Source organism: Pedobacter sp. R20-19 (assembly GCF_000708265.2).
In the GTDB taxonomy this organism is placed as follows: domain Bacteria; phylum Bacteroidota; class Bacteroidia; order Sphingobacteriales; family Sphingobacteriaceae; genus Pedobacter.
This window is the reverse complement of the sequence record NZ_JCKI01000003.1, coordinates 115,344-230,686: the sequence shown is the minus strand read 5'-3', so window position 1 is coordinate 230,686 and position 115,343 is coordinate 115,344. Positions and strand designations below refer to the sequence as shown.

General features: G+C 36.1%; 116 protein-coding genes and 1 tRNA gene (2 of these 117 cut by a window edge). 50 read left to right on the top strand and 67 right to left on the bottom strand.

What is annotated here, in order from left to right; genetic code table 11:
• The 4 genes from AN34_RS08635 to AN34_RS08620 form a co-directional block, all read right to left on the bottom strand.
• On the bottom strand, positions 1–254 hold the beginning of the coding sequence (locus AN34_RS08635) for a long-chain fatty acid--CoA ligase (protein ID WP_029284331.1). 1,663 nt of this gene lie to the left of the window's left edge; 254 of the gene's 1,917 nt are visible here — the first part of the coding sequence; it begins with the start codon at positions 252–254; the stop codon falls past the left edge of the window.
• Positions 255–436: 182 nt separating this feature from the next.
• A complete protein-coding gene (locus AN34_RS08630; RefSeq protein ID WP_029284329.1) occupies positions 437–763 on the bottom strand; it encodes an iron-sulfur cluster assembly accessory protein in 327 nt (108 codons plus the stop codon).
• Positions 764–849: 86 nt separating this feature from the next.
• The gene (gene iscU / locus AN34_RS08625; protein ID WP_010602054.1) at positions 850–1,263 is read right to left on the bottom strand and encodes a Fe-S cluster assembly scaffold IscU; all 414 of its coding nucleotides are present in this window, start codon (positions 1,261–1,263) and stop codon (positions 850–852) included.
• A gap of 121 nt (positions 1,264–1,384) precedes the next feature.
• On the bottom strand, positions 1,385–2,596 hold the full coding sequence (locus AN34_RS08620; RefSeq protein WP_029284327.1) for an IscS subfamily cysteine desulfurase: 1,212 nt from the start codon (positions 2,594–2,596) through the stop codon (positions 1,385–1,387).
• Between the two features lie 118 nt (positions 2,597–2,714).
• Between AN34_RS08620 and mce the strand changes: the two genes are divergently transcribed.
• Both mce and AN34_RS08610 read left to right on the top strand, forming a co-directional pair.
• Positions 2,715–3,122, top strand: a complete 408-nt coding sequence (mce, locus tag AN34_RS08615; RefSeq protein WP_029284325.1) for a methylmalonyl-CoA epimerase — start codon at positions 2,715–2,717, stop codon at positions 3,120–3,122.
• A 56-nt stretch (positions 3,123–3,178) separates the two neighbouring features.
• The gene (locus tag AN34_RS08610) at positions 3,179–3,463 is read left to right on the top strand and encodes a hypothetical protein (RefSeq protein ID WP_029284324.1); all 285 of its coding nucleotides are present in this window, start codon (positions 3,179–3,181) and stop codon (positions 3,461–3,463) included.
• Positions 3,464–3,470: 7 nt separating this feature from the next.
• Here the strand turns inward: AN34_RS08610 and AN34_RS08605 are convergent, their stop codons facing one another.
• A complete protein-coding gene (locus tag AN34_RS08605) occupies positions 3,471–4,157 on the bottom strand; it encodes a hypothetical protein (protein WP_029284322.1) in 687 nt (228 codons plus the stop codon).
• A gap of 7 nt (positions 4,158–4,164) precedes the next feature.
• Positions 4,165–4,332, bottom strand: a complete 168-nt coding sequence (locus AN34_RS21580) for a hypothetical protein (RefSeq protein WP_157263259.1) — start codon at positions 4,330–4,332, stop codon at positions 4,165–4,167.
• Between the two features lie 316 nt (positions 4,333–4,648).
• Here AN34_RS21580 and AN34_RS08600 point away from each other — a divergent pair, with 316 nt between their 5' ends.
• The 6 genes from AN34_RS08600 to AN34_RS08575 all read left to right on the top strand — a co-directional run bounded on the left by AN34_RS08600 (position 4,649) and on the right by AN34_RS08575 (position 9,653).
• Entirely contained in the window at positions 4,649–4,897 is a 249-nt protein-coding gene (locus tag AN34_RS08600; RefSeq protein ID WP_029284320.1) for a type B 50S ribosomal protein L31, read from the top strand.
• A 72-nt stretch (positions 4,898–4,969) separates the two neighbouring features.
• Positions 4,970–6,142, top strand: a complete 1,173-nt coding sequence (locus AN34_RS08595; protein WP_029284318.1) for a GlmU family protein — start codon at positions 4,970–4,972, stop codon at positions 6,140–6,142.
• 51 nt (positions 6,143–6,193) lie between these two features.
• On the top strand, positions 6,194–6,955 hold the full coding sequence (tpiA, locus tag AN34_RS08590) for a triose-phosphate isomerase (protein ID WP_029284316.1): 762 nt from the start codon (positions 6,194–6,196) through the stop codon (positions 6,953–6,955).
• Positions 6,956–7,795, top strand: a complete 840-nt coding sequence (gene prmA, locus AN34_RS08585) for a 50S ribosomal protein L11 methyltransferase (RefSeq protein WP_029284314.1) — start codon at positions 6,956–6,958, stop codon at positions 7,793–7,795.
• 117 nt (positions 7,796–7,912) lie between these two features.
• Positions 7,913–9,265 carry a UDP-N-acetylmuramate--L-alanine ligase gene (gene murC, locus AN34_RS08580; RefSeq protein WP_029284312.1) on the top strand — a complete coding sequence of 451 codons (1,353 nt, stop codon included), beginning with the start codon at positions 7,913–7,915 and terminating at the stop codon, positions 9,263–9,265.
• A gap of 70 nt (positions 9,266–9,335) precedes the next feature.
• Positions 9,336–9,653 (top strand): helix-turn-helix domain-containing protein, encoded by a 318-nt coding sequence (locus tag AN34_RS08575; RefSeq protein WP_029284310.1) that lies wholly within the window; start codon positions 9,336–9,338, stop codon positions 9,651–9,653.
• A gap of 61 nt (positions 9,654–9,714) precedes the next feature.
• Here the strand turns inward: AN34_RS08575 and AN34_RS08570 are convergent, their stop codons facing one another.
• The 5 genes from AN34_RS08570 to AN34_RS08550 all read right to left on the bottom strand — a co-directional run bounded on the left by AN34_RS08570 (position 9,715) and on the right by AN34_RS08550 (position 15,787).
• Positions 9,715–10,833, bottom strand: coding sequence for a hypothetical protein (locus AN34_RS08570; RefSeq protein WP_029284308.1), 1,119 nt, complete (start codon positions 10,831–10,833; stop codon positions 9,715–9,717).
• A 74-nt stretch (positions 10,834–10,907) separates the two neighbouring features.
• Positions 10,908–11,099: a hypothetical protein gene (locus AN34_RS08565; protein WP_029284306.1), complete on the bottom strand. Its 192-nt coding sequence runs from the start codon at positions 11,097–11,099 to the stop codon at positions 10,908–10,910.
• An 88-nt stretch (positions 11,100–11,187) separates the two neighbouring features.
• Entirely contained in the window at positions 11,188–11,754 is a 567-nt protein-coding gene (gene scpB / locus AN34_RS08560; RefSeq protein ID WP_029284304.1) for an SMC-Scp complex subunit ScpB, read from the bottom strand.
• Between the two features lie 252 nt (positions 11,755–12,006).
• Positions 12,007–14,970: a sensor histidine kinase gene (locus tag AN34_RS08555; protein WP_029284302.1), complete on the bottom strand. Its 2,964-nt coding sequence runs from the start codon at positions 14,968–14,970 to the stop codon at positions 12,007–12,009.
• A 31-nt stretch (positions 14,971–15,001) separates the two neighbouring features.
• Positions 15,002–15,787: a LytTR family DNA-binding domain-containing protein gene (locus tag AN34_RS08550; protein WP_029284300.1), complete on the bottom strand. Its 786-nt coding sequence runs from the start codon at positions 15,785–15,787 to the stop codon at positions 15,002–15,004.
• Between the two features lie 124 nt (positions 15,788–15,911).
• Here AN34_RS08550 and AN34_RS08545 point away from each other — a divergent pair, with 124 nt between their 5' ends.
• Positions 15,912–16,634, top strand: coding sequence for a ferritin-like domain-containing protein (locus AN34_RS08545; protein WP_029284298.1), 723 nt, complete (start codon positions 15,912–15,914; stop codon positions 16,632–16,634).
• Between the two features lie 19 nt (positions 16,635–16,653).
• Complete coding sequence (locus AN34_RS08540; protein ID WP_029284295.1) at positions 16,654–17,514, top strand: ferritin-like domain-containing protein; 861 nt, start codon at positions 16,654–16,656, stop codon at positions 17,512–17,514.
• Between the two features lie 533 nt (positions 17,515–18,047).
• Here the strand turns inward: AN34_RS08540 and AN34_RS08535 are convergent.
• Positions 18,048–18,455 carry a helix-turn-helix domain-containing protein gene (locus tag AN34_RS08535; RefSeq protein WP_029284294.1) on the bottom strand — a complete coding sequence of 136 codons (408 nt, stop codon included), beginning with the start codon at positions 18,453–18,455 and terminating at the stop codon, positions 18,048–18,050.
• Positions 18,456–18,951: 496 nt separating this feature from the next.
• Here AN34_RS08535 and AN34_RS08530 point away from each other — a divergent pair, with 496 nt between their 5' ends.
• The gene (locus AN34_RS08530) at positions 18,952–19,806 is read left to right on the top strand and encodes a hypothetical protein (protein WP_029284292.1); all 855 of its coding nucleotides are present in this window, start codon (positions 18,952–18,954) and stop codon (positions 19,804–19,806) included.
• A 68-nt stretch (positions 19,807–19,874) separates the two neighbouring features.
• On the opposite strand, the gene mqnC is transcribed toward AN34_RS08530, so the two are convergent.
• The 3 genes from mqnC to AN34_RS08515 form a co-directional block, all read right to left on the bottom strand.
• Positions 19,875–20,999, bottom strand: coding sequence for a cyclic dehypoxanthinyl futalosine synthase (gene mqnC, locus AN34_RS08525; protein WP_029284290.1), 1,125 nt, complete (start codon positions 20,997–20,999; stop codon positions 19,875–19,877).
• 74 nt (positions 21,000–21,073) lie between these two features.
• Complete coding sequence (locus AN34_RS08520) at positions 21,074–21,742, bottom strand: hypothetical protein (protein WP_029284288.1); 669 nt, start codon at positions 21,740–21,742, stop codon at positions 21,074–21,076.
• A gap of 1 nt (position 21,743) precedes the next feature.
• Positions 21,744–22,373, bottom strand: coding sequence for a hypothetical protein (locus AN34_RS08515; protein WP_029284286.1), 630 nt, complete (start codon positions 22,371–22,373; stop codon positions 21,744–21,746).
• Positions 22,374–22,541: 168 nt separating this feature from the next.
• Between AN34_RS08515 and AN34_RS08510 the strand changes: the two genes are divergently transcribed.
• The gene (locus AN34_RS08510; RefSeq protein WP_029284284.1) at positions 22,542–23,786 is read left to right on the top strand and encodes a pitrilysin family protein; all 1,245 of its coding nucleotides are present in this window, start codon (positions 22,542–22,544) and stop codon (positions 23,784–23,786) included.
• Positions 23,779–25,050, top strand: a complete 1,272-nt coding sequence (locus AN34_RS08505) for a pitrilysin family protein (protein WP_029284282.1) — start codon at positions 23,779–23,781, stop codon at positions 25,048–25,050. Before AN34_RS08510 ends, AN34_RS08505 begins: the two co-directional genes overlap by 8 nt.
• Before the next feature lie 74 nt (positions 25,051–25,124).
• On the opposite strand, the gene AN34_RS08500 is transcribed toward AN34_RS08505, so the two are convergent.
• The 3 genes from AN34_RS08500 to AN34_RS08490 form a co-directional block, all read right to left on the bottom strand.
• A complete protein-coding gene (locus AN34_RS08500; protein ID WP_029284280.1) occupies positions 25,125–25,406 on the bottom strand; it encodes a pyrimidine/purine nucleoside phosphorylase in 282 nt (93 codons plus the stop codon).
• Positions 25,407–25,522: 116 nt separating this feature from the next.
• The gene (locus AN34_RS08495; protein WP_082468351.1) at positions 25,523–26,593 is read right to left on the bottom strand and encodes an HmuY family protein; all 1,071 of its coding nucleotides are present in this window, start codon (positions 26,591–26,593) and stop codon (positions 25,523–25,525) included.
• A 12-nt stretch (positions 26,594–26,605) separates the two neighbouring features.
• Complete coding sequence (locus tag AN34_RS08490) at positions 26,606–28,684, bottom strand: TonB-dependent siderophore receptor (RefSeq protein ID WP_029284276.1); 2,079 nt, start codon at positions 28,682–28,684, stop codon at positions 26,606–26,608.
• A gap of 165 nt (positions 28,685–28,849) precedes the next feature.
• On the opposite strand from AN34_RS08490, the gene AN34_RS08485 reads away from it, so the two are divergent.
• From AN34_RS08485 to AN34_RS08445, 9 genes are all read left to right on the top strand, one after another.
• On the top strand, positions 28,850–29,779 hold the full coding sequence (locus AN34_RS08485; protein ID WP_051666343.1) for a helix-turn-helix transcriptional regulator: 930 nt from the start codon (positions 28,850–28,852) through the stop codon (positions 29,777–29,779).
• Positions 29,780–29,902: 123 nt separating this feature from the next.
• On the top strand, positions 29,903–30,997 hold the full coding sequence (locus tag AN34_RS08480) for an MBL fold metallo-hydrolase (RefSeq protein ID WP_029284273.1): 1,095 nt from the start codon (positions 29,903–29,905) through the stop codon (positions 30,995–30,997).
• A 49-nt stretch (positions 30,998–31,046) separates the two neighbouring features.
• Entirely contained in the window at positions 31,047–31,409 is a 363-nt protein-coding gene (locus AN34_RS08475) for a hypothetical protein (RefSeq protein ID WP_029284271.1), read from the top strand.
• A gap of 190 nt (positions 31,410–31,599) precedes the next feature.
• Complete coding sequence (locus tag AN34_RS08470) at positions 31,600–32,265, top strand: hypothetical protein (RefSeq protein ID WP_157263258.1); 666 nt, start codon at positions 31,600–31,602, stop codon at positions 32,263–32,265.
• A 1-nt stretch (position 32,266) separates the two neighbouring features.
• Positions 32,267–33,184 (top strand): tRNA (adenosine(37)-N6)-dimethylallyltransferase MiaA, encoded by a 918-nt coding sequence (miaA, locus tag AN34_RS08465; protein WP_029284267.1) that lies wholly within the window; start codon positions 32,267–32,269, stop codon positions 33,182–33,184.
• A gap of 125 nt (positions 33,185–33,309) precedes the next feature.
• Positions 33,310–33,831, top strand: coding sequence for an outer membrane beta-barrel protein (locus AN34_RS08460; protein WP_029284265.1), 522 nt, complete (start codon positions 33,310–33,312; stop codon positions 33,829–33,831).
• Between the two features lie 149 nt (positions 33,832–33,980).
• Positions 33,981–34,532 (top strand): hypothetical protein, encoded by a 552-nt coding sequence (locus tag AN34_RS08455; RefSeq protein ID WP_029284263.1) that lies wholly within the window; start codon positions 33,981–33,983, stop codon positions 34,530–34,532.
• Positions 34,533–34,628: 96 nt separating this feature from the next.
• Entirely contained in the window at positions 34,629–35,159 is a 531-nt protein-coding gene (locus tag AN34_RS08450; protein ID WP_029284261.1) for a DUF3347 domain-containing protein, read from the top strand.
• 134 nt (positions 35,160–35,293) lie between these two features.
• Positions 35,294–36,583: a citrate synthase gene (locus tag AN34_RS08445; protein ID WP_029284258.1), complete on the top strand. Its 1,290-nt coding sequence runs from the start codon at positions 35,294–35,296 to the stop codon at positions 36,581–36,583.
• A gap of 157 nt (positions 36,584–36,740) precedes the next feature.
• Here the strand turns inward: AN34_RS08445 and AN34_RS08440 are convergent, their stop codons facing one another.
• From AN34_RS08440 to AN34_RS08420, 5 genes are all read right to left on the bottom strand, one after another.
• Positions 36,741–37,862: a DUF3667 domain-containing protein gene (locus AN34_RS08440; protein ID WP_029284256.1), complete on the bottom strand. Its 1,122-nt coding sequence runs from the start codon at positions 37,860–37,862 to the stop codon at positions 36,741–36,743.
• 22 nt (positions 37,863–37,884) lie between these two features.
• Entirely contained in the window at positions 37,885–39,270 is a 1,386-nt protein-coding gene (locus AN34_RS08435; RefSeq protein WP_029284254.1) for a nucleoside permease, read from the bottom strand.
• Positions 39,271–39,439: 169 nt separating this feature from the next.
• Positions 39,440–40,054: a bifunctional nuclease family protein gene (locus AN34_RS08430; RefSeq protein WP_029284252.1), complete on the bottom strand. Its 615-nt coding sequence runs from the start codon at positions 40,052–40,054 to the stop codon at positions 39,440–39,442.
• A 50-nt stretch (positions 40,055–40,104) separates the two neighbouring features.
• Positions 40,105–41,073 carry an electron transfer flavoprotein subunit alpha/FixB family protein gene (locus AN34_RS08425; protein ID WP_029284250.1) on the bottom strand — a complete coding sequence of 323 codons (969 nt, stop codon included), beginning with the start codon at positions 41,071–41,073 and terminating at the stop codon, positions 40,105–40,107.
• A 77-nt stretch (positions 41,074–41,150) separates the two neighbouring features.
• Complete coding sequence (locus AN34_RS08420; protein ID WP_029284248.1) at positions 41,151–41,888, bottom strand: electron transfer flavoprotein subunit beta/FixA family protein; 738 nt, start codon at positions 41,886–41,888, stop codon at positions 41,151–41,153.
• Between the two features lie 62 nt (positions 41,889–41,950).
• Between AN34_RS08420 and AN34_RS08415 the strand changes: the two genes are divergently transcribed.
• Positions 41,951–42,286, top strand: coding sequence for a lipopolysaccharide assembly protein LapB (locus AN34_RS08415; protein ID WP_029284246.1), 336 nt, complete (start codon positions 41,951–41,953; stop codon positions 42,284–42,286).
• Between the two features lie 54 nt (positions 42,287–42,340).
• The gene (gene chrA, locus AN34_RS08410) at positions 42,341–43,558 is read left to right on the top strand and encodes a chromate efflux transporter (RefSeq protein ID WP_029284243.1); all 1,218 of its coding nucleotides are present in this window, start codon (positions 42,341–42,343) and stop codon (positions 43,556–43,558) included.
• Between the two features lie 383 nt (positions 43,559–43,941).
• Here chrA and dnaB read toward each other — a convergent pair whose 3' ends face one another.
• Positions 43,942–45,504, bottom strand: coding sequence for a replicative DNA helicase (dnaB, locus tag AN34_RS08405; RefSeq protein WP_029284241.1), 1,563 nt, complete (start codon positions 45,502–45,504; stop codon positions 43,942–43,944).
• A gap of 247 nt (positions 45,505–45,751) precedes the next feature.
• On the opposite strand from dnaB, the gene rlmB reads away from it, so the two are divergent.
• Complete coding sequence (gene rlmB, locus AN34_RS08400; protein WP_029284239.1) at positions 45,752–46,522, top strand: 23S rRNA (guanosine(2251)-2'-O)-methyltransferase RlmB; 771 nt, start codon at positions 45,752–45,754, stop codon at positions 46,520–46,522.
• Between the two features lie 104 nt (positions 46,523–46,626).
• Here rlmB and AN34_RS08395 read toward each other — a convergent pair whose 3' ends face one another.
• On the bottom strand, positions 46,627–47,718 hold the full coding sequence (locus AN34_RS08395; protein WP_029284238.1) for a mannose-1-phosphate guanylyltransferase: 1,092 nt from the start codon (positions 47,716–47,718) through the stop codon (positions 46,627–46,629).
• Between the two features lie 14 nt (positions 47,719–47,732).
• Positions 47,733–48,701 carry an SIS domain-containing protein gene (locus tag AN34_RS08390; protein ID WP_029284235.1) on the bottom strand — a complete coding sequence of 323 codons (969 nt, stop codon included), beginning with the start codon at positions 48,699–48,701 and terminating at the stop codon, positions 47,733–47,735.
• A gap of 91 nt (positions 48,702–48,792) precedes the next feature.
• Between AN34_RS08390 and recQ the strand changes: the two genes are divergently transcribed.
• From recQ to AN34_RS08375, 3 genes are all read left to right on the top strand, one after another.
• On the top strand, positions 48,793–50,982 hold the full coding sequence (gene recQ, locus AN34_RS08385; protein ID WP_029284233.1) for a DNA helicase RecQ: 2,190 nt from the start codon (positions 48,793–48,795) through the stop codon (positions 50,980–50,982).
• Positions 50,983–51,071: 89 nt separating this feature from the next.
• Positions 51,072–51,884, top strand: coding sequence for a 3-deoxy-8-phosphooctulonate synthase (gene kdsA, locus AN34_RS08380; RefSeq protein ID WP_029284231.1), 813 nt, complete (start codon positions 51,072–51,074; stop codon positions 51,882–51,884).
• A gap of 2 nt (positions 51,885–51,886) precedes the next feature.
• Positions 51,887–52,603, top strand: coding sequence for a YqjF family protein (locus tag AN34_RS08375; protein ID WP_029284230.1), 717 nt, complete (start codon positions 51,887–51,889; stop codon positions 52,601–52,603).
• Positions 52,604–52,688: 85 nt separating this feature from the next.
• On the opposite strand, the gene AN34_RS08370 is transcribed toward AN34_RS08375, so the two are convergent.
• The 3 genes from AN34_RS08370 to AN34_RS08360 are packed head-to-tail and all read right to left on the bottom strand — an operon-like array spanning position 52,689 to position 55,655.
• Positions 52,689–53,105 (bottom strand): DUF6526 family protein, encoded by a 417-nt coding sequence (locus AN34_RS08370; protein ID WP_029284228.1) that lies wholly within the window; start codon positions 53,103–53,105, stop codon positions 52,689–52,691.
• 2 nt (positions 53,106–53,107) lie between these two features.
• The gene (locus AN34_RS08365) at positions 53,108–54,994 is read right to left on the bottom strand and encodes an OmpA family protein (protein WP_029284226.1); all 1,887 of its coding nucleotides are present in this window, start codon (positions 54,992–54,994) and stop codon (positions 53,108–53,110) included.
• A 37-nt stretch (positions 54,995–55,031) separates the two neighbouring features.
• Complete coding sequence (locus AN34_RS08360; RefSeq protein ID WP_029284224.1) at positions 55,032–55,655, bottom strand: 7-carboxy-7-deazaguanine synthase QueE; 624 nt, start codon at positions 55,653–55,655, stop codon at positions 55,032–55,034.
• Positions 55,656–55,762: 107 nt separating this feature from the next.
• Here AN34_RS08360 and AN34_RS08355 point away from each other — a divergent pair, with 107 nt between their 5' ends.
• Positions 55,763–56,098: a Rieske 2Fe-2S domain-containing protein gene (locus tag AN34_RS08355; protein WP_029284222.1), complete on the top strand. Its 336-nt coding sequence runs from the start codon at positions 55,763–55,765 to the stop codon at positions 56,096–56,098.
• 31 nt (positions 56,099–56,129) lie between these two features.
• On the opposite strand, the gene AN34_RS08350 is transcribed toward AN34_RS08355, so the two are convergent.
• The 4 genes from AN34_RS08350 to AN34_RS08335 all read right to left on the bottom strand — a co-directional run bounded on the left by AN34_RS08350 (position 56,130) and on the right by AN34_RS08335 (position 57,575).
• Positions 56,130–56,546 (bottom strand): PIN domain-containing protein, encoded by a 417-nt coding sequence (locus tag AN34_RS08350; RefSeq protein ID WP_029284220.1) that lies wholly within the window; start codon positions 56,544–56,546, stop codon positions 56,130–56,132.
• 3 nt (positions 56,547–56,549) lie between these two features.
• Positions 56,550–56,810 (bottom strand): DUF6364 family protein, encoded by a 261-nt coding sequence (locus AN34_RS08345; protein ID WP_029284218.1) that lies wholly within the window; start codon positions 56,808–56,810, stop codon positions 56,550–56,552.
• A gap of 329 nt (positions 56,811–57,139) precedes the next feature.
• On the bottom strand, positions 57,140–57,343 hold the full coding sequence (locus AN34_RS08340; RefSeq protein WP_029284216.1) for a hypothetical protein: 204 nt from the start codon (positions 57,341–57,343) through the stop codon (positions 57,140–57,142).
• A gap of 10 nt (positions 57,344–57,353) precedes the next feature.
• Entirely contained in the window at positions 57,354–57,575 is a 222-nt protein-coding gene (locus tag AN34_RS08335; RefSeq protein ID WP_029284214.1) for a DUF3606 domain-containing protein, read from the bottom strand.
• 552 nt (positions 57,576–58,127) lie between these two features.
• Between AN34_RS08335 and ligD the strand changes: the two genes are divergently transcribed.
• The 7 genes from ligD (at position 58,128) to AN34_RS21570 (ending at position 65,554) form a co-directional block, all read left to right on the top strand.
• Positions 58,128–60,827, top strand: coding sequence for a DNA ligase D (ligD, locus tag AN34_RS08330; RefSeq protein ID WP_029284212.1), 2,700 nt, complete (start codon positions 58,128–58,130; stop codon positions 60,825–60,827).
• Between the two features lie 47 nt (positions 60,828–60,874).
• The gene (locus tag AN34_RS08325) at positions 60,875–61,171 is read left to right on the top strand and encodes a Dabb family protein (protein ID WP_029284210.1); all 297 of its coding nucleotides are present in this window, start codon (positions 60,875–60,877) and stop codon (positions 61,169–61,171) included.
• A 131-nt stretch (positions 61,172–61,302) separates the two neighbouring features.
• The gene (locus AN34_RS08320) at positions 61,303–61,623 is read left to right on the top strand and encodes a hypothetical protein (protein WP_157263257.1); all 321 of its coding nucleotides are present in this window, start codon (positions 61,303–61,305) and stop codon (positions 61,621–61,623) included.
• 102 nt (positions 61,624–61,725) lie between these two features.
• Positions 61,726–61,923, top strand: a complete 198-nt coding sequence (locus AN34_RS08315; RefSeq protein ID WP_029284206.1) for a hypothetical protein — start codon at positions 61,726–61,728, stop codon at positions 61,921–61,923.
• 77 nt (positions 61,924–62,000) lie between these two features.
• Complete coding sequence (locus AN34_RS08310) at positions 62,001–63,161, top strand: DUF3095 domain-containing protein (RefSeq protein WP_029284204.1); 1,161 nt, start codon at positions 62,001–62,003, stop codon at positions 63,159–63,161.
• 80 nt (positions 63,162–63,241) lie between these two features.
• A complete protein-coding gene (locus AN34_RS21575) occupies positions 63,242–64,615 on the top strand; it encodes an NAD-dependent succinate-semialdehyde dehydrogenase (RefSeq protein WP_029284202.1) in 1,374 nt (457 codons plus the stop codon).
• Between the two features lie 6 nt (positions 64,616–64,621).
• The gene (locus AN34_RS21570; RefSeq protein WP_197285506.1) at positions 64,622–65,554 is read left to right on the top strand and encodes an NADP-dependent oxidoreductase; all 933 of its coding nucleotides are present in this window, start codon (positions 64,622–64,624) and stop codon (positions 65,552–65,554) included.
• Positions 65,555–65,606: 52 nt separating this feature from the next.
• Here the strand turns inward: AN34_RS21570 and AN34_RS08295 are convergent, their stop codons facing one another.
• From AN34_RS08295 to AN34_RS08275, 5 genes are all read right to left on the bottom strand, one after another.
• Entirely contained in the window at positions 65,607–66,530 is a 924-nt protein-coding gene (locus AN34_RS08295) for a cation diffusion facilitator family transporter (protein ID WP_029284198.1), read from the bottom strand.
• Between the two features lie 118 nt (positions 66,531–66,648).
• A complete protein-coding gene (mgrA, locus tag AN34_RS08290; RefSeq protein WP_029284196.1) occupies positions 66,649–67,638 on the bottom strand; it encodes an L-glyceraldehyde 3-phosphate reductase in 990 nt (329 codons plus the stop codon).
• Between the two features lie 52 nt (positions 67,639–67,690).
• On the bottom strand, positions 67,691–68,353 hold the full coding sequence (locus AN34_RS08285; RefSeq protein ID WP_029284194.1) for an HAD family phosphatase: 663 nt from the start codon (positions 68,351–68,353) through the stop codon (positions 67,691–67,693).
• A gap of 137 nt (positions 68,354–68,490) precedes the next feature.
• Positions 68,491–69,132: a phosphatase PAP2 family protein gene (locus AN34_RS08280; RefSeq protein WP_029284192.1), complete on the bottom strand. Its 642-nt coding sequence runs from the start codon at positions 69,130–69,132 to the stop codon at positions 68,491–68,493.
• Between the two features lie 124 nt (positions 69,133–69,256).
• Positions 69,257–69,607, bottom strand: coding sequence for a hypothetical protein (locus tag AN34_RS08275; protein WP_029284190.1), 351 nt, complete (start codon positions 69,605–69,607; stop codon positions 69,257–69,259).
• A gap of 226 nt (positions 69,608–69,833) precedes the next feature.
• On the opposite strand from AN34_RS08275, the gene AN34_RS08270 reads away from it, so the two are divergent.
• Positions 69,834–70,571, top strand: a complete 738-nt coding sequence (locus AN34_RS08270) for a dienelactone hydrolase family protein (RefSeq protein ID WP_029284188.1) — start codon at positions 69,834–69,836, stop codon at positions 70,569–70,571.
• 388 nt (positions 70,572–70,959) lie between these two features.
• Here AN34_RS08270 and AN34_RS08265 read toward each other — a convergent pair whose 3' ends face one another.
• Positions 70,960–71,820, bottom strand: a complete 861-nt coding sequence (locus AN34_RS08265) for an AraC family transcriptional regulator (RefSeq protein WP_029284186.1) — start codon at positions 71,818–71,820, stop codon at positions 70,960–70,962.
• Positions 71,821–72,028: 208 nt separating this feature from the next.
• Here AN34_RS08265 and hxlB point away from each other — a divergent pair, with 208 nt between their 5' ends.
• Positions 72,029–72,628 (top strand): 6-phospho-3-hexuloisomerase, encoded by a 600-nt coding sequence (gene hxlB / locus AN34_RS08260; protein ID WP_029284184.1) that lies wholly within the window; start codon positions 72,029–72,031, stop codon positions 72,626–72,628.
• A gap of 35 nt (positions 72,629–72,663) precedes the next feature.
• On the top strand, positions 72,664–73,299 hold the full coding sequence (gene hxlA / locus AN34_RS08255) for a 3-hexulose-6-phosphate synthase (protein ID WP_029284182.1): 636 nt from the start codon (positions 72,664–72,666) through the stop codon (positions 73,297–73,299).
• Positions 73,300–73,375: 76 nt separating this feature from the next.
• Here the strand turns inward: hxlA and AN34_RS08250 are convergent, their stop codons facing one another.
• The 6 genes from AN34_RS08250 to bioB form a co-directional block, all read right to left on the bottom strand.
• Positions 73,376–74,461: an acyl-CoA desaturase gene (locus AN34_RS08250; protein ID WP_029284180.1), complete on the bottom strand. Its 1,086-nt coding sequence runs from the start codon at positions 74,459–74,461 to the stop codon at positions 73,376–73,378.
• Positions 74,462–74,778: 317 nt separating this feature from the next.
• Positions 74,779–75,753, bottom strand: coding sequence for a Gfo/Idh/MocA family protein (locus tag AN34_RS08245; protein WP_029284178.1), 975 nt, complete (start codon positions 75,751–75,753; stop codon positions 74,779–74,781).
• Between the two features lie 104 nt (positions 75,754–75,857).
• The gene (locus tag AN34_RS08240; RefSeq protein ID WP_029284176.1) at positions 75,858–76,754 is read right to left on the bottom strand and encodes an AraC family transcriptional regulator; all 897 of its coding nucleotides are present in this window, start codon (positions 76,752–76,754) and stop codon (positions 75,858–75,860) included.
• Positions 76,755–76,826: 72 nt separating this feature from the next.
• On the bottom strand, positions 76,827–77,831 hold the full coding sequence (locus AN34_RS08235) for an aldo/keto reductase (RefSeq protein ID WP_029284174.1): 1,005 nt from the start codon (positions 77,829–77,831) through the stop codon (positions 76,827–76,829).
• A 162-nt stretch (positions 77,832–77,993) separates the two neighbouring features.
• Positions 77,994–78,698 carry a DUF429 domain-containing protein gene (locus tag AN34_RS08230; protein ID WP_051666337.1) on the bottom strand — a complete coding sequence of 235 codons (705 nt, stop codon included), beginning with the start codon at positions 78,696–78,698 and terminating at the stop codon, positions 77,994–77,996.
• 188 nt (positions 78,699–78,886) lie between these two features.
• Entirely contained in the window at positions 78,887–79,861 is a 975-nt protein-coding gene (gene bioB, locus AN34_RS08225) for a biotin synthase BioB (RefSeq protein ID WP_029284170.1), read from the bottom strand.
• Between the two features lie 306 nt (positions 79,862–80,167).
• Between bioB and AN34_RS08220 the strand changes: the two genes are divergently transcribed.
• Positions 80,168–81,325, top strand: a complete 1,158-nt coding sequence (locus AN34_RS08220; protein ID WP_029284168.1) for a hypothetical protein — start codon at positions 80,168–80,170, stop codon at positions 81,323–81,325.
• Positions 81,326–81,395: 70 nt separating this feature from the next.
• Here AN34_RS08220 and AN34_RS08215 read toward each other — a convergent pair whose 3' ends face one another.
• The 6 genes from AN34_RS08215 to AN34_RS08185 form a co-directional block, all read right to left on the bottom strand.
• On the bottom strand, positions 81,396–81,854 hold the full coding sequence (locus tag AN34_RS08215; protein WP_029284166.1) for a MarR family winged helix-turn-helix transcriptional regulator: 459 nt from the start codon (positions 81,852–81,854) through the stop codon (positions 81,396–81,398).
• On the bottom strand, positions 81,847–82,287 hold the full coding sequence (locus tag AN34_RS08210) for an EVE domain-containing protein (RefSeq protein ID WP_029284164.1): 441 nt from the start codon (positions 82,285–82,287) through the stop codon (positions 81,847–81,849). Before AN34_RS08210 ends, AN34_RS08215 begins: the two co-directional genes overlap by 8 nt.
• Before the next feature lie 33 nt (positions 82,288–82,320).
• Entirely contained in the window at positions 82,321–82,701 is a 381-nt protein-coding gene (locus tag AN34_RS08205) for a VOC family protein (protein ID WP_029284162.1), read from the bottom strand.
• A 328-nt stretch (positions 82,702–83,029) separates the two neighbouring features.
• Entirely contained in the window at positions 83,030–83,272 is a 243-nt protein-coding gene (locus tag AN34_RS08200) for a hypothetical protein (protein ID WP_029284160.1), read from the bottom strand.
• Positions 83,273–83,334: 62 nt separating this feature from the next.
• A protein-coding gene (locus AN34_RS08195; RefSeq protein ID WP_157263256.1) for an IS3 family transposase occupies positions 83,335–84,578 on the bottom strand; the annotation gives its coding sequence in 2 pieces (ribosomal slippage) (positions 83,335–84,221 and positions 84,221–84,578; 1,245 coding nt in all).
• Positions 84,579–84,661: 83 nt separating this feature from the next.
• Positions 84,662–84,735 (bottom strand) — tRNA-Met (locus AN34_RS08185).
• A gap of 136 nt (positions 84,736–84,871) precedes the next feature.
• Here AN34_RS08185 and AN34_RS08180 point away from each other — a divergent pair.
• The 3 genes from AN34_RS08180 (at position 84,872) to AN34_RS08170 (ending at position 88,063) form a co-directional block, all read left to right on the top strand.
• Entirely contained in the window at positions 84,872–85,252 is a 381-nt protein-coding gene (locus AN34_RS08180) for an START-like domain-containing protein (RefSeq protein ID WP_029284154.1), read from the top strand.
• 28 nt (positions 85,253–85,280) lie between these two features.
• A complete protein-coding gene (locus tag AN34_RS08175; protein ID WP_029284152.1) occupies positions 85,281–86,705 on the top strand; it encodes an LptF/LptG family permease in 1,425 nt (474 codons plus the stop codon).
• A gap of 146 nt (positions 86,706–86,851) precedes the next feature.
• Positions 86,852–88,063: a bifunctional 3,4-dihydroxy-2-butanone-4-phosphate synthase/GTP cyclohydrolase II gene (locus AN34_RS08170; RefSeq protein WP_029284151.1), complete on the top strand. Its 1,212-nt coding sequence runs from the start codon at positions 86,852–86,854 to the stop codon at positions 88,061–88,063.
• Between the two features lie 423 nt (positions 88,064–88,486).
• On the opposite strand, the gene AN34_RS08165 is transcribed toward AN34_RS08170, so the two are convergent.
• Complete coding sequence (locus AN34_RS08165; RefSeq protein WP_036676812.1) at positions 88,487–92,917, bottom strand: translocation/assembly module TamB domain-containing protein; 4,431 nt, start codon at positions 92,915–92,917, stop codon at positions 88,487–88,489.
• A gap of 76 nt (positions 92,918–92,993) precedes the next feature.
• On the opposite strand from AN34_RS08165, the gene tsaD reads away from it, so the two are divergent.
• Both tsaD and AN34_RS08155 read left to right on the top strand, forming a co-directional pair.
• Entirely contained in the window at positions 92,994–93,995 is a 1,002-nt protein-coding gene (gene tsaD / locus AN34_RS08160) for a tRNA (adenosine(37)-N6)-threonylcarbamoyltransferase complex transferase subunit TsaD (protein WP_029284147.1), read from the top strand.
• Between the two features lie 117 nt (positions 93,996–94,112).
• On the top strand, positions 94,113–94,310 hold the full coding sequence (locus AN34_RS08155) for a hypothetical protein (protein ID WP_029284145.1): 198 nt from the start codon (positions 94,113–94,115) through the stop codon (positions 94,308–94,310).
• 173 nt (positions 94,311–94,483) lie between these two features.
• On the opposite strand, the gene recA is transcribed toward AN34_RS08155, so the two are convergent.
• The 5 genes from recA to AN34_RS08130 form a co-directional block, all read right to left on the bottom strand.
• Positions 94,484–95,497: a recombinase RecA gene (gene recA / locus AN34_RS08150; protein ID WP_029284143.1), complete on the bottom strand. Its 1,014-nt coding sequence runs from the start codon at positions 95,495–95,497 to the stop codon at positions 94,484–94,486.
• A gap of 124 nt (positions 95,498–95,621) precedes the next feature.
• The gene (gene nth, locus AN34_RS08145; protein ID WP_029284141.1) at positions 95,622–96,296 is read right to left on the bottom strand and encodes an endonuclease III; all 675 of its coding nucleotides are present in this window, start codon (positions 96,294–96,296) and stop codon (positions 95,622–95,624) included.
• A gap of 64 nt (positions 96,297–96,360) precedes the next feature.
• Positions 96,361–97,548, bottom strand: coding sequence for an MFS transporter (locus AN34_RS08140; protein WP_029284139.1), 1,188 nt, complete (start codon positions 97,546–97,548; stop codon positions 96,361–96,363).
• Positions 97,549–97,740: 192 nt separating this feature from the next.
• Positions 97,741–97,935, bottom strand: coding sequence for a hypothetical protein (locus AN34_RS08135; protein ID WP_029284137.1), 195 nt, complete (start codon positions 97,933–97,935; stop codon positions 97,741–97,743).
• A gap of 86 nt (positions 97,936–98,021) precedes the next feature.
• Positions 98,022–98,606: an RNA polymerase sigma factor gene (locus tag AN34_RS08130; protein ID WP_029284135.1), complete on the bottom strand. Its 585-nt coding sequence runs from the start codon at positions 98,604–98,606 to the stop codon at positions 98,022–98,024.
• Between the two features lie 257 nt (positions 98,607–98,863).
• On the opposite strand from AN34_RS08130, the gene uvrA reads away from it, so the two are divergent.
• Entirely contained in the window at positions 98,864–101,677 is a 2,814-nt protein-coding gene (uvrA, locus tag AN34_RS08125; protein WP_029284133.1) for an excinuclease ABC subunit UvrA, read from the top strand.
• A gap of 8 nt (positions 101,678–101,685) precedes the next feature.
• On the top strand, positions 101,686–102,339 hold the full coding sequence (locus AN34_RS08120) for a LysE family transporter (RefSeq protein WP_029284131.1): 654 nt from the start codon (positions 101,686–101,688) through the stop codon (positions 102,337–102,339).
• Positions 102,340–102,370: 31 nt separating this feature from the next.
• Here AN34_RS08120 and AN34_RS08115 read toward each other — a convergent pair whose 3' ends face one another.
• From AN34_RS08115 to AN34_RS08105, 4 genes are all read right to left on the bottom strand, one after another.
• Positions 102,371–103,030 (bottom strand): YhcG family protein, encoded by a 660-nt coding sequence (locus tag AN34_RS08115; RefSeq protein ID WP_231625512.1) that lies wholly within the window; start codon positions 103,028–103,030, stop codon positions 102,371–102,373.
• Positions 103,027–103,359, bottom strand: coding sequence for a DUF1016 N-terminal domain-containing protein (locus AN34_RS21890; protein WP_231625511.1), 333 nt, complete (start codon positions 103,357–103,359; stop codon positions 103,027–103,029). Before AN34_RS21890 ends, AN34_RS08115 begins: the two co-directional genes overlap by 4 nt.
• A gap of 44 nt (positions 103,360–103,403) precedes the next feature.
• Positions 103,404–104,438 carry a DUF2157 domain-containing protein gene (locus AN34_RS08110; protein WP_029284129.1) on the bottom strand — a complete coding sequence of 345 codons (1,035 nt, stop codon included), beginning with the start codon at positions 104,436–104,438 and terminating at the stop codon, positions 103,404–103,406.
• A 73-nt stretch (positions 104,439–104,511) separates the two neighbouring features.
• Positions 104,512–106,725, bottom strand: a complete 2,214-nt coding sequence (locus tag AN34_RS08105) for a cation:proton antiporter (protein WP_029284127.1) — start codon at positions 106,723–106,725, stop codon at positions 104,512–104,514.
• 25 nt (positions 106,726–106,750) lie between these two features.
• Between AN34_RS08105 and AN34_RS22000 the strand changes: the two genes are divergently transcribed.
• Positions 106,751–106,876 carry a hypothetical protein gene (locus AN34_RS22000; protein WP_255353647.1) on the top strand — a complete coding sequence of 42 codons (126 nt, stop codon included), beginning with the start codon at positions 106,751–106,753 and terminating at the stop codon, positions 106,874–106,876.
• A 338-nt stretch (positions 106,877–107,214) separates the two neighbouring features.
• Here AN34_RS22000 and AN34_RS08100 read toward each other — a convergent pair whose 3' ends face one another.
• From AN34_RS08100 to AN34_RS08075, 6 genes are all read right to left on the bottom strand, one after another.
• The gene (locus AN34_RS08100; RefSeq protein WP_029284125.1) at positions 107,215–108,204 is read right to left on the bottom strand and encodes a bifunctional riboflavin kinase/FAD synthetase; all 990 of its coding nucleotides are present in this window, start codon (positions 108,202–108,204) and stop codon (positions 107,215–107,217) included.
• An 83-nt stretch (positions 108,205–108,287) separates the two neighbouring features.
• Complete coding sequence (locus tag AN34_RS08095) at positions 108,288–109,148, bottom strand: YitT family protein (protein ID WP_029284123.1); 861 nt, start codon at positions 109,146–109,148, stop codon at positions 108,288–108,290.
• Between the two features lie 2 nt (positions 109,149–109,150).
• On the bottom strand, positions 109,151–109,876 hold the full coding sequence (gene truB / locus AN34_RS08090; RefSeq protein ID WP_029284121.1) for a tRNA pseudouridine(55) synthase TruB: 726 nt from the start codon (positions 109,874–109,876) through the stop codon (positions 109,151–109,153).
• A 26-nt stretch (positions 109,877–109,902) separates the two neighbouring features.
• Positions 109,903–110,697: an undecaprenyl-diphosphate phosphatase gene (locus AN34_RS08085; RefSeq protein ID WP_029284119.1), complete on the bottom strand. Its 795-nt coding sequence runs from the start codon at positions 110,695–110,697 to the stop codon at positions 109,903–109,905.
• A gap of 78 nt (positions 110,698–110,775) precedes the next feature.
• Positions 110,776–111,006: a DUF3098 domain-containing protein gene (locus AN34_RS08080; RefSeq protein ID WP_029284117.1), complete on the bottom strand. Its 231-nt coding sequence runs from the start codon at positions 111,004–111,006 to the stop codon at positions 110,776–110,778.
• Complete coding sequence (locus AN34_RS08075) at positions 111,006–111,884, bottom strand: ABC transporter permease (RefSeq protein ID WP_029284114.1); 879 nt, start codon at positions 111,882–111,884, stop codon at positions 111,006–111,008. The genes AN34_RS08080 and AN34_RS08075 overlap by 1 nt, the downstream gene beginning before the upstream one ends.
• Before the next feature lie 210 nt (positions 111,885–112,094).
• Between AN34_RS08075 and AN34_RS08070 the strand changes: the two genes are divergently transcribed.
• Together AN34_RS08070 and leuS are read left to right on the top strand one after the other, a co-directional pair.
• Entirely contained in the window at positions 112,095–112,499 is a 405-nt protein-coding gene (locus AN34_RS08070; protein ID WP_029284112.1) for a lipocalin family protein, read from the top strand.
• Positions 112,500–112,675: 176 nt separating this feature from the next.
• Positions 112,676–115,343: the 5' portion of a leucine--tRNA ligase gene (gene leuS, locus AN34_RS08065; RefSeq protein ID WP_029284110.1), read on the top strand. Its footprint extends 158 nt past the window's final position; the window shows 2,668 of its 2,826 coding nt (coding positions 1–2,668); it begins with the start codon at positions 112,676–112,678; the stop codon falls past the right edge of the window.

The window sequence follows — 115,343 nt, the reverse complement described above, 5'->3', positions numbered from 1 at the left end:
TGAATCCCTTGATCGTAATAAACATACTCAGGCGAATTTTCAATCATCAAACCTAAGCAATCGCCTTTTTTTATACCTTTTCCTAAAAAGTATGCAGATACGGCATCAGCTCTTTTGAGCGTATCCTCATAGGATATTTCAACCCATTCGCTTCCCCGTTTATGAATTAAAAAAGTATCTGCAGGTTTATGAATGTTTTTTACAACATTTCTCAACAGGGTAGGGACTGTTGAAAATTCATTAATTAATGGCATTGCTCGTTATTTGGTGTTTGTTATAATTAACAATAATAATGCTTTTTGGTTTAAAAACGCAAATCAGCTCAATAATTTAGGGATTTTGGCAAGGCTAATGCTGTCAGAACAATTTTTTGGAAGGATATAAACGCAAAAAAGATCCCATGGATGGAATCTTTTTTGTAGATATAGTTTATTAATTAAACTGAAAAACTTTCGCCACAACCACAAGTGCGGCTGGCGTTAGGATTAACAAAGTTAAAACCTTTTCCATTTAAACCATCTGTGAAATCTAATTCAGTTCCGGCCAGATAAAGAAATGACTTCATATCCAATGCAATTTTAATTCCTTTATCTTCGAAATACTGATCGCCTTTTTGTTCTTCGTTATCGAAATCCAGATTATACGATAAGCCAGAACAGCCACCACCTTTTACAGATACACGTAAAAAGTAATCAGATCCCATTTCAGAATCCTGCATAAGGTGATCAATTTTGTCTTTTGCTTTATCGGTTATAGTGATCATGGTGTTGAGTATTTAGTATCAAGATTTGAGTATAAAGTATCAAGATTAAAAGTTATAATCTTGATACTTTATACATGCTACTAGTATTAGTGGTGCGATTTTTCCAATACAATAGCCTCTAAACCATTTTTAACACGATAATCGTTAATGGCAGATTTAATTGCATCTTCCGCCAATACTGAGCAGTGGATTTTTACCGGAGGTAAAGCCAATTCTTCAACAATATCCATATTATCGATAGATAAAGCCTCATCAATTGTTTTGCCTTTTAACCATTCAGTAGCTAAAGAAGAAGATGCGATTGCTGAACCACAGCCAAATGTTTTAAATTTAGCATCTGTAATTACGTTATCTTCACTTACCTCAATTTGTAAACGCATTACGTCGCCACACTCAGGTGCACCAACTAAACCTGTTCCAACAAATTTACTATCTTTATTTAATGTACCTACGTTACGTGGGTTATTGTAATGGTCAATTACTTTTTCTGAATATGCCATGATATTTTAGATTTTAGATTTACGATTTTAGATTTCCTTCCGTCGTAAATTATTAAATTTTATTTTTTCTTTTATTAAGATTTAAGAATCGCAATTCGTCAATCTACAATCGTAATTCTACTTAATGTTCTGCCCACTCAATTTTACTCAAGTCAATTCCTTCTTTAAACATTTCCCAAAGTGGAGAAAGTTCTCTTAAGTGGTTTACTGCTTTTTCAGTAACTGCAATGGCCTGATCTATTTCTTCTTCAGTGGTAAAGCGTCCTAATCCGTAACGGATAGAAGAGTGTGCCAAATCATCTGATAAACCTAAACTCTTTAATACATACGATGGTTCTAAAGATGCAGATGTACAAGCTGAACCTGAAGATACAGCTAAATCACTCATCGCCATCATTAAGCCTTCACCTTCTACATATTTGAAAGAAATATTCGCTACATGTGGTAGACGGTGTTGTGTATTACCATTCACGTAACTTTCTTCCATTTTATTTAAAGTAGACTCTAAACGATCACGTAAGCCAGACAAACGAATGGCTTCGCTTTCCATTTCTAATCGGCAAAGTTCACAAGCTTTACCTAAACCTACAATACCTGGAACGTTTAAAGTACCAGAACGCATGCCACGCTCATGGCCACCACCATCCATTTGTGATGTAACTTTAACTCTAGGGTTTTTCCTGCGTACGTAAAGTGCACCAACGCCTTTAGGGCCGTACATTTTATGAGCAGAGAAAGCCATTAAATCAATTCCATCTGCATTTACATCAACCGGAATTTTACCAACTGCCTGTGTAGCATCTGTCATAAACAAAGCACCAAACTTATGGGCAATGGCAGAAATTTCTTTAACCGGCTGGATAACACCAATTTCGTTATTACCATACATGATCGAAACCAAGATCGTTTCAGGAGTCATAGCGGCTTCTAACTGAGCTAAGTCAATTAAACCATCTTCCTTCACACCTAAATAAGTTACTCTTGCACCATTTTTTTCCAGGTGTTTGCAAGTATCTAGTACGGCTTTATGTTCAGTAACCGCAGTAATGATGTGGTTACCTTTTTCTTTATACATTTCAAACACACCCTTAATCGCCAGGTTATCAGCTTCGGTTGCGCCTGATGTAAAAATAACTTCTTTTTCGGTACAGCCGATTAACTTGGCTACCTGCTCACGAGCATAATCTACTCCTTCTTCGGCCACCCAACCAAAAGCGTGATTACGGCTAGCGGCATTTCCAAATTTCTCAGTAAAGTAAGGTAGCATCGCTTCCAACACTCTTGGATCTAAAGGTGTTGTTGCGTTATTATCTAAATATATCGGCTGTTTCATCTCTATTCTGTTAATTATGATTACAAAGATACAAAAAAACTTTCCTAAGAATTATCAATAATAGCTATGAGGTTATAGAGAAAACCTGCATTTTTACATTCAACCAACCTTTTAAACGATGAACAAGATAGAACATGTCGGTATAGCCGTAAACAGTCTCTCTAAGTCTGTGCCTCTTTACGAAATTTTATTAGATACCTCTTGCTATAAAACCGAAACTGTAGCATCAGAATATGTAAATACTGCATTTTTTAAAACGGGCGAAAGTAAAGTAGAATTACTCGAAGCTACAGATGATGATAGCGCAATTGCTAAATTCCTGGAAAAAAAAGGAGAGGGGATTCATCATATCGCCTTTGCAGTGGATGATATCCTGAAAGAGATGGAACGTTTAAAAGCTTCTGGTTTTGTGCTACTTAATGATGTGCCTAAAAAAGGTGCTGATAATAAAATGGTTTGCTTTGTACATCCTAAAAATACAAATGGAGTTTTAATAGAACTTTGTCAGGAAATTAAATGGATTTAAAAATCCATTATCTTCAAATAACCTCCACATATTTCAAATACGTATTAAAACTGTTTATGCAATTAATCAAAATCATCAGCAAAGATTTCGATATACCAGATCACCTTTCCGAAAGCCAGTTGAGGCAAGCGATGGTTGATGCTTTTGCTTATTTAATCGATAACGATTTTGCGAAGCTAATTCAGATTTTATATAAGGCCGATGTAGATCAGTATAAATTAAAAGAATTGTTGGAAACGGTAGGGGGTTTAAGTTCTGCAGAAGTGATTGCTGATGCTTACATTACTCGCCAGATGGCTAAAGTAGAAACGTGGAATAAATACAGTCCTAAAAGAGATTAACTGAAATTTATTCCTGTACCGGATTAAACCGGTTATACATATCCATATCAAAAAATGAAACGGAGTTAATCTTATCGGCCTTAAGTACAAGATCAGTTTTCAGTTCATTCGTATTGGCAACAGATCCATCTTCAATATAGCTGGCGTAAACGGTTAAATACTGCGTAGTAAAAACCAGTTCCTTATCATTATTTCTGAATCCACTAAAAGCAGGCGTAATGCGGATATAACTAGTGGTAAAGGGTTTCGGCAATTCTTTCACCCAGCCAATGTAAAATTTACCACTATCCATGGTAAACTGTAAAAGGTGTGCATCGAAAAAGGATGAACTTAATAAAAGTTCAAACTCATTACCAGAAGTAAATATAGCCTTTTTGATGGCATCAAGTCGGTTAATAAAAAGGTTGGCAAATTCAGTTGCACCTACAGCAACAAATAATGACATGCTGGTGGTGCCGAAATATGGTGAGCGAATAGGAAGCAATTCACTTAAATAAGCAACTGTTTCAGGAAAAATTGCGATTAATAGGGTTCTTAACAGAAAACATGCAGCCAATAGCACAATGCCAGCAATAGCAGAATTTAATAATACCCGCTGACTTTCTAGCCGATATTGGATATACCGGAGATATCTAAACCTGATTAGAATATAATAGCCACCCACAAGAGGAAACAAAAGCAGGTTAAAAGGCATCTAAAGGTTATTTCTTATTTTTATCTTTTTCTATTTTTTTAAAAATACTAGATTCCATTAATGCACCAACCATCTCCTTAATACGTGGCTGTGCAAAAAAATCAGGACTTTTAATATAAAGCTTTCCACTGCTGTTCGAGTGGATAATGCCATCAAATGTGCCATCTTTTCTCATAACTCAAATTTAGTTATTTTTTTTTAAATATCTGAAAAACAATATAATTTCTAAAAAGTTTAAATTTGAAGACAAATTCCTCGATAATTAAAAAGCTTTTAGTAAGTTAAGATCAGGCCATTAATTTAATTGCAGCTAAAAAGCATATAATTTAAAATTATTAATTTAGGCTTGTATATCAAAAATAAAATTAAGATATTTGCATCCTCTAAAATAGAAGTAGAAAGATTAATAGAAATTGTCATAAGCGTTGTTGCCAGCAAATTGCAAAAATGTTCTTGATGCTTTCACACAAATAACTTAAAATAATATTCAAATGAAAAAAGATTTGCACCCAACAAGCTACAGACCAGTTGTTTTTAAAGATATGTCTAACGAATATGCTTTCTTAACAAAATCTTGCGTAGATACTAAAGAAACAATTCAATGGGAAGATGGTAATGAGTATCCACTTTATAAATTAGAGATTTCTCATACTTCACACCCTTTTTATACTGGTAAAATGAAATTGGTTGATACAGCAGGACGTATCGATAAATTCAAAAACCGTTACGCTAAGAAATAATTTTAGCCACAAAAAGCATTTTTTAAAGTCCCTTTGCCAAAAGCATCGGGACTTTTTTTATTTTTGCTGCTTATGACAATCAATTTATTTGATGATGCAAGCTGGATGTCTCTTCGTCCGCTTACTTTTACCCGCCCTGTTGCTGATCTGCGCATTGGTATTCTAACCATTGCAGAAAAATGGGCAAAATACCTTAAAGCAGATTTTGGATTTTACACTCAGGATTATCTTGCCCTAAAATATCCGTCGAAAACGAACGACAGTTTATCTATTAATGGTTCGGTGTGTCCGGATAATGATTTGCTGAATGCAGTTTCTGCTTTAAAAAAAGGCGAAGTGCTGCTGTCTGGTGATCATGTTCTGGCTTTTAATTGCGAAGAAGTACTCACCGATTTGCAAGCTAAACAATTGCTAAAGCCAATAAATTATAATTTAAAATTCGTTAAGATCACTTACCCTGAAGAAATTTTCGGAAACAATCCTTCGGAAATTAGAAAAGATTTTGAATTGTTAACCAAAGGGCGGAGCTCGGCCAAAATTAGCAGTACCAATCAACTCATTGGTCATGATATCTTTTTTGAAGAAGGCGCACAAGCCGAATGTAGTGTGCTAAACAGTAGCTATGGCCCCATCTATGTAGGTAAAAATGCCGAAATTTGGGAAGGTAGTTTAATTCGTGGATCTTTTGCCCTCTGTGAGTATTCATCAATTAAAATGGGTGCTAAGATTTATTCTGGTACCACCATCGGACCAAATAGCCGCGCAGGAGGTGAAATTAATAATTCGGTTATTTGGGGAAATTCTGCCAAAGGACATGAAGGCTATTTAGGGAATTCTGTTTTGGGCGAATGGTGCAATATTGGCGCAGATACAAATAATTCTAATCTCAAAAATAACTATGCAGAAGTAAAGCTTTATGATTATGAAAGTAAGGCAATGCGAAATACTCAACTGCAATTTTGTGGTTTAATCATGGCCGACCATTCTAAATGTGGTATCAATACCATGTTTAATACCGGGAGTATAGTTGGTGTTAGTGCAAATGTTTTTGGCGCAGGCCTTCCCCCAAACCATATTCCCGACTTTAGCTGGGGTGGTGGCAATTGCTTCGAAACCTATCAATTAAATAAAATGTTCGAAACGGCAGAGAAGGTGTTGGCAAGGAAGACATTACCTTTTGATCAGGTAGATAAAAATATTTTGACAAAGGTTTTTGAATTAACTTCATCATATAGAAACTATTAATATAAACATGATCTTGCTGTTTAAGATCTTTAAACCAATAAAATAAATACAATGAGAAAACAAATAGTAGCCGGTAACTGGAAAATGAATTTAGACTATAACGAAGGTGTTTCGTTATTTAGTGAAATTGTAAATATGGTTAAAGATGAGCGTAAAGGCAATCAGATAGCGATTATTTGCTCACCTTTTATTCATTTAAATAGCCTTGCTAAATTGGGTGGAAATGATGTAAAAATTGGTGCTCAAAACATTAGCGATAAAGAAGGTGGCGCTTATACTGGCGAAACTTCTGCTAAGATGGTAAAATCTGTAGGTGCGGAATATGTAATTTTAGGCCATTCAGAGCGCAGACAGTACTTTGCTGAAAGTGATGCATTATTGGCTGATAAAACCAAAATTGCTTTGGCAAATGGCTTAACACCAATTTTTTGTATTGGCGAAACTTTAGATGAACGCAATAACGGAAGTTATTATGAGGTATTGAAAAAACAGTTAGTTGAAGGTGTATTCAGTTTAAGTGATGCAGATTTTGCTAAAATTGTAATTGCTTACGAACCTGTTTGGGCAATTGGTACAGGTTTAACCGCTTCACCGGAACAAGCACAGGATATTCACGCTTTTATTCGTTCGGAAATTGAGGCTAATTATGGTTTTAACATTGCTGATGATACTACGATCCTTTACGGAGGAAGCTGTAATCCTGGTAATGCGGCGAGCTTATTTTCACAAAAAGATATTGATGGCGGATTAATTGGTGGCGCTTCATTAAAATCACGCGATTTCACAGATATTATTAAAGCATTAAATAGCTAGATGCAGTATACAAAGGCAATATTTAAATTCAATAATATTGAAGAATTTCAGCAAGATCTACTCATCAGTGATCTTGCTGATTTAGGTTTTGATACTTTTGAAGATAGTGATGAGGGCTTTACGGCTTTCGTTATTAAAGATAATTTTAATGAGCAGGAACTCAAAAACCTTTTAAGCAGTTATGCTGATGACTTTTCTTCAACCTATATATTGGAAGAGGTAGCAGACGAAAACTGGAATGCTGAATGGGAAAAAAACTTTAGCCCGCTGATTATTGATGATGTTTGCTATGTACGGGCAACCTTTCATGAGCCTAAACCATCCTATCCTTACGAGATTATCATTGATCCGAAAATGGCTTTTGGTACGGGTCATCATCAAACCACAACTATGATGATGCAGTATATTCTTTCTGCCGATTTACTTGATAAAAATATCCTTGATATGGGCTGTGGAACAGGGATTTTAGCCATCCTAGCAGGTAAGCTTGGTGCTAAGAGTTTAATGGCTATCGATTACGATGATATTTGTTATGAAAGTACAGTTGAAAACGCCACTTTAAATCATGTGATTAATCTCAAGGCTCTTTGTGGCAGTAAGGAAGTAATTCCAGATGAAGCTTACGATGTTATTTTTGCAAATATCAACAGAAATATTTTACTTGATCAGATCCATCGCTATGCCGAAGTGTTGAAAGCTGAAGGCAAGATTTTCTTTAGTGGCTTTTATCTGGAACCTGATTTAAGCATGATTACTGCAGAATGTGCTAAATATGGTATTAAGTATCTTGATCATAAACAAAACGGCGATTGGGTGGCTGCTCAGTTCGAGAAGAAATAAGGATTGAATTTTGAATGAGTGATAGTATGTTTTAGTTTACAATGCATTACCATTCAATCATTCACTAATTCCTTAATTCAATCATTCACCAATTCCCTCATTCAGTAATTAATTAATATGCGTATACATTTCATAGCAATTGGTGGTAGTGCCATGCACAATCTGGCCATTGCTTTACATAAAAAGGGGTATCAAATTACAGGTTCTGATGATGTGATTTTTGAACCTGCAAAATCTCGCTTAGATGGATATGGTTTACTTCCGGCTGAAATGGGCTGGGATGAAAATCGGATTACAGCTGATTTAGATGCAGTTATTTTGGGGATGCATGCAAGAATAGATAACCCAGAGTTGTTAAAGGCCCAGGAACTAAACATCAAAATCTACTCTTACCCGGAATATATTTACGAACAGAGCAAAGATAAGTTACGTGTTGTTATTGGTGGCAGTCATGGTAAAACGACTATTACCAGTATGATTTTGCATGTGCTTAATTATTACAAACGCGATTTCGATTACTTGGTTGGTGCACAATTGGCTGGTTTTGAAACGATGGTGAAAGTAACTGAAGAAGCACCGGTTATGATTATTGAAGGTGATGAATATTTATCTTCACCGATTGATAGAAGACCAAAGTTTCATCTTTATAAAGCCAATGTAGCTGTAATAAGCGGTATTGCCTGGGATCATATTAATGTTTTCCCTACATATGCTGATTATACACTGCAGTTTGATAAATTTATCGATACCATTGAAGAAAATGGTACTTTAATTTATTGCAAGGCTGATCAGGATTTGAACAGTATTGTAGATCAATCTAAAGCAAAAGTTAATAAGATAGGCTATGCCATTCCCGATCATGAAATTGAAAATGGAATTACCTATTTATTGCCAGAGAAAACGGCTTTAAAAATATTTGGTGATCATAACCTGATGAATTTAAATGCAGCAAAACTGGTTTGTAAAGAGTTGAACATAAGTCATGTTGATTTTGATAGCGCAATAGCTTCTTTTACCGGAGCGGCAAAACGTTTAGAAGTAATTTCGGCTGATGAATCTACAAATGTATATAAAGATTTTGCACATTCGCCATCAAAACTTAAGGCTACAATTGATGCCGTAAAAGCACAATTTATTGATAGGAAGTTGGTTGCCTGTATTGAGCTACATACTTTTAGTAGTTTAAATAAAGATTTCCTAAAGGAATATGCAGGAGCGATGGATAAAGCGGATGAAGCAATTGTTTTCATCGATTTGAAATCTTTTGAGCAAAAAAGAATGAAGCCATTTTCTGAACAAGATGTTCAACTGGCCTTTGCAAATGAAAAACTCAAGTTTTTTAATGATGCTGCTAAACTCAAAATTTATCTTCTAAGTTTAAATTATAAGAATACAAATTTATTGATGATGAGCTCGGGTAATTATGCGGGCTTTGATTTGCCAGAATTGGCTGCGACATTAAAGAAATGAGATATGAGCTATCAGATGTGAGACACAAATTTTAAATCCCAAATCTGATAGCTCATACCTAATTAACAAAATGAAAAGAATTGGTCAGAATATTAAACAGCGTAGGGTAGCACTTGGTCTAAGCCAGGCTGATGCTGCAAAATTGTTAAATATTTCTACGCCTGCTTTTTGTAAAATAGAAACCGGTCAAACAGATTTAAATGTATCTCGTTTGCTTCAAATTGCTGAAACTTTTAACATTTCAGTTACTCAGCTTCTTGGTGAAAATGCTGTTGAGCATTCTTCAGAAGATATTACCGCTTTAAAAAAGAATCTTTTAGAAAAAGATGAAGAGATCAATAAGCTTCGTAAGAAGGTTATTGATCTTTATGATAAGTTAGGGATGTAAATGCCTCATTGCTTCGTGCTTCGCAATGACGCTTTCCTTCTTCCTCTATTCTTATATCTTATTAAAATACTTTCCTCATCGTTAAGTGCTTTTTACCAAAGGTTGCACCAGTAGCTTTATGTATGGCAATCATCTGTTCATTAAAATCACCTACCCAGCTCAATTCTAATTCTTTATATTGATTTTTTGGAAGCACATATTCTCCCAATCGGATAAATAAAACTGATTCTAAACCATGTTTTTGGAATTTAGGTTTTGTACCCATCACAATGGCACGCATCCTTGTAACACCAACCCAGCGGCGATAAGCAAATTTTAACTTTTCAATAATACCCAGCTTACCATTAAAGCCTTTAATCATTTGGTTGGCATCAGGTATTAAAACTACAAATGATGCTGGTTCCCCATTAAAATAAGCAAATTGAATTAAGTGTTCATCCATGATGGGTTCCATGCTTTTAAAGCTTTCTTGTAAGGTTTCCTTTTTAATAGGAACAAAACTTTCAAAATCTTGCCAGCCATCATTATAAATTTCCATTAAGTCGTTAATGTATTTTTCTGCATTTTGCTTGCTAAAATATTCGAAAGTATAGCCAGGCTTATTTCTAACCCAGTTGGCAATTTTAGTGAAACGCTCTGGAAAAGGAATGGTTAAATTAATGTGGTTAGTAAGTTGTTCATATTCAGTGATAAAACCGTACGCATCGAAAAACTTTTTATAATAAGGAAAATTATAATTCATTCCGAAAGAGGGAGGAGTAAAGCCCTCTACCAGTAAACCCCAAAATGAATCATTTTCTCCAAAATTAATCGGACCATCCATGGCTTTCATACCATTTTCAATTAACCAGGCTTTTGCGGTATCAAATAAAAGAAATGCAGCCTGTTCATCATCTATCGATTCAAAAAAGCCCATTCCACCAGTAGGCTGGTCATATTGAAATGCCTTTTTATCATTAATAAAGGCTGCAACTCGGCCAATCAAATTTCCGGCATCATCTTTTAAAACCCATCTGGTACATTTTCCATGATTGAAAAAGTTATTTTTTTTAGGATCAAAAACATTTTCAACTTCACTGTCTAAAGGACAAATCCAATGCTTATCATTTTTATAAAGCACTTTTGGAACGCTTAAGAAATCTGTTTTGAGGGCTGAACTATTTACCTGTATAATTTGTATGAAATGTTTTTAAAATTAAAAAAGCATCCAACCAATAGGCAGGATGCTTTTTCAAATATATCATTTTTTAAATATTAATAATCGTCGTCGTCATCGTCAAAGTTATCAAAATTGTCGAGGTCATCTAAAGAAACATCAAAATCATCTTCATCTTCTTCCTGAGATTTTGCTTTTATAGCTCGGATATCATCATCTTCCATATCATCGTCTTCATCTACCTGTTTCGGGGTGGTTGGTTTAGTTGGGAGTTTCTTTGGCGCTTTCATAACACAAAAATAAAGATTGATTTAATACTTTAAAAATACTAAAAAAACTTTTTTAATAACAATCTGTAAGCAAAGAAATTAAATTATTTTATGCCTCATTTTCTCCGATGGTATTTTCTTCTTTGTTGAGATCTTTTAACTGTGGAAGTTGATTCAAATGGTTTAAACCAAAGTAATCCATAAATAAAGGGCTGGTACGGTAAAGAATGGGGCGGCCAGGCGTTTCGGCCTTACCATCCATGCTGATAAGTTCTTTTTCTAGCAAACGCTGTACAGAATAATCGGAGTTAACACCTCTTATTTGTTCAATTTCTAACTTTGTAATTGGCTGCCTATAAGCAATTATGGCTAATGTTTCCATTGCAGCCTGACTTAACTTTTTCTTAGATCGGTGTAACTGAAGTTGATTCACCGTTTCATGAAATTCTTTTTTGGTTAGAAACTGATAGCCATTATTTAAATTCACCAATTCAATGGCAAATTCATCTCTGCTATATTTCTCTTTAATGGTGGCTAAACTTTCAAAAATATGTTCTTCTGTGTATTCCTCTTCAAATAATATATTTAATGCAAGTAACATTTCCTGAACACTAATACTTTGGATAGATGAAAAAATAAGGGCTTCGATGTGCTTGGTGATGGCTTGCTGAGGCATATACAAAAATATAATTTTTAGGCACAAAAAAAGCGGTCTCGCTTTTAAAAAACAAGACCGCTTTCAACACACAAATGAAACCTGAATTAAGATATAGCTTTAGGTTAGGTTATTAAATATCTATATCAATCCTATAAGAACGTCTTTGATAAACACTATCGTTTATTTCTAACACAAGTTTAAGGCTAAAACGGGTTCTACTAAAGTTCTATTTAGTGAGTGGTATTAAAAATTGAGTAAACGGTAAATTTTTTATTTTAACGGTACAGAAATGGAAACTGTTGTACCATTTGTAGCATTTTGACTCACATTTAAATGTATAGGTTTTGCTTCAATCTGACCTAAAAGATTTAATCGCTCTCTGGTAAGTTGCATTCCTTTACTAATGTGATCGTCTCTTTTGTTCTTTAATGAATTTTCTATGCCAATTCCATCATCTATAATTTCGATGTTGAGGTAAGCGGCATCCAGTAATTTAATGTTAATCTGAATCAATCCCTGAGTTTCTTTTGGCATAATTCCATGCCAGATGGCATTTTCAACATATGGCTGAAGGAGCATTGATGGGATAAAAGTTTCTTCCAGATCAATATCTTCATCAATTGAAATGGTATATTGAAGTTTATCTCCGAATCGGTTTTTCTCTAGTTTAAGGTAAAGATTAAGGTATTCCAATTCCTCATCCAGTGAAATATAGCTTTTGGTACATATTTCCAAATTCTTTCTAATGAGGCGTGCAAAACCTGTTAAAACCTTATTGGCCGATGCTGTATTTTGCGTATTGATGTAATGCTGGATTGAATTCATTACATTAAACACAAAATGCGGGTTCATCATGGCTTGTAAAGCCTGTTGCTCTAACATTAACACTTTATTTTTAAGCAGCAATTGGGCTTGTTCTTTATCTTTCTGTTTACGGGTAATATAAACGGCTACTTTATAGAAAATGTAGGCTACCAATAAGATTAGGATAGAAAGAAACCATAAGCTTTGCCAGAAATACTTTTTAATGGTAAACGAAATTTTTGCAGGCTGCCCCCAATTTCCGTTTTGATTTTTGGCACTAACCTCAAAAACGTAATCGCCAGATTGTAGCGAAGAAAAATCCAGCCTTCTGGTACGGGTTTCTACCCATGCCGCATTTTCATTTAAGCGATAGCGGTAGGTAATATCGCTCGTGGTAAAATCTACCGCGCTAAAAGTAAATAAAATGGTATTGGTGCCTGTTTCAAAAGTGAAGTTACCCTGGTTAACAGGTAAACGCTCGTTATCTTTAATGATAGACGTTACGTAAACCTTTGGCAAATTTTTAGTGATGTTTTTATTGTTATACTTAAATAAAATTAACCCTTTGTTGGTGGCGAAATAAGCCGTACTATCATCTATAAACAGGCTGTTAATATCATCACTAAGCAACTCTTTGCCATAATCAAAATTGGTTACGCTTTGTGTTTTAGGGTAGTTGGTAATTTTATTCACCCCTTTATTGGTGAGTACCCAAATTTCATTGTTCTTGATGAAAAGTTTGGTGCAAACGTTATTGGTTAATCCATCTTCCTGGGTAATCTGCCTGGTAATTTTACTATCCTTATAAAAAATTAAACCATAGCCATCAGTCGCCAGAATGAGGGTGCCATCAGCCAGTTGTTGAATATCATTGATGCGTTTGGTTAACAGATTTTCTTTTTCATAATGCTTAATCAAACGCCCATTCGAAAATTCGGATAAGCCATTGATATTAGAGAACCATAAATTTCCATTTTTATCATAAAAAACATGGTAAGATCTGTCTTTAAAAAAATCTTCTTTCTCCCGGTACTTAAGGGAATTGAATTCAAATTTTTTCATCTTATCTGATAAAAAAACAACGCCAGAAGATAAAGCCAATGCCAGGTGATTGTTATTTCCGCTTAAACTAAAGTGTTTAATCACGAACATAGAATTGTTAGCCTCTTTGAGGTAACTTACATGATCGGTGTTTTTATAAATGTCTTTAAAAACCCCCATTCCATAATCAGAAGCGAAATAAATGGATTCGTTTTTAGGATCAAAGGCCAGTTGTTTAATGGTTTTGTACTTCTTAAAATCATCTAAACCCACTTCGAGGAGCTGATAATTATGGATATTTAAAATATCAATTACGGCATCATCTGTACCGAGCCACAAACGGTTTTTTCCATCTTTGGTAATGCTTTTGATTACATTGCTGCTTAATCCTGATTCTGCATCAATAATAGAAAGCCTGTTATTAATGTTTGGCAGCATGTAAATTCCGGTGCTGGTTGCAAACCACATATTCTGGTTGCTATCTTTCATCACCTGGTTTACCGAAATATCTTGAAGGTACTGAACTGTTTTTCCGCTTTTATTTAGGGCAAAGGTTCCATTCGCATTGGCCAGCCAAACTTCTTTAAGTGTCTGATCATAATAAAAATAGCCAGACATGTTTTTGATTAAATTTTGCGGGATAGAAATCAGGTCATTTATTTTTCCTGATTTATATTCTTTCAGCCCTTTTTGATCCAGGTAAAGGAGTGACTGATTGGGCAGGCTGGTTGCCGTCATATAAGAAATTGGCCTTACCCCAGATTTAACTATTGAAAACGTTTTGCCTTTAAATTTTTGAACGCTTAAATCGCTGTATGCTAAAATGTTTCCCTTCTCATCTTCATGGATAAAGGCATTTATGAACTTATCTTCAGGATTTGGAGAAACATATTTTCTGATCATTTTTCCATCCCAGCAAACAATTAAATTAGAATTGGTGCCCAGCCAGATTCTACCCGATTTATCTATTAGAAATGAAGTGATTACGGTATTGAAATTTAATTTTTTGAGTAGCTGATTGTTATCTTTATTGTAAAACTTACCATCTTTTAAATAGCTTAATTGACCATTTAATGCAAAGAACCATATCCGGCCACTCTTATCTTCTTTCATTTGAAGGATCTGGGTGTCAGGCAATCCATCCTCAATGGTAAAATTTTGGAAATTCGTACCATCAAATCGACTTAAACCATTATCGGTGGCAATCCAGATAAAGCCTTTTTTATCTTGTAAAATGTAATAGCAGTTATTGCTAGCCAGGCCGTTTTTTGAGGTGTAATGGGGGAGGTAAGTGGTTTGAGAAAATAGATCAGCAGGTAGTAGAAAAAGCAAAAATAGCAGCGCACAGATGAACCGGTAATGATGAAAAATCTGCATTTTCTTGATCATCTGATATGTTTTTAATATGGTTGAGACGAAATTAATGGTCACTGCCGGCTTTGATAAAAAGTTTAATTTTCTCAAAAAAATCACTCGCTCTACGTCGTGATATATTAATGCTCTCTCCATTTTTCAAGAAAACCTGTAATCCGTTTTTTGAATTGTATTCTTTTAAGTGGTTGAGGTTAATAATACTGGATTTATGTACACGTACAAACTGATCGGAGGGAAGAAGTTCTTCAAATTCCCTTAGTACTTTTGAAACGGTTATTTTATCCTGATCTGCAAAGTGAACAACAGAATAATTGCTGTCAGCCTCAATATAAATAATATCATCTACATCAATCATTTTAAAGCCTTGTCCGTAGGGTAGGGTTAACTTCCTAATCTCCGATTTAGTATTGAGGCTTGATGCCAGATTTACTATGCGTTCATCACTTTCATTTTGGTACTGATAGCGTTTAAGGTGTTCGGAAACTTTATCTACTGCCGTTTTTAACTCATCAATATCAATTGGTTTTAAAAGATAATCTAACGCATTTGCTTTAATGGCCTTTAGGGCATACTGATCATATGCGGTGGTAAAGATTACAGCTGCCTGGTGTTTTTGCGCATCGGGAATAAGTTCGAAACCATTGCTGCCTGGCATTGCGATATCCAGAAAAATTAAATTGATGGGATGATGGGCTAAAATCTCTTTTGCTTCGTTTACAGATTTTGCAATACCAGTAATTTCTACCTGCGGGCAATTTTGTTGCAACAGAAAAAATAAGGATGAACGTGCAAACTCTTCATCATCAACAATAATGGCTTTTAGTGTAATCATATTTATAGGTTGGTGAATGTATTAAAAATCACTTAATAAAAAAAAGTGTAAAAGAAAAAACCATCCGATTAATTGTCACGTATGTATCATCAAACGAATTCAAAAACCTAAAACATAGATGACTATGAAAAACAATGAACTAGAAACAAAAAGTGAACTTCAGGATGAAAGTTTATTTAAAGGCTCACTAGGCAGAAGATCTTTTCTTCAGTACGCAGGAGCAAGTGCAGCTGGTATTGCATTAGTTGCTGCTGGTTGTAGAAAAGACCGTGGCGTAGAGAACGTGATGACTGGCGCAACTTTAGATTTTAAGAATGAAATTGGTGTTTTAAATTACGCTTATGCCTTAGAACAACTAGAAGCTGCATTTTATGTTAAAGTGGCATCTGCACCACCATCATCATTCACCACTGCACAAAAAGCTTACTTCCAAGACATTCAATTCCATGAAATTGCACACAGAGAGTTTTTTAAAAATGTATTAAGTACTGCGGCAATCGGGAGTTTAGAGGTAGATTTTTCTTCTATTGATTTTACAAGTGCAAGCAGTGTTTTAGGTGCAGCAATGACATTTGAAGATTTAGGTGTAGCCGCATATAATGGTGCTGGTGTACGTATTACAACAGATGCTTATTTGGTAGCAGCAGGTAAAATTGTTTCTGTAGAGGCTCGTCACGCAGCTTACATCAGGGACATTATTTCTAACGGAACATTTGCAGATTTAAGTTCTTTAAGTGCTTTAGGTGCAGATAATTCCAAAGGATTAGATGGGGCACTTACACCAGATAAGGTGTTAGCCGCTGCCGGAAAATACATCAAAACAAAAATTAACGCAATTAACCTTTAATCCTTAAAACTCAGCAATCATGAATATCTTAAATATATTAGACGAAATAGAAAAAGTTGATGGTGAGATCTATGAAAGATTAAGCCCGAGACGCAGTGCAATGAGAGATTTTTTCAACGTTGGAAAGAAAATTTCTATGGCAGCAGTACCATTAGCTTTAGGCGGTTTGTTTAAAAAAGCATATGGCCAAACTAATCCAGCTTCGGTAAATGAAGTTTTAGGTTTTGCATTAGCATTAGAATACCTGGAATGGAACTATTATAACCATGCATTAACACTTGCAAATTCTACATACATTCCTGATGGACCGGCAAGACAGGCCATTACCACCATCCGTAACCACGAACGTGCACACGTAGATTTGTTAAAAGGTGCATTGGGTATTACAGGTTCAGATCAATATGTATATGCTGATTTTGATTTTACAGCAGGTGGTACATTCGCTGATGTTGATACTAACTACCAAACTTTCTTAAAAGTTGCTACAGCTTTTGAAGATACTGGTGTGAGGGCTTATAAAGGGCAGGCACCAATTTTAAAAGGTATGCCAGTATTAACTACAGCATTGCAAATTCACTCGGTAGAGGCTCGCCACGCCGCACATTTACGCCAAATGGTTGCCGCAAATGTTACTGGAGCATCGGGCTTAAAACCTTGGATTGCATATACTGCAAATGGTAACGATACTGGTGTTTCTGCTGCTGATGCTGTTTATGCAGGAGAGCAAAACACTACTCAGGCTGGTGTTCAAATCACAGGCATTAATGGTACTGCGGTAACGCAATCTCAGGCAGCAGAAAGTTTTGACGAATTCTTAACTGGTTCTGATGTGAAGAAAATTGCGAACTTATTTATTAAAACTGGTAAGAAACTAGCGTAATAAAAACATTTACATTATTGATTAGGTAATGTTTAGGTTGAGGTAGAGAGGCAGAACGAAGTTCTGTCTCTTTTTTTTAAACAGGATTTTTGGGATTTCCAGGATTAGCAAGATAAAGTGATTATAACTGGATCACTAAATGCTAAAAGGATGGCGGTGTTATTAAATATAATGCAAATTTTGCAGTAGGCAACATAATGGATAACATTTATTCAATTAAATCTGTCGGATCTAGAGTTCGAGGAATCAGTGGAGGCCCTTTACTATTTGGCAATAGTTGTATAGGAATTGTAAATAATACTATTGAATGTATTAATGGTAAGTATATTGCTAATAAGCTTAGCTCTTTAAATATTCCTTTTACAACTATTTAATGAAAAAACTCACTTGTAAAATCAATGGAAGTAATAATTTATTTCAAATTTAAGATCTACTGCTTGACATTTTCAGACTACTAATCAATTTGATCACCAAATAATGCTAAAAAGCCCAATCATTTCTGATCGGGCTTTTACTTTTTATATTTAATTTCTTTATTTATTCTTCAATATTTCAACTTTCTCTCTTTCACTTGCCAACAACCTTTCGTACAATTCTTTATTAGCATTAAGCGACTTTATTAATTCATCCAGCGGATTAAATGTACAGTTATAATTGTTCAATGGGCCATGATTGATACTGCTATCATTAAAGTTATTTATATAGTTGATGACCATATCATCAGTGTAACTTTTAATCGCTTCGGCACTTACACCTAAAACCTTCGCCACTTTCTCTAAAGTAGAATCTTCAATTTCGGCGCTTTGTTCTAATTTGCTAATGGCTTGCTGGCTAATGCCCAGTTCAATGGCGAGTGCTTCTTGTTTCATGCCGCGTAATTCGCGGATGCGACTAATTTTTCTACCTAAATGTGTGCGGTTGGTTTTTTCAGCAGTTTCCATAGCCAAATATATTTAATTTTTTGAATTGTAAGGGTATTAAGGTAGTTGTAAAAAACAGCGGTTTGTTGTTGCGCTTTCTAAACCTATAAGGTCTTTAAGACCTTATAGGTTTTTATACAATTGCAGGCGCTATGCCCAAATCAGTTGTTGTTTACGATGGCGATTAAATTGCTATTCTAATTCATCCTCGTTAGGCGGATAACGTAAACTTTCTATAAAAACTGACGAAGTTCTTCTACCTGAAATGGCCTTTGAAACTTGGTAAGTTAATGTTTGTTGGATGCAAGGTTCAAAGATTTTTCCACTACGGTTAGAATGACGATTTTTCTGAGTGAGATCGTTTTTTATCGCTCTTTTTTTTCATGTGAAAGGTACCACCAGTGCAGATAGGGCTTTGAGTGAGATACAAAGGCATAGGTTGTATTAAACAACTGCTTATGGTTCTTTACGGTAGCAGGCATGGGTAATTTTGGCTTGTTATTAAACAATTTAAGCCATGAATGTAAATATATTCACCCCTGAAGCAGATTATAATACTGCTTTAATTCAGCTAATTAATGTACTTGGACAGCAATTTGCCCCTGAGCAAATTTATTGCTTTGCTAAATTAACACAACAAGAAGAACTTCAAAGTGTTTTTAGTGCGCATGTGTTGCAAGAGCAATGTATTTATTACCTTTTAATGATTACGGAAAACGCTGTGGTTACATCAAAAAAAGTTCAGCAATTTATTGATGAACTTGGTGCGGAGCTTAAAGTGGTGATAGTTGTTCATGAGCAGGAAATGCTGTTGAAAAAATATAACCAGCCTAATGGTTTTTTTATGAGGGTACTAAGTCAGGGCGAGTTATGCTATGGGGCACCTGGGTTTAAGTATGTTCAACAGCCTAAACTTTTAAACACAAAAAAGCAATTGGGGAGGGCCATTGTATATTGGCACAAACGTATGGAAATGGCCAATGGCTTTTTAATAGCAGCTGCGCAGGCTATGGATAACTGCCAGCAAGAAATTTGCCTTTTTTTACTGCACCATGTTATAGAGCAAACCTGTCTGGGGCTCATTTACGTTTTTATGGATTATAAGGCCGAAAGCTACAACTTAAAACACTTGCTTTATTTGTGTGCGTGTTTTGCTAAAAGTACGCTGCAACATTTTTTTGGTTGTACAGAAAATGAACAGCTGCTAAAAATAATAATAGAAAATTATTGTCAAACTGGTTTTCAGGCTGATCAAGATATTGAAATTAAATCTGTATTTAAATTTGTAGACCTTACAGAAGGTTTTTTGGATTTGGCGAAAAGCCTATGCGAAGCGCATTTTAAGGTACTACAAATTACTGTGGATGAGTAAAAAATATAGTTACCGGATTTATCATAACCCTATAAGGTTTTGAAAACCTTATAGGGTGGGGAAGGTATTTAATAAGTAATTACCTGCTCTTCTAAATGTTCGGGTAAATCGCGGTAGTTGTATTTCTGGCCGCGGAGTTGTGGCTCAAAGCCTGCTGCTTTAATAGATTGCTGAATGCCGTTTGCGGTAAAGCGGTGTGGTGCGCCTGCTGCCGAAACCACATTTTCTTCGATCATAATGGAACCAAAATCATTTGCGCCAGCGTGTAAACAAAGTTGTGCGGTTGTTTTACCAACAGTTAACCAACTGGCCTGAATGTTTTTAATATTTGGCAACATGATTCTGCTTAAGGCTATCATTCTGATATATTCATCGGCAGTTACGTTATTGCTTATGCCGCGTAATCTTTTTAGTAAAGTACCATCATCTTGAAAAGGCCATGGAATAAAGGCTAGAAAACCATTTGCATCGGCTGGTTTTTCACTTTGTACCTGACGAATCCAAACCAGGTGTTCAAAACGTTCTTCAATGGTTTCTACATGGCCAAACATCATGGTTGCTGATGTAGTAATATCCAACTGATGACAAGCCCGCATAACATCAAGCCATTCCTGGCCACCACATTTCCCTTTAGAGATTAAACGGCGAACCCTATCGTTCAGGATTTCTGCACCTGCACCCGGAAGGGAATCCATTCCGGCATCCTTTAATGCTTTTAAAACTTCGGTATGGCTAATGCCTTCTAATTTTGCTACGTGGGCAATTTCTGGCGGGCCAAGGGCATGAAGTTTTAAATCGGGATAGAGCTCTTTAAGCTTTCTAAATAAATCTGCATAAAAATTTAAACCTAAATCTGGGTGGTGGCCACCCTGAAGTAATAACTGATCGCCTCCTAAACGGAAAGTTTCTTCAATTTTTACTTTATAAGTTTCAATATCTGTGATGTAACTTTCATCATGACCGGGTCTTCTGAAAAAGTTACAGAATTTACAATTGGCAATACAAACATTGGTGGTGTTTACATTTCTATCTATCTGCCAGGTTACCTTACCACTCGGCACCTGAATTTTCCTTAATTCATTTGCCACAAACATCAAAGATGCTGTGTCAGCATGGTGGTATAAGTATACACCTTCTTCTTGTGTTAAAAAATCAAAATGTAGGGCCCGTTGCAGTAAATCGGCTGTATTCATAAAGCAAAAATACTCGAAATAAGTAGCAGTATAATCACAGTTTTATAAAAAAAACAAGGCATCCCTCATTTATTTTAGTTTGTATCTGCATTACGTTTAAACAAGTTTCGCAAATCGCTTCCTTGTTTTTTTAATTCTTCTAAACGCTTTTTTGTGCTGTCGCTAGCCTTTGTTAAACTTTGATTGGCCTTTGCTACATTACTTTTAACTGTATTTTGACCAGTGGCAACTGCATCTGAAACATTTTTAATCGTATTTTCTCCAGTTGTTATCGCGCTCGAAACTTGTTTTATTTTTTTGTTGGCATTAAGTTTACTACTATCTAAAAGCTTTTTGGCTGCAACAGCTACTGGCGTTTGTTCTAAATTACTTAATGGTTTATTGGTTTCTGCTGTTGTCTGGGTGGCTACAGTAGTTGTATCATTAACAGGTTTACCTAAAGCTGTATTTGTTTTAGCAAGCAATTGCTCATCTTCTGTTTTTACTATACCACCATTTGCGGTATAATAGGTTTTACTTTTTAAGTAAGTGGTTTTGGCAGTTTCTAACTGTACTTTTGCGGCTGCTATTCTTGCGGTATCATTACTGGCCACGGCTGCATCATAATTTAATTTGGCATCGGTAAGTGCCAGTGCGGCAGTTTCATAAGATTTAGTGAAATCAATTTTTTCTTCGTTCTTTGTTGCGGTATTACATGCTATTAAACTAAAGGCTAATAAGCAAACTAAAATTATATTTTTCATGTTATTTTGAGGTTGTAAATTGGTTAACTATTGTTTTTAAAGAATCGGTTTCTTGTTTTTCTGTTAGGCTTCCGCCAAGTCTTTCAATCTCTAAATTGTTAATACTTTTAGCGAATTCTAAATATTTTAAATAACTGTTTAGGATTTCAATTTTAGTACCGTTGTTGGTTTGTTCGTCATTGCCAAGGTTTTTAACAAAGGTTTCCATGTTATCTATACAAACAATATAAGCCTGAAAAGCATTTGGTGTAAAATAATCATTAACCAAATTATTCGTTTCAAGTTGTGGGTATAATTTAGGCAATGTAACAGGTGTTTTCTTTAAAATTTCAATCAAAGGAACTCCGGCATTCGAAGTATTTAAATACATTCCTTTCGTTTTCATCTGGCAGTTTTCTATAGCCAAATTGGTGGTATTTAATAGTTTAATTAAGTTATTCTTTTTATTAATGTTATCCAGAAAAGTATTTACGGCTAAGGCAATAAATAATCCTGTAAAAGTAGAAATGAGCGAGATTATAAAACTTACTGTTTGATTGTTGTCTTTACGCCAGGGACTATCTCTTTTATAATTGATTAGGAAAAGACTTATTGCAATTAATATTAGGGATATTATGACATAAGTAAGCATATTGTTTGGTTTAAATTTTTCATAAAAGTAAAATAATTAAACGTAATAAAAAAATTACAAACAATATTAACATGAATAAACAGAAGACATAAAAAAAATATTAATCAATTTGCTGTTTAAATAATCAAAGAATTTAGCAATTCAACAATTCAGTTATCTTTGTTGCTTATGGTAGATTTTAATCGTTTTACACTTGCCAACGGATTAAAGGTTTTGGTTCATGAAGATCCAACCACACCGATGGCGGTTTTAAATATTTTATATGATGTGGGTGCCCGTGATGAGGAGCCTGAAAAAACTGGATTTGCGCACTTATTCGAGCATTTAATGTTTGGCGGATCAGTGAATATTCCTAATTATGATGAACCTTTGCAAAGGGTGGGTGGTGAAAATAATGCCTTCACCAGTAATGATATTACCAATTATTACATCACTTTGCCTGCAGAAAATATCGAAACTGCCTTTTGGTTAGAAAGCGATCGGATGCTGAGCCTTGCGTTTTCTGAAAAAAGCCTTGAAACCCAAAGAAATGTGGTTAGCGAGGAGTTTAAACAACGTTATTTAAACCAACCTTATGGCGATGTATGGTTAAAGCTGCGCCCTTTAGCTTATCAAAAACATGCTTATCGTTGGGCAACCATAGGAAAAGAACTTTCGCACATTGAAAATGCAACGATGGATGATGTGAAAGCTTTTTTTAAGAAACATTACACCCCGCAGAATGCCATTTTGGTGGTTGGCGGAAATGTAAAAACAGCAGATGTTAAAGAAATGGCCGAAAAATGGTTTGAACCTATTCCGGCAGGAGATAAGTATGTTAGGGATTTGATACAGGAAGATCTTCAAACTGAATCGAGAAGTGAAACGGTAAAAGCTAACGTACCTTTGAATGCCATTTATATGGCTTTTAAAATGCCAGGGAGATTAAATGCAGATTATTATGCGTTTGATTTGCTTTCGGATATTTTGTCACGCGGACAATCTTCTCGTTTATACAACAGCCTTTTAAAGGAACAAAAGTTATTTAGTGATATCAATGCTTATATATCAAGTAGCCTGGATGCCGGATTATTTATAGTAGAGGGCAAACTGGTAGAAGGTGTAACGATTGAAACTGCTGAAAAAGCCATTTGGGCAGAGTTAGACAAGCTTAAAGCTGAAGTTGTTACTGATAAGGAATTAATGAAAGTTAAAAATAAGGTAGAATCTGTATTGGTATTTTCTGAAATGAGTTTATTAGATAAGGCGATGAATTTGGCTTATTATGAACTGTTGGGCAATGCCGAATTATTAAACCAGGAAGCTGGAGAGTTTTTAAAAGTAACTGCAGAAGATATTAAAAGGATCTCAAATGAAACTTTTGGTAGAGAAAAATCATCAACCTTGTATTATTTAACTGAAAAACATGCTTAACAGACAATTAGCACCTGATTTTAAGCAGGTATATACAATTAATTTTATTCAGCCTACTCAACAGGCTTTAGATAATCAAATTCCCGTTTACACCGTTTACTCTGGTGAACAAGATTTAGTGCGCATTGAGTTCATATTTAATAATGTGAACTGGAATGTAGAGAAACCTTTACAAGCCATTGCCGTTAGCGCCATGCTAAATAATGGTACCAGTAAATTATCGGCAAAAGATATTGCAGAACAAATTGATTTTTATGGTGCATTCTTTCAAACAGAGTATGTTCAGGATCATTCTACGGTTACGCTTTATACTTTAAACAAGCACCTGGCATCGGTATTACCGATTGTGAAAAATGTATTGGCTGATAGTCAGTTTCCTCAGGCGGAGATTGATATTTACGTTCAAAATCAAAAGCAGAAACTGCAGGTAAATCTTCAAAAAAATGATATTCTTGCCCGGAAAGAGTTTGCGCATGCGCTATTTGGTGATACGGCTTATGGGGTAGATATTCAGGCCAAGCACTATGATGAATTAAAACGCGAAGATTTAGTAAATTACTTTAAATCTGCTTATGCTCCTGATAATTGTACCATTGTAGTTTCTGGCAAGTTTGAAGAGGCGAGTTTTCATTTGCTGAATGAGCAATTTGGCCGTAATTGGGAATTGGGTAAAGCGGTAAAAAATAAATTTAACTTTAGCTTGCTGCCACGAACAACTATTTATAAAGATCGTCCGGATGCTTTGCAATCTGCCATTAGAATAGGTAAGCTGGCCATTAATCGTACTCATGATGATTTTCCTGGACTTCAGATTCTAAATACTGTTTTGGGTGGCTATTTCGGCTCACGCCTGATGAATAATATTCGTGAAGATAAAGGTTATACTTACGGCATTGGTTCTGGCATATCATCCTTACAAGATGCAGGTTATCTTTTTATTGCAACTGAAGTTGGTGCTGAGGTTTGCGCTGATGCCTTAACTGAAATTTATAAGGAGATTGAATTGCTTAAAAATGACTTGGTTAGAGAGGAAGAATTAACCTTGGTTAAAAATTACATGCTCGGATCGATGCTGGGCAGTTTGGAAAATGTTTTTTCTCATGCAGATAAGTTCAAAAACATTCATTTATTTGGCTTGGGTTATGATTATTATGAAAACTACATTAAAAAAGTAAAATCAATAACGGCTGAAGAGATTCGTGCTTTAGCCATTAAATATTTTAATAAAGAAGATTTTACCGAAGTGGTAGTAGGGAAGAAGTAGTTTCTTCAAAACTTAAATATAAACCTATCAGGTCTTTTTAAGACGTGATAGGTTTTTTGTTTTATAAACTTTAATTAGCGGTACTGGCACAGATAAGCTGTAGGTACTTCTGTTTTAACTTTAAACCTGGAGTTGGCTGGAACTTCAAAACTGTTTTGTGCTTCAAAATGCTGCCATTCGGTTTGATTGGGCAATAATGCTGATAATTTTCCTTCAACAATATGCATGATTTCTTTGTCTGCGGTACCAAATTCATATTCGCCAGGATTTATAATTCCTATAGTTGATTTCCCTTCTGTAGTTTCGTAGCCGAGAGATTTAACGTTTCCGTCAAAGTAAGTATTTTCTATTATCATCATTTAATCTTTTTGTAAAGCTATAAAATTTGGTATAACAGCAAAGCCTGTAAAAAGATAAAGCTCCCCATCGCGGGGAGCATCTATCCAACTAACAAAACATATTTTTTAGGTTACTATCCTTTTTTTACCAATTTATATTCAATTACCGGTTTGCCGCGTTCGCCGCCATCGCTGCCAACGCCCATGCTCACAAATCTTAATTTGTAAATGTTACCGGCACTGTCTTTTATTAAATAGAAATATTTTTTAACGATTCCTGTACCTGTTGTTACTCTCCAGTTGCTCCCGATAACATCTCTTGAAGTTAAAAATGTTAATCCACTTAGATTGGTTTCGGCAAAAGTTGTATACGTTACTGAGGTTGTTTCTTCAAATTGAAGTGCGCTTACACCACCTAAGTTATTGGTTGTAATAAAATCCTGATAAAAATATGGATTGGATTCTGAGTTACCAGCTACAGATCTATAGGTACTGTAACTCCAATGAAAATCCCACTCTGTTTTTTTAGGTTCTGCGCTAACTACAACGCCATCATTATTATTTCCTAGTGATACAAACGTTAAATTAAAATCGGCATTTTTTGAAATGTTTACAGTTTTAAAAGTAGTTTCCTGAACTTTAGCATATTGTAGCGTATAGCCAGTTGTGCCATTTCTCAATACCCTCACTTTATAAAGATTCGGTTCTGTATAAGTTCCGTTCAAACCTATAATATACACTTTGTTTTCACTATCGGTTGCAGATACTGTAGCTATTGCCGTGCGATTTAAGTTTCCATCATAACTATCAACCAAACTAACTGCATTGGTTAATGTTGATGATTGAAAACTGATGTTATAAATTATAGAGGCTTTTGCATCATCCAAAGTCACCGCATTAATATCAGTTTTATTAATAACTTTTGCTAAAGCTTGAAAGGATTGATTGAGGACTACTTTAAAATCAGCACCATTATAAAATCCTAAAGCCCAACTTTTTCTGTTAACAGGCGTTGATTTATCTGTACTTAAATCAGCATATACAACGTTTGTATAATTTGATTCAGTAGTTTTACCACTTAAGGTTAGCGTACTTCCATCTGATGGTGGTACAACAATTATAGGTTCATCATTATCTTTTTTACAAGCAGTAAAGGTGATCGCCAAAACGGCGATAGCAATCATAGAGTGAAGTTTATTCATCATTTTTTGTTTTTATTATTTGTTCCAGTTAAAAGTTATTCCGAGTACATAAGAGCGACCATAGCTATAGGGCACCGCACCACCGCCTGTACTATGGGCACCGCCTGATGCTGTTGAGGTATTGGTGAGTTGGGTAACATTAAACAGATTTTTTACACCTGCATTAATGGTGAAGTATTTGTAAAGACTTTTGTTCAGCATTAAATCAGCTAAACTAAAATCTCCAATTTCGACCAATTTATAATCTGTAGCACTAGCCCCGCTGTTTTGGTAGCCTGGCATTTTGCCTGTGTATTTATAAAACAGACTCACATTTCCTTTTATTTTAGGGAAATTGTAAAGAATGGTTGCCGTAATTTCGGGCGACCACGAAAATTCAGGAATGTTTAAGTTTGGGTCATTTTGCAATTCTTCATTATAACGTCCGATATAGGATGCACCAATAGTTGCATTGATGTTTTGATAATGAATAGTATTTTCTAGCGTAAAGCCTGTGGTTTTATACTTTGCTAAATTAAATAAGGTGGTCATTGATAAATTCTGAGCGGATTGTGCAAAGGTGATCCGGTTTTTAAACAGGTTATAGAAAGCTGCAAAAGAACTACGAAATTGAAATGTATTAATATCTGCACCAGCCCAGGTGAGTGAACCATTAAAGCTGTTTGATTCTTCTGCTTTTAAATCTTGATTGCCGATAATATTATGACTGGCATCTACAAAATCGTAATATAGCTCCCTTAAGGCCGGAGCCCTGAATCCTCTGGCATAAGCTAACCTTAAATCAAATTTTTGGCCTATAGCAAACTTGGTATTTAATGATGGAATAAGCGGTGGCGCAGTGTAAACGGAGTTTTTGATGATCCTTAAGCCCGGCCTGATATTAATACCATTTGCGGGTTTAATTTCTGAAGATATAAAGAAAGCATAATCATTAATCACAGGCGTACCCTTAATTCTTTGTCCACTGGCTGCATCTCTATTGTATTCAACACCTGGCTGAAACGATACTTGATCATTCAACATATATTGAGCCGTAGCTCTGAATATGGTCGAATTGAATTTTGCTGTATCTTGTTTACCTTGTTCTGTACTTAATAGATCTGCTCCGGTACTAAAATTGTGGTTAATGGTTTTGGTTAATCTTTTTAAATCAGAATAGCCGGCAATTGCATTAATTTGAAAGGAAGGTGTTATTTTCAATTCAGATTGTAATTGATTGGTGTACCGTAAAGTTTTATATGTTTGCCATTCCGCTATATAATTTAATGGGTTCATTCCACCACGACTAATAATTTCTTCTTGTAAACCATCTAATCTATACCAGATATTGAAGTTTTCATTGTGGTAGCCGATTTTTGTATTGGCCAGCCATTGTTCTTTTGGTTTCCAACGGTTTCCGCTAGCCAGATCCTGATCTACAATATCTCTGGAAGTGGTGCTTGGTTTAATATTCCAGCCGCCAAAATCATTGTGTGTTACACCAGCCAGAGCACTCCAGCCTTTGTTTTGCCAGCTTAAGCCGATGTTTTGAATGTGATTACCTTTGCCAGAAAATGAACTATATTCTTTCCCTACTGTTTCTTCCTGAACTCTTGCGGTAACATTTAAATGTGATTTTCCTATTCCTTTTGTGATAATATTGATTACTCCGGCTAAAGCATCAGATCCATATACAACTGACATGGGACCTTCAACAATTTCTATCCGCTCAATGGTGTTGATGTCAATCTGATTTAAACTTTCTCTGGTATCAGATCTATCTATCATTGGAACGCCATCTAATAAGACCTTAACATTTCTACCGCTCATCCCCATAATGGTCACATCTGTAGTGCCAAGGGTTAAATCGTTACTAAATCTAAAACCCAGTTCGGTGCTTAAAACCTGTTGAATATTTACAGCACCTCGCAACCTAATTTTTTCTGCACTGATGGTTCTCACCTTGTAAACTGAATTTTTTAGTGACTGTGGTGCGTATTGGCCGGTTACTACCACATCTTTTAAATCATTTGCTATGGTAGTATCTACTTTAACGTGTTGTGCTAAAGAGATAGATCCGTAAAAAACCAAAGCAAGTAATAAATATATTTTCATTTATTTAGACTAATTATAAATAATTATGCAAATTTGTAGATAATCACAAAGTATAGATAACGTTAAGCGGATAATTAATGCCGTTAAGCGGATTAAAATTAGCGTATGAAAGCTGAATGCCATATGCTGAAATCGCTGGCATTGCAACTAATAAAAATTTACTAAATGAAAATAAATGTCTCCGAGTATCTCACCTGTAATACAATTCTTCATCATAACTACCCATATAATTTTCATACCATTGCAGATGTAGAGGAAACTAATTATGAGATTCAGGAAGAACATTATCAAATTCTTTGGAATGAAACATGGTTTGATGGGATTCACATTAATGCAGTAGAAATAGCTGCTTCAAAGGAAGTAGATTTTTATTATGAATCATCAATTGAACATATTGGTTTCTTTTTTTGCCTAAAGGGAAAAATGGATTTATATGATGCTTCTAAAACGAATCATTTATTATCTCTACACCAAAACAAGCAATACATATCAATTGCTCAGTCAGAACCTGTAGTAATTAATGTAGTAAAAAATGTGACATACATTTATATACAATTAACAGCATCCTATTTTAAGCAAATTACCAATAGTGCATTTACGCATTTAACCAAATTTGAGCAGGATGGAATTACCCCTGAAATGAAGTTATGGTTAAAAAACTTAAGTAATCACAGGTATCAGGGCCGGATGAAAAGAATCTTTTTGGAATCGAAAATATTTGAATTGATCATTTTTTACTTGCATAAAAAGAATGCTCCATCTTTATTTCTCAAAGAAGATGATGTGAGGAAAATTATGCTGGCGAAGCAGCTGGTAGAGAATAATTTACAGCGACCGAGTTCACTTATTGAATTATCGCGTCAGGCTGGAATTAATGATTTTAAGCTAAAAAAAGGTTTTAAAGCACTTACAGGTTACACTGTATTTGGTTATTTATATAAATTAAGGATGGAAAAAGCACATTACCTGCTCCTTCAGGAAAAGAAAACAGTAAATGAAGTTGCTTTTCTGGTAGGTTATAAGAATGCGCAACATTTTATTACTGCCTTCAAAAAGAAATATGAAATATCGCCTGGAAGCCTTAATAAGAACTAATTTGACGAAACCGATTACTGGCTGTTTGTGATTTGTAAGAATAAAGTGAAAAAGCATCTAACAATTAACTTGTTGTACATAATCCTTTAGGCAATTCCTACATTTACGGATTAATTACTGAACATGATCATCCTTTGTATTATTATAGCCATTACCGCATTGGTTTTAATTGTTGTTAATTTACCAGTATTCGGAAGTTTGCCCAGCGGTTTTAGGCTAAATAAAATTCGTCATTTGCCCAACTATCGTAATGGCGCAATCCAAAACTTTTCACCTACGCCTATGCAACCTGAGGGTGTTAGTTTTTTCACCATTTTAAAGGCATTCTTTTTCGAAAATCATCCAAATAAAATACCAAAAACTGCCTTGAAATTTGTTGAGCCTGCTCTTGATGCCGTACCTGAAAATTCTTCACCTGAAATCATTTGGTTCGGACATTCCTCTTATCTGATCAAGGTTGATAATCTTCGTATTTTGGTAGATCCGGTATTTAGTAAAGTGCCATCACCTTTTTCATTTATTGGGAGTAAAGCTTTTCCGGGGACAGACTTTGTTAACGCTGCACAATTTAAAAATATAGATGTTTTGCTGATCACGCATGATCATTACGATCATATGGATTATCAAACAATTTTAAGCATTAAACCTCACATAAAAAAAATCGTTACTTCCATTGGTGTGGGTGCACATTTGGAAAGATGGGGGATACCTAAAGATCAGATTAATGAACTTTGCTGGAATGAAACCGTTTCATTATCTGAACACTTAAAGTTTACAGCCGTGCCAGCCAGACATTTTACAGGAAGAAAGTTTAAACGTAACCAAACCCTATGGTCTGCATTTGTGTTGGAAACTTCCCAATCCAGGTTATTTCTTGGTGGCGATTCTGGTTATGATACACACTTTTTAGAAATCGGTAAAGCCTATGGTCCATTTGATTTGGCAATTTTAGAGTGTGGGCAATATGATGCTTATTGGCCTTATATTCACATGTTTCCTGAAGAAACTGTAAAGGCTGCGATTGATTTAAAGGCAAAAGTTTTAATGCCAGTACATTGGGGTAAATTTAGTTTGTCTATGCATCCCTGGAATGAACCAATTAATAGGGTAGTTAAAGCAGCAAAAGAAAAGGAATTACATTTGGTAACGCCAAGGCTTGGAGAAACCATCCGGTTAGACCATTATTTACCTGATACTAATTGGTGGCAGGAAGAATAAATTAAACAATAATGGTCTGAACGTGTTTATTTTTAAATTAGATACGATTATGAAAACAGACCTTGTAGAAATATTTCAAACGATTAGGGCAGGAGTACAACCTTATGCAACACGAGGCTATACCGTTCATGAAAACTCTGAAACCGGGTATGATCTCTACAGCGAAAAAAATATTGAAACACCTGAAGGGAAAATTACAGAACGCTTTTTTATCGGAATTTATATCAACGGAGATACTGTAGAAGTTAAGCTGAATGCGGAAGAGTTTACGGTTAATACACCAGGTTTAAATCATTTTGATGATGAGAAGGTTGGATTTCAAATCTCCAGTTTAGACGATCAGACATTAAGTGAAATACAAACCTTCATAGAAATTATTCATACGAACTTTAAAGAAAAAGAGTGGATTTAATGATTGAATGGCTAAATTTGTTGCAGGCAATTACTGCTTGTAATTATTTTAGGCATCATTGAATCACTTAAATCTTTTTAAAAATATAGACTGGCATGATCAATTAAGATCCAAATTAGAGGATTCTGGAATTGAATGCCATTTTTTTTTAGAGAACGGCTTTAGGATACTGTCTCTTGCTAAAGGTAAGATGATGATTCACCTGGCTAATATTAATCATCCGTATCAACCGGCTGATTTTCTTCATTTGCAGCAGAAATATGATCATTCAGAAATTAAGCTTATTCACCTTTGGGAAGATATCTGGTGCACCAGATCCTTGCAGGTATTGGCCAGAATTAAATCACTATTGGGATTAAATATCCGGATTCATGGGCGAAAAACCAAAGTTGATAAAATAGCAAAACCAGTGGCTGATCAGTTTATTGACGAAAATCATTTGCAAGGTGCAGTTAACAGCCGGCATAAACTCGGCTTATTTGAGGGTGAACAGTTAGTTGCTGTGGCTACCTTTTCTGCATTAAGAAAAATGAATCACACTGAAAATTATAAGTCGGCAGAGTTAATTAGGTTTGCGGTAAAAGCGGGTTATACTGTTACCGGAGGTTTAAGTAAGTTAATTAAACAGTTTTATTTGCTTCAAAAACCCAATGATTTAATGACTTATGCGGATAGGGATTGGTCTGGGGGAGAAGCTTATCTAACACTTGGTTTTGCATTAACCGGTATTCTTGAACCTCAACAATTCTTACTGGACGAAAATTTAAATCGCAAACTAAACAAAGATCAGGAGGTTCATGGAAATAATCTGATAACCTTTAATACCGGAAGTTTCAAATTTATTCTGAGTTTTTAAAATGGCAGATTACAATTTAATCATTATTTTAGGGGCAACAGCCTCTGGTAAAACGAAACTTGCGGTACAGCTTGCCGATAAACTGAATGGTGAAATTATCAGTGCAGATAGCCGCCAGATTTTTAGAAAAATGGATATTGGCACTGGGAAAGATCTTGATGAGTATGACATAAACAATAGAACCATTCCATATCATCTGATCGATATTTTAGATCCGGGAGACCGTTATCATGTTGATGCATTCAAGAACGATTTTTATGCTGCCTTTGATTCCATCGTTCATCGGAATAAATTACCCATTTTATGTGGCGGAACAGGCATGTACATTCATAGTTTATTACAAAATCAAAAATATACTGCTGTTCCGGTCAATATGCATCTAAGGGAAGTGTTAGATTTACTTGAGAAAGATCAGTTAATCCTTAAACTAAATGCATACCCAATTGAGCAAGTAACACACGTAGATAAATCCTCTAAAAAAAGATTAATCAGGGCAATTGAAATAGCTGAGTTCTTAAAATATCATCACGTAGAGGATCAAAATTGGCCAATAATTAAACCAATTGTTTTTGGATTAAAAAATCAGGTAGAAAATACGAGGGCGAAAATTTTATCCAGACTTGAATACCGCCTTGAAAACGGAATGATCGAAGAAGTAAAATCCCTAATAGCCAGCGGTGTATCAAAAGAAATGTTGGTTTACTATGGTTTAGAATATAATTTTATTGTAAACTATCTTAATGGACAACTTAGCTATGATGAATTAAAGCTGAGATTGGGGATAGCCATCTGTCAATACGCTAAACGACAAAATACCTTTTTCAGGAAGATGGAGAAGGATGAGGTATACATTAATTGGCTTGATGCTGCCATGCCAACTGATCACTTAGCACAACAAATTATAGAAAAAATCACCTAATGAATATAACTACTTAAGGATAAGAGTATTTGATCTTATGACTCCTAAAAGTTGTTTTGATATTGCTTTTGGCATAGGTTTTGTATATACGCAACTATATTCAATAACTTAAAAATAACATATTAATGAAAACATTTACTAAAATTATTGCTACTTCAGCAGCTGTAGTGGCATTATTTTTCACAACTACCGCTAATGCTCAATCTCAAAAATTAGGAATAGGATTAACAGCAGGTATACCTACAAATGATGCTTATAATTTTGTTGGAGGAGTGGATTTACGTTATCAGTTTGATGTTGATAAACAATTATCAATTCCGGTTACTGCTGGTTATACTCGTATGTTTGCTAAAGATTACACAGTAGGAAACATAACGTTGGATGGTCAGGATTTTGGTTACATTCCAGTTAAAGTTGGTGCAAAATATTTTTTCAATGAATCTGGAGCTGGCGTTTACGGTTTAGCAGAATTGGGTGCCGGTTTTGGTACTGGTTCTGGAAGTAAGACCTCATTCGTATATTCTCCAGCTGTTGGTTATGCTTGGAGCAATGGTTTAGATTTAGGTGTAAAATATGAAGGATTATCAAGAGACGGTGGTAGCATTGGTTTCTTCGGTCTACGTTTAGCTTACGGATTTAGTTTATAATCCAAACTAACCTTATATGAAAGCCTCAGCATTTGCTGGGGCTTTTTTATTTATCATCATTTCTGAAAAAAATGAAAATAAATAAATCTAAACGAAATCGTTTTTCGTATATACATCAAAACCTTATTAATAACTTAAATTTATCTGATATGAAAACGATTACTAAAATTTTGGCAACAGCGGCAACTGCGGTTGCAGTTTTTGCTACTACCACATTAAGTGCACAGACCATGACTACAACAGAAGACATGAATCCAGCTCCAAAGGGCATGGCTTTTAAAGTAGGTGTAGGAATTAACGGCGGTGTTTTCCGTGATAAATCACCAATGGATTATGCTTATGGTGCTGATTTGAAATTACAGTGGGACTTATCTCCATACGTAGCAGTTACTGCATCTGGTGGTTACACTAAATTAATCGCTAAAGACAATGCTGTTGATGCTGATTTTATCCCTGCAAAAGGTGGAGTGAAAGTATTCCCGATTAAAAGAATGTATTTAGCTACTGAAGCTGGTGCAGGTATTTCTATCCAGGATGGTGCCAAAACAAATTTTATATACTCTGGTGGTTTAGGCTATGAGTTTGGTGGTTTTGATGCTGGTGTTAGATATGAAGGATACGTGAATGATAGCGCTTCAACAACTTATTTTAGAAAAACAGGTCAGTATGCTTTAAGATTGGCTTATAATTTCAAATTATAATTAAAACATCATTTAATTTGAAAGCCTCGCAATTTGCGGGGCTTTTTTTGTTTATTTAATATTTAATTACCTAATTTCAACCGAAAACCAAATACCATGAAACAAATATTCGGAATTGCCATTATCATCACCTTTATAGCTTGCAACCAGTCTGAAAAAAAGTCGGCAAATAAAAATGATTCTACTCAAGCCGATTCACTTAGTGTTAACAATCAGGTTTATATTAAAGATAAAAAAAAGGAAGATATCCTGAACAAATATGTGAATCTAAAAAACGCTTTAGTCAAATCAGATGAAAAGCTTACTCAAAAAAATGCTGCAGATTTACAGAAGAGTTTGGCTGATTTTGAAGGGTGCGAACCTACAGCTGAGGTTGCTGCGAAAATAGCCAGCAGTGGTAATCTTATCGATCAGCGAAAGGGTTTTACCATTTTAAGTTCTGATCTGATTGCGTTGATGAAAAGTGCAGAAATAGAAAAAGGAGTAATCTTTGTTCAGCATTGCCCTATGGCCAACAAAGGAGATGGGGGCGACTGGTTATCAACAGAAAAGGAAATTAGAAACCCGTATTACGGAAAAGAAATGCTGGAATGTGGTAGGGTTACAGAAGAATTAAAAGCAAATTAGAAAATCTGTTTTATATTAAATTAAGCATGATTGTTACGTCTTTCTGACCAATTATTCATATTAATTTAACAGATTTGTTATGCACGTATATTAATTTTATATAATTTAGAAAGCTATAAACACAATACAATAATATGTCAGATATTGCAGAGATTAAAGTTGATGGTAAGACGTTAGAATTGCCAATAATTACAGGAACAGAAGACGAAAAAGCCATAGATATTTCGAAATTAAGGGATCTTTCTGGCTTTGTAACCTTAGACACTGGTTTCAAAAATACAGGTTCAACAAAAAGTAAAATCACATTTTTAGACGGTGAGAAAGGGATTCTTAAATATAGAGGCTATTCTATTGAAGAACTTGCTGCAAAATCAAGTTTCTTAGAAGTAATTTATTTGATCATATATGGAGATCTTCCCACGCAAACACAGGTAGAAGATTTTCAGGCTGAAATTAACAGACATACGCTCATTCATGAGGATATGAAGAAATTTTTTGACGGCTATCCTTCCAGATCTCATCCAATGGGTCAGTTGGGTTCCTTAATTTTTTCTTTATCAACCTTTTATCCAGAATGTTTAAAGCCTAATCAAACTGCAGAAGAACAGGATTTAACCATCATAAAATTGCTGGCTAAATTCCCAACCATTGTTTCATTTGTTTACAAAAAATCATTGGGTCACCCGCTTATTTATCCAAAAAATAAATATGATTATGTAACCAATTTCCTTTGGATGACTTTCGGACAGCGGACGGAAGATTATGATGTGAACCCAATCGTGGTAAACGCAATGAATAAATTGCTGATTCTACATGCTGATCATGAACAAAATTGTTCTGCATCAACTGTTCGGATAGTTGGTTCATCAGATTGTAATCTATATGCATCTATTGCTGCAGGTATCGCTGCATTGTGGGGCCCGCTTCATGGTGGCGCAAACCAAGCTGTTATCGACATGTTAGAGTTAATTAAAGCTGACGGTGGAGATACTGAAAAATGGATTAACAAAGCAAAAGATAAAAATGATCCTTTCCGTATGATGGGATTTGGACACCGCGTTTATAAAAACTTTGATCCACGTGCAAAAATTATTAAAAAAGCATGTGATGATATTCTAGAAAACCTGGGAATTGATGATCCTATTTTAGAAATTGCGAAGAAGCTGGAAGAGGCTGCTTTAACTGATCAATACTTCATTGATAGAAAGCTTTATCCAAATGTAGATTTCTACTCAGGTATCATTTACAGAGCTTTAGGTTTCCCTTCTGAAATGTTTACGGTATTATTTGCCTTAGGCCGTTTACCTGGATGGATTGCACAATGGAAAGAGATGCATGAAAACAAAGAGCCAATTGGTCGTCCACGTCAGATTTATGTTGGTGAAACCGATAGAGAATTTGTTGAATTGAAAGACAGAAAATAATTTCATAAAACATAAAAAACCCACTCGATAATGTCGAGTGGGTTTTTTTATGGCTTTAAATCTTGAACAGTCGTCACCCTAAATTTATTTCAGGGTCTTATTATATATGTTGTACAGCAAAAAAGATGCTGAAACAGTTCAGCATGACGATTAAGTTCTAAGTAGCTACATAATAAATTAAATTAATCATCGCCATTTCTGATAGCTTAAAGGCAACTGCATAAAGAATTAAAATCCAAAAGATTTTAAAAACTGTGCTCCACGTTTTACGCTGATAAAAAACGGTAAGTGCTTTAAACATATACCAAAATAAATAAATGGTAACGCCAACCTCCATAATTTTAGTTAAAAAAGAATCCTCTCCAAATACATGTATCATGATTGGCTTGGTTATGATGGAGACGATAAAATAAACCATCATTCCGTGGATGGTAAAAATCAGGTGATCTAAATAGTAAATATGATTTTTTCTAAAATTGAGCATGATGAACCCTGCCAGCAAAGGCATCAATAAAAAATATTGTTTTGGCCTGTTATGTTCCAAAGTCTCCTGGATAACTTCAGATTTCTCTCCAATAGTGATAGCCCTTTTTTTGATCAATTTTTCATACCAACTATCTTGCTCGGCTACAGACAATTTTTTCTGACGTTGAAGATAAGCAGCATAAGTGCTGTCGTTCCTTTCAATATGGATCTCCTTAAAATCTTCAATCCTGTTTGCTATAGAATCAGATTTTAACTGGGTATTTTCTGCTTTTAGTCTATTTAATTCTTTTTCCTGATCAGCAAAGCCTAATGCTATGAATTCTTCTTTCTTGATTGCCTCATCAATCGATTTAGTGGCTTTATTAGCAATTTTTTTAGGTATTCCAGTAAGTTTTAATGCTTTGTTTACACTGTCTGTTACATTTTGTTTATTTTTCTTTTCAATATTGACATGAACATTGTCCGTATCTTTTTCAACATGTTTTGGAGAATACACCACCAAAAAATATACAATAGATACGAAAATGTACATACTTACCGGATTGATGTACCGGGCTCTTTTACCAGCTAAATAATCAAGTGTAACCTGCCCTGGTTTGGTTAGAAGAGGAGAAAGCGTTTGGAAAAACTTATTATCAAAGTGGAAGTAGTGTGCAATACTATGGCTAATGAAGCCCCAGAAACTTTCTTTAAGTTCTAAATTGGGTTGCCCACATTGGCTACAATAGTGTTTCTCTACATGTGCGCCACAATTTAGGCAATCATGTTCTTTTCTGTACTTACCAGCTGACATATTTAATTTTGAGCAGTGTTAATTAATGACTAATGGCCTCAATAGCTTTCTCTTCAGCTTTAGTGTGTTTGTGTTTGAAAATGAGTACAAAAACAATGGCAATCACCAGAACATAAATAGTGAAGGCGAGCCAGATATTATGCCAGTCTTTTACATCTAAAGCCCTGCTTAAATCTCCATTTTGCAAAATGCTGATTCCTTTGTCCTTTAAAAATTTAAGTAAGTGAACATTATCTTCTTCACTTTTAACATACTTTGAAAGTGAGCTGATATTGGAGTAATAGGTAGTAAAATATTTATTGATCATCCAGCCTGATACCAAACTTCCGAAAACAGCACCAAAGCCATTGGTCATCATCATAAATAAACCTTGTGCAGATGAACGTGTTTTTGGTGTTGTGGAGGTTTCTACAAATAATGATCCTGAGATATTAAAGAAGTCGAAAGCCATGCCATATACGATACAAGACGTAATAATCATCCATAAATTTTCTGATGGATTACCAAAGGCAAATAGGGCAAAGCGTAGTACCCAGGCAAACATCGCAATTGCAATTACCCATTTAATTCCGAATCTTTTCAAAAAGAATGGAATAGCCAGAATGAAGAGTGTTTCTGATATTTGAGAAATAGATAGAATAATGGTTGAATAACGGATGACAAATGATTCTGCAAAGACTGGGAATAATTTAAATTCATCTAAAAAAACATCTCCATATGCATTTGTTAATTGTAATGCTGCACCTAAAAACATAGAGAAGATGAAAAATAAAGCCATTTTGTAATCAGCAAAAAGCTTAAAGGATTCTAGCCCGAGTTTTTGTGCAAATGTTTTTTTCTCACTGATTAAATTTAAGGGTTTACAGGCCGGGAGTGTAAATGAATAAACACCTAAAAATAAAGCACTAATGCCTGCAATATAAAATTGATTTGCACTCGCTTTATTACCCGTTAGGTTGGTGATCCACATGGCTACAATAAAGCCTACGGTTCCCCATACACGTATAGGTGGAAAATTCTTTACTACATCGAAATTTCCATTTTTTAGAGTAGTGTAACTGATGGAATTACTTAATGCGATGGTTGGCATATAAAAACACATGGCCACCAGTATTACCCAAAAAAATGTATGTGGATCATCTACCTGTGGTAGATAAAACATTGTAGCAGCATAAAGAATATGTAAAATAGCATAAAGCTTTTCTGCATTAATCCATTTATCTGCTAAAATCCCCGTTAAAGTTGGCATAAATAGCGATGCAATCCCCATTGTGGAAAAAATGATTCCAAAATTTGCGCCATCCCATTGTTTGGTTCCAAACCAATAATTTGCAATAGTAATTAACCAGGCAGCCCATACAAAGAATTGCATGAAACTCATTATAGTTAAGCGAAACTTAACGTTCATAGTTGTAGTTTAGGATGATTTTTTAAAGTAAGGCTGAATATAGAACTAATCTGAAACATAATTCTAAAATAAACCCAAATTATTTTAAATAATTTGGGTTTATATCATATTTCGATGTTTTTTATGAAAAACTATGGAGCTAATCTTCGATAATTTAAGGTTATCAAAGTTATGAAGTACCTCTTTTGTTAAGTTCATCCCTTAGTCTTGCCGCTTTTTCATAAGCCTCATCAGCTATTGCTTCCTGCAACTTTTGCTGAAGTTCTTCTACAGATAAGTCATTGAAGCCCTGGTGCTTGCTTGTTCCTGGCGTGCTATCAGCTTCTGGTTCTTTGGCTATGGAATCCATATTCTCCAGAAATAAAAAGTCATTACCCTCAATTACAATTCCAGCAGAAGCCAAAATAAACTCATAGGTGTAAATCATGGCATCGAAACGAACAGCCAACGCTATAGCATCAGATGTTCTGGCATCTATCTCATGTTTATTCTTCCCGTCATTGCAGATTAACTTGGCATAAAAAACACCATCAACCAGGTTGTAAATGATAATTTCCTCAATATTAATATGAAAAGTATCTGCCATTGATTTAAATAAATCATGCGTCAAAGGCCTGCTAGGGGTCATTTTCTCAATTTCAATTGCAATGGCTTGCGCCTCAAATGCACCTATAATAATAGGCAAGCGGCGCCGTCCATTTACTTCTCCTAAAACAAGGGCATAAGCACCAGATTGTGTCTGGCTGTAAGATAATCCTACAATGTCTAATTTTACTTTTTTCATATTTATGGTAAAACCATATAGGTTTTAAAACCTATATGGTCTATAAGATATTATCCCTTATGTGCTTTTAATGCTTCAATTAATTTTGGTACCACTTCAAAAGCATCACCAACAATACCATAATCAGCCACTTTAAAAAATGGTGCTTCAGGATCTTTATTGATGACCACAATTACTTTAGAAGAACTCACACCGGCAAGGTGTTGAATTGCTCCTGAAATTCCAATTGCAATGTATAAGTTAGGACTAATTGCAATTCCGGTTTGGCCAACGTGTTCAGAATGAGGCCTCCAGTCTGCATCAGAAACTGGTTTTGAACAAGCTGTTGCAGCACCCAAAAGGCCTGCTAATTCTTCTATCATTCCCCAGTTTTCAGGCCCCTTTAAGCCTCTTCCGGCAGAAACCACTAATTCTGCATCTGGCAATGAAACTTTATCGGTAGCCCTAACAATCTCCTTAATAACAGTTCCAAGATCCGATTGTTTAATGTCAGCTGCAAAGTTTTCGATTGTTATTTCTGTTGCATTTTCCTTAACACCAAATGCATTCGGATTTAAAGCAATCACTTTATTGGTAGAAGTCAATTCTGTAATGGCAAATGCTTTTCCGGAGAAAGCTGTTTTCTTGATGGAGAATTTACCATCAGTACTTGGTAGTTCTACAGCACCATCTGCTAATCCGGCCTTAAGCTTTACTGCAATTCGTGGAGCCAAACCTTTTCCAGAGAATGAGTTAGATAAAACAATGATATCTGCACCATCTTTTTCAGCTGCTGCTGCAATAACACTTGCATAAGCCTGATTAACAAAAGTTTTTAACTGATCTGCACTTACATTTAATACTTTAGCAGCACCGTACTTTCCTAATTCTTTTAATTCACTTTCAGCAACATCACCGATGGAAATAGCCGTTAAATTTGTTGACTGCTGATCGGCAATTGCTTTGGCATAAGAAACTGCTTCAAAAACAGATTTTTTAAATTTGCCTTCGGCCTGTTCTACATATACTAATACTGACATATATTTATTTCTTGATCCTTATTCGGACGTGTAAACGATTTGATTATTTAACTAAATTCCTTTTGGAGCTTTAGGCACTAGATTACTTTAGCCTCGCTATGCAATAAGCCAATAAGCGATTCAACCTGATCTGCAGGTACCAGTTTAACCGAGCCGCGTGGGGCAGGGGTTTCATATTTAGCAACTTTGGTAACCTCTTCTATAGCTACGGCTTCTACTACGTTTAATGGCTTGGTTCTAGCACTCATGATTCCACGCATGGTTGGTATTTTTGGTTCTGCAACACCTTCTGCGCAGCTTGCAACAAATTTACCTGAAACAGTTACTACTTCTTTGCCACCTTCAATTTCTCTTTCAATGGTAGCTGAGCTTCCATCGTAATCCAGTTTCTTGATGATTGAAACAGAAGGGATATCTAAAAACTCACCCACCATTGCTGCAACCTGGTTCCCGTTGTAGTCGATAGATTCACGACCAGTTAAGATCATGTCGAAATCTTTATCCTTTGCATACTCTGCAATTTGTTTCGCAACAAAATAAGCATCACGCGGAGCGGCATTTACACGAACAGCATCATCTGCACCAATAGCAAGTGCTTTTCTAACCGTTGGATCATTGGCAGCTTCACCAACATTAATAACAGTTACTGTTCCTTTACCACCCTCAGTTAATTCAATTGCTCGTGATAACGCAATTTCATCGTAAGGATTAACAATATATTGCACTCCCGCCGTATTGAATTCGGTATTATCGTTAGTAAAAGTTATTTTTGTCGTCGTGTCGGGCACGTTACTGATACAAACTAATATTTTCATATTTATTGAGATTTATATATAAGGTCTTTCTGCAAATTTAATTAAAAAAGCAAGGAAATAAAATGTCATCAACCCGTTTAGTCAAGTTATTGGAGTTTTTAGAAAGTGAACCGAATGATCCGTTTATTCTATATGCCTTAGCCACAGAGTATAACAATCAAAATGATAAGGAAAAAGCCTATTCTTTTTACCTTCAGTTAACGGATAAACACCCGGATTATGTGGGAACTTATTATCATTTAGGTAAATTATATGAAAAGGACGGCCAAAAAGAGAAAGCAATCGAAGTATATCAGAAAGGAATGGTAACTGCCAGAAATAAACGGGATATGCATGCTTTTTCTGAACTTCAAGGTGCATATAATACTGCAGCAGGTTTAGATTATGAAGACGATTAGTTTAATTTGCCATCAAGAATCATCTCAACAATTAAGCTATTAAATATTCTCTCAATGCAACCCAAACCCATCTCAGTTAAAAAACAGTGGCTATTTATTCGTAATGTATTGTTTTTTACTTTTACTTCCTTTGGTGGAGCACAGGCACATTTAGCGCTTTTACTAAAATATTTTGTACACAGCACCAGATTTATTTCTGAAGAGGAGTTGTTAGAGTTAAACGCCCTTGCGCAGGTTTTACCTGGGCCGGCGTCTACACAAACACTGGTTGGTATTGCCTGGAAGGTTGGTAAATTAAAACTGGCCATCATTACATTTCTCATCTGGATTTTACCAACTGCTGCGATTATGACTTTCGCGGCGATAAGTTATGCCTTGCTTGATCAAAAGCAGAAGTTTAATGATGTACTTGAATATATCCAACCTATTGCTTTAGGTATTGTAGCCTATGGTGCCTGGAAATTAGGGAGAAAAGTATTAACTTCTCAAGTATCCATATTTTTAGCGATAGGATCGGTGGTGGCTACATTTGTATTAAGAAACGCTTATGTATTTCCTTTGGCGATTCTTGTGGGTGGGATCATTTCTTCTGCTATTGAAACACCAAAAGAAGAAACGGAATTGAGGGTAAGACTATTTTCTAACCTGAACCCGAAAAAAATGATTTATTTTTTAGGTGCATTGCTTTTATTTGCATTAGTGGGGGCAATCATCAACCGAACATCGCCTTTTAGTTTGCCTATTCGTTTATTGGAAAATTTTTACCGTAATGGTATCCTGGTTTTTGGCGGCGGACAAGTGCTGGTTCCGCTCATGTTTACGGAGTTCGTAGATATGAAACATTATTTGGCTGCACCTGGTTTTTTATCGGGTTTTGCACTGCAACAGGCTCTTCCTGGACCAACTTTCTCTTTTACAAGTTACCTGGGTGCATTAAGTATGAAAAACTTTGGTTATGGCCTTTCTGGACAAATTTTAGGTGGCCTGATCGGAGTAGTGGGGATTAATTTACCAGGTTTAATTTTGGTGTTATTCATTGTTCCTTTCTGGGATGACTTGAAGAAAATATCTAGAATAAGGCATAGCCTAAGCGGAATTAATGCCGTTAGCGTGGGTTTTATCATTGCTGCTTTTATTCTGCTGCTCATACCTATGGCAATGAACTGGTTATTTCTTGGTATAATGGTTACTACTTTTTTATTGTTAAACTTCACCAAAATTAGTCCGCCCATTATTGTTTTAGCAGGGATTTTAATTGGTTATGTTTTTTAGTAAGGGGATTATTAGAAAGTTTTGCTAGCAAATATCAATGCTGAATCATTTTTGTTAAAGACGTAATGTTGTTAACTTGCATTGTAAATTTTAAGTGAGCATGATGAAGAGGTTGTCCCGCAGATTAAAATGATTACCGCAGATTTTAACTATTGTTCTGCGGAAATCACCTAAATCTGCGTGAAATTATTTGGGCAATGCCGATTTGATCCTCAAATGGTGGATCATCGTCATTGTAATCATCAACATTTGCGATTAAATACGCTTAAAGATCGCTATGAAATGGTTTCTCCGGCAGATTAAAATGGATACCGCAGATTTTAACTGTCGTTCTTAGGAAATCACTTATCTGCAGGAAATTATTTGAGCAATGCTGATTCATCCTAAAACGGAGGATCATCATCATTATAATCATCCATTTTTGATGGACGAATAATCACATTACTTTGTTTTTCAAAATCTTGCGAAGGATACATTCCAGCTGATGGATCTGCAGCAGCAAATGATGTTGGTGCCGTAAAATCTTCTTCCAGATCGGTAAACTTCACAAATTTACCTACGAAACGAAGTGGAACAATTCCTGTTTCGCCATTACGGTGTTTTGCAATAATTACCTCTCCAATACCTGCTTGTGATCTTCCTTGCTCATCCTCTGTAATGCCATAATATTCCGGGCGATATAAGAATAATACCATATCTGCATCCTGCTCGATAGATCCTGATTCCCTCAAATCGGATAGCATTGGTCGCTTACCCTGTAAACCAGGCCTGCTCTCTACGGCGCGACTTAATTGTGAAAGTGCCAATACTGGAACATCTAGCTCTTTAGCTACTGATTTTAAAGCCCTTGAAATACTACCAATTTCCTGCTCACGGTTACCGCCACCTTTTCCTTCGCCTTTACCATGCATCAATTGCAAATAATCTACAATCACGAGTTGGATATCGTATTGTGATTTTAGCCTCCGGCATTTCGCCCTAAATTCAAATATATTTAATGCAGGGGTATCATCAATTAATAGTGGTGCTTCAGTTAAACGACCAATCTTACTGTGCAATTGCTGCCATTCCCATTCTTGCAGATTTCCTTTTCTGATTTTTTCTTGCTCAATTTCTGCTTCTCCGGAAATTAAACGATTTACCAACTGTACTGATGACATCTCCAATGAAAAAACAACAGTGGGTTTTGCAAAATCTACTGTGGCATTTCTTGCACAGGTTAAAACAAAGGCTGTTTTACCCATTGCCGGACGGGCCGCAATGATTACTAAATCTTGTTTTTGCCAGCCCCCCGTAATTCTATCCAGTCCGGTAAAACCAGTTGGAACACCAGTTAAACCATCTGTTTTAGTTCTTAGCTCTTCCAATGTTGCTAAAGACTGCTTAATAATATCGTCCATTTTCTGGGTATCTCTACGCAAGTTGTTTTGGGCAATATCAAATAAGCCTTTCTCTGCATGATCCAGCAAATCAAATATATCTGCAGTATCTTCATAAGCCGTAGTAATGATATCAGTAGAAATCCTGATCAATTCTCTTTGAATATATTTCTGAGAAATGATCCTGGCATGAAATTCAATGTTCGCAGCTGATGCCACACGATTGGTGAGGTTAGTAATGTAATAAGCACCACCCACCATCTCCAGAGATCCCATTTGGCGAAGCTCTGCAGTAACCGTTAGAATATCAACAGGTTTAGATTTTTCAAAAAGCATGTGAATGGCTTCAAAAATCTTCTGATGTGATTCCTGATAAAAAACCTCTGGTTTTAAAATATCAATTACAGCTGATAAGGCATCTTTTTCAAGCATTAACGCACCTAAAACTGCCTCTTCTAAATCTAAAGCTTGTGGAGGTAATTTCCCCATGTTGCTTACGGTGCTTGTTAGCCTCGCTTTCCGTGCTGTTAAACTATTTTTTCCGCCTTGTCCGTTATCGATACTCATTTTACAAAAGTAGGTAAAAGTTTATCGTAATGTTTTAACAAATTACTAGCAGTTTGTTAACAAATTGAATCTGAATAAATTTATTTCGTAGCTTTTTTTTAATGTTTTACATTGGAAGTTGATAATAGGAAATGAATGGGCGCATACAGCAATCAATTTTCTGTTTTAGAATTTCTATTTCCTTAATACTAATAAATTTCCTCGCCTTTGCCGTAAAAACAATTACTTTTGCAAACAATTTCGAAACATGGATAATTTTAGAAGACCGCAACGCGCAAAAGAAAATAATGAGTTTGTATTTGGCATTAGAGCCGTAATTGAGGCCGTTAAAGCTGGAAGAGATATTGAAACGATTTATCAGCAGCGTGGCTTGGGTGGAGAACTTTTCCTGGAGCTAAAGGCTTTATTAAAAGATACCCTGATTCCTCTAAATGCTGTTCCGATTGAGAAATTAAACCGCATGTCGCAAAAGAATCATCAAGGCGTTATTGCAGTGATTTCTCCAATCACTTATCAGAATATTGAAGATATCATTCCAGCAGTATTTGAAAAAGGGGAGGTGCCTTTGATTTTAGTTTTGGATAGCGTTACGGATGTGCGTAACATGGGCGCCATGGCAAGAACGGCAGCCTGTGTTGGTGTGCATGCCATCGTTGTACCTTTAAAAAATGCTGCTCAGATCAATGCGGATGCTATTAAAACATCTGCAGGTGCTTTATTTAATATTCCTATTTGCCGACATGCTAATCTTCATAAAATCTGTTTGTATCTACAAGATAGTGGTTTGCAGGTTGTAGCTTGTACAGAAAAAACAAGCGATTTAATTTATGCGCCTGATTATACCATGCCAACGGCGATCGTAATGGGATCTGAAGATGAGGGAATTTCTAACGATCTTCTACGTGTAGCTGATCATTTAGCCAAAATTCCAATGTCAGGGAAGATAGAATCACTTAATGTGTCTGTTTCTGCAGGTGTCATTTTATACGAGGCAGTAAGACAAAGAACCCTTTCATAAAACATTTCATTAGGCCTTTGCCGAATGAAGCGTTACAAACAAAAAAAAATCCTAACTTCTACATGATATAGCCGTTAGGATTTTTTTATTGATTTAACTTTCGCTTAAATAAATTTATTGCCAAATCTTGATTTTACCTCGGCTACAAATTCTTTTACCTTTTGCTCTTCATTTCTAGGGCAGATCATGAGCATATTGTTGTTCTCTACTACAATATAATCATGTAATCCGTTCAAAATAACTAACTTTTCTTTTGGTACGTTCACCATACAGTTAGAAGAATCAAACATAATTACCTGTTCTGATGGAATTACAGCATTACCTACATAATCCTTATCAGCCATTTCGTAAATGGAAGCCCAGGTACCTAAATCCGACCAGCCAAAATCTGATGGAAGTACGTAAACATTATCAGCCTTTTCCATAATGCCAAAATCAATAGAAATATTGGTACATTGAAAATAAGCATTGTTAATAAATTCTTTTTCACCAGCACTGTTTAAATCTGATCTTCCAATATGAAAAATCTCATACATATCAGGCAGATGTTTTTCAAACGCATTTAGTATGGCTCTTGCAGACCATATAAAAATACCTGCATTCCATAGAAAATCCCCACTCTGTATAAATGACTTGGCCAGTTCTAAGTTCGGTTTTTCAGTAAAGGTTTTAACTTTATGTAAATCGGTATCCGTATTTAATACATGATCCGTATGCTGAATATAACCGTATCCAGTATCAGGGCGGTTAGGTTTGATCCCTAAAGTGATCAAACAATCATTTTTTGATGCTGCTTCCAAAGACTGTTCAATAGATGCAATAAAGCCATCCATATCTGCAATGGTATGATCGGATGGTGCCACCACGATGGTTGCATTTGGATTCAACTCAGCGATTTTAAAACTTCCATAAGCAATACAAGGTCCTGTATTTCTCATTAAAGGCTCAGCAAGAATCTGATTATCGCTTAATTGAGGAAGCTGTTCCTTTATCAAATCAGAATAAATATCGTTGGTAACGATAAAAATATTTTCTGGTGGACAGATCTTTAAAAATCTTTCATAAGTACTTTGAATCAACGTTTTACCAACGCCGAAAAAATCTATAAACTGTTTTGGGTACTCTGTTCTACTAACGGGCCAAAAGCGACTTCCGACTCCGCCTGCCATAATTAGTGCGTAGTAATCTTTATTCATTATATATTTTAATGTTACACAATTCCTTCATTCAGGAGATCGTGCAGGTGGATTATTCCAAAGTAAGTGTTTTGTTTTAACACTAACAACTGTGTAATGTTATTTTGCTTTATTATGTGTAGCGCATCAACAGCAAGTGAGTTATACTGTATACTTTTGGGCTGCTTACCCATAATGTCTTGTGCCTTTAATCCGGCAATTGATTCATTATTTTCAAGCATTCTGCGGATGTCACCATCTGTAATTACACCAAGTACATCATTATCGTTATCTACAACAGCAACTGCACCTAAACGGTTTTTGCTAATTTCTATTAATACATCTTTTACAGAAGCATTGGGGCTAATAGCGGGTTTTTCATTGGTTAAAGCGAGATCACCAGCTTTTAGATATAGTTTTTTACCAAGCGAACCACCGGGGTGATACTTTGCAAAATCAGCTTCATTGAATTCTCTGCATTCTAAAAGGCAAATGGCCAGGGCATCGCCTAAAGCTAGCTGAGCGGTAGTACTTGTTGTTGGTGCCAGGTTATGCGGACAAGCTTCCTTTTCGAACTCCGTATTTAAAATTAAATGTGCATGTTCGGCTAAAAAGGAGCTTAATTCTCCTACCATGCCAATCAAAATATTTCCTGCAGCCTTAAGCAGTGGAATTAATACTTTAATTTCTGGTGTGTTTCCACTTTTTGATAAACAGATAATCACATCATTCCGCTGAATCATACCCAGATCACCATGAATGGCATCAGCGGCATGCATAAATATAGCTGGTGTACCTGTTGAGTTAAATGTAGCCACTATTTTCTGTGCAATGATGGCACTTTTACCTATTCCGGTCACAATTACGCGACCATTGCAATTTAAAATGGTGGATACTACCTTTTCAAAATCATCGTTTAGATTTTTTGAAACATTCAATATTGCTGCTGCTTCGAGCGCTAAAGTGTTTATGGCCGACTGGAGAATATATTTTTTACTTTTCAAAGAGAAAAAAATTGTTTGTTGATACTTGAATTTCTTGTAAAATTATGTTATTTTGGATAGAAAAATAGCATCGCATATTTTATTACACAAAATGGACGTGAAAAAGTCGTTATTTGATAACCTGCAAAATTTCTTTGGGTTTGATAATTTCAAAGGTGATCAGGAGTCGATCATAACAAATATTTTAGAAGGCAATAACACTTTTGTGATTATGCCAACGGGCGGAGGGAAGTCTATTTGCTATCAGTTGCCTGCATTAATGAGTGAAGGAACGGCAATTGTTATTTCGCCCCTTATTGCTTTAATGAAAAACCAGGTGGACCAATTGCGGGCCTTTGGTGGAAATGACAGCATTGCACATTTCCTAAATTCATCTCTTAACAAATCTGAAATTACTCAGGTTAAATCCGATCTGCTTAGCGGGCATACAAAACTGTTATATGTTGCTCCGGAATCTTTGGCTAAGCAAGACAATATTGAGTTTTTAAACTTAATTAAAATTTCTTTTGTAGCTGTTGATGAAGCACATTGTATCTCGGAGTGGGGGCATGATTTCAGGCCAGAATATCGTAAAATTAAACAGGTAATTGCTGGTTTGGGAGATAATATTCCAATCATCGCACTTACAGCCACGGCTACACCGAAAGTTCAGCAGGATATCATGAAGAACTTAGGCATGTCTGAAGCCACTTTATTTAAATCCTCATTTAACAGGCCTAATCTGTTTTATGAAATCCGCCCTAAGCGTGATATTAATAAAGAAATCATTAAGTATATAAAATCCAATCCAGGTAAATCAGGAATTATTTATTGCCTCAGCCGTAAAAAAGTAGAAGAGGTTGCCGAAGCTTTAAACTTAAATGGTATTAGTGCATTACCTTATCATGCAGGTTTAGACCCTAAGGTGAGGGCAGAAACGCAAGACAAATTCTTGATGGAAGATGCTGAAGTAATTGTAGCAACGATTGCTTTCGGGATGGGGATTGATAAACCTGATGTTCGCTTTGTGATTCATCATGATGTACCAAAGAGTATGGAAGGTTACTATCAGGAAACTGGTAGGGCTGGCCGCGATGGTGGAGAAGGAATTTGCATTGCTTTTTATGCGCAGAAAGACGTAGATAAGCTAGCGAAGTTTATGAAAGATAAGCCAGTTTCAGAACGCGAAATTGGTACTCAAATATTAAAAGAAGTTATTGATTATGCTGAATCTGGCGTTTGCCGCCGGAAGCAGATTCTTCATTATTTTGGAGAAAACTTTAATGAAACAGGTTGCAATTGCATGTGTGATAACTGCAAAAAGCCTAAAAAACAATTTGATGCTGAAGCACAATTAGCAACCTTACTTAAGTTTATACAAAAAACAGAAGAAAAGTTTGATGATGCCCATCTATTGAATGTTTTTTTAGGTTTGGAAACTGCACAAACCATTGCTTATGAGCATAGTAAAGTGCCAGAATTTGGAATCGGTAAAGAAGAAGGGATTTTGCTTTGGAAATCTGTAATTCGTCAGGCCGTTTTAAATAATTATCTCTTTAAGGATATTGATAATTATGGTTTATTAAAATTAACCAAACAAGGAAAAGATTTTATTATAAATCCTTACAGTTTAAAATTTATTTTAAATGAGCCTATTGAAACAGGTACCGATGATGACGATGATGATGTAAAACAGGGCTCTGGCGCATTGGATACACACTTACTGCAATTACTTAAAGATTTAAGAAAAAAGATTGCCAAGCAAAAGAGTGTTCCACCATTTGTAGTGTTTCAGGATCCGTCATTAGAAGAGATGTGTACGCATTATCCGATCACTACGGAAGAGATCAAGCAAATTTCTGGAGTTGGTTCTGGTAAAGCCATGAAATTTGGTACACCATTTATTGAGCTAATCAAAAAGTATGTAGAGGATAATGATATTGAACGGCCAATTGATTTAATTATTAAAACGCAGGCGAACAAATCGCAAATGAAGGTTTCTATAATTCAGAATATAGATCGTCAGATTGGTTTGGAAGACATTGCTGATTCAAAAGGAATTACCTATGAAGAAATTTTGAAAGAGGTAGAATCTATTGTAAACTCTGGTACAAAACTCAACCTGAATTATTTCATTGATGAAGTGATTGATGATGACAGACAGGATGAAGTTTTTGACTATTTCAGAGCAGCTGAAAGTGATTCTATTGATGAAGCATTGAATGAGCTGGGCGAAACAGATTATACCCGCGAAGAAATTCAATTGATGAGAATTAAATTTATGTCGGAACTAGGAAACTAAAAATTAGATTTGAGATAATAGATATTGGATTTGAGACAGTTGACGTTTTGAAATCTCATATCTTAAGTCTCAAATCTCAAATCTCAATTATGCTTAACTATTTAGATAAAATAAAAAATACTGATTCTGGAAACTTCTTTTTAATGGCTGGCCCATGTGCAATTGAAGGTGAAGATATTGCCATGCGTATTGCTGAGAAGATCATATCCATTACAGATAAACTTCAGATACCCTATATTTTTAAAGGTTCGTACCGCAAGGCAAACAGAAGCAAAGGCAGTTCTTTTACTGGCATTGGTGATGAAAAAGCATTGCGGATTTTGGAACGAATTGGAAGAGAATTTGGTGTACCTACAGTAACTGATATTCATGAGAGCGATGAAGCTGCTATGGCCGCTGCATATGTAGATGTTTTGCAAATTCCTGCTTTTCTTTGCCGCCAGACTGATCTGTTAATTGCCGCTGCAAACACTGGAAAAGTGGTTAACGTAAAAAAAGGTCAGTTTCTGTCTGCCGGATCAATGAAATTTGCAGTAGAAAAAATTAAAGAAGCTGGAAATGATAAGGTAATTTTAACAGATAGGGGAAATACCTTTGGCTATCAGGATCTGATAGTGGATTACCGTGGTTTGCCAGAAATGCAAAGTTTTGGTGTTCCGGTGGTGATGGACTGCACGCATTCTTTGCAACAACCTAATCAAAGTAGTGGTGTAACAGGAGGAAAGCCTGAGTTAATATCAACAATAGCTAAAGCAGCCATTGCAGTTGGTGCTGATGGTTTATTTATTGAAACGCATCCTGATCCTGCAAATGCAAAATCTGATGGCGCGAATATGCTTCATCTTGATTTACTAGAAGAAACATTAGTTAAGCTGATTCGGATCAGACAAGCCATTTTATAATTTTGACGAAATCCAAAGTATTTCTAACTGCCGAATGGAGAAAATTGGCTTTAGCGCAGTATGCGGTAGATAAAAACATTCTTGAAAAATATGTCCCACCAAATACAGAACTGGATGATTGGCATGGAAAATACTATGTTAGTTTGGTTGGGTTTATGTTTATAGATGTGAAACTTCTTGGATTTAATATTCCATTTCATACTAATTTTGAAGAAGTAAATCTTCGGTTTTATGTGAAGTATCTGGATGGTACTGAATGGAAACGAGGTGTCGTTTTCATCAAAGAGATTGTACCATTGCCCGCCATTACTTTTGTAGCAAATTCCATCTATAAGGAAAATTATCAAACCTTACCGATGAAGCATACTTGGACAGCAAAGGATAATCAAATTAAGGTAGACTATCTCTGGAATGCTAAGAAATGGAATAGTTTTTCTGTTACAGCATCATCAAAGGCGGTAGATATCTTAGTGGATAGTGAAGAAGAATTTATTACCGAACATTATTGGGGCTATACTAAAATTGGTCCTGGTAAAACATCTGAATATGGCGTTGAGCACCCGAGATGGGAAGTTTATCCGGTTAAACAATTTGATATAGATGTTGATTTTGGAGCGAATTATGGTGAAAATTTTGCCTTTCTAAATAGGGCTGTGCCTGATTCTGTCATGTTGGCTGAAGGATCCGAAATAAGGGTAATGAAGGGGAAGAAGTTTTAAATTTCTTCAAATAGTTAGTCTGAGTTTATCGAAGACCACTTTCTGATAGTGCTTCCCATGCTCAGCATGACAATTTAGCTATTAATTATATCCTGTGATAATCTCCACGCCAATTTTTAATGGCTTTCTTAATCTCGTCTGAAGATAGTTTTTCACTAACTGCTTTATCAACTACAGCTAAATACTCATCATCACTGGCAAAACGTAGTGCCAAAGTTTGACCTAATCCTAATTCAGACGGAAAAATTTTTCCTGCTAAAATAAAATAACGCAGCTTTTCTTCCGCTCTGACAGCTCTATCCTGCGCTTTCAAAGAAAACATACGAGCCATGACGGCAACAATTGCAATTAAAAAAAATGCCAGTACAATTAAGCCTGTAATTATCGTTGGAATTGCAACGAATGAATAAATGGCTAAGCCTAACCCCAATATAGTTATGGGAATTGTGAAGAAATGAAATAGTGGATAAAACCTTTTATGGTTTGCGTAGTTTTGTGACATATTTAAATTTTAGTAATAACAAATGAGGTTCTACGGTTATTTTTCCTGTCTGCTTCTGTTTTATTATCATTTAGCGGCTTTTCAGCTCCAAAACCTTTAAATGTAAGCCTGTTGGTATCAATTCCATTTTTAATCAAATAATTATTAACGGCATTTGCCCGATCGAACGACAATTTCTCATTTAGCTTATTGTCTCCGATATTATCAGTATGTCCTTGAATTTCAATATGAACACTTGCGTTTTGTTGTAGGAAATCAATTAACAAATCCAATTCACGTATTGATGCCGGTAAAAGATTATATTTATTGGTGTCAAAAAAGATATTCTTTAAAGTAACATTTGCGCCAGATTTTATTTTTTCCATCAATACCTCAATCTGATAAGGCTGATTAATGTTACCTTGCTTTAACTCGAAATTTTCAGAGTAAAACAGGTATCCATCGGCGTTTACATTAAAAAGATAATTACTTCCAACAGGCATCACTGCTAAAAATTGACCGGTTTCCGGGTCCGTATAGTCATCAAAAACAGCACGATTGGTTTTTAGATCAATTACCTGAACATTGCTTTCGATTGTTTTTTTAGTGTCTTTATCTTTTACAATTCCTTTAACATAAGAAATCTTTAGTGGCTTTGCAGACTCAGGAATTCCAAAGCTATAGATATCCTGAATACCAAAACCTTTTGCCAGATTTGAAGAAAACATACCGAAATTTCCATCTGCACTAACAATCAAACCATTTTCATCTTCAAATGAATTGATTGGATAACCCATGTTTACAGGTTTTTGGAATTTTCCAGACTCATTCATTCTGCTGTAATAGATGTCTTTATGGCCAAATCCAGGCCATCCATCTGATGAAAAATATAATGTTCGTCCATCAGCATGAAGAAAGGGAGTATTTTCATCATACATCGTGTTTATATCTGGGCCCAGATTAATTGCGGGGCCCCATTTGGCATCATCTGTAATGGTGCTTTTCCAAATGTCATATCCACCAGATCCACCCGGGCGATTGCTAATAAAATATAAAGTTCTTCCATCAGGACTAATGGCTGGTTGCGATTCCCAATATTCTGAATTAACAGGCTTTCCCAAATTATACGGCTCACCCCAATCGTTTCCTTCACGATGAGAGACGTAAATATCACACCTACCTAGTCCATCCGGGCGATTACATCCGGTAAAAAATAAATACTTCCCATCAGGAGATATGGTTTGAGCACCTTCGTTATATTTTAAAGTGTTAATTCTGGAGGATAATGGTGTTGCTTCTGCCCATACATTATTTTTAAACTGTGAAGTCCAAAAATCTTCATTGCCATTAACTTGTCTGGTAAAAATCAATGTTTCACCATCAGCAGTTAATGCCGGAAAATATTCTGCATCAGTGGTATTGATGCCTTTACCAAGATTTGCTGGTGTAAATACTACAGGTTTATGGATGGCTAAAGCAGCGAAATCGCAATCCAGCAAGTACTTTTTTGCTTTTTTCGCCTGATCAGATGAAGCATCCGAAATCAAAAAAGTTGTAAAATGCATTCTGGCTTTATCATACTCTTGCGTGGCAAATTCAGTTTCTGCCAAATTGTAAATAACAATCGGTGAAACATTTGTATTGATTAAAACAGACTTTTGATAAGCAGCCTTTGCTTCTGTATATTTTTTTTGCAGCTTCTGAACATTTCCTAAAAGGATATAGGCAGATTGAAATAGGGGATCTGCCTCTACTGCATTTTTAAGCATCTGCTCTGCAGCTAAATCGTCTGATTTCTCAAATAAAGAGACTGCTTTCTCGTAAGATAACTGTGCTTTCTTATTGTTAGAAGATTGTGCGAAAACACAAAAGCCAAAAAAGATTAAAAGAAGGGTAAAGCAAAGCCTCATAAGCAATACATTGGTTATTAAGCTAATGTATTGTTTTTTAAGGAATATTTAAAAATTTATGCGTTTGTAAAGAAATTTCCCACTTAGGATTTGCCATTACATATTCAATAATCATCGGCGTAATTTCTTTTGATTTAGACCATTCGGGTTGCAAATATAATTTGCAGGTGGGCGATACCATGGCTGCATATTCTTCAGCCCATTTAAAATCACTTTTATTAAAAACAATTACCTTTAATTCATGCGCAAATGGGGTAATGTCTGGTCGTGGAGCTTTAAATTTTTTAGGCGATAAACAAATCCAATCCCAGTTACCCGATAAAGGATAAGCACCAGATGTTTCGATAAAAGTTAAGATGCCTCTATCTTTCAGCTTATTGGTTAGATAATCAAGATTATAAATTAAAGGTTCTCCACCTGTAATCACAACCGCTTTACCCGGAAATTGATCAGCATTTGCTACAATAACATCTGCTGGTGTAAGCGGGTGCATCTCAGCATCCCAGCTTTCTTTAACATCACACCAATGACAACCAACATCGCAACCACCCAAGCGTATAAAATATGCTGCTTTACCTGTATTAAATCCTTCTCCTTGTATGGTATAGAACTCTTCCATTAAAGGAAGTAATGTGCCGTCTTCTGGTATATTTTGTTTCATTTTTGAGGATGCAAATATCCAAAAAAAATATCGTCGAGTTGGTCTTGATTTAATATTTAATAGAAAGATGAAATAAGACTGATATTTAAATACTTAATTTAGGGGTGATGAAGTGGTATAAAGCTTTAAATATAACTCAAATCCCTATAGAAGGGGATATCAAAACCGTACATGTTGGTGGAAAACAACTTTGTATTATCAATACCGAAACTAATATCGTAGCAACACAGTCTTACTGTCCGCATGCTGGTGGTCATTTTTCGGGTGGCTGGTGTAAAAATGGACATTTGGTTTGCCCCATTCATCGATATGAGTACAGTTTAAAAACGGGAAGAGGAGCTGAAGGTCAAGGTGATTACATTCATATATATCCTACCGACTTACGTGAAGATGGATTGTACATCGGTTTTGAAGAAAGTTGGTGGACTAAGCTTTGGAGTTAACTTTTATATTGCCTTGTAAATAATGGTGATGTCAGTTTAATAAATGTCTTTTAAAAAATGCCTGGCAATTCAATACTTCAAGTTCAGAAAAATAAAAATCTGCAATGTCTTCCGTAATAATGCAGGTACAACCAACCGCTTCTGCCGCATAATATTCTAATCCATCTTCAAAATCGTGAATAGACCTGTTTGATAAAGCTTTGGAAACACCGTTTGAGGAATTTGGGGCAATTTTAATATGCTGGCAAAGCAAATCAATTTTTTGTTTAGCCGAAGTTTTATGTTTTTTTTCTGCAAAATAAAATGCAATGGCTAAACAAAGAGGCGAAGTATAGACCTCAAATTTCGGATGTGATGCCAGGCTTAAAATTCTTGATGAATAGGTAAATAATGGGTATTCTTTATTCAATACAGAAACAAGAACATTCGCATCTAAAAATATCTTCATTAATTATTTTTTAGAGGAAAAAAATTCATCCTTTGATGCTTTGCGAGATGGTTTTGGGGTTTTTTTATATTCTACCTCACCTTCGGCAACCATGCTCACCCAATCAGAAATGGGATAATCATCAAGAGATTTGTAATCACTTGAGGTAACTTGAATAAGTAAATGCTCAATTAAACGCGACAAACTAATGTTGTTCTCGGCAGCATATTTTTTAGCTTTCGCAACTACATCCTGATTAAAGCTTAAAGTGAGTTTTGAATCCATAACCTAAAATTTATATTTTAAAAAATAATTTACGTAAATATAAAAATTTTTACACGTAAAAATAAGAAATTACTTCAAAATAGAGATAGTTTCTTATTTGACATGATATTTTTGAAAGTTAAGATATGTTACTATGAGTGGTTTTGTAAGCCACATGATTAATAATTGGCAATATGCTTACGATCAATGCTCTGTAGGTACAAAACTACCTTGCTGTTTAAGGCATAATGTACACTAAAGCTAAAAGCAGGTGAATATTATAATTTAAGAAGATAAGCAAGAAGCCAACTAAAAAACAAAAATGCCTTATGAGACGGTTATTTAGCTAGTTAAAGCAGATTGGCTAGTCCGTTTTTTGGATAAGGAATAGTCAGTATCTTAATGGTTGCCTTTGGATGTTTTACTGCATCACCTTCCATTTTTTGACTAAAGAATTTTTCTTGAACTGGTAAGTCAATCAAGTGTGTAGCATCTGTAATGGTTGGATTAGTAACCGCTCCCTCACTTATCATATTATTTGTTTCTACTAACATTACCCGTATTTTAAGAATTAGCGAAACGCTGATAAGTACTGGCAGATTTAATTTTCTCCATTCTTAAAAAATCATTTAATTTAGAAAACTCCATACTATGGATCGCTCTAATTGTTGATTTTAATTTTTCGCTGCTTACACCGAGTCTTGCTGCCCAATAGTTGCGATCTTGTTCATCTGAAATGTCGATTACCTCTTTACGAGTATTGGTCGAAGTGTTTTGAGTTTCCATAGGTTTATATTTTGGCTAATTGATATAGAATGAACAAATTTTTGCACCAGTTGGTTTTGCTCAGATAATTAGATTTTGTTTTCTTATTGTCAGATTTCATAATTGGCTTAGAATTTATCTTTTAAACTTGCGAAGTTTTTCCACGCTTTTGGCCTTTAAACTTCGCAAGTTGAGGTTAAACCGACTGACGAAATTTTGATGGATTGGTGTGCAGGGGAAACTTCGTTAGTCTATACGCATCATCCCCTGGCTATTTAATCTCTGATTATCTTTTAAGCTGGCGAAGTTCTGCCACGCTCTTGGGCTTTGAAACTTCGCAAGTTGAAGTTAGACCGACTTACGAAGTTTTGATGGATTGTTGCGCAGGGGAAACTTCGTCAGTCTGAACGCATCATCCCCTGGCTATTTAATCTCTGATATCCTTTAAACTGGCGAAGTTTTGCCACGCTCCTGGCCTTTGAAACTTCGCAAGTTGATATTAAAAACCTTTTCCGTTTCAACACTGTTTTAATAATTCTAATCCAATTAGAAAACCAATCTTAAGACATCATTATGGGTTTGAAACAATACGAAGCAAAGCGCAATTTCGCTACCACTACTGAACCTAAAGCAGGAAAAAGCAAGGATAAAAACAAACTGCAATTTGTGATTCAAAAACATGATGCTACGCGTCTGCATTACGATTTTCGCTTGGAAATGGATGGCGTACTCAAAAGCTGGGCAGTACCCAAAGGTCCTTCCACTGACCCTAAAAATAAGCGTTTAGCCATGATGGTTGAAGACCATCCATTTGATTATAAAGATTTTGAAGGAATCATTCCAAAAGGAGAGTATGGAGGCGGAACAGTAATTGTTTGGGATGAAGGTAGCTACGAACCCATCGAAGCTATTAAAGGCAAAAAAGCACAGGAAAAGCATCTATTGAAGCAACTTTCTGAAGGCTCTCTTAAAATTAAACTCAACGGAGAAAAACTTAAGGGCGAATTTGCTTTGGTGAAAACGAAAGGCATGGGTGAAAATGGCTGGCTCTTGATTAAGCATAAGGATGATTATGCGACTACCAAAGATATTACAAAGCAAGATAAATCTGTCCTTTCCGGAAAAACCATTAGTGCGATGGAAAAAACATCAGAAATGGTTTGGAAAGATGGCAAGGAGCAAGAGGTAAAAACTGCAAAAAAATCATCCGTTAAAAAGATTAGCCCTCAAGAAGAAACCATTGGTGAACAAGAAGACGTAGATGTGAAGGCATTGCTTAAGAAAGCTCCAAAATCTGCTATGCCTACCGGAATAAAACCCATGCTGGCTACATTGGTTAATGAACCTTTTGATGATGATAGCTGGCAATATGAAGTAAAATGGGATGGATATAGAGCCTTGGCTACCATTAATAAAGGTGAAGTAGAACTGCTTTCCAGAAATAATAAATCTTTTAATGATAAATTCTATCCCATTTATGATTTACTCAGGGAATGGAAAATCAATGCTGTAATAGATGGAGAAATATTGGTTTTAAATGAAAAAGGTATTTCAAAATTTGGGTCATTGCAAAACTGGCGCAGCGAAGCAGACGGGGAACTTGTTTTGTATGTGTTCGATTTGTTGTGGTATGATGGCAAGAATTTGATGGAACTTCCTTTATTTCAGCGTCAGGCTATTTTAAATGAAATTTTGCCTGTTGATGACGATCGGGTGCGGCTCGGAAAGGTATTTAAAGCAAGTGGAATAGATTTTTTTGCTGCCGCTAAGAAAATGGGACTCGAAGGCATTATTGCAAAGAAAATTAACAGTTCATATGTTTCTGACCGGAGATCAAAAGAATGGCTAAAAATTAAGGTAAGCAAACGCCAGGAAGTGGTTATTGCAGGTTTTACCAAAAATGAAGACACTTCAAAAGCATTTAGTTCCCTTTTGCTTGGCGTATACGAAAAGGGAAAACTGCAATATGTGGGTAAGGTGGGAACAGGTTTTTCTGACAAACAGCAAAAGGAAATGATGAAGCAGTTTGAGTCATTAATCATCAAAAAGAGTCCTTTTGATGAATTGCCTGATGTAAATAAACCTTCTCGGTTTCGGCCAAATCCTCCTAAAGCAAAGGCAACCTGGCTAAAGCCAGAATTGGTTTGTGAGGTGGCTTTTACAGAAGTTACAGAAGATGGTGTATTCAGGCATCCATCTTTTCAGGGCATGCGTGAAGATAAAAAAGGAAAGGAAGTAATTCGTGAAGAAGAGATAGCTACAGAAAAGGTAATTAGCAATAAAACAGCTAAAACTGAAAAACACAGTGAGGCCATCAAAGCACCTCAGCATGCTGAGCGCAAAACCTTGCTTAATCCAAAGGAACAAACTCAGGTACGCAAAGTAAAAGGGCACGAACTTAAATTTACCAACCTAAGCAAAATTTACTGGCCTGATGATCAGGTAACTAAAAGAGATTTGTTTAACTATTACTATCAGGTGGCTGATTATATTTTACCCTACCTTAAAGATCGGCCACAGTCTTTAAATCGTTTTCCTGGAGGGATCAATGGAAAAAGCTTTTATCAGAAAGATGTGAAAGGGAAGGCGCCAGACTGGGCCAAGACTTTCCCTTATGAGAATGGCGATGGAGAAAAAAAGGAATATCTCGTAGGAACAGATGAAGCGTCTTTACTCTGGATGGCCAGTCTAGGTTGTATCGAAATGAACCCATGGTTCAGCAGAATTCAAAACCCAGATCATCCAGATTATTGTGTAATCGATCTTGATCCGGATCAGCATTCATTTGATCAGGTTGTAGAAGCTGCACAGGTTACCAAAAAAATCCTCGATGCGATTGATGTTCCATCCTATTGCAAAACATCAGGTTCCACCGGGATGCATATTTATATTCCCTTAAATGCGAAATATAATTACGATCAAAGTCAAATGTTTGCCAAGATGGTGGTTAGTTTGGTTGAAAAGGAAATTCCTGATTACACCTCACTTGAAAGAATGATTCCCGCCAGAAAAGGTAAAATGTACTTAGATTTTCTGCAGAATAGGCCAGGGGCTACTATTGCAGGTCCTTATTCGCTTCGACCAAAACCAGGGGCCACTGTTTCCATGCCGCTTCACTGGGATGAGGTTAAAAAGGGACTGGAAATGAAGAATTTTAATATTTTTAATACCATAGACAGATTAAAGGCAGAAGGAGATTTATTTAAAGGTGTTTTAGGAAAAGGTATAGATTTAAAAAAAGCGGTAAATAAAGCTAAAACCGTTTTTGGTTAGTAAATAATAATCTTTATCATTCCCTATATTTGAAAAAAATTGAAATAATGATTGCACACCATGTTTTATTCTGGCTTAAAGCCGATATCACGGAAGCGCAGAAAGCAGCTTTTCGTAAAAGTTTAGAAACCCTTGAAAAAATTGAAGTTGTAAAAACTTTCCACTTAGGTGCGCCAGCACCAATTGAACGTGCGGTAGTAGATACAAGCTATACTTTCAGTTTGCTGCTTATATTTGAAGATTTGGCAGCCCATGATGTTTATCAGGTTCATCCACTGCATAAAGCATTTTTAGATGAATTTAAAATTTATTTTGAGAAGGTGATCATTTATGACGCCAACTAAGTGAGAAAAGAAAATTTTAAAATGCCGGCATTGTCCGGCATTTTTTGTTAAAAAGTAAATTTTATTTTTTTTATTTGGAATTATTCTAAATAGTTTGATATTTGTTGGACCTCACTTAATTCACTAAGCTTATGTGTAAGACCACTATACTCGCTCAAAACCAAAATATCACAATAGCACAATGCAATAATTGTAAAGTGATGAATATCTGGCGTGCCGGTGTATTGATGAATTTTTCATTTGAACAATTTGATGCCTTTTGTTCAGCCACTAAAAAGCTAAGCTTTGATGAGTATCTGGAAAATCGCCCGGATGGTAAAGAAGTAGTAATTTTATCGACACCCTTTCCTGATATTAGCCTGGTTTTTACCCGAGATGAATGGCATGAGTTTTTTGTTAAAATTGATGAGGCCTTATATATGAAAAAGGTTTATGACTTAGTATACCACTAAATCGCTAAATCCATGTAAAATGACTCCTACTCAGATGTTGGTATATTTTTTTTAGCAAAATCCATATGTTTTCACTTTGCGTAAGTTTTATAAAACGCAATCATGGATAAATATGCTACTCAAATTAAAAGGTCTTCTGCCAACAGAAATCAGCTTGAAAAAATAAAAGTAGGTGATTTTGTGGAGGATGAATTCGGTAAATCTGGAAAAGTGTCCGAGATTGAAAAAATCTGTTACAGCAAAGAACTGCATTATTATTTCTATTTAGGGAAGTCTGGAACCATACTGGTGATTGTTTAAATTAGAAATATTTCTGGTTAAAAATAATCTGTAACCCTTTTCCTTTACGTATATTGTAGGAAAATTTCCAGTTTTTTATGCCTTTGAATCAAGATCATTTCTATGCTAATCTGATCATTAATAAGTTAAACTTAAGCAGGTTGCTACTGAAGAAAAATCTGTTTGCAGCTGTTCCTGATGACTGGTCTGTTATTATCACGGATATAAAAAGTTCTACGCTTGCAGTAGATTCTGGCTTGCATGAAGAGGTTAACCTTGTTGCCACCGGGAGTATTGTAACGGTGTTAAATATTGCATTTAAAGCAGGTATCCTGGTTCCTTTCTTTTTTGGTGGCGATGGTGCTACTTTTATTGTGCCATCCAGTATTGTAGATATGGTGATGAAGGCGCTATTAAAATATCGTGCTAACACCTTAACAAATTTCAGACTGGAATTGCGTGCGGGAATCGTAACGGTTAAAGAAATTTATCAACAAGGGCATTCGCTTAAAATAGCCAGGTTTAACAGTGGCGAGACTTTTTCTATTCCTATTGTTTTAGGTGATGGACTAGACTTTGCAGAAAAGATCATTAAGGGTGAAAACTATTTGCTTGCAGATGTTGATAGTTCGGAAGAAGAAATAGATTTAACCGGGATGCAATGTCGCTGGGATAAAATTCAACCTCCTGAGCATAGTGAAGAAGTAGTAACACTGATTGCGATTGCACAGGATTTTAACAAACAAGCAGAAGTTTTCAGCAAAATTATTCATCACCTGGATCAAATTTATGGCTCGCCAGAAAAACGCAAGCCTATATCCATTCCCAAACTGGTATTTCGCACCTCCTTTAATAACCTGGGTAGAGAGATGAGGCATCAGCTGGGAAAAATAAAATGGTTGGAACTGATTAAAAACTGGTTTGTTAATATGTATGCCTTCGTTTATTTTAGAACTGATAGCGGTCAAAAATACCTCCGCCAGCTGGTCGAAATGTCTGATACACTTGTTGTAGATGGTCGGATCAATACTGTTATCACCGGTACTGAAAAACAACGCCTGGCCCTTGAAAAGGTGCTTCAACAGATGGAGGAGGCCGGAGAAATATCTTTTGGAATTTATGTCAGCGGCGAATCTGTCATGTCTTGTTACGTTCGTGATTTTGAAGATGATCACATTCATTTTGTGGATGGGGCAGACGGTGGTTACACAAAGGCAGCAGGTGTTTTGAAACAAAAATTGAAAATAAAATTAGTATAGTGTTAAAGTGGTTTTGTAATTTAATATTCATGAAGTTAAATTAAGGCACACAAAATTTAGTGGTTGGGTGTTCAGCATTTATGTTTATTTCATCCATTAATCCCGTGAACGGGGAAATTATAAAAGAATATCAGGAAGACTCTCCTGAAATCATCAATCAGAAAATTAACCAGGTTTATCAATCTTGGAAAACATATAAGCAAACGGACTTTAAATATAGAGCCAACTTTTTGCTAAAAATTTCTGCTCTTTTAAAAGAACGTCAGGATGAGCTCGCGAGACTGATGGCTTTGGAAATGGGTAAACCCCTGAAGGCTGGTATTGCTGAAGTACTGAAGTGTGCATCTGTTTGTGACTATTATGCACAAAACGGAGCTGCTTTTTTAGCTGATCAAGAAGTTAAAACCAGCGCAGGTAAAAGCTTTATCAGTTTTCAACCTATTGGCGTCGTATTGGCTATTATGCCCTGGAATTTTCCTTTCTGGCAAGTTTTCCGATTTCTGGCTCCGGCATTGATGGCTGGTAATTGTGGCGTTTTAAAGCATTCTTCCGGTGTAACTGGCTGCGCTTTGGCCATTGAGAAAATTGTAGAAGATGCGGGTTTTCAATCCCACGTATTTAAAACCCTGGTATCTGGCAGTAGAGCTATTGCCAAAGTTATTGAACATCCTTTCATAAAGGCTGTTACCTTAACCGGAAGTACCGAAGCGGGTCAGAAAGTTGCAGCGCAAGCTGGAAGATTAATTAAAAAAACGGTTTTGGAACTCGGTGGGAGTGACCCTTATATCATTCTAGCCGATGCTGATTTAGAACAGGCGGCCAAAGTTTGTGCTGAAGCCCGATTAATTAACAATGGTCAAAGCTGTATCGCTGCCAAGCGTTTTATTGTAGTAAAGGAAGTTGAATCTGAGTTTACTGCTTATTTAAAAGCAGCTATGTCTGCTAAAAAAACGGGAGATCCACTTCATGAAGATACTGATCTCGGACCAATGGCCCGGGTAGAGCTCCGTAATGAATTACATGAGCAAGTGATAAAAAATATTACTCAGGGAGCAAAATGTATTCTCGGTGGTGAAATTCCGGATTTTGAAGGCCATCATGCTTTTTATCAACCTACTATTTTAACTGGTGTAAAAAAAGGAATGCTGGCATACGATGAGGAGATTTTTGGTCCGGTTGCTGCAGTCATTTCTGCAGATGACGTAACTGATGCGATTCGTATTGCCAATGATACACCCTTTGGATTAGGTGCTGCAATTTTTACTACAGATTTGGTTTTGGCTGAAGATTTAGCTAAAAACCAGCTCGAAGCAGGATCTTGCTTTGTAAATGAAGGTGTTAAATCTGATCCAGCATTGCCATTTGGAGGCATTAACCAATCCGGATATGGCCGTGAATTAGGCCAGTTTGGTATTCATGAATTTGTAAATATTAAAACAGTTTATATTAAATAATTTTTGATGATGAAAGCGATAAGAATCCACGAGTTTGGTGGCCCTGAAGTATTATTAATAGATGAAATTCAGATTCCACAACCGGAAAAAGATGAAGTATTAATCAGGGTACATGCAACCAGTGTAAATCCTGTTGACTGGAAAATAAGAGCAGGATTACGTAAGGAAAAATTTCCTTCAAAATTGCCGCTAACCCTGGGCTGGGATGTTTCTGGCGTGATTGAAGAAACGGGTGAAAAAGTTAGCAACTTTAAAAAAGGGGATGAAGTTTATGGTCGGCCAGACCCAACAAAAAATGGTGCCTATGCAGAATATATTGTGGTGAAGGCTAATTTGCTCAGCATTAAACCAATAAGTATAGGTCATACCGAGGCTGCCGCAGTTCCATTGGCTGGATTAACGGCCTGGCAAGGGCTTTTTGATCATGGACTTTTAAAAGAAGGACAAAAAGTTTTGATTCATGCAGCCGCTGGTGGGGTAGGAACCTATGCTGTTCAATTTGCCAAAAGTAAAGGTGCTTATGTAATTGGTACAGCTTCTGATCAGAACATCGAATTCTTAAAAAAATTAGGTGCAGATGAAGTAATTGATTACCATATGGAAAATTTTGAAACCAAATTAAACGATATTGATCTGGTTTTAGATATGATTGGTGGAGATACACAATTAAAATCTATTGACGTTTTGAAACCAGGCGGTAGGCTCATCACCACTTTAGCCCCAGAATTTGTTAATGAAGCAAAAGCTAAAAATGTTCATTTGAGTAGTTATGTAGCGCAATCTATTCCGGCTCAACTAGAAAAAATTGCTCAACTTATTGACGCTGGAAAGGTTAAGCCGATTATAGATCAGGTATTGCCATTTACTGATGCTAAAAAAGCTCATATGAGCAGTGAACAGGGGCATACCCGTGGAAAAATTGTGCTGCAAGTGATTTAATGATTTCATTCTGAATGTTTGATTTAAGATCGAAAACTTGCAGGCATTAAACTCAGGCAATTTCTTCGCCAGTGTTATTAACAGATTGAGGCTGAATGATAACGAATTTAATAAGTTCATATTTGGCCTTAATCTTTTCCCTTATTCGGTCTATGGCATCAGTTAAATCTTCTGTATCCAGTTCTGGCCTAAAGGTTAAAACCAATATCAATAAAACTTCTTTTGGCGATTGATAAGTGGAAAGGATACTTTTTACGGCAATCACATCTGGATCTGCTTCTGTTAAATCTTTTAGCTTTTGTTGTGTCTCCGGGCTTAATCCTTCACCCATTAATAAGCTTCTACTTTCTCTGGCTAAGATAAATGAAACGAAGATCAATAAGATTCCAACTAAAACAGAGGCCAACCCATCTAAAAATGGCATATTAAATTGATGGCTTAACACCATGAGGATAAAAACAATTAAAAGGCCTAATACAGCAGCTCCATCTTCAAAAAGCACTAAAAAGCCCGAAGGATCTTTACTTTTAATAATGGCTTTCCACCAGGAAAGGCCCTTTCTGGTTTGATTAAATTCTTTAATGGCCACTATGAATGATGCACCTTCAAATACAAATGAAAGTGCAAGTACAATATAATTCCAACCGGGATTAACTAAAGTTTCAGGATGGCGAATATGGGTAATGCCTTGCGAAACAGATAGTACGCCACCCAAGCCAAAAATCATTATAGAAACAATGAAAGACCAGAAGTAAAGTTCTTTACCGTAACCGAATGGTCGATATTTATCTGCTGGTTTAATGCTTCTTTTCAAACCATAAAGCAGTAAAAGTTGGTTGCTGGTATCTACTGTGGAATGAATTCCTTCCGCAATCATAGAAGAACTATTGGTAAATGCCCCGGCAATAAATTTGGTCACTGCAATTAGTAAGTTAGCCGCAAGTGCGCTGTATATCGATTTGTTGGCTTTAGCCATAATTAGAAGTTATAAATGATATACCTTAAACCAAATCCTTAGTTTTTAGTTTGCCAGGCTTAAAAAAATACCAGGATCAAACCATCTGTTCGTCTATCCTGGCTTGATCCATAAGAATCTATGCTAAGATCTGGTTGATCAACTTAATTTCTTCTTCGCTAAACGTGGTGTGATTCAATGCCATTATTGCATCCGTAATTTGTTCAGGCTTGCTGGCACCAATTAAAACTGATGTAATCCGTTGATCTTTTAAAATCCAGGAAAGTGCCATGTGCGATAGCTTTTGTTGGCGGGTGTGGGCAACATCATTTAATTTGCTGATCACTTCAATTTTTTCAGGTGTAATATTGCTTTCCTTTAAAAAGACACCACTTGTTGCCACACGTGAATCTGCGGGGATTCCATGCAAATATTTATCAGTCAGTAAACCTTGAGCAAGTGGGGAGAACGGAATGCAACCTACGCCATTTTTTTCCAATACATCAAGCAATCCACTTTCTACCCAACGTTCAAACATTGAATATTTTGGCTGATGAATTAAGCACGGTGTACCGTTTTCTTTCAATATTTTAATGGCTTTCTCTGCTTCTGGTGCCTGGTAGTTCGAAATCCCAACATATAAGGCTTTACCTTGTTGTACCATTAAGCTCAAGGTATCCATGGTTTCTTTTAATGGTGTTTCCGGATCTGGACGATGGTGATAAAAAATATCCACATAATCCAATTTCATCCGTTTTAAACTTTGATCTAAACTGGAAACCAGGTATTTTTTCGAGCCCCAGTCTCCATAAGGCCCATCCCACATAGTGTAACCAGCCTTACTCGAAATAATCATTTCATCACGGTAGCCCTGAAAATTCTCCTGTAATATTTTTCCGAAAACTTCTTCTGCCGATCCTGGAGGCGGGCCATAATTGTTGGCCAGATCAAAATGGGTAATGCCATTATTGAAAGCCGTGAAAATTAAGTTTCTGCTGTTTTCAAAATCATTTACATGGCCAAAGTTATGCCAGAGGCCAAGTGATATGGCAGGTAATTTTAATCCGCTGTGGCCACAACGGTTATATTTCATTTTATGATATCGGTCAGGCGAAATGCTATTATTCATTTGGTTAGGGTTTGGTATACGTTAGGGAGGATGGGTTATAATGACTAAGTGATTAAAATAGCTGATTCAAAACAGGGTCATTGTAATCATCAATAAATGCAATGATATTCTGGTAAGCTGAAAATTCATCGGCTGTATGCATAGTCGTCAAAACTACGCATTTCATTCCTGCATTTTGTGCAGCTTCAACACCTTTAGTCGCATCTTCAAAAACGATACATTCATCAGGTGTAATACCTAAAATATTGGCACCTTTCATAAACGTTTCTGGATCTGGTTTACTTTTTTTTACGTCTTCAGCGCTCACTATCGCATCAAAATATGATTGTAGGTTCAAGTTATCCAGTACAAAGTTTATATTGAAAGGGATAGCTGCAGAGCCTATAGCCATTGCAATATTTGCCTCTTTAGCGCGGTTCATAAATTCTTGTAAGCCGGGAATCAAAGTAAGATGTTCCTTGTAGGCGGCTTGATAACGTCTTTCCTTTTCAATGGAAATCTGGTCTATTTGCTCCTGAGAAAAATGACCAACTCCAAAAACCCGCTCCAGAAGCTCCTGATTTTTACCATACATCTCTTTTTTTACGGCGGCAAAACTGATGTTTGCACCAAGATCTTTGGTTAGGATATCGTGCCAGGCATGATTATGAAATGCCATATCATTAATCATCGTTCCATTTAAATCAAAAAGAAATGCTCTAGGTTTTATATCCATCATGGTTGCAAAAATATTAGATTTTTTTGAGCAATAGGTCAGTATCTTCTCATACTTTGTTTCACCTCAATTACTGCATTATTCATTTCAATGAACGCTTTCTTATTTAACGTTTAAGTTAAATTGAGGGCTGGGCATTAATTTTCCGTTACGGGTTTCTTGCGAAAATAAAAGTAGCATAGGGGGAATAAGCAGATGATTCCCAACAAAAAACCACCGATCGTATCTGTAAGCCAGTGTGCGCCAAGATAAATCCTGGAAGGCGCAATCATGATTACCAGAAAAGCTGATAGATAAGTGATTACATTTCTGGTGGTTTGGGGGATTTGCTTTAAGGTTCTCATTAAAATAATCAAAAATCCAAAGAACAGTACATAAGAAAGTACGTGCCCACTCGGGTAGCTTTGAAACCGGTTAACTTCCACCAGCCTGACATAAAAAGTAGTTGGACGTGGGCGGTTAATGATGTTCTTGACACCCAGAATGATCAGACCAGAAAATAAGACCATTGAAATATAAAAGGCCTCACGCCTGAATTTCTGCCAGTAAAATATGGCAGCTACCACCAAAACTGAAAGCAAAGAGTAAGGCAATTCACCAAAAAAACTAATGGCTAACATCACTTTATCCATCCAGCTGGATTGCAATTTTTGAACCCATAATGATGCTTTAATATCAAATGGAAGGATTGGGTGTTTGGCTATAAATACACTCAGGGTAGTAAAGGCGAGGATTAGTAAAACAAGTATGGATAAAAGAGTATTGGGCTTAAACCTCATTTGGCTATATCATTGAATTTTCAAAACTATCAAATTCTAAGATAGGTAAGTAATTTTAAGACCAAAAATTATTAATAATTGTTTGAGAATTAATTTTGAAGATTGTTTATGATTTCAGGATGAATTATTTTAAGGTAATTTGCTTTGGATCTGTCACCACAATTTGTGTTTTGCCTTTAAATTCAGTTATTGTTCCGGTTATACAAACATTATTGCCTAAGAACATACTGGCAGGTTCAGAAGTGAATTTAGCTCCATCGGCTTTATTAATTACCACCGTAATTAACTCTTTCGGATAAGCACCACCCAGATTAATCAGTGTTAATTTATCCAATGCCTTAGTGCTGTAAACAGAATCACAAATGGTCACAACCTTACCAATGTATTGCCCTGCATCTTTGGCTAAAACCATTGTTTGACTTTTAGTCAGGTAAGCAGAGAACATCAGCGCAAACAGGAATGCAAACTTTTTCATATGGGATGTGATTTATTAAACCTGTAAGGATGATTTATAGATTTAGATAAGACAAAGATATTAAGTAGATGGATAAAAAATGAAGTCTTTGTGTAACGCTTCAGATAGATTGTCCGATCAACTGAATGCTTTCATAATGGCTTAACCCGGCTTCATGATTTAAACAAAATACCTATTTATTTGTATCTTATAAAAAATCTATTCTACATACCATAAAAGACAATCAATGAACAAGTTATTATTAAGCATTTTTCTGTTATCTGCAGGAATTGCAAATGCACAATTAAAACCGGTAAGCTACGCTGATGGTGCACAAAAACTGAACGGAATGGTTACCTCAAATGCAGGTAAGAAATTACCTGGAGTATTAATATTACCTGCCTGGAAAGGAATAGATGAAGAAGCGAAAACGGCCGCGTTAGAATTACAGAAACAGGGATACATTGCTTTCATCGCCGACATTTATGGAGAAGGAAACATACCGAAAGACAATGCAGCAGCTGCTCAGCTATCTGGAAAATATAAACAAGATTACCAGGCCTACCAAAAGCGTATTTCATTGGCTTTAGCAGAACTAAAGAAAGCAGGTGTAGCTGCAGATAAGGTAGCCGTTATAGGATATTGTTTTGGTGGAGCGGGTGCATTAGAAACCGCCCGTGCTGGCTTTCCAGTAGTGGGAGTGGTATCCATTCATGGAAGTTTAGGCAAAGCAGCAGATAGAAACAATGGCGCCTTAACTGCTAAGATGCTAATTGAAAACCCGGCTGATGACCAGAGTGTAACGCCAGAAAACATGAGTAACTTAATAAAAGAAATGAATGATGGTAAAGCCGATTGGCAAATTATAACCTATGCAAATAGCAAACATACCTTTACTGATCCAAAATCTCCGGATTATAATGAAGTAATGGCAAAGAGGGCATGGAAACACACCCTGATGTTTTTGAGTGAAATTTTAAAATAGTTTTTTCTTTAAGCGCAACAGGTCTTCAAGTTTTAAACGGTTCTATTGTAATTCTGATAAATAATACTCCTTTAAGGTTTATGTCTTTGAAATGTCATTGTAAAGTCTTAGCTTGGATTTCCTAAACCTGTTAAACTTATGGATGATAGAACCAATTTAATCACCGGAGTATTTTTAATACTAAGCTCACTGGGCGTATTTATCGAAATTTTTAGAGCAAAAAAGGCTGATAAACGCTATTAGTAAAATTTGCGCTTTATTAAAATGTCTCGGTAAGTATATTACTTGCCGAGACATTTTATTGATGGCATCAAAATCAAAGTAGTTAATTCATAAAATTATTCATGATTACCAATAGACCAGGTAGATACACCAACCTGTTTTCAATTTATACTAGCGTATTAAATTTCGATTCAATGTGCGCCCTTGCCTTCTTCTGAAATTCATCAGGAGTTTCACCAGTCTGCTTTTTAAAGAAACGACTAAAATAGGGGCGATCAGAAAAGCCTAAATCATAAGCAATTTCTTTAATCGTCACCTCGCTGTGGATCATTCGTCTCTTGGCTTCCAAAATAATTCTATCGTGAATAATTTGTGTGCCGGTTTTATCTAACTTTTCTTTCAGTATTTGATTTAAACGTTTGGAGCTGATTCCCAGTTTGCCTGCATAAAAATCAATATTAGTTACAGTAAGGAAATTACTTTCCAGCAGCATTAGAAATTCGTAAACTCTCTTTTGATGAACATCATGACTGGTAAACTCATGCTCCTTAACACTGATTAATTTAAGCAGAAATACTTTAAGTAAAGCCTTAAGCATGATGAAACGATTCCCATCACGGTTATATTCATCTTCCATAATTTGATAGATGGCACCCAGTTCTTTTGAAGATGCAGCATCTAACCTTAAACAGGAAAATTCTCCCTGAACATTAAAAATCCTGAAAAGATCGAGTAAGAAATCTTTATCCTCTTCCTCCAGCATTGACCTTTTAAAAGAAATCAGCTCGCCATTTTTTCCGGCCTTATTCAATTGGTGTACACGGTAAGGTGGTATCAGATAAATCCAGTCACCTTTAATATTAAAATTAGGATCAGATATGCTGTGCAATGGATCTTCATTCTTTAACCATACCACTTCAAAAAAATCTTTCCTGCCAGGATCATTTAGGTAACTAGGCGGGCAATTGTTCAGATTCCGTATATAAATAAGTGATTTTTCAAGTGGAGTGGGGGCAGTTACAATCATAGTGAGCCAAAGATAAGTACTTGTATTTTATCGCTTTGGATATTCAGCGCATTTTGGTGGACTATTCGGAAATGAGTGGATATTTATGTTAAAAGGATGACTTTTTAATGATGCGATTAGCTGATTGTCCCATATTATGTGGCAATTGTATAACTACTGACATTAAACATCCATTTACCTTTGAAATATCGAATACGATGATATGGAAATGCAAAATACAATAGAAGAATCAATAGATAATCAGCAATTGGTTTGGGATTTACAATCAAATTTAGAACTGGTGCTGAATGAGAATTTAAAGCTGGCTAAAAAAATGGATCTGGAAAGCCTGGTTCCGTTCATTAATTACATTCAGCAATCTCCACGTATTTTTCTAATTTCTGCCGGAAGATCAGGTTTTGCCATGCGCTCTGCTGCCATGCGACTGATGCATTTAGGTTTAGCTGTACATGTTGTGGGCGATACCACCACTCCAGCTATTCAGAAGGATGATTTACTTATTGCAGCTTCTGGCTCTGGCACCACCAGTGGAATTGTAAGGGCTGCAGAGAAAGCAGTTTCAGTAGGGGCAAAGCTTGTGGCCATTACTGCCGATCAGCAATCTGCACTCGCTAAGGTGGCAGATCATATCGTTTATATTCCGGCTGCCGGAAAGGAAGAGCATGGTAGCGGAAAGTCACAACAATACGCAGGAAGTTTATTTGAACAGTTTTTACTGCTGTTAATGGATGCCGTATTTCAATCGTTATGGAAACTTGATGGTACGCCTGCGGAAGAATTATATAAAAGACACGCTAATCTCGAATAATATATTTTAAATTTTAATTATAAATCAATACCATCATGGCAAAATTACAAGTAGCAATAGATTTGTTAACTACCGAAGAGGCACTGGCACTAGCGGCAAAAGTAGCTCCTTATGTAGATATTATTGAGTTGGGTACACCATTAATCAAAAACGTTGGTTCGTCGGTAATCACTGCAATGAAGAATGCACATCCTGATAAATTGGTTTTTGCTGATTTAAAAACTGCTGATGCAGGTGAACTGGAGGCTGATATCGCATTTAAAGCAGGTGCAGATTTAGTAACCGTTATGGGCGCAGCCGGAAATGCCACCATTATTGGTGCAGTTAAAGCAGCTAGAGCACATGGAAAAGGTGTAGTGGTAGATACTATTGGTTATCCTGACCGTGTAAAAAGGGCGCAGGAAGTAACAGAACTGGGTGTTAAATTCGTAGAACTACACGCAGGTTTAGATGAGCAATGGACAGATGGATACTCTATCCAGGTTCTAATTGATGAGGCTGCCAGAGTAGGTGTACCAGTATCAATTGCTGGCGGAGTAAATATTAATAACGTTGCTGCAGTTGTTAAATCGGGTGTAGAAGTTGTAGTAGCTGGCGCAGCCATCTATGGTGCAGAAGATCCTGCAGCTGCGGCAAAAGCATTACGTGAGGCTATGGAAGCTGCGGTTTAAGCTTTCATTTAATCTCATAAAAAATGGAGCGATCATTCGATCGCTCCATTTTTTATTTTATCTTTTTTATAAAAGGTTATACAACAGCAGGTCGGCCTAATTTTTTCAAAAGACGGAAATGTGAAACCAATGCAGATGAAAAAGTATTGTTCTCATGATACGGGATGCCATATTCTAAAGCCGTTTGCTTTACAATCACAGCGATACGCCCATAATGAACATGGCAAATCTTTGGAAAAAGATGATGTTCAATTTGTCTGTTTAAGCCGCCAAGAAAGAAAGCTGCCATTGGAGATTGTGTAGCAAAATTTGCAGTCGTCCGCATCTGGTGTTCTGCCCATGCTTCTTCCATATTTCCACTTTCATCCGGCTTCGGAAATGTAGTTTCTTCTACTACATGCGCCAGCTGAAAAACCAGTCCCATGGTAATACCTTGTGCCAGATGCAATAAAATAAAACCAATCAACACCTGCCACCATTGAATATTCATCACCACCATTGGAAGAATAATGAAAAGTCCATAATATAAAAATTTGAAGAAAAACAAGTTGAAATACTCTATTTTAGGATGTATGTTTTTGCGTGCGCCAATATGTTGCTGAAAGAATTTTTTATAATCCTTCCGTAGCACCCATGATAATGAGGCCAGGCCGTATAATGGAAAGGCATACCATTGTTGATAGCGCTGATGGGGTTGCAGTTTATCCTCATGATTGATGCGAATTAAACCGGGTGCGATTTCAATGTCTTCATCATGACCTGGAATATTGGTATAGGTATGGTGAACGATATTGTGCGTAATGTTCCACACATAAGGACTGGCACCTACCAGATGAAAGAGCATGCTTAAAGTTTTATTGGTTCTTTTACTGGCAGAAAAGGAACCGTGAATGGCATCATGACAGATGTTAAACCCAATAAATGCACAAACTACACCAAGTAACAGGGTAAGGAAGGTGAGGGTAATCCCATTTAAATCAACCAGGATAATAGTGAGGTAAAGTAAGATAAATAAGCTCAGAAAAATAAATGTTTTGAGCCACATCAGGCCATTTGCATGAATACTTAAATTGCGTGATGCAAAATCGGCATTTACATTCTGCCTTAATGTTGCATAAAAATTGGCACCGTTCTGCGCCGGAAATTTTGTTTTTGCTTTCATGTCTCTTCTCTAACCACCCTATGTACAGGGTCGATACTTCCGAGTTCATCAAGTTATTTAACTGCAAATAATTTACACAGCCAAGGTATGAACGAAATATGTGATGATAAGTTTTACTTTATGATTTATTTATGTTGAATAATCCGTTTCCTATAAGTTGTAAAATGAGAAAGCCCCATATTTCTATGAGGCTGAATTATTTTTGCTTTAAAGACATCCATCATTTAAAGCATAAACCAAACAAACTAAATAATAGACAAAGTAAGGCTTAAATTGTTTTCTGGTTTTAAAAAAAAAAATGAAATTTATTCTTTTAATTACTGATTGGTAAATCCATCCAGTAATTCCATTGTTTTTACGGCTTCTTCTCCACTACAAGGATTTTCAGAATGATTTAGAAAATAGGCTACTACTTTTTCAATCATGGGTTGCTCTACATGGGCCAATGGAAGAAAATCTAATTTTTCATCCTCGCCGTTAATGGTTACCTTAATTTGATGACCAAACATAGGGAAACTAATTTTGCCTTTGGAACCAAAAACTTCACAGCGATCAAGTTGCTGTTCTTCTGCTACGGTGAAACACCAGGTACCATTAAACACCACACCATTTTCAAATAGAATATGCCCGGTAACTAAATCATCCACTTGTCCGTTTCCTGATTGATTTACAGCAATACCATGAGCGTTTTTAATTGCTCCAAAATAATATAACATTAAATCAAGCTGATGAGGGGCCAGGTCATGAAAAAGTCCACCACCGGCAATTTCCGGATTGGTTCTCCAATCAGATTCAGAACTGGCAATGATATTGCTTTTTTGAGGTTGCAGCATCTTTAAGTCAATAAACCGGATGTCGCCAATCGCCTCTTCATCAAGCAATGATTTTATTTTTAGGAATAAGGGTTGCAGCCTTCTATAATGTGCAACAGAAAGTTTTACACCATATTGGTTGGCTGCTGCTACCATTCTTTTAGCTGCTTCACTATTTAAAGCCATTGGTTTTTCTACATACACAGGCTTGCCCGCTGCAAGAGATTTAATTGTGAATTCTTCATGCTGAAGGGGAGGAGTGGCAATATAAATAGCGTTTACTTCCGGGTCATTAATTAACTCGTCTGCATTGCTGTACCATTTTGGTACTCCATGTCGTCTGGCATAATCTTCTGCTTTTGCAGCATCTCTTCGCATTACAGCTATCAGCGAAGAATTGGGTGCCTTATTAAAAGCAGGTCCGCTTTTTACTTCAGTTACATCACCACAGCCAATAATTCCCCATTTAATCTCCGTCATATGCATACATTTAATTTAACCTGTAAGTTAAGGATAGTGATTTAAGATAGAAAGTGGGATGTGAATTTTTATTATCTGAAAACAATAGTGGCTTTCATATTCTCTTAACTGAGCATATTCCTAAACGCAACAGGAGAAAGATTCGTTTTCTTTTTAAACAGTGTACTGAAAGATTGAGCATGCTCAAAACCAAGCGCATAAGCAATTTCATTAACAGACAACGTTGTGGTAGAAAGTTTTTCTTTCGCTTTCGCAATTAATTTTTCATGAATATGCTGCTGCGTATTCTGCCCCGTATGAACCCGCAGTAAATCGCTTAAATAATTAGGCGATAAATTCAGCTTGTCTGCCAGGTAATGTACCGTTAGCAAGCCTAAACTTGCCGTATGGTTGGCATTAAAATAATCATCGATAACCTGTTCAAATTTAATTAATAATTGATGGTTATTGTTTTTTCGGGTGATAAACTGTCTCTCGTAGAAACGATTAGAGTAATTGAGCAGCAATTCAATCTGCGATAAAATAATTTCTTGTGTATGCCTGTCAATATGCAAGCACTCCTTGTCAATTTTGTTGAGGATGGTAATTAAATTATCTTCTTCCTCTGCGGAAAGATGCAGGGCCTCATTTACAGCGTAAGAGAAGAAACCGTAGTTATTTATCGTATTTGCCAGGGCATGTTTAAGTAAAAAGTCTGGATGGAAGATGAGCAAATAACCTGAACCACATTCCATGGTTTGCAAATCAAGAGACTGAACCTGATTTGGTGCTGTAAAGCTAAGTACGCCTTTGTCATAATCGTAATGCTGCTGACCATATTTTATTTTTCCTGTAGCCTCACGTTTCAGTGCGATACAATAAAAGCGGTTAACAAATCCCTTCCACACTTCATCTTCAATAAATATGCATTCTGCCAGATTGATTACACTCACTAAAGGGTGATAGGGCTCTGGAAGCGATAATAAACGATGAAATGCTGATATGGATGAAATGGCGTTCATGATGATGCTAATTTAAAGATAAATAAATTGAAAAGGCACAACTCCAATTATTCTGAAAGTTGTGCCTATGGTTTAATCAATAAGTCCCATGCTAAATTCGTCATAAGCACTACCTGTATCAGTACCCAAAGGAATGATACTTTCCAGTTTTAATACATCACTTTCACTGAGATGAATAGCTGCTGCTGCGATATTTTGATCTAAATATTTTCTCCTTTTAGTTCCAGGGATTGGAATAATTCCTTTAGTCATCATCCAGGCAAGCCCCAATTGCGTAGCTGTTATGTTTTTATCCGCAGCCATAGCTTCAATGGCATCAACCAGTTCTATATTTTTGTGAAAATATGCTTCCTGAAAACGCGGAATTGATCTTCTGAAATCATTGGCCGGTAAATCGTCAATGGTACGAATCTGACCGGAAAGGAATCCTCGCCCAAGCGGTGAATAAGCTACAAAACTGATTTCCAGTTCTTCCAATGTTTGTAAAATCCCTCTTTCTTCTACAGTGCGTTCAAACAGTGAATATTCGCTTTGTACTGCACTGATTGGGTGAACAGCATGTGCTTTTTTTATCGTTTCTGAAGAAACTTCCGACAGACCAATATGGCCAACTTTTCCTTCTTTTACCAATTCACTCATGGCTTCAACGGTTTCTTCAATAGGAGTGTTCCGATCTAAACGATGCAGATAATATAAATCGATGTAATCAGTTTTAAGGTTTTTAAGCGAACGCTCCAATGCTTTTTTTACATACTTTTTCTGACCATTAATTGCCCATGTTACTTTATTATTATCATCTATTTCCCAACCGAACTTAGTGGCAATGATATAATCATTTCTATGGCCTTCTATCGCTTTTGCTATGAGCTGTTCATTTTTTAAAGGACCATATAAATCAGCAGTGTCCAAAAAGTTAACACCTAATTCCCTTGATCTATGAATGGTGGCAATGGCTTCTTTTTCATCAGCCTTTCCATACATATCAGCCTCCTCAAAACCCGTCATTCCCATGCAGCCTAATCCCATTACCGGAACGATTAAACCTTGATTACCTAGCTTTATTTTTTTGATTTCCATAATATGTTATTTTATGGTTCAAAGTTCATGAAGATTGTAAAGGCAACTGTATGCAAAACCCTGAAAGTTGTTTGCAAATCAATGAAGATGGTTTAAAGTAGGGATGAGATATGGTTTTATTGTTGAGTGATTTTTAATCTATCCTTCCATAATGAATCGCCATTACAATCCCATGTTCATCTGCAATAGGTTTTTGTGGAAAAGTATATTGTGGTTGTGATTTTCCGTTTTGCTGAATGATGGTTTGCATAGCAGATAACATAAAGCATCCAGGATATCATCAGGGGCAACTGCTGTTCTGTTAAACGCATGAATAGCAGATTGATAAAGGTTTTCTGTTCTGGAATCAAACTGTTGTAAAATAGAAAGCCGTTCATGAATGCCCTCTTTGGTTTTCTTGCTGGCCATTAATGGCTTACCTGAATTAAGGAACTGAAATGAAATTTCAGGGTGTGCTTCCTTAAAACGCAATCTGGCCGCATGGTTACTGATCAGCAATTCATCCAGTTCTAGCATCTTGGGTATAATAAACCAGGTTTGTTTTGACAGCCCCTTACCTAAAATACTTTTATTAATTTCATTCGCTTCACCGTAGTTTTCAGCAGCAAATGCTTCCCGGCACGGTACAGGAAAGAGGCTTGATTTTTTTTCTTTAGGTAAGGTAGCTCTGGCTTCCTGCTCACAAGTTCGATTCGGGATTTTGGCACTTGGTAAACCTATCGGCATGTCGATCAGAAAATCACAATCTTTTCCGAAGTATGCCCAAACCTCAGTAATATTTTTAAAAAGCTTTACGGCTTCACTTTCGTAGCAGGCGGTAACCCATCCATACCTGCATCCATCTATGCCAATTGCCAGATTACTCATATTTAAATTATGGTTTATAACTTATACAATGCAGGGCATAAAAAGTTGAGCGGAGGGAAGAATGACGTGCTATACCAGATTGATAGTTTATGAAATTTTCAATAATTAATAGGAGGTATGCCGATTGCAATTAAGTTTAACATCCATATGATTAAGCAATGATTTATTTGTTCAATCTAAAATAAAAATTAATGAACTTTTTTCATAGGTTTTAATCCCAGGTTAGTGAGCATATTCAAGTCTCCTTGTATGGTAGGATTGGGTGTAGTCAGTAATTTGCTATCTTCACCTGTAAAGATTGAATTGGCACCAGCCATAAAACACCAGGCTTGCTCAGTTTCAGACATCTCCGCTCTGCCTGCGCTTAGACGAACTTTTGAAGCTGGCATAATTATTCTGGCCGTTGCAATCATGCGAACCATTTCCCAAATGTTGATTCGGGAGTTGTTTTCCAAAGGAGTACCTTTCACACGAACCAATGCATTTACAGGAACAGATTCAGGATGTTTGTCCATATTGGCGAGGGTGGCCAGCATACTTATACGATCAACTATTGATTCTCCAAGTCCAATTATCCCACCTGAGCATACCGTAATTCCAGCTCTGCGGACATTATTAATGGTATTAATCCGATCATCAAATTTCCTGGTACTGATAATCTGATCATAATACTGTTCTGAAGTATCCAGATTATGATTGTAGGCATGAAGTCCGGCTTCCTTTAAACGAATCGCCTGATTTTCTGTAAGCATACCAAGAGTGCAACACACTTCCAGATCCATCTCATTTATACCTTTTACCATCTCAATTACGCGGTCAAAATCCCGGTTATCCCTTACCTCGCGCCAGGCCGCTCCCATACAAAATCGGGTGGCTCCTGCAATTTTAGCCTTTTTTGCATGTTGCAATACTGTTTCTGTGGGCAATAACGCCCGGACATCAACATCGGTATGGTATCTGGCAGCCTGTGGGCAATAAGAACAATCTTCCGGGCATCCACCAGTTTTAATCGATAACAAGGTACAAAGCTCAACCTCTTCTGGCACATGCCATTGCCGATGCACACTGGCAGCCTCAAATATGAGAGTCATTAAAGGTTGATCATGTATGCCCCGAATCTCTTCCTTACTCCAATCATGTCTGGTCTTTCTTTGTACTTCCATTTTGCTCGTTTTTTTTAAATTTCACAGGTATTTGCATGAGTTCAATCCATGCATCCAACCGTTCATTAGTGTTGTTGTCAAAAATAAGAGGCGCGCATTACAAGTAAATAGACCGCTCTTGAGATTCTGAATAGTCCGGTGTAGAATTCAAGAAACTGTTTAAGCTAAAGTTGTTTAAAATCATATGATGATAATTAAATCGGATGGTTGTTTTAATTATTCTGCTTAACATTAAATGCTAACCTGAACACAGCTTTAACCATTAATTTTATTTATTTTGGTTTCTTTCTAAATAATTAACCATCAATGAAATTATCACTTACCCTCATCCTGGCATTCGCATCTTTTACGGCTATTGCCCAAAAGAAATTACCAGTCATTCAGGCACATTCTAAAAGTGCTAAAATTTACGAAGAAGGCAATTCAGTGTCTGGGTGGGGGATTAATCCAAAAATTGTATTGGATATTTACATTACCAATAAGCTCAATAAAGCAAAAACTGTCAGGTTCAAAACTGATATCGATTCCATTACATTCCGGATAAAGCCCGGCCAAAAACAGGATTTTATCGTGGTGCTAAATGGTAAAGATTCCTGCCTGACTAGAATTCAGGCCCGTATCCCTAAAAATTATAGTCTTTTGAAACCTGAAGTACATGATTCCATTCCATTTTTTGTCAATAGATATAACACCAACCTGGTGAAGGTCGTGTTTAATAAAACTGATTCCCTACAAATGAACTTTGATACTGGTGCTACTGAGATGTCGCTCACTACTGAGGTGCTAGCAAAAAAGGTCAAATCTAATCCAAGCCTTTACGATACCTTTTATGATATTAAACTCGGTCAGCATATTTATCAAAGTAAAATCTATGATACCCAGACGGTTGGACATGAGGCAGACGGACTTTTGGGATGGGACATTTTCGATGGTATGGTTGTGGAACTCAATTATGATAAAAATGTAATGGTTGTGCATTCCAAAATACCGAAGATGGTTAAGAAAAACCCTCACTTTTCTAGTTTTAAGATTCGTTACATCAACGACCGGCCCTTTATAGAAAGCAAAATTAATCAGGGCGGTAAGATTCATTCCAATTGGTTTTTATTCGATTTAGGCTATCAAAGAACTGTGATGTTGGATAAGGATCTTTTAGACGCAGACCACTTTCCAACGGATGAAATGCAAATCATTAAAAAAACAACCATCCGTGGAACAAAAAACAATGAAATCCCTATAATCACAGCAAATCTGGAACAACTTAAGTTAGGACCATTTGATTTGCATGATGTTCCTGCCCAAATTGTAAAGGAAAACAAACCGATGAGGGGAATAAACATCCACATTTTAGGAAATGAAGTATTAAAGCGCTTTAATACTTTTTTAGATTTTCAGCATGATGTCATCTACCTGAAGCCAAACGCTTCCTTTAATACAGGGTACATTGATCAGAAAAAAAGTTGATTAGATAGTGATGATCAAAGTTCAACAGCAAAATTCTTGAAGTAAAAATGAATGCAGTAGCGATAGAAATTTAATCGCTGTTTTTGTCAATAAGTTGCACCATATTTTTATTGAATGAAGATAGATTCGTTCCTAGTGTCGCAAAAAAATCAAGGTCAGCATTTTCTACCGCTATAATGGCTTGCTGCAAAACGAGTTCACCACCAGTAGTAAGTTGAATTGTTTTTGCCCTGGTGTCTGTTTCATGTTCCTGCCGAGTGATGAACTGTTTATCTTCCAAGGTTCGCAAAACTTTTGATACCATCATTCTATCGGCATTACTTTGGTTGGCAATATCAACTTGTGTTACGGCCTTATTCTTTTTAGAAAGCCATCCCAATGCAGCCAACAGTACAAATTGTGTCTGTGTCAAATCCAAAGGATCTAACACCTTTTTTAGTTTTCGCTGCCACAGCATGGTGAGTTGACCCAGTAAATAACCCGGACTATCGTTCGGGCTCTTAAAATGAAAATCAATTTCTTTAGGCATATTGATGTTGAAGCATTTTTGATGAAATTAAATCAAAATCATGTTGATTAATTTCAAAGAAACCAAATCTAAATGGATAACCCCAACTTTTTTTATTGTTGATAAATACCAGATCAGCAATCAATGGAAGAATTGAGGTATCCTTACTTTCAAGAAACGCTATATTACGCCTGGTTGGGCAAAAGTCTTCTGAAACTTTAAATTGATATATTTCATCATCTATCAACTTTCCCAATGCGGTAAATTCCTGGCATTTGTCTGGCTTTCCTAAAGTTTGCTTTCCCGAATAATAAATGACAAAGTCGCCCTTTTTCATCCGCTTTAATGGTGCAGCCTTTCCGTGGCAGGCTTGCGCAATGCCTTGTGCCATGCCATTTTTTACATGGTCTTTTGATGCCACCAGTATCCAATATTTTGTTGATTGTTTGATCATGGTATTTATAATGAATGAATATTTAAGGTGCAACTAAACATTCTGCGTGGCTTCCGTTTGCGCTAAAAACGTAATGATATAACCATCCGGATCTTTTACCATTAATGTTTGACCAAAAGGCGTATGATTAATTGTTCCCAATATGAATACGCCTTTTTCGGTAAGTTGACTTTGCAGTAATTCAATTTTTTCATCTATAGCAAACCATAGGGAAGTACCCACACCTAACTCTTTTCCATCTATATTGGCAATAGGCGTTCTAATCGCAAAACTTGCTTCTCCATTATTATACTTAAAAACATAAGCATATGGATTGGTCATTCCAGATAATTCAAACCCTAATTTTTCAGTGTAGAAGGCTTTTGATACCTCTAAATCTCTAACTTGGAGAGATGCAAATGCTAATTTTCTCATGTGATTAATTTTTGTTGTCACAAATATAGTATATATGACTACAATAGTGCTACTCTTCTAACTTTTTTTTATTTTAAATAAATGTGCTTTGTATGAATAGTTTAATGCTGTGAGGAGAAGTTAAGTTGAGGCTATCAGTATGCCAATTAATTAGGGAAGATTATGGTTACGAAGAATAGGGCATAGCTTAATTAGTGTAAAAAGTTGAAATGGTTAGTGCTTAATCAATTAAGGGCTTTTGCATGTATTTAACTTTATTTTGATTGAGTACAAGATTTATCCCATTCCCACAGCACTATTATCCTAACTTGATATCAAATTCATGGTTCTATTTTGTGTGCGTTATTTTAATTGCTTTGAAGTCTCCGTCGCTGCTATCTGCTGTAAAAAGCCCTATTTTTCCTGAAGTGGTATTATTGAGTTTTTTAACTATCAGCGAAGCTTGGGGTGCATTGTTGATATAGGCTTTAACAGTTGTGTTGTTAACCACAAGTTTCATGGTAAACCAATCATTGGGGTTTGGTGGATTGATGATTTCTTTCTCAAAAACGGCATTTCTTTCCTTCCTCAATTTTTCCCATGTAAAATTAGGATGCGAAATATTGACTAGTCCTAAAATAAGTTGACACTTATTTACGAGTAAATATAATCCTTGTCATATAATATTGGCAAGGATTTTTTATATATCTGATCTGGTGTTTTATATCCTAATGACAAATGAGGTCTTTTAGTATTATAAAGTTCTACCGCTTCTCGGATTATTATTCTGGCCTGCTCAATATTTTTGGGTTTTACTAGGATAAACTCATACTTTAGAATGCCGTTTATGCGTTCTGCTAAAGCATTCTGATAACAATCGTATCCATCAGTCATTGATGGAATGATCCCATTTTCAGATAGTATTTCCTGGTACTGGGCAGAACAATATTGTAATCCCCGATCAGAATGATGAATCAGCTTTTGGGTTTTTATCCGTCCCTTTACGGCCATTTTTAATGCTGTCAACACTCCATCGGTATGAAGGCTTTCATGCAGGTGATATCCAACTATTTTTCTTGAGAATACATCTGTCACTAAACTTAAGTAGCCTGTTTTTTCTGCCGTATCGATATAGGTTATATCACTGACCCAGAATTCATCTACACGGACAGCTTTCTGGTTTTTATATAAGTTCGGATATTTATGTAGCCAGTGTTTTGAGTTAGTTGTCTTCTGGTAGCAACGTTTAGGTTTGATTAGCAAATGCTCGGAGCGAAGAAAGGCAAACAGTCCATCCCTGCCAATCTTAATTCCCTGCTCTACAAATGTGTTTTTAAGTTGATAGTATAGTTTTCTGGTGCCTAACCTGGGCAAGCTCATGCGTTTTTGGATAACAGCAAGTTTAACTTTCTGCAATTCCCTGAGCCTTAGGTTAGCGCGTTGTTCACGCTGATAATGTCCCTGTCTACTAATCCCAAACAATCTGCAAGACCTTAAAAGGCTTACTTTTCCCTGGTTTTTGAGCCGTTGGATTGCTTGGGTAAAAGCTTTTTTGGAATAGGGATACCATGCTCCTTTTGGAGAATTTCAAAGGTGGTCTTATAGATCAGGTTGCGGTCTTGTTCGTTTTTCAGGGCAGCTTCCAATTGCTTGATCCTTTGTTCTGGTGTCAGTTCTTTACTTGTGTCCATAGTATACTGTTTGGGTAGAGTCCAATCTAAGTTACCATGTTTTCTTAGCCAAACCAAAACAGTACTCCTACCTTGGATCCCGTAATAACGCTGGGCTGTTTTGTAAGTAAGTTCGCCTTTTTCAACCTGCTGCACAACTTGTAATTTAAAGGCAAGACTATAATCGCGCTGACTGCGCCTGATGATGTTCTTGTTTTGTTTTTGCATAATAAGTCAACTAGTGTGTCAACTTATTTCAGGACGGGACATTTAAATAAAAAAAGCCCATCTTTCGATGGGCTTTTAATCAGTAGCGGGGAGCAGGATCGAACTGCCGACCTCAGGGTTATGAATCCTGCGCTCTAACCATCTGAGCTACCCCGCCGGGTATAAATATTTGTGTATATGATCAAATATTTAGTTGGTTATTTTTTGGAGTTGCAAATATAGAATAATTTACCTTTCTTTAGAAAAATAAAATAAAAAAAATACATCAGGAGTTATTCTGGTAATGAATTAACATGGCAGAAAAGAAAAAATTTACACTTGAGTACGAGGTTAAATCGTCACCACGAATTTTGTATAGCTTTATCAGTGAGCCAAATGGCTTGTCGCAATGGTTTGCCGATGATGTAAATTTTCGCGACCAGGTTTATACATTTACCTGGGATGATGAACAGCTAAAAGCAAAACTGGTTTCGATCAAAGAAAACAAACTGGTTAAATTCAAGTGGCTGGATGACGAACCACAGTGCTATTTCGAAATGGAAATTGTGCAGGATGAGCTCACCAATGATGTGGCACTTGCCATTACCGATTTCACCACCGATGACTTACTGGCAGAGAAAAAATTAATCTGGGATAATCAAATTGATTATTTGATTAGCGTTTTAGGTGCCTAGTTAAGGCTGTATTGCTTACCTTTGTAGGGTGAAAAAAATACATCTTCTTCTTATTAAAGCCTTCATAAAGCCTTTTCTTGCCACATTTTTTGTGGTAATGTTTATCCTTTTGATGTTTTTCTTATTTAAGTGGATCGATGATTTAATCGGCAAAGGCTTTGAATGGTATACCATTTTAGAGCTGATGTATTATGCCTCGGCGGCAAACGTAGCCATGGCCTTACCACTTTCTGTGCTGCTTTCCTCTATCATGACTTTTGGTACCCTGGGCGAAAATTACGAACTGGTGGCCATTAAATCTGCTGGTATTTCCCTTCAAAAAGCCATGAGGCCCTTATTTGTGGTGATCATTTTGTTAACCATCAGTTCCTTTCTTTTTTCCAATTACATGCTGCCAAAGGCAAACCTGAAATTCAGTTCTCTGCTTTATGATATTCGCAACAAAAAACTTTCATTTTTAATTAAACCAGGTGTTTTTAACAACAGCATTCCGAATTTTTCCATCCGGGTAGATGCAAAAGATGAAAGCGGGAAACTGAGTGGAATTTTAATTTATGACCACAGGGGTACCAATGGAATTCCAAAAGTAATTATGGCGAAAGAAGGAGAGATGAATAAAACATCTGACGGTAAATACCTTTTGCTAAAATTAAAAGATGGCGTACAATATGAAGAACAAGCCAGTACCAGTGGCGCATACAACCCAAGGCAGATTTTAAACCGAACCCGATTTAAAGAAACGGAACCAAGGTTTAGCCTGGAATCTTTTGATATGAACCGGACAGATCCCAACGCCTTTGGAAACAGTACGCCCATGCTTAATTTAAAAGGGATTACTAAAAAGCGAGATTCGTTAGTAAAAGTGCTTGATACATTTAGCCAATATTCGATAAGGATGGCATCCAGTAATTTTAAACAATACAGCGTTACCAAAGGGTATTCTAAATTAAAAATTGCTCCAAAAGCCATTAGCGATAATATTATTAAAGATATTCCAAACGGATCAAAGAAAACCAGCCTGGATAATGCCGTTAATATTGTTGCAGGGTTAATGCAAAACTTATCTAACACAGCTCCACGCCATACCGATTTAATTGGTGAGATTATATTTACCAGAATAGAATACCAAAGAAAGTTTACGCTGGCTGCTTCCTGTATTCTGTTGTTTTTTATTGGTGCGCCCCTTGGTGCCATTATCCGTAAGGGTGGTATGGGTTTACCAGTGGTTATTGCCATTTCGTTCTTCTTAATTTACCATATTATCACTACAGTAGCAGAAAAATCTGCCCGTGAAGGTTCAACTAACCCCATAGTGGCCATGTGGATTGCGGTAATTGTACTGTCTCCGTTAGCAGCTTTCCTTACTTATAAAGCCACGGTTGATTCGGCTTTATTCGATATCAATTATTACAAACAACTTTTCATTAAGTTATTCCGTATCAAGCAAAAATAAACGTCAGTTATCATTTACTTATAAATGATATTTCGAAGATTTTTTTGTGCATTAAGGTTGTACCTTTGTGTAGGCAAAAGCGGTTTCATGTTGTTTAAGCCAAATTAAGATAACATGATCTGGCTAGATTAATCGGCCTTAAACAAATGCAAACAAAATTAAATACCATAGAAGAAGCCATTGCTGATATTAAAGCAGGCAAAGTGATTATCGTAGTTGATGATGAAAACAGAGAGAATGAGGGAGATTTCCTCACTGCGGCAGAAAATGCAACTCCTGAAGTCATTAACTTTATGGCTACTTATGGGCGGGGTTTAATTTGTGCGCCACTTACCGAAGAGCGTTGTAAAGAATTAAACCTGGATTTAATGGTTGGTAAAAATACCGCTGCGTACGAAACCAATTTTACAGTATCGGTAGATTTGGTTGGCTATGGTTGTACTACGGGCATATCTGCAAGTGATCGATCTAAAACGATGCTGGCTTTAGTTAATCCGAAAACTACCCCTGAAGAGTTGGGCAGACCAGGACATATTTTTCCACTAATTGCAAAAGATGGTGGTGTAATTCGCCGTGCTGGCCATACAGAGGCTGGCGTAGATTTAGCCCGTTTGGCGGGAATGAAACCTGCAGCGCTTTTGGTAGAAATTTTGAAAGAAGATGGTGAAATGGCCAGACTTCCGGATTTGTTTAAAATTGCAGAACAACATCAGTTAAAAATCATTTCTATTGAAGACCTGATTGCCTACAGGTTAAATATTGATAGTTTAATTAAAAGGGAAGTTACGATAGATTTACCAACTGAATGGGGCGATTTTAAAATGACCGCCTATACCCAGTTGGATAATAATGCTACACACCTGGCCATTTCAAAAGGAGAGTGGAAAGAGGATGAGCCAGTGCTTACTCGCGTACACAGTTCATGTGTAACGGGCGATATTTTTGGCTCTTGCCGTTGTGATTGTGGACCACAGCTACATAAGGCTTTAGAAATGATTCAAAAGGAAGGTAAAGGGATTGTGGTTTACATGAACCAGGAAGGCAGGGGTATTGGACTAATTAATAAACTGCGTTCTTATAACCTTCAGGATGCTGGTTTTGATACCGTTGAAGCCAATATTAAATTGGGCTTTAAAGGTGACGAACGTGATTATGGTGTTGGTGCTCAAATATTAAGATCTGAAGGAATTACCAAAATGCGCTTGATGAGTAATAACCCTACAAAAAGGGCTGGCTTAATTGGTTATGGCCTGGAAGTAATTGAAAATATCCCTATCGAAATTGAAAGTAATGTGCACAACGAACGTTATTTAAAAACAAAACGTGATAAAATGGGCCATTCCATTATGAAGGGATAATTCAGGTTTCAGGTAAAGATTGAAAAATATTGGCCAGTAGTTCTAACTACTCGCTTTTTTGTTTTCCTTAAAAAAAGTAGAGGAATAGCGATCGCTTAAAGATTGCTTCTTCGGCTGAAAAAGCCTCCTCACAATGATGATGATTGAAGAAAACCTTGTTATATAAAACTAAACATGAACGGTCGTCATTGCGAGGCACGAAGCAATCTCATTTGTAAGAAAGATTGCTTCTTCGGCTGAAAAAGCCTCCTCACAATGATGATGAGTAAAGAAAACCTTGTTATATAAAACTAAACATGAACGGTCGTCATTGCGAGGCACGAAGCAATCTCATTTGTAAGAAAGATTGCTTCTTCGGCTGAAGAAGCCTCCTCGTAATGACGATTATACTAGAAGAATAGTTTAGTAATTCTCTAAGAAATATTACTTCTTTGGATTATTCTTGTTCTGGTTAATAATAGCCTCTTTACTAATTGATTTATTAACTTTAACAGGTGTCTCGGTCTGTCTCCGTTTCAGATTTCTACGGTAAGAACCAGAAATTTTCTGAATAAATTCTTTAAACGTATCAAACTGTTGGGTGTATACCAATCCAAAAGAAGTCACATTTGCGGTAGGGCTGATTCCGCTATTTAAGAAAATACTTTGCTGTGTAGGTGGTTTATTAGCAGCTTTAACCGTAAGGCTACCATCTTTTCTAATTAAAAATAAAGCCTCAACCTCTCTACCAACATTGTCATTAGAAAAATTAATCACATTAAAATCATTTACACTATTTCTGTCAACAATACCTGCATTAATGATAAGCCTGTCATTAAAGAATTTAAATGAAGCATTGGCCTCATTCAGTGACCGAACGTTTAAATCGACAAAATTCAGGTTTAATGAAGATAATACATTGTTAAATTGATTAAATACCAATTCTGTAGCGGTACTTGTTGCGGTAGAACTTAGCTGATTTCCGATCGATTCTCCACCATTTCCTGAAGCAAAACTCCTTCTGATAATTAAACTGAAAGCTTGTAAGTTCAGGTTATTCTGATCACTTAAATAAGTTTGAAGTTGCTCTTTGATAGAAGGCTGTGATGGGAAATTAATATCCAGTTTGATCTCTGGCTGAAGCAGTAGACCAGTAAGTCCCATTTCAACCTCGGTATCTACCCGCTGGTTGGCATTACTACTCGCGTCTCTATTGGCTGCCTTAAACAGCTCATTTAAATTGGCACGTAATGCATAAACCGCTTTCAGGTTAATTTGAGCGGCTGTAGGATTGCCTGTCCACCTGATGGTTCCACCTTGCCTGATCTCGAATTTTTTGTTGATCACCTCTTGTGCGGTAAAATCAAAACTTCCGGTTTCGATAATGTAATCACCAGACATCTCAAAATCGCCCAGACTGTTAATATTCAGATTTAATTCAGCATTTCCTTTTCCACTTAAATTTCCTAAAGTAGTAAAAATGTTTGCTGTGGTATTTGGATCAATTGTTAACTTAAATGATAGCGTAAGCCCATCGAAATTGGTTGTTTTTTTCACCACCTTGCTTGAGTCACGACTGATGAAATTGATAAAATCTTTATCAGAAACCGTTTCAGAACTATTTAAAGGAAGGTTAAAAACCGTTCCCTTTTCAGTTTTGGCTTTAATATCAATCTTCATTCTACTGGTAGGCCCTGTAAACTTAAATTCACCGGTGCCGTAAGCCTTACCAAAGTAAACAGAATTATCTTTAGCTGTGGTATTTAACGCCATAAAGTTATTAGCCTTAACCGTGATACTTAACGTAGGATCATTAAGGTTATTCAAATCAATAGATCCATTCGCCACGGCTTCATTATCTTCTAAATCACGAATCTTAAATTTATCAAGACTTATGATACTGTTTTCAATATTAACCTTGTCTGTAATAACATAGGTGGTTTTAAGGTAATTTACCATCAACTGTCCCTCATCCAAGGCAAGGCTTCCGTTAATGGATGGTTTATCTAAACTCCCTTTTACGGTTAAATCAGCTGATATATTCCCTTTTAAATTGGATACGAGTTGTTTTACAAAGGGCTCTAAAATGGTTAATTTACTTTCATTCATCTTCACACTCATGTCGATAAATTTCTCTTTTAAATCAACGTTACCAGTAAGTTTAAAAGTTTCATTATTATCGGCTGTTATTCTGGTGAAAATATTCACTTTACTGGTTTCGCCATTAAATGAAGAGGTATCCTGAAGTGTTCCGATATAAATATCATTAAAGTTAAGCGAATCTATTTTTAAATCATCACTCGCCCTGGGTGCTTTCAATATGCCGTATAACTTGGTATCTCCATTTGCATTTCCACTTAATTTTACCCCAAATCCTTTTGTAAATGGATTAAGTGTTTTAAGATTAAAATCTTTAAAACCTACCTTCAGCAAATCTTTTGGGTCTTCAGACAATAACCCATCAACGGTAAGCTGTTGTTCACCATTGGTTAAATCGAAATTACTGATGAGTGTTTTGCCGTTATTCAGCACAATTCTAACCTTTTCCTGTATTCTCCATTCTTCACTATTGATCTTTAAAATGGAAGGTAAAAGGCTCAATCGTGCTGTAGTATCCTGGTTTTTAGTAAATTCTACCAGTCCGTTTAAATCCAGTTGATTGGCTTCATCTGCATTAGACATTTTAATGTTAAAAGCCAGACTATCGTTTCGAAGGATATTGGAAATATTTACGTCTTTAATGTATAAACTATCATTTAGCTGCACACGATCTGAAGTGGCAATAAGCTGAAGTTGTTCTTTCGTGGTGTTTTCATCTAAAATAATGTTGTTTACCACAATACCATTGTATTTTAATTTTTTCACAAAGCCTGATAGTGTGGCCGTATTGTTTCTCGAATCAAAATCACCAATCAGTGTAGCGCCTTCTTCCATTTCCAAACCAGGAGAAATAAACTGGGCCAACGGTTCAAACTTTTTAACCACCAGGTTAAATTTAAAAATTTGGTCGTTGTATTTTATTATATCTGCTTTAAGCGATGGAATGTAGGTTTTTGCAATGGCCTTATAATAGGAAACGATGGAGTTAAGATCATATTCTCCAGAGATACTGGCATCTAAAATATCTGATTTGATATTTAAATTTCTATTAATGCCTTTTCCTTCGGCCATCAATTGTACAGAATCAACATGGTAAATTCCTTTTGGATTTTGAAGCCTGATTTCTTCAACCAATAAATTACCTTCAATGTTATTAAGGTTTGTTCCTGAAAAGTTGGTGCTAAATTTTGCGTCAATCATTAAGGAATCTTTCATCAATTTTAAAGACTTTAATCTGGCCTTAGAAATGGTAGCATTAAAGTTAAACACAGGAAGTTTTGGATTGAGGTTTACACCACCATCAAAAACAAGTTTCACATTTCGATCATTAATACTGAGTTTCCCGTCAAAATATTTTTTATCAAAAGTACCATCAATCTTAACATTGCGGTATCTGTATCCGCTGAAATCAATATAATCTACATCACCGTTAATTTTTTCTGTCAAGTTTTTAAGTTCAGTACCACGCCCTTTAACATATAATGAAGAAGTAATTCTGCCTAAAGATTTTTCATCAATCAGGTTGCCCAGGTTGAAATCATATGTCTTTACGTTTCCGGTATAAGATGGAACATCATTTTTATCGATCTTCATATTCACATCGGAAACGATTCGACCTAACTTTGTCTTAAACTCACCGTAAGCTATAAAGTCATTTTGAAACCCAGTGAAACTACCGTTGAAATTGATGTTTCCAAATTTATTCACAATAACAGGGATGATTTTCTTTTTACTGTTAGTAATGCCAGCTAACACTTCATCAAGATCTTTTTTATTGGTTCCGGCCATTTCAATTTTGAGATCCATAAAAGTTTCCCGCCATTTTGGAAGCCCCCTAAGTACAAAATCGCCCTTAATGTAAGTAGCCTTACCAGTCTTTATGGCTAGTTTTTTTGCCCGAAGATTATTTACCAAACCTGTAATTTGGCCATCAATATCCAGATCTAGTTTCATGTCGTTTAATTCAGGAGCAAAAAATGCAACATCCTTCGATGACATGTGGCTATCTTTAAATATGGCCTTCATTCTAACATTATCAATATAATGATTAAAATCTTTGAAGGACTTAAACTTCATCTGGTAATAATTGCTTAAACGACTGTTATCGGTAACCAGTAAAAGATTTTTTAATTCTATTGCATTACTATCAACTGTGGTTACCGCAGTTAAATTTTTAAGATAAAACCCGCTTTTTTCTTTTAAGGTTAAATTTTTAATGCTGGTTTTAAATAAGTGATTTTTAGTGTCGAGCCCTTCAAAAATTCCACTAAGCTGTTTAACATCTACGTTATCGAAGTTTACGCTTTTACCTTGGGTAGTATCTTTTGCAGCAAAATTAGTATATCGGAAAGCAAATTCATTCAAAATGAGGCGGCCTAACTTTACATCAAAGGGCTTGGTCTTCTTTTTCTTTACAGTAGGTTTACCAGAATCAAAGTAGTCTATGATAAAATCGAGATTAGAAGACTTATCTTTGAAATCCTTTAGGAAAAATTGACCGTTGTTGATTTGAACGGTATTAATATCAATTATTTTTTTTTCGAGAGAGAATTGATTTATATCTACCATAAACTGTGGCGTACGCAGTAGAGTATCTTTCTGTAAATCAAGTACCACCAAATCTTCTAGCACGACAGATTTGAAAGGCTTGATGTAAAGGCTTTTAATAGATATAGTGGTATTAAGCTCTTTTGATAAATAAGCAGCAGCTCTCTGCGCAATATAAGTTTGAACAGGCTTAAATTGTAGTGAGAAAATAACAAGCGCAAGCAGCAAAATTATTGATGCAATTACCCAAAGGAGTATTTTAAATAGTTTTTTAATAATTTTGCAGCTTAAAAATTTAAATAAATTGTCTGTTATACTTGCTATCGAATCTTCTTGCGATGATACCTCAGTCGCCATATGTAACAACGGCAAAATTACGGCCAATGTTATTGCAAACCAAACAATTCATGAAAATTATGGTGGTGTAATCCCCGAATTGGCATCCAGGGTACATCAACAAAATATTGTTCCAACTATTGAGCAAGCAATAAAAAATGCAAAGATTACAAAACAGGACATTAGTGCAGTTGCCTTTACCAGAGGCCCTGGTTTACTTGGGTCGCTATTAGTGGGTGTTTCTTTTGCAAAATCTTTCGCACTGGCTTTAAATATACCTTTAATTTCTGTCAATCATATGCATGCACATATATTGGCACATTTTATTGATGATCCAAAACCTAATTTCCCTTTTTTGTGCTTAACTGTATCTGGTGGCCACACGCAGATTGTTTTGGTTAAGGATTATTTTGATATGGAAATTGTTGGTGAAACGCTTGATGATGCAGCTGGAGAAGCATTTGATAAAACGGCCAAGATATTGCAATTGCCTTATCCGGGTGGTCCATTAATAGATCAACATGCTAAATTGGGTAATCCTAAAGCCTTTAAATTTGCTGAACCTCAAATTGCAGACCTTAATTTTAGTTTTAGTGGATTTAAAACTTCTATTCTATACTTCATCAGGAAGCAGGAAAAAGAAAATCCAAACTTTATTGCCGAAAATTTGGATGATATTTGTGCCTCTGTACAACATAGCATTGTACAAATTTTATTAAATAAACTTAAAAAGGCAGCCAAGCAATATCATATCAAAGAAGTTGCCATTGCTGGCGGAGTTTCTGCAAATTCCGGTTTAAGGAATGGATTACAGGAAACTGCTGAAGCATTGGGCTGGCAAATTTATATCCCTGCTTTTCAATATTGTACAGATAATGCCGGAATGATTGCAATAGCAGGTTATCACAAGTTTTTGAAAAATGATTTTGTAGGGCAGGAAGTTTCGCCAATGGCGAGGATGAAGTTTTAGTTTAGAAATTAAGGGGTTAGATGGATGAGGTGTTTAGAGGGTTAGGTGGTGCAGATGTTGAGTTGTTTGAAGGCTAAGTAAATACAAAAAAAGAAAAGAAATAATAAAATCTTATATATGACTGGAGCATCATTGGTATTTTGGATTGTTTGTGCGATACCACTTATTGGTATTTTGTATTACCTGATCAGGAAGGATAAAAATAAACTGAAGGGAAGTTGGGGCGTAATCATACTGGGTGGATTAGTGATCGCTGCTTTATTGGTTATTGTGTATGTAACCAAAGATTTTAACGCCATTTTCAGTCAAAATTAATTGTTAATTATATTTTAGCTGCGGCATATATATAAGCTGATTTCTATTTAGATTGTTGTAATTGAATACCAATTTTAGCATTTGATTTTCGGCTGAATTTCTTATAAATGCAAAAAGCGTCCGGAATTTAAGTTCAGAACGCTTTTGTTTTTTATATGAGTATATTGTACTATTTACTTTTCTTGTAAATGCTCGCCAGTTACCTCAGCTTTAATTTTTGTTTCCAGCTCTTCTGCAAGTTCCGGGTTGTCGCTTAACAATTGTTTAACGGCATCTCTTCCCTGGCCCAACTTGGTGTCTCCGTATGAGTACCAGGATCCTGCTTTTTTAATGATGCCAAAATCAACACCTAAATCTACGATCTCGCCATTTTTAGAAATTCCTTCACCAAACATTACGTCGAATTCTGCAATTCTGAAAGGAGGAGCTACTTTATTTTTTACTATTTTAACTTTAACGCGGTTACCTGAAACTTCATCAGAATCTTTAATTTGAGAGATTCTGCGAATATCCAAACGTACCGAAGCGTAGAATTTCAAGGCATTACCACCTGTTGTCGTTTCAGGGTTACCAAACATTACCCCAATTTTATCACGTAACTGGTTGATGAAAATACAGCAACATCCGGTTTTTGAAATGGTTCCAGTTAACTTACGTAAGGCTTGACTCATTAAACGGGCATGTAAACCCATTTTGCTGTCGCCCATTTCACCTTCAATTTCACTTTTAGGAACCAATGCCGCAACAGAGTCAATTACAATTACATCTATTGCACCGGAACGGATTAAATTATCTGCAATTTCCAGAGCTTGCTCACCGTTATCTGGTTGAGAAATTAAAAGGTTATCGGTATCTACACCTAGCTTTTTTGCGTAAAACTGGTCAAATGCATGCTCTGCATCAATAAATGCAGCAATACCGCCTTTTTTTTGTGCTTCTGCAATAATGTGGGTAGCTAAAGTTGTTTTACCAGAAGATTCCGGTCCATAAATTTCAATCACACGACCTTTTGGAATACCACCAATACCTAAAGCGATATCTAAACTAATTGAACCGGTAGAGATAAAATCTATAGGTTCAATAGCGGTATCGCCTAGTTTCATGATGGTACCTTTACCATATGATTTTTCTAATTTATCTAATGTTAATTGTAATGCTTTTAATTTATCTGGGTTTGCGCTTGCCATTTTTTTGAAGATTTGATTCCGTAAATATAATTGAATTGTCGGCTAAATATACTGATGTTAATAATTTGTAATACTAAAATATTTAGCTAAGTTAATTGTTTTTTAGCTAATGTCAATAGTAAAATTAAATTATTTTCATTTTCAATTGGTTACGTGCTTCCTGTGCAGTTAATTTTTCAAAATAGCGGCACATATAAGTAATTTCGCATACCTCACATTTTGGATTTCTAGCTAAACAAACATATCGGCCATGTAAAATCAACCAATGATGGGCAATATGAATATCCTGTTCTGGTAAATTTTTAACTAAATCTTTTTCTACGGCTAAAGGTGTTTTGCCATTGGTTAGCCCTAATCGGTTAGCTACACGAAACACATGTGTATCTACAGCCATCGCCGGAGCATTATAAATCACTGAAGCAATTACATTAGCTGTTTTGCGACCTACACCTGGCATTTTTTGCAGGTCATCTATCCCAGAAGGAACAATATCATTAAATTCATTAACTAAAATATTGGCCATGCCAACCAGGTGTTTTGCCTTATTGTTAGGATAGCTAATACTTTTGATATAATCAAATACGATATCTGGGGTTACTTCAGCGAAAGCCTTAGCATTTGGAAAGCGTTGAAACAAAGCTGGAGTAACCATGTTCACACGTTTATCGGTGCATTGTGCAGAAAGAATTACTGCTACGAGCAGCTGATAAGGGTTATTGTAATGTAACTCCGTTTCTGCATCTGGCTGTTTGGCGGAAAAATGTTCTACAAAAAGTTTATAGCGTTCTTTTTTAAGCATGGCCAAATATAATAAGCAAATTACTAAGAAGCCATTTATCTTGGCTTTGTATCTAGATAAAAAATTAATGCATCACAGCATATTTTTGTTTTGGTTCAGCAATATTGCTGTTTGATTTACTTTTAATTAGCCAGAAGGCAAAAAAAGCACCAACTAAAGCCATTGCTGCGCCAACGTAAGCGGGAGAGGTATAATCAAAACCATATACTAAAGGCAGTCCGCCAAAAAAAGCACCAAGCGCATTCCCAATATTAAAACTGGCCTGGCTTGCAGATGCTGCCAGCATTTCAGAACCTTTAGCAGATTGGATCATCAACATTTGAATCGGTGCTGCCAAAGAAAAAGCAACTGCTCCTGTAATAAAAGTCATGATAAGTGCCAGTATTTGATTGGCAGAAACAAAATGTACAATGGTTAATGTAACCACCATAGCTATTAATAGTGCTGCTGATGCTTTAGCTGGCGAATATTTATCGGCTAACACCCCACCAATATAATTGCCTGCCATCATTCCTAAACCTGCAAGCATTAATATATAGGTGACGGCTTCTGCTGAAAACCCCGCGACTTCCGTCATCAATGGTGCAATGTAACTGTACCATGTAAATAAACCACCGGTTCCAATAGAAATCATTAAAATGATAATCCAGGCTTCTCTCTTTTTGAAGAAACTAAGTTCGGCCTTTAAATCGCGGTTTTTAGCTGCTTCTAAAGCTGGTAACCACAATTTAAGACTTAATAAAGTGATCAATCCAACGGCAACAACCACTGCAAATGAAATTCTCCAGGAAAAATGATGACCAATAAATGTTCCGAGTGGAACGCCAACAATATTGGCAATGGTTAAACCCATAAACATCAATGATACTGCCTGTGCTTCTTTTCCTTTTTGTGCAATACGACTGGCCACTACAGAACCTACACCAAAGAAGGCACCATGAGGTAAGCCAGATAGTAACCTGGCAATAAATAAAGTATTAAATGTAGGCGCAAATGCAGAAAAAGCATTGAATGCTGTAAACATTACCATCAAGGCAATAAGTATCTTTTTAGGTGGGTATTTTCCCGCAATTATTATGAGAAGTGGTGCGCCTATTACAACGCCCAGGGCATATGCAGAAATCAGATGGCCAGCTTTTGGTATGTTCACCGTTAAATCTTTTGCAATATCAGGCAGCAATCCCATCATTACAAACTCCGTTATTCCGATACCCAAACCACCTAAAGTGAGTGGAAGAAGATTTTTATTCATTTGTGCTTAGTGTTAAAATTACACTATGCAAAGGTATGGTTTTTTGTTTTTTCAATTGTAAAAATCGAGACATCTTAAACAGGTGCTTTGATTAAAATAAGTTTAAATACTTTGAAAAATATATGGAATGGATGAACGTGAAAAAGGCTGTTCTACTCTTGTAAAACAGCCTTTCTTAGCGCATGTAAATTCTTATTTTATTCTGCTATAAGCTAATATCTTCTTGATGGTTTCATCTTGAGGATCTTTAGCTAACCGATCTAACTTACCTTTTATTTGATCATAAAATAAGTCTAGTTCTGTAACAGATTCTATGTCAGTTTTTAGCTGAAACATGTTTTGCATTGGTGAATTTACACTGGTGTTTGATGTAGAGGTTTTTGTCATAAGCACTAAATGTGATAAGTTTATAAACTTAACGGTACTTCAGATACTTTATTTTAAAGCCTCATACAATTTTTGTAACTTTTACGCTACCCTTTGTATGTCATTTCTTTTGTCTTAAGCATTTTACGAAGGTTGCTTAGCGCATATCTCATCCTACCTAAGGCTGTATTGATGCTTACATCAGTTAAATCGGCAATTTCTTTAAAACTTAAATCTGCATAATGACGCATTAGAAGCACTTCTTTTTGCTCATCAGGCAATAAATGAATCATTGCTTTTAAATCTTTATGGGTTTGATCACGAAGCATTTTTTCTTCTGCACTTTCGTCATAAAAGTGTAGCATATTGAATACATCCATTCCATCAGAACTGGTGATGATTGGTGTTCTTTTTTCTTTTCTGAAATAATCGATAACCAGGTTATGTGCAATACGCATTACCCAAGGTAAAAATTTACCTTCCTCGTTATACCTTCCTGATCGCAGTGTATTGATTACCTTAATAAAAGCATCCTGAAAAATATCTTCCGCCAGATACTGGTCTTTAACCAATAAATAAATGGATGTATAAATCTTACTTTTATGTCTTCGTAAAAGTTCCTGCAATCCATTCTCGTTCCCGGCAATATATACCTTTACAAGGTCCTGATCGTTATATGATTGTAAATTCATAGGTTTACCTACACTAAATCCCGTACTGTTTGCTAAAAATTAATTTGTAGATGTTTAATTTCTATAGCTTATCTCCTATGTTTTTGAATGTGTTAGTTTGGTTCTGAGGTCGTTAATATCCAAAGAAAGTTATTTTTTACCAAAATGCAAAAAATAAAATGTTAAAAAATAAATTAACCATCTCAGTACCCTATTTTTGTATCATCTTAAAACCCAAATTACTTTCTGGGGTTTTCATAATATATTCTTAACAATACATGAGCAAAAAAGAGGCCGAAAAAGATCCGCATAAAAATATAATTATTAAAGGTGCCCGGGTGCACAACCTTAAAAATATAGATGTTGCCATTCCTAAAAACAAGCTGGTAGTGGTTACTGGGATGTCTGGTTCGGGAAAATCATCATTGGCATTTGATACCTTATATGCTGAGGGGCAACGTCGTTACGTAGAGAGTTTATCATCCTATGCCCGTCAGTTTATGGGGAGGATGAATAAACCTGATGTAGATTATATTAAAGGTATTGCTCCGGCTATTGCCATAGAACAAAAAGTAATTACATCAAATCCCCGTTCCACAGTAGGTACTTCAACAGAAATTTATGATTATTTGAAGTTACTTTTCTCCCGTATTGGAAAAACAATATCTCCGGTATCTGGCAAGGAAGTAAAAAAAGATTCTGTAAGTTCAGTTGTTGACTATGTGGGTGCAATGCCAGAAGATACTACAGTTACTATCTTTTGTCCGCTTTACCCGCACAATAACAGAACCATTAAAGAAGAACTGGCCATTTTATTGCAAAAAGGATTTTTAAGGGTATTGATTGGTGATCAAGTATCAAAAATTGAAACTGTACTGGATGATGCCGACTTTAAAGATGCTGAATTAACTGATGATAAAACGGTACAGATTTTAATTGATCGATTGGTAACCAATCAGGAAGAAGAAACTTTAAGCAGATTAGCTGATTCTGCACAAACAGCTTTTTTTGAAGGTAAAGGTGATTGTTATGTAGAGGCTGAAGGAAAAACCAAGCACTTCAGCGATCGTTTCGAATTGGATGGAATTCGTTTTGAAGAACCAACGCCTAATTTTTTCTCGTTCAATAATCCTTATGGTGCCTGTAAACGTTGCGAAGGCTATGGAAATGTAATTGGAATTGACGAGGATTTGGTTATCCCGGATAAAAGTAAAAGTGTTTACGATAATGCCATAGCACCTTGGAGGGGAGAAAAAATGAACGTTTGGTTGCAAAACTTCATTAAAGTAGCACCAAAATTCGATTTTCCAATTCATCGGTCATTTAGCCAGTTAACAGCTAAAGAACAGCGCTTATTATGGACTGGTAATAAATATTTCAGCGGACTCGATGCCTTTTTCAAAGAGCTTGAAGAGCAAACCTATAAAATTCAATACCGGGTGATGTTATCTCGCTATCGGGGGAAAACAACTTGCCCTGATTGTAAAGGATCTCGTTTACGTAAAGACGCCTCTTATGTAAAAATTGCTGAAAAATCCATCATTGATATTGTTTTAATGCCTTTATCTAAAGCGCTGGTATTTTTTAATGATTTGAAGCTGAGCGTAAATGATGCAAAAATTGCTAAACGTTTATTGGCTGAGATTGATAATCGTTTTCTATACCTCAATAATGTGGGCTTGGGTTATTTAACGCTAAATAGATTATCCAATACACTATCTGGGGGAGAATCTCAAAGAATTAATCTGGCTACTTCTTTAGGTAGTAGTTTAGTAGGATCTATTTATGTGTTGGATGAGCCGAGTATTGGGCTTCATCCTCGTGATACCAATAAATTAATTGAGGTTTTAATCTCTTTAAGAAATGTAGGTAATACGGTTATTGTAGTAGAACATGAGGAAGAAATGATGCGTGCGGCTGATTATATTATTGATATTGGTCCGGAAGCTGGAACTCATGGTGGCAATCTGGTATTTAGCGGTAATTATGAAGAAATTTTAAAAGATAAGAATAGTTTAACCGGTAGATATTTAGCGGGTATTGAAAAAATTGCTATACCTGAAAAGAGACGTAAATGGAAAGATCATATCCTGATTAAAGGTGCCAGAGAAAATAATCTTCAGAATATTGATGTTAAATTCCCTCTAGGCGTTTTTACTACTGTGAGTGGCGTTTCAGGATCAGGAAAAACCAGTTTGGTAAAGAAAATTCTTTATCCGGCATTACAAAAAGCAATAGGCAATTATGCTGGTGAGCAAACAGGTGCATATGATGGAATTTTTGGAAACGTAGATTTGGTTAGCGCGGTAGAAATGGTAGATCAAAATCCGATTGGTCGATCCAGCCGTTCAAATCCTGTTACTTATGTTAAGGCCTGGGATGATGTTCGAGCATTGTTCTCAAGTCAGGCTGCAGCCAAGGCCGCAGGACTAAAACCAGCTGCATTTTCTTTTAATGTAGAAGGTGGCCGCTGTGATGTTTGCCAAGGCGAGGGCGAGGTAAAAATTGAGATGCAATTTATGGCAGATATTTATTTGCCATGTGAGGCTTGTAGCGGGAAGCGATTTAAGCAACAGGTTTTAGATGTAACCTATAAAGAAAAAAACGTTTCTGAAATCCTGGATATGACCATTGATGAAGCGGTTGATTTCTTTAAGGACGAGCAGAAGATTTTGAATAAGTTAAATCCATTGGTTGATGTGGGTTTGGGCTATGTGCATTTAGGGCAGTCTTCTAATACCTTATCAGGTGGAGAAGCGCAACGGATTAAACTGGCATCATTTTTAATTAAAGGTAATAATGCCAATAAGACATTATTCATTTTTGATGAGCCAACTACCGGATTGCACTTTCACGATATCAAAAAATTACTAAAGGCACTGAATACATTAATAGAACAAGGCAACACGATCTTAGTTATTGAGCACAATATGGACATGATTAAATGTGCTGACTGGGTAATTGATATTGGCCCTGAAGGTGGTGATGGAGGTGGACAGTTGGTATTTGAAGGTATACCTGAAGATCTGGTAAAAGAGAAAAATTCTTATACAGGTAAATATTTAGCATCGCATTTAAATTTAAATCCATAATTTCGGCAATGCTTTTTCTAACCTTTATTATAGGCATTTTACTTAACGCCATGGGCTATATTCCCCCAGGCAACATTAACTTAACTGTTGCACAGCTAACCATTAATAAAGGGATGCGGCAGGTTTGGTATTTTATCTTTTCATTTTCTTGTGTAGAGATATTTTTTACCTTCGGGATGATGCGCTTTGCCCGATGGGCGATGAGTGATATTAATCCGAATGAGGCTGTTAGTGAAGTAAGGTTAGGGACTTTGGTTGATTGTTTTATGATTCTCATGTTCATTGTGATGGGAACCATTACCTGGATAAACCGCAAAAAAGTTCCGAAAACAAGTAGTAAGAAAGATGATAAAAGAAGTGGAAGTGTACTTTATGGGTTAATATTAGGTGTATTAAATCCAGTTCAGATTCCTTTCTGGCTTTTTTTTGGTAATTATGTAATCCTGCATGAGTGGATTAAAACAGATTATTTATCATTAATTGTTTTTGCTATCGGATCAGGCTTTGGCTCTGCAGGTGCGCTATATGTATATGCTCACTTTGCTACTTTTATTCAGGAGAAGTTTGCGTTGAGCAGCCTGATTATAAATAAATCTATTGCTATATTCTTGTATGTGCTTGCAGCTTATTTAGTGGTTAAGCAATTGATTGTTTTGTTATAGGCTTAATTAATTATATTAAGCTAGTTGTTTCTTATTGGTTTTCAATGATTTGGATTAAATCTTTTTCACTAGGCAATACGGTAAGGTATTTACTGGCAAAAATTTGCTCATTATTCTCCGGTAAGGTATATCTGACTACAGATTCGCTTTTATCCTGGCAAAGAATAATTCCAATAGTTTTGTTTTCATCATCAAGCTTCACTTCCCTATCAAAATAGTTTACATACATCTGCATCTGGCCTATATCCTGATGCTTTAATTCGCCAATTTTTAAGTCTATTAACACGAAGCACTTAAGTATCCTATTATAAAAAACCAAATCTACTTTGAAGTGACGTTCATCAAAGGTTATTCTTTTTTGGCGGGCAACAAAGGTAAAACCATTACCTAGTTCTAATAGAAAGTGTTCTAATTTATCAATCAGTTTTTGCTCTAAATCGCTTTCAGAGTAGAAGTTTTTATCTGGCAGGCCTAAAAATTCTAATATATAAGGGTCTTTTATTAAATCTTTGTTTTTTTCAATGATCTGACCTTTTTGTCCGAGGGAAATTACTTCTTTCTTATTCTTACTTAAAGCTAAACGTGTATATAATGCAGTATCATATTGGCGTTGTAATTCTCGTAAGCTCCAATTGTTTTTTATGGCTTCTATTTCGTAAAAATTGCGCTCATTCAGATCAGCTATCCTCATGAGTTTAGATAGTGAGAACAAGTTAGTTTGAATTCGTCAGACACTGTCTGACGAATTGAATAATTAATATAGAATTGCCGCATTTGCTTTAAATTGGTTTCTGAAAAGCCCTTGCCAAATTTATTGACTAACTTTTCTGAAAGTTCCTTTAAAACTTGTTTTCCATATGCAGATTTTTCTTTGCCGTGCTGCTCTTCTTCTACAATCATTTTACCAATTTCGAAGTAGGTCATGGCCATTGTATTATTAATGGTTTGTACTACACTTTGTCTGGCTTGATTAAGTAGTTCAATTACCTTTTTGTACAAATTTTGATCATTAATTTTCATCACACACCTGGCTAAACTTTCAATAAATTAATACGAAGAAAACCTTACTTTAAAAATTCTACATTCCATATTTTCTCTGCCTTTCTGCCAATCAACCAAAATGATGCAGCCAATACCGAAAAGAAAAGCGCCTTGTGCCAGCTATCCCAAAAATATTCGAAATAACGGGTATATAGGTTGATAAATAAAAATGTAATGCCAAATTCCCTTGCAATGTCATCACGGTATTTTAACCCAAATAAGGTACTGGCCACACAGACTGTAGCAGAAATTAAGGCCCAATAAAATAGACTTAATTGCCGAACGGCATACCATTTTTCTAAGCTTGCAAAATTACCAAAAACCGATAGGGCCCACAGTGAAATGAATAGATAAACCATTCCTGCGATATAGGTAATTTGAAAAAATTGCCTCGTTTTAGGCAAGGCTTTCATGATAAAGGAAGCTGCAGTTAAAACGGCTCCAAAAACGACAAATCTGAGTGGATAATTCATGCCTAGGAAATAGTAATTCCAGCGGCTGAGATAACCTGTTTCAGTACCAAACCAAGCGCCTAAAGATATTAATGCAAATATCCAGATCAACTTTGAGTTGAAGAAGTAACCAAGTCCGCCGTAAATAAACACCGAAATTAAAATTAGAATGGTGAAATTTCCAGAGCCGTTATCCAGCGATTTACCAAAATAGGCAATGGCATTCGCCGTAAGTAAAATAGCCGAAAATACAATCGCTTCATTGCTAAATCTGAGATTAGGCAATTTTTTCTTCCTTCGAAAGCCCAATATGTAAAGCCATCCTGCAATTCCAGCAGATACCAGAGCGATAACAATATTTGGGGTATTGTAAACACGTTTAAGATAGTCGAGGATGGAGTTATCAATTAAAAGCGACCCCAAAGCAATAAAGCCACAAGCCAGTGCTACCCAAAATGCGTATTGAGCAAGCCTCAACCAGTCGAAATTTTTGGCTTCATAACTTTGCCGAAGTTTAACGCCGGTTTCCTCATTAATCAAGCCATCGTTTTGCCATTGCTCAATCATCTCATCAAGAAATTCACTTTTTTCTATATCAACTTTCATAGGTGGGGTTGTATGCGAAGATATAAAATTAGTATCAAGATGTAAGTATCATGTATAAAGACAAATTAGTTAATTAAAGTACCTCTTTAATTTTCTTATTATTTCCTACTATCCAGATGATATCACCATTATCAAAAATGAAATCAGATGATGGATTTAAGATTCGTTCTGTTCCCCGTTCTATTCCAACAATAAGTGCCTGTGCTTTTTCTCTTATTCCCGCATTCCTGATGCTTAACCCATAAACAGGTGATTCTAGATTGACTACAACCTTCTGCAAAGTCATTTCCTTATCAGGAAAGTTTTTCTCGCTTTCTGTTTCGGGTATATCTACCTCCAAAATTGCTTTAACGGCTGCCAGTTGATCGTCTGCGCCAATAAGCAATAATTTGTCATTGGGATAAAGTCTTTCATCTCTTCCAGGTGTTGGTATGCTGTTTCTTCCACGCTCAATCATAGCAATGTTTACACCGAATTTTTCGCGAATCATTAAGCTGGAGAGGGTTTGACCTACCACTTCAGATTCTGGTGAAACCGTTAACGCTGTCAGGTGGGTATCCCATGGTAGTATGTCAGGTTTTTGATTCTCTCTGGCATTCAGATTTAAGATAAATCGCTTTTCCAGTTTATTATAAAAGGCCTGAAGTTTTCTGGAGAAAATAAACATCATCAGTACAATTAAAGCCAAAGCAATTCCGGCAGCAATCCAGGTATCAAAAAATTCGTACATTAAAAAACCAACGAAAAAGATGCCGAGCGCAATCCTAAATGCTTCGATGGCAATTAACGGTCCACGCGTATATTTTTTGCTTAACCACAAGTGAGAATAGGCAGTTTTTTGAATCCTTCTAATGGATAGTGCCCATAAAAAAGGCGCCATGATAATGAAAGAAACCACCAAACTGATAATGGTAGATTTAATTCCATTTACAAAATTATTTGCAATAAAGGGCTGTATGTAACGAGATGCCAGAAATATAACAGCAACAATAATAACAGAATGGATAACTGTGTTGAAGGCATAGCTGCGCAGCAAAATCTTCCAGTCACTTAGTGTGGTCATTCCGGCTGTGCTGGAACTGTATCTGGATATTCCATCCAACCATTTTTTAGGCAAAATCCGGTTAAGGAAATTATAAAATGCTTCTGAATGTTTAATGAGATAAGGGGTGGTAAAAGTGGTAATAGCTGATGCCGCCACGGCAATTGGGTAGAGAAAATCACTGGTTACCTTTAAGGTTAATCCTAATGTGGCAATAATGAATGAAAATTCACCAATTTGTGCCAAACTCATTCCAGATTGAACAGAAGTTTTGAGCGGCTGGCCGGATAGGAGTGCGCCGAGACTTGAACTCAAGAATTTGCCAAAAATAGTGGCTAGTGTTACAATTATGATCGGGATACTATAATCAATCAGGATTTTTGGATCAATCAGCATACCTACTGAAACGAAAAATACTGCGGCAAATAAATCCTTTACGGATTTAGTTAAATGCTCTATTTTTTCAGCCTGAGTGGTTTCGGCGAGAATAGATCCCATGATGAAGGCACCCAGGGCAGGGGAGAATCCAACCTTTACTGCCAAAAGAACCATTACCAAACACAAGGCCAGAGAAACCACCAGCATGGTCTCATCATTCATTAATTTTCGGGTGGCCTTAAGGAAGGTTGGAATCAGAAATATTCCACCTAAAAACCAAAGTACTAAGAAAAATGCCAGTTTTAAGATTGAGATTAGCATTTCACTACCTGCAAACTGCTGACTTACCGCTAAGGTGGATAACAGAACAAGGAGTAAAATAGCCACTAAATCCTCAACGATAAGTACACCGAAAACAAGTCCGGCAAATTTTTTATGTTTTACACCTAATTCTTCAAATGCCCTGATGATGATGGTGGTGGAAGAAACAGATAAAATTCCACCAAGAAAAATACTATCCATGGTTTTCCAGCCCATCAATTTGCCGGCAGAGAAACCGATCAGCAACATAAAAACAACTTCAACAATGGCCGTCACTGATGCGGAGCCTCCAACCTTAACCAGTTTTTTAAAACTGAATTCCAAACCTAAACTAAATAATAGGAAGATCACACCGATTTCACCCCAGATGTTGATGTTCTTTGTATCCTTAACTGATGGAAAAAAATCTAAATGTGGCCCAACCAATAGGCCTGCTAAAATATAGCCTAATACTAAAGGCTGCTTAATTTTTTTAAATATAAGTGTGGTAATTCCTGCTGCTGCAAGAATTAATCCTAAATCGGCAATTAAATCTGGTAAATGCATTTATGGTATTCGGTAAGATGGTCAAATGATTCCGGGCAATCCGGCTGTTGTATTCTACGTTATTGTGGTAGAGGTTAACGTTACCAAAACACGTGTTTTGGATAAAGCATTTTTAGTAAACACCAGTAATGGTATTTCTGCCGCTTTGTAAGGATTTCATTTGTTTTTAAAGGAACAGACATTGATATCAAAACAACCCATAAAATAATAGCATCAAAAAAAATCTTAAGAGTAGAATGATTAATCAAATCTTTCTGTAATTGCTCATCATCCTTGTTGATGCTGAAATGATGCTTAAAACTGATTTTTTGGGATATAATGACGATTTGCTTCGCCTGAATTTTTGGTGCGTGACTTTTTCTTAGTGATGCAAAGCTTGCAAAACTTACCAATGTAGTAAAAAGAATGATGATATAAAAAAGCCTCATTGCTGCTAATATAGCGAAAAAATGAGGCTTTTTGAAAGATTAAAGTTGATATTCTGATCAGCTAAAGAGTAGAAAAGTAGTTTAATGTATCTTCTTTATCTTTTTGCAATTGTACTTTCAGTGCATCCAAACCTGTAAACTTCACATCGTGACGCAGAAATTTTAAGAAGTTCATTTTGATATCCTGGCCATAAATTTCCTGGTTGAAATCGAAGATATTCACTTCAATATTTCTGGTCATCCCATTAATAGTTGGCCGCTGACCGATATACGCCATACCCTTAAAGATTGAAGGTTGAAAGTTGAAGGTTGAGGGCTCAAGAGCATCAAATCCCAATTCCGAAATCCCAACCTTCATCTCAACAGTTACAGCATAAATGCCATCGCCAGGAATAAGTTTATACGTTTCCTCTACAAAGATATTTGCCGTTGGAAAACCAATCGTTCTGCCAATTTTATCGCCCTTAATTACACGGCCAAAAATAGAAAATGAATAACCCAGGTAATCAGCTGCCAGACTAATATCTCCATCCAGTATTGCTTGCCTGATCTTTGTTGAACTCACGGCTACATCATGAATATCCTGTTCCATAATTTCTTCTACAGAAAAACCGAAGTGATTACCTGCGGCTTTTAAATCTGCCAGGTTCCCCGTACGATCTTTACCAAAACGATGATCATAACCAATGATGATATGCTTGGTGCCAATATGATTAACCAATATATTTTTGATGTAATCATCAGGAAGCAGGTTTGAAAAATCACGTGTAAAGGGCGTAATAATTAAATGATCAACGCCCAGGCTTTTAAGTATTTCTGCCTTTTCGTTGATGGTATTGATCATTTTTAGATCCTGATTTTCAGGGTCAATGATTAGTCTTGGATGTGGGAAAAAGGTTAAAATAACACTTTCACCATGATCTGATTTGGCTTTTGCAACCAGCTGTTTGATAATTTTTTGATGCCCGTAATGAACACCATCAAAAGTTCCGATAGTTACAATGGCATTATTTAGCTTGGTAAATTCAGATAGGTTATGATATATTTTCAATAGAATAATCTTTTATATGGGGTTTATAAGGAGATGGGAATAGAGTCTCCAATTCAATAACCCAAAATTTATAAAATAATTTATTAATGCAAAGCATGGCGTTTTACTACACCACCCTTTAAATCTGCAATTTGTTGTTGTATCACAAAAGCATCTTGATCTATGTTCCTGATGGCAGTTTGCAATTTGCTCATTTCCAATTTGGTTACTACGGTAAAAAGAATATCTATATCCTTTCTTTCGCCATAACCGCCTTCTCCTTTATAAATAGTTACGCCACGTTTCATTTCTGTAATGATATAATCTTTTATTTCCTCCTGATGTTCGGAAATAATGGTTACCCCTGTATATTGCTCTATTCCGTTTATAATAAAATCAATGGTGTAAGAGGCTGATAAATAAGTTAATATAGCATATAGCGAAGTTTCAATATTCAGAAAATATGCTGCAAAGGCAAAGATGATGATGTTTAAAATCAGGATAATATTCCCTACGGTGAGGATACTATTTTTACTGATGTAAAGTGCCAATACTTCCGTGCCATCAATTACACAGCCACCCCTCATGGCTAAGCCAATTCCTGCACCCAGAAACAAACCTCCAAAGAAGGCGATGAGTAATTTATCATGCGTAATGGGTTGGAAAGGAAGAAAAATTAAAGCCATAGATAACGCAGCAATGGCTATTGCGGTTTTAATGGCAAAACCTTTTCCAATTTGCCTGAAACCAAGTATAACAAACGGAATATTAATGATCACAATGAGGTAAGAGAGGTTCCATCCGGTTAGTGTACTTAAAAGTAAGGAGATACCGGTAACGCCACCGTCTATAAAATGACTGGGCATCAAAAAACTTTTTAAACCAAAACAAGCTGAAGTTACCCCCGCAGCAATCAAAATAATTTCTTTTGCGTACCGGGCGTTCTTGTTTTTAATTCGGTTCATGTTTATTCCTGAATTTTAATTTCTTCTTTCTTGCTACGAATATAATTAACAAGCTCTAGAACCTCAAACGAATTTGAAAGCAAAAAGTTTCCACTTCTTGTTCGTGTGAGTTTAGATAAATAGGCACCATTATTTAATGCTTTTCCAAAATCGGAAACTAACGATCGGATGTAAGTACCTTTACTGCAAACAATCCGGAAATCTACCTCCGGTAATTCAATCCTGGTGATTTCAAATTCAGGAACGCTTACAAAACGCTTACGTAGTTCTACTGCTTCACCTAGGCGAGCCTTTACATATAAACGTTCACCATTGATTTTTACAGCTGAATGTGCAGGAGGGTATTGCTCAATATCGCCTGTAAACGGTGATATAGCGTTATATATCTGTTCAGGTGTAATGGATGAAATATCAAAAGTTTGATCAACCTCCGTTTCCATGTCAAATGATGGAGTAGTGGCGCCTAAGATCATGGTTCCGGTATATTCCTTTTCTTCTGCCTGGAAGGTATCTATTTGCTTAGTTAATTTACCTGTACAAATGATTAATAACCCGGTAGCTAGTGGATCTAAGGTACCTGCATGACCGACTTTAAGTTTTAACGGCTTTAAAGAATTCCGGATTTTGCCAACTACATCAAATGAAGTCCATTTGTAGGGTTTGTTAATTAAAAGCAGTTCGCCCTCGGCAAAATTGAAATCTTTAAACTTTGAATTTTCTGTACTCACAAATCTTTTTTGCGCAAAGATACAGATTATATCACTTGCAAGTTATGTCCGGTGTACAATAGAATAATGATGATTAGGCCTGCAATTATGCGATACCAGCCAAATACCCTGAAACCATGCTTATTTAAGAAACCAATAAAGCTTTTAATGGCTAAAAGTGCTACAATGAAAGCAATTACATTTCCAATAATCAAAAGATTAATCTGATCATGAGAAATGGTATTTCCTTCCTTATAAAAGTCAAATAGTTTTTTACCTGTTGCCGCAAACATGGTTGGCACGGCTAAAAAGAATGAAAATTCTGCTGCTAACTTTCTGCTTAATTTTTGGCTCATCCCACCAATAATGGTTGCTCCAGAGCGTGAAACCCCCGGAATCATGGCAATGCATTGAAAGAAGCCTATTTTTAAAGCTGTTATATAATTTATTTCTTCCTCCTCATTGATAGTTGGTTTGTTAAACCATTTATCAACAAATAATAGAATTATACCTCCAACCAATAATGAAATGCCAACAGCCATCGGACTTTCCAAAAGCTCATCTATTTTTTTGCTAAGCAATAAACCAAAAACTGCTGCAGGAATAAAAGCAACAAGAAGTTTGATATAAAAATTAATGGATTTAAAAAATCTTTTAAAGTATAAAACCAGTACCGAAAGTATAGCACCTAGCTGAATGGCAATTGTAAAAAGCTTCACAAAAGGATCGCTGGCAATGCCCATAAAAGAGGAGGCAACAATCATATGTCCGGTGCTTGATACAGGCAAAAATTCCGTTAGTCCCTCTATAATAGCAAGGACAATGGCTTGAAAAGAATTCATATTTTATAAAAATGGTAGGAGTAAAGAAGAAAATGCTCGATAAAAATCTAAGCGTCTACAGATCCTAATGGTAAAATTTTATTTTTTTAGGATTGCATAAATTCCGAAAGCAAAACCAAAAAGTACTACAAGTGGCGCCAGCAAAGTTCTTCTGAAATCATAAATATCACCGGTGGTGCCCATCATTAAGATGAAGCCTACCGCTACAATTGCAATACTGATTAACAGTAACTGATAATTTTTTTTGGTAAAAACCAATTCACTTTTTACGTCCTTAGTAACCGGACTTGTTTTTTTTTCTAATGCCATTATCTATAAAGATTATAAGATTTTAAACGTAAATACCTGCTTACTGCAAACCAGGTGCTAATGCCAGTAATAAATATGCCCATGATAATTAAGCCCACGAATACAAAGCCAAATTCTTTGTAGTTGTTTAGAATAATAATTTCAGGAACTTCTTTCCGAGCATAAATTAATGTAGCTAATAAAATAATGATTGCAATAAATGCAGCAATTAAACCATGTAAGGCTGCATACAATAGAAAAGGACGTCGAATAAAATTTTTCGTTGCACCAACAAGCTGCATACTTTTAATCAAAAATCTCTGAGAGTAGATTGCTAAGCGTATAGTGTTGTTAATCAATGCAACTGCAATAATTAAAAGCAGCACTGCAAATGCCAGAATAATTAAGCCGATGGTATTGATGTTTTTATTAACCATATCGATTAATGAACTCTGATAAACCACTTCTTTTACAACAGGGTTTTTAGCGATGTTAGCCTTTAAAGTTTCTATACTTTTATTGTTGGCATATTCGGCTTTTAAATACACATCAAAGGTAGAGGTAAGTGGATTGTAACCTAAAAAGTTTACAAAATCCTCGCCTAAATCCTGAGTTAGATTTCTAGCTGCCAGTTCTTTATTTACATATTGTGTTTGCTTAACGGCACGGTTGGCATTTAATTCTTTTTGAAAAGCCAGTACGTCAGTTTCTTTTGCACCCTCATCCACAATAATGTTTAAAACAATATTTTCTTTTACGTAATTAGACAGATTTTTGGCGTGTACAAGTACCAACCCAAGTAGTCCCAGCATTAATAAAACCAGCGCAATACTAATTATAGTAGAGATATATACGGTTTTGGTTTTCTTAGATGCATCACTTACTTCGAATTCTTCCATGTATTTCAATTTTGTTTTTGCGAAAATATAAATTATACCTGATAAACACCAATATAAAGCTATTCTAATTGAATATTAACGCCCTGAGTGGCGATTTAGTTTATGAAGAAACAGAAGTGTTGTAACAGCAAATTTTTAAGATTGGTACGAAATCAAGAGATGAGTCGTTTAATAATTTAGTAAATAGTAAAAACCTAAAATCTATCCTGAATGAAAAAACAACTTACCGTAATTGGCTTTTTATTTATTGTTACAGCAACATTATTCTCTTGTAAAAAAGATACCGTTTCTTTAAAAGCCCGCATCATGGGTAAATGGACTGTTAATAAAATTGAAGTCTCCGGAAATACAAACTCATCCCTTAACGGAACATTTAATTATACTATTAATGATTACATAGATTTTAAGTCTGATAATGATGACCAGGTAGAATTAAGCTTGAACAATCAGCGTACTATTGGTACCTATACGGCTTCTCTTGGAGACGATTTCGTGATGTCTTTTCCTGAGGGCGTTTCAAATGCAACCGTTAAAAGCCTAACACAATCTCAATTACAGTTTACAGCTAAAATTGATAAAACTAATATTGTAAAGGTATATTACCTTACCCGTTAAAAATCTTATCCCCTAGTGTTTGCTTGCGCCATTGGTTATTGATAGCCAATGGCGCTTTCTTATATTTCAATCTTTATAGGTTTTAAAAACCATAGGGATTTTGAATAGTCATCTATTCTGTTTTTTTAAGCTTTTTATTTCCGTATTTTCGCTGCTTTAAAAATTTAAAACTTGCAATGGATTACCAATTCAAAGAAATAGAACAAAAGTGGCAGAAATTCTGGGCAGATCATCAAACCTTTAAAGCCGAAAGCAATTCTGAAAAGCCAAAGTATTACGTGCTAGATATGTTTCCTTACCCATCTGGAGCAGGCTTACACGTTGGTCACCCACTGGGTTACATTGCATCGGATATTTTTTCAAGATATAAACGACTTAAAGGCTTCAATGTCTTACATCCAATGGGCTATGATTCTTTTGGTTTACCGGCAGAACAATATGCTATACAAACTGGTCAGCACCCGGCTATTACTACAGAAGCAAATATCGCTACTTATCGTCGGCAATTAGATCAGATTGGATTTTCTTTCGACTGGAGTCGTGAAGTGCGTACCAGTGAGCCATCATACTACAAATGGACACAATGGATTTTTATGCAATTGTTCAATTCGTGGTACAACCTTGAAAATGATCGTGCAGAAGACATTACAACCTTAATTGAAAAATTCAATGCCTCTGGTTCAGCAGATGTAAAAGCCGCTTGCGATGAAGATGTAAAATCTTTCTTGCCAAGTGATTGGGCAACTTTTACCGAAGAGGAGAAGCAAACGGAATTATTGAAATACCGCTTAACCTATTTACGCGAGAGCACTGTAAACTGGTGCCCGGCTTTAGGAACCGTTTTGGCCAATGATGAAGTAAAGGATGGTTTCTCTGAGCGTGGCGGTTTTCCGGTAGAGCAGAAAAAAATGATGCAATGGAGCATGAGAATTACCGCTTATGCTGAAAGACTTTTACAAGGTTTAGATACCATCGACTGGCCGGAACCAATTAAAGAAATGCAACGCAACTGGATTGGTAAAAGTGTTGGGGCATCAGTTAGATTTAAGATTGAAGATTTACGATCTACGAATGAGACTCCTGACTCTGGACTTCGGACTTCTGACTACATTGAGGTTTTCACCACTCGTGTAGATACCATTTTCGGTGTTTCCTATTTAGTTTTAGCACCAGAGCATGAATGGGTTGCTGAATTGACCACGCCTGAACAAAAGGCTGAAGTAGAAAATTATATAGCGCAGACTAAAAAGAAATCGGAATTAGACCGCATGGCAGATACTAAAACGGTTTCGGGTGCTTTTACTGGTACCTATGTGATTAATCCGGTAAGTGGCGAACGTGTTCCATTATACATTGCAGATTATGTACTTGCAGGTTATGGTACCGGTGCAGTTATGGGTGTGCCAAGTGGTGATCAGCGTGATTGGTTATTTGCAACGCATTTCAATTTGCCGATTATTCAAATTTTAGATGCACAGAAAGATATTGATATTCAGGCCGATCCAACTAAGGAAGGAAGATACATCAATTCAGGTTTTATTAATGGATTAACTTATCAGGAAGCGGTTCCATTATTAAATAATTGGTTAGAAGAAGAAAATGTTGGAAAAGCAAAAGTAAACTTCCGTCAACGTGATGCTATTTTTGGTCGCCAGCGTTATTGGGGAGAGCCAATACCGGTTTATTTTAAGGATGATTTACCTTTCTTAATTAAAGAAGAGGAATTGCCCTTAATCTTACCAGAAATTGATAAGTATTTGCCTACAGAAACTGGAGAACCACCTTTGGCAAGAGCTGAAGGTTGGGCGCCAGCCGCGGGCGATCATTTTGAATTAAGCACTATGCCAGGTTGGGCTGGAAGTAGCTGGTATTGGTACCGCTATATGGATGCCAATAATGATACTGATTTTGCATCTAAAGAAGCGATTGAATACTGGCAGGCTGTTGATTTATATATCGGAGGTTCTGAACATGCAACAGGCCACTTATTATATAGTCGTTTCTGGAACAAATTTTTGAAAGATCTGGGTTATACTAAAGAGGAAGAACCTTTCAAAAAATTGATTAACCAAGGGATGATTCAGGGAAGAAGTAATTTTGTTTATCGAATCAATGATGCTGAGGGTAAGCCAACTCATACCTATGTTTCAGCAGGATTAAAAAAGGAATACAAAACTTCAGCATTGCATGTTGATGTTAACATTGTTGAAAACGATACTTTAGATTTGAATAAATTTAAGTCGTGGAGAGAAGAATATGCCAATGCCGAATTCATTCTTGAAGGTGGAAAGTACATCTGCGGTGTTGAGGTCGAAAAAATGTCTAAATCAAAATTCAACGTGGTTAATCCCGATGATTTGATTGAACGTTATGGAGCAGATACTTTGCGGATGTATGAAATGTTTTTAGGGCCTCTGGAGCAAAGTAAACCATGGAACACCAATGGTATTGAAGGCGTATTTAAGTTTTTGCGGAAATTCTGGCGATTATTCCATAACGAGGCGTGGGAATTCACTGTCTCTGATGTTGAACCTACTAAGGCAGAATTAAAATCACTACACAAAATCATTAAAAAGGTGCAGGATGACATTGAACGTTTCTCTTTCAATACTTCAGTATCCAGTTTTATGATTGCGGTAAATGAATTGACAGATTTAAAATGCAACAAACGTATTATCTTACAAGATTTGGTTGTGATTTTATCACCATATGCACCACATATTTGTGAAGAACTTTGGGTACAGTTGGGTAATGAAGCAGGAAGTTTATCTTATACAGCTTTCCCTACTTTTAATGCGGATCACTTGGTAGAAGATGAATTTGCTTATCCAGTTTCTGTAAATG

Coding starts and splice junctions, on each gene's coding strand:
- AN34_RS08295 (WP_029284198.1), bottom strand. CDS start 66,530: ATGGCTAAAGCCAACAAATCGATATACAGCGCACTTGCGGCTAACTTA.
- AN34_RS08555 (WP_029284302.1), bottom strand. CDS start 14,970: ATGATCAAGAAAATGCAGATTTTTCATCATTACCGGTTCATCTGTGCG.
- dnaB (WP_029284241.1), bottom strand. CDS start 45,504: ATGAGTATCGATAACGGACAAGGCGGAAAAAATAGTTTAACAGCACGG.
- AN34_RS08415 (WP_029284246.1), top strand. CDS start 41,951: ATGTCATCAACCCGTTTAGTCAAGTTATTGGAGTTTTTAGAAAGTGAA.
- AN34_RS08420 (WP_029284248.1), bottom strand. CDS start 41,888: ATGAAAATATTAGTTTGTATCAGTAACGTGCCCGACACGACGACAAAA.
- AN34_RS08070 (WP_029284112.1), top strand. CDS start 112,095: ATGAAAAAACAACTTACCGTAATTGGCTTTTTATTTATTGTTACAGCA.
- nth (WP_029284141.1), bottom strand. CDS start 96,296: ATGCTTAAAAAAGAACGCTATAAACTTTTTGTAGAACATTTTTCCGCC.
- AN34_RS08595 (WP_029284318.1), top strand. CDS start 4,970: ATGACAATCAATTTATTTGATGATGCAAGCTGGATGTCTCTTCGTCCG.
- AN34_RS08365 (WP_029284226.1), bottom strand. CDS start 54,994: ATGAGGCTTTGCTTTACCCTTCTTTTAATCTTTTTTGGCTTTTGTGTT.
- AN34_RS08470 (WP_157263258.1), top strand. CDS start 31,600: ATGATGATTCACCTGGCTAATATTAATCATCCGTATCAACCGGCTGAT.
- AN34_RS08450 (WP_029284261.1), top strand. CDS start 34,629: ATGAAACAAATATTCGGAATTGCCATTATCATCACCTTTATAGCTTGC.
- AN34_RS08510 (WP_029284284.1), top strand. CDS start 22,542: ATGGTAGATTTTAATCGTTTTACACTTGCCAACGGATTAAAGGTTTTG.
- AN34_RS22000 (WP_255353647.1), top strand. CDS start 106,751: ATGATTCCGGGCAATCCGGCTGTTGTATTCTACGTTATTGTGGTAGAG.
- AN34_RS08445 (WP_029284258.1), top strand. CDS start 35,294: ATGTCAGATATTGCAGAGATTAAAGTTGATGGTAAGACGTTAGAATTG.
- AN34_RS08095 (WP_029284123.1), bottom strand. CDS start 109,148: ATGAACCGAATTAAAAACAAGAACGCCCGGTACGCAAAAGAAATTATT.
- hxlA (WP_029284182.1), top strand. CDS start 72,664: ATGGCAAAATTACAAGTAGCAATAGATTTGTTAACTACCGAAGAGGCA.
- recQ (WP_029284233.1), top strand. CDS start 48,793: ATGGACGTGAAAAAGTCGTTATTTGATAACCTGCAAAATTTCTTTGGG.
- AN34_RS08170 (WP_029284151.1), top strand. CDS start 86,852: ATGCAAACAAAATTAAATACCATAGAAGAAGCCATTGCTGATATTAAA.
- tpiA (WP_029284316.1), top strand. CDS start 6,194: ATGAGAAAACAAATAGTAGCCGGTAACTGGAAAATGAATTTAGACTAT.
- AN34_RS08535 (WP_029284294.1), bottom strand. CDS start 18,455: ATGGAAACTGCTGAAAAAACCAACCGCACACATTTAGGTAGAAAAATT.
- AN34_RS08120 (WP_029284131.1), top strand. CDS start 101,686: ATGCTTTTTCTAACCTTTATTATAGGCATTTTACTTAACGCCATGGGC.
- AN34_RS08155 (WP_029284145.1), top strand. CDS start 94,113: ATGACTGGAGCATCATTGGTATTTTGGATTGTTTGTGCGATACCACTT.
- chrA (WP_029284243.1), top strand. CDS start 42,341: ATGCAACCCAAACCCATCTCAGTTAAAAAACAGTGGCTATTTATTCGT.
- AN34_RS08520 (WP_029284288.1), bottom strand. CDS start 21,742: ATGAAAAATATAATTTTAGTTTGCTTATTAGCCTTTAGTTTAATAGCA.
- ligD (WP_029284212.1), top strand. CDS start 58,128: ATGGGTTTGAAACAATACGAAGCAAAGCGCAATTTCGCTACCACTACT.
- AN34_RS08270 (WP_029284188.1), top strand. CDS start 69,834: ATGAACAAGTTATTATTAAGCATTTTTCTGTTATCTGCAGGAATTGCA.
- AN34_RS21890 (WP_231625511.1), bottom strand. CDS start 103,359: ATGAAAATTAATGATCAAAATTTGTACAAAAAGGTAATTGAACTACTT.
- AN34_RS21580 (WP_157263259.1), bottom strand. CDS start 4,332: ATGAGAAAAGATGGCACATTTGATGGCATTATCCACTCGAACAGCAGT.
- AN34_RS08620 (WP_029284327.1), bottom strand. CDS start 2,596: ATGAAACAGCCGATATATTTAGATAATAACGCAACAACACCTTTAGAT.
- uvrA (WP_029284133.1), top strand. CDS start 98,864: ATGAGCAAAAAAGAGGCCGAAAAAGATCCGCATAAAAATATAATTATT.
- AN34_RS08310 (WP_029284204.1), top strand. CDS start 62,001: ATGCCTTTGAATCAAGATCATTTCTATGCTAATCTGATCATTAATAAG.
- scpB (WP_029284304.1), bottom strand. CDS start 11,754: ATGCCTCAGCAAGCCATCACCAAGCACATCGAAGCCCTTATTTTTTCA.
- AN34_RS08530 (WP_029284292.1), top strand. CDS start 18,952: ATGAATGTAAATATATTCACCCCTGAAGCAGATTATAATACTGCTTTA.
- AN34_RS08360 (WP_029284224.1), bottom strand. CDS start 55,655: ATGAAACAAAATATACCAGAAGACGGCACATTACTTCCTTTAATGGAA.
- AN34_RS08235 (WP_029284174.1), bottom strand. CDS start 77,831: ATGGAAATCAAAAAAATAAAGCTAGGTAATCAAGGTTTAATCGTTCCG.
- AN34_RS08105 (WP_029284127.1), bottom strand. CDS start 106,725: ATGCATTTACCAGATTTAATTGCCGATTTAGGATTAATTCTTGCAGCA.
- AN34_RS08350 (WP_029284220.1), bottom strand. CDS start 56,546: ATGAAGATATTTTTAGATGCGAATGTTCTTGTTTCTGTATTGAATAAA.
- AN34_RS08395 (WP_029284238.1), bottom strand. CDS start 47,718: ATGAATAAAGATTACTACGCACTAATTATGGCAGGCGGAGTCGGAAGT.
- AN34_RS08250 (WP_029284180.1), bottom strand. CDS start 74,461: ATGAAAGCAAAAACAAAATTTCCGGCGCAGAACGGTGCCAATTTTTAT.
- bioB (WP_029284170.1), bottom strand. CDS start 79,861: ATGGAAGTACAAAGAAAGACCAGACATGATTGGAGTAAGGAAGAGATT.
- AN34_RS08440 (WP_029284256.1), bottom strand. CDS start 37,862: ATGTCAGCTGGTAAGTACAGAAAAGAACATGATTGCCTAAATTGTGGC.
- AN34_RS08425 (WP_029284250.1), bottom strand. CDS start 41,073: ATGTCAGTATTAGTATATGTAGAACAGGCCGAAGGCAAATTTAAAAAA.
- miaA (WP_029284267.1), top strand. CDS start 32,267: ATGGCAGATTACAATTTAATCATTATTTTAGGGGCAACAGCCTCTGGT.
- AN34_RS08610 (WP_029284324.1), top strand. CDS start 3,179: ATGCAATTAATCAAAATCATCAGCAAAGATTTCGATATACCAGATCAC.
- AN34_RS08545 (WP_029284298.1), top strand. CDS start 15,912: ATGAAAAACAATGAACTAGAAACAAAAAGTGAACTTCAGGATGAAAGT.
- AN34_RS08335 (WP_029284214.1), bottom strand. CDS start 57,575: ATGGAAACTCAAAACACTTCGACCAATACTCGTAAAGAGGTAATCGAC.
- AN34_RS08180 (WP_029284154.1), top strand. CDS start 84,872: ATGGCAGAAAAGAAAAAATTTACACTTGAGTACGAGGTTAAATCGTCA.
- AN34_RS08280 (WP_029284192.1), bottom strand. CDS start 69,132: ATGAGGTTTAAGCCCAATACTCTTTTATCCATACTTGTTTTACTAATC.
- AN34_RS08315 (WP_029284206.1), top strand. CDS start 61,726: ATGGATAAATATGCTACTCAAATTAAAAGGTCTTCTGCCAACAGAAAT.
- AN34_RS08240 (WP_029284176.1), bottom strand. CDS start 76,754: ATGAACGCCATTTCATCCATATCAGCATTTCATCGTTTATTATCGCTT.
- AN34_RS08340 (WP_029284216.1), bottom strand. CDS start 57,343: ATGTTAGTAGAAACAAATAATATGATAAGTGAGGGAGCGGTTACTAAT.
- hxlB (WP_029284184.1), top strand. CDS start 72,029: ATGCAAAATACAATAGAAGAATCAATAGATAATCAGCAATTGGTTTGG.
- mgrA (WP_029284196.1), bottom strand. CDS start 67,638: ATGAATAATAGCATTTCGCCTGACCGATATCATAAAATGAAATATAAC.
- AN34_RS08355 (WP_029284222.1), top strand. CDS start 55,763: ATGAAGTGGTATAAAGCTTTAAATATAACTCAAATCCCTATAGAAGGG.
- AN34_RS08515 (WP_029284286.1), bottom strand. CDS start 22,373: ATGCTTACTTATGTCATAATATCCCTAATATTAATTGCAATAAGTCTT.
- AN34_RS08480 (WP_029284273.1), top strand. CDS start 29,903: ATGATCATCCTTTGTATTATTATAGCCATTACCGCATTGGTTTTAATT.
- AN34_RS08285 (WP_029284194.1), bottom strand. CDS start 68,353: ATGGATATAAAACCTAGAGCATTTCTTTTTGATTTAAATGGAACGATG.
- AN34_RS08600 (WP_029284320.1), top strand. CDS start 4,649: ATGAAAAAAGATTTGCACCCAACAAGCTACAGACCAGTTGTTTTTAAA.
- prmA (WP_029284314.1), top strand. CDS start 6,956: ATGCAGTATACAAAGGCAATATTTAAATTCAATAATATTGAAGAATTT.
- AN34_RS08455 (WP_029284263.1), top strand. CDS start 33,981: ATGAAAACGATTACTAAAATTTTGGCAACAGCGGCAACTGCGGTTGCA.
- AN34_RS08540 (WP_029284295.1), top strand. CDS start 16,654: ATGAATATCTTAAATATATTAGACGAAATAGAAAAAGTTGATGGTGAG.
- AN34_RS08325 (WP_029284210.1), top strand. CDS start 60,875: ATGATTGCACACCATGTTTTATTCTGGCTTAAAGCCGATATCACGGAA.
- AN34_RS08080 (WP_029284117.1), bottom strand. CDS start 111,006: ATGGCATTAGAAAAAAAAACAAGTCCGGTTACTAAGGACGTAAAAAGT.
- kdsA (WP_029284231.1), top strand. CDS start 51,072: ATGCTTAACTATTTAGATAAAATAAAAAATACTGATTCTGGAAACTTC.
- AN34_RS08215 (WP_029284166.1), bottom strand. CDS start 81,854: ATGCCTAAAGAAATTGATTTTCATTTTAAGAGCCCGAACGATAGTCCG.
- AN34_RS21570 (WP_197285506.1), top strand. CDS start 64,622: ATGATGAAAGCGATAAGAATCCACGAGTTTGGTGGCCCTGAAGTATTA.
- AN34_RS08565 (WP_029284306.1), bottom strand. CDS start 11,099: ATGAAAGCGCCAAAGAAACTCCCAACTAAACCAACCACCCCGAAACAG.
- AN34_RS08435 (WP_029284254.1), bottom strand. CDS start 39,270: ATGAACGTTAAGTTTCGCTTAACTATAATGAGTTTCATGCAATTCTTT.
- AN34_RS08505 (WP_029284282.1), top strand. CDS start 23,779: ATGCTTAACAGACAATTAGCACCTGATTTTAAGCAGGTATATACAATT.
- AN34_RS08320 (WP_157263257.1), top strand. CDS start 61,303: ATGTGTAAGACCACTATACTCGCTCAAAACCAAAATATCACAATAGCA.
- AN34_RS08275 (WP_029284190.1), bottom strand. CDS start 69,607: ATGAAAAAGTTTGCATTCCTGTTTGCGCTGATGTTCTCTGCTTACCTG.
- iscU (WP_010602054.1), bottom strand. CDS start 1,263: ATGGCATATTCAGAAAAAGTAATTGACCATTACAATAACCCACGTAAC.
- AN34_RS08230 (WP_051666337.1), bottom strand. CDS start 78,698: ATGAGTAATCTGGCAATTGGCATAGATGGATGCAGGTATGGATGGGTT.
- mce (WP_029284325.1), top strand. CDS start 2,715: ATGAACAAGATAGAACATGTCGGTATAGCCGTAAACAGTCTCTCTAAG.
- AN34_RS08085 (WP_029284119.1), bottom strand. CDS start 110,697: ATGAATTCTTTTCAAGCCATTGTCCTTGCTATTATAGAGGGACTAACG.
- AN34_RS08245 (WP_029284178.1), bottom strand. CDS start 75,753: ATGACGGAGATTAAATGGGGAATTATTGGCTGTGGTGATGTAACTGAA.
- AN34_RS08220 (WP_029284168.1), top strand. CDS start 80,168: ATGAAATTATCACTTACCCTCATCCTGGCATTCGCATCTTTTACGGCT.
- AN34_RS08140 (WP_029284139.1), bottom strand. CDS start 97,548: ATGAATAAAAATCTTCTTCCACTCACTTTAGGTGGTTTGGGTATCGGA.
- AN34_RS08485 (WP_051666343.1), top strand. CDS start 28,850: ATGAAAATAAATGTCTCCGAGTATCTCACCTGTAATACAATTCTTCAT.
- AN34_RS21575 (WP_029284202.1), top strand. CDS start 63,242: ATGTTTATTTCATCCATTAATCCCGTGAACGGGGAAATTATAAAAGAA.
- recA (WP_029284143.1), bottom strand. CDS start 95,497: ATGGCAAGCGCAAACCCAGATAAATTAAAAGCATTACAATTAACATTA.
- AN34_RS08475 (WP_029284271.1), top strand. CDS start 31,047: ATGAAAACAGACCTTGTAGAAATATTTCAAACGATTAGGGCAGGAGTA.
- rlmB (WP_029284239.1), top strand. CDS start 45,752: ATGGATAATTTTAGAAGACCGCAACGCGCAAAAGAAAATAATGAGTTT.
- AN34_RS08575 (WP_029284310.1), top strand. CDS start 9,336: ATGAAAAGAATTGGTCAGAATATTAAACAGCGTAGGGTAGCACTTGGT.
- AN34_RS08630 (WP_029284329.1), bottom strand. CDS start 763: ATGATCACTATAACCGATAAAGCAAAAGACAAAATTGATCACCTTATG.
- AN34_RS08110 (WP_029284129.1), bottom strand. CDS start 104,438: ATGAAAGTTGATATAGAAAAAAGTGAATTTCTTGATGAGATGATTGAG.
- AN34_RS08500 (WP_029284280.1), bottom strand. CDS start 25,406: ATGATAATAGAAAATACTTACTTTGACGGAAACGTTAAATCTCTCGGC.
- AN34_RS08265 (WP_029284186.1), bottom strand. CDS start 71,820: ATGATTGTAACTGCCCCCACTCCACTTGAAAAATCACTTATTTATATA.
- AN34_RS08550 (WP_029284300.1), bottom strand. CDS start 15,787: ATGATTACACTAAAAGCCATTATTGTTGATGATGAAGAGTTTGCACGT.
- AN34_RS08490 (WP_029284276.1), bottom strand. CDS start 28,684: ATGAAAATATATTTATTACTTGCTTTGGTTTTTTACGGATCTATCTCT.
- AN34_RS08430 (WP_029284252.1), bottom strand. CDS start 40,054: ATGAAAAAAGTAAAATTAGACATTGTAGGATTATCTTACAGCCAGACA.
- murC (WP_029284312.1), top strand. CDS start 7,913: ATGCGTATACATTTCATAGCAATTGGTGGTAGTGCCATGCACAATCTG.
- AN34_RS08370 (WP_029284228.1), bottom strand. CDS start 53,105: ATGTCACAAAACTACGCAAACCATAAAAGGTTTTATCCACTATTTCAT.
- AN34_RS08205 (WP_029284162.1), bottom strand. CDS start 82,701: ATGAGAAAATTAGCATTTGCATCTCTCCAAGTTAGAGATTTAGAGGTA.
- AN34_RS08345 (WP_029284218.1), bottom strand. CDS start 56,810: ATGGATTCAAAACTCACTTTAAGCTTTAATCAGGATGTAGTTGCGAAA.
- AN34_RS08495 (WP_082468351.1), bottom strand. CDS start 26,593: ATGATGAATAAACTTCACTCTATGATTGCTATCGCCGTTTTGGCGATC.
- AN34_RS08130 (WP_029284135.1), bottom strand. CDS start 98,606: ATGAATTTACAATCATATAACGATCAGGACCTTGTAAAGGTATATATT.
- AN34_RS08135 (WP_029284137.1), bottom strand. CDS start 97,935: ATGACAAAAACCTCTACATCAAACACCAGTGTAAATTCACCAATGCAA.
- AN34_RS08210 (WP_029284164.1), bottom strand. CDS start 82,287: ATGATCAAACAATCAACAAAATATTGGATACTGGTGGCATCAAAAGAC.
- AN34_RS08605 (WP_029284322.1), bottom strand. CDS start 4,157: ATGCCTTTTAACCTGCTTTTGTTTCCTCTTGTGGGTGGCTATTATATT.
- AN34_RS08115 (WP_231625512.1), bottom strand. CDS start 103,030: ATGAGGATAGCTGATCTGAATGAGCGCAATTTTTACGAAATAGAAGCC.
- mqnC (WP_029284290.1), bottom strand. CDS start 20,999: ATGAATACAGCCGATTTACTGCAACGGGCCCTACATTTTGATTTTTTA.
- AN34_RS08075 (WP_029284114.1), bottom strand. CDS start 111,884: ATGGAAGAATTCGAAGTAAGTGATGCATCTAAGAAAACCAAAACCGTA.
- AN34_RS08460 (WP_029284265.1), top strand. CDS start 33,310: ATGAAAACATTTACTAAAATTATTGCTACTTCAGCAGCTGTAGTGGCA.